Annotated in this window: 104 protein-coding genes (1 of these 104 cut by a window edge); 51 read left to right on the forward strand and 53 right to left on the reverse strand. The window is 64.3% G+C overall.

The features are described from left to right. Positions 1-61 precede the first annotated feature (61 nt). The 4 genes from FXB41_RS10010 to FXB41_RS10025 all read right to left on the reverse strand — a co-directional run bounded on the left by FXB41_RS10010 (position 62) and on the right by FXB41_RS10025 (position 4,846). Positions 62-850 carry a LuxR family transcriptional regulator gene (locus FXB41_RS10010; protein ID WP_007596174.1) on the reverse strand — a complete coding sequence of 263 codons (789 nt, stop codon included), beginning with the start codon at positions 848-850 and terminating at the stop codon, positions 62-64. A gap of 258 nt (positions 851-1,108) precedes the next feature. Continuing rightward, positions 1,109-2,314, reverse strand: a complete 1,206-nt coding sequence (locus tag FXB41_RS10015) for an LLM class flavin-dependent oxidoreductase (RefSeq protein WP_007596175.1) — start codon at positions 2,312-2,314, stop codon at positions 1,109-1,111. Between the two features lie 81 nt (positions 2,315-2,395). Further along, positions 2,396-3,634, reverse strand: a complete 1,239-nt coding sequence (locus FXB41_RS10020) for an acyltransferase family protein (protein ID WP_219681659.1) — start codon at positions 3,632-3,634, stop codon at positions 2,396-2,398. A gap of 87 nt (positions 3,635-3,721) precedes the next feature. Further along, positions 3,722-4,846, reverse strand: a complete 1,125-nt coding sequence (locus tag FXB41_RS10025) for an AraC family transcriptional regulator (RefSeq protein ID WP_219681660.1) — start codon at positions 4,844-4,846, stop codon at positions 3,722-3,724. A gap of 206 nt (positions 4,847-5,052) precedes the next feature. On the opposite strand from FXB41_RS10025, the gene napE reads away from it, so the two are divergent. From napE to FXB41_RS10055, 6 genes are all read left to right on the forward strand, one after another. Beyond that, positions 5,053-5,238, forward strand: coding sequence for a periplasmic nitrate reductase, NapE protein (gene napE / locus FXB41_RS10030; RefSeq protein WP_007596178.1), 186 nt, complete (start codon positions 5,053-5,055; stop codon positions 5,236-5,238). A gap of 26 nt (positions 5,239-5,264) precedes the next feature. Then, on the forward strand, positions 5,265-5,579 hold the full coding sequence (locus tag FXB41_RS10035; RefSeq protein ID WP_007596179.1) for a chaperone NapD: 315 nt from the start codon (positions 5,265-5,267) through the stop codon (positions 5,577-5,579). Positions 5,580-5,595: 16 nt separating this feature from the next. Further along, positions 5,596-8,109 (forward strand): nitrate reductase catalytic subunit NapA, encoded by a 2,514-nt coding sequence (napA, locus tag FXB41_RS10040; RefSeq protein ID WP_219681661.1) that lies wholly within the window; start codon positions 5,596-5,598, stop codon positions 8,107-8,109. Then, positions 8,106-8,576 carry a nitrate reductase cytochrome c-type subunit gene (locus FXB41_RS10045; RefSeq protein WP_007596181.1) on the forward strand — a complete coding sequence of 157 codons (471 nt, stop codon included), beginning with the start codon at positions 8,106-8,108 and terminating at the stop codon, positions 8,574-8,576. Before napA ends, FXB41_RS10045 begins: the two co-directional genes overlap by 4 nt. Then, complete coding sequence (locus tag FXB41_RS10050; RefSeq protein ID WP_007596182.1) at positions 8,573-9,226, forward strand: NapC/NirT family cytochrome c; 654 nt, start codon at positions 8,573-8,575, stop codon at positions 9,224-9,226. Before FXB41_RS10045 ends, FXB41_RS10050 begins: the two co-directional genes overlap by 4 nt. An 86-nt stretch (positions 9,227-9,312) precedes the next feature. Next, positions 9,313-10,428: an ATP-dependent DNA helicase gene (locus FXB41_RS10055; RefSeq protein WP_007596183.1), complete on the forward strand. Its 1,116-nt coding sequence runs from the start codon at positions 9,313-9,315 to the stop codon at positions 10,426-10,428. A gap of 128 nt (positions 10,429-10,556) precedes the next feature. On the opposite strand, the gene FXB41_RS10060 is transcribed toward FXB41_RS10055, so the two are convergent. Further along, positions 10,557-12,254, reverse strand: a complete 1,698-nt coding sequence (locus tag FXB41_RS10060) for a caspase family protein (protein ID WP_219681662.1) — start codon at positions 12,252-12,254, stop codon at positions 10,557-10,559. A gap of 244 nt (positions 12,255-12,498) precedes the next feature. Between FXB41_RS10060 and msrA the strand changes: the two genes are divergently transcribed. The 4 genes from msrA to FXB41_RS10080 all read left to right on the forward strand — a co-directional run bounded on the left by msrA (position 12,499) and on the right by FXB41_RS10080 (position 14,459). Continuing rightward, the gene (gene msrA, locus FXB41_RS10065; RefSeq protein ID WP_219681663.1) at positions 12,499-13,203 is read left to right on the forward strand and encodes a peptide-methionine (S)-S-oxide reductase MsrA; all 705 of its coding nucleotides are present in this window, start codon (positions 12,499-12,501) and stop codon (positions 13,201-13,203) included. 58 nt (positions 13,204-13,261) lie between these two features. After that, positions 13,262-13,681: a peptide-methionine (R)-S-oxide reductase MsrB gene (gene msrB / locus FXB41_RS10070; RefSeq protein ID WP_007596186.1), complete on the forward strand. Its 420-nt coding sequence runs from the start codon at positions 13,262-13,264 to the stop codon at positions 13,679-13,681. Between the two features lie 108 nt (positions 13,682-13,789). After that, a complete protein-coding gene (locus tag FXB41_RS10075; protein WP_007596187.1) occupies positions 13,790-13,954 on the forward strand; it encodes a DUF3309 family protein in 165 nt (54 codons plus the stop codon). A gap of 211 nt (positions 13,955-14,165) precedes the next feature. Beyond that, entirely contained in the window at positions 14,166-14,459 is a 294-nt protein-coding gene (locus tag FXB41_RS10080; protein WP_007596188.1) for a hypothetical protein, read from the forward strand. Between the two features lie 79 nt (positions 14,460-14,538). Here the strand turns inward: FXB41_RS10080 and FXB41_RS10085 are convergent, their stop codons facing one another. Next, on the reverse strand, positions 14,539-15,096 hold the full coding sequence (locus tag FXB41_RS10085) for a DUF4112 domain-containing protein (protein WP_088941332.1): 558 nt from the start codon (positions 15,094-15,096) through the stop codon (positions 14,539-14,541). A 61-nt stretch (positions 15,097-15,157) separates the two neighbouring features. Continuing rightward, positions 15,158-15,583 (reverse strand): DUF5413 family protein, encoded by a 426-nt coding sequence (locus FXB41_RS10090; RefSeq protein WP_007596190.1) that lies wholly within the window; start codon positions 15,581-15,583, stop codon positions 15,158-15,160. Between the two features lie 143 nt (positions 15,584-15,726). Here FXB41_RS10090 and FXB41_RS10095 point away from each other — a divergent pair, with 143 nt between their 5' ends. The 3 genes from FXB41_RS10095 (at position 15,727) to FXB41_RS10105 (ending at position 16,767) form a co-directional block, all read left to right on the forward strand. Next, complete coding sequence (locus FXB41_RS10095) at positions 15,727-15,972, forward strand: cysteine rich repeat-containing protein (protein WP_007596191.1); 246 nt, start codon at positions 15,727-15,729, stop codon at positions 15,970-15,972. A gap of 37 nt (positions 15,973-16,009) precedes the next feature. After that, the gene (locus FXB41_RS10100; RefSeq protein WP_007596192.1) at positions 16,010-16,237 is read left to right on the forward strand and encodes a hypothetical protein; all 228 of its coding nucleotides are present in this window, start codon (positions 16,010-16,012) and stop codon (positions 16,235-16,237) included. A gap of 260 nt (positions 16,238-16,497) precedes the next feature. Further along, positions 16,498-16,767 (forward strand): hypothetical protein, encoded by a 270-nt coding sequence (locus FXB41_RS10105; RefSeq protein ID WP_246648728.1) that lies wholly within the window; start codon positions 16,498-16,500, stop codon positions 16,765-16,767. Between the two features lie 157 nt (positions 16,768-16,924). Here FXB41_RS10105 and FXB41_RS10110 read toward each other — a convergent pair whose 3' ends face one another. Together FXB41_RS10110 and FXB41_RS10115 are read right to left on the reverse strand one after the other, a co-directional pair. Further along, positions 16,925-18,550: a hypothetical protein gene (locus FXB41_RS10110; RefSeq protein ID WP_219681665.1), complete on the reverse strand. Its 1,626-nt coding sequence runs from the start codon at positions 18,548-18,550 to the stop codon at positions 16,925-16,927. 37 nt (positions 18,551-18,587) lie between these two features. Then, positions 18,588-19,880 (reverse strand): adenylosuccinate synthase, encoded by a 1,293-nt coding sequence (locus FXB41_RS10115; protein WP_007596197.1) that lies wholly within the window; start codon positions 19,878-19,880, stop codon positions 18,588-18,590. 405 nt (positions 19,881-20,285) lie between these two features. Here FXB41_RS10115 and mgtA point away from each other — a divergent pair, with 405 nt between their 5' ends. Together mgtA and FXB41_RS10125 are read left to right on the forward strand one after the other, a co-directional pair. Next, positions 20,286-22,784: a magnesium-translocating P-type ATPase gene (gene mgtA / locus FXB41_RS10120; RefSeq protein ID WP_219681666.1), complete on the forward strand. Its 2,499-nt coding sequence runs from the start codon at positions 20,286-20,288 to the stop codon at positions 22,782-22,784. 153 nt (positions 22,785-22,937) lie between these two features. After that, a complete protein-coding gene (locus FXB41_RS10125) occupies positions 22,938-23,870 on the forward strand; it encodes a DMT family transporter (RefSeq protein ID WP_007596200.1) in 933 nt (310 codons plus the stop codon). A gap of 55 nt (positions 23,871-23,925) precedes the next feature. Here FXB41_RS10125 and FXB41_RS10130 read toward each other — a convergent pair whose 3' ends face one another. Further along, a complete protein-coding gene (locus FXB41_RS10130; RefSeq protein ID WP_007596202.1) occupies positions 23,926-24,315 on the reverse strand; it encodes a DUF1330 domain-containing protein in 390 nt (129 codons plus the stop codon). A 105-nt stretch (positions 24,316-24,420) separates the two neighbouring features. On the opposite strand from FXB41_RS10130, the gene FXB41_RS10135 reads away from it, so the two are divergent. Further along, complete coding sequence (locus FXB41_RS10135; RefSeq protein ID WP_007596204.1) at positions 24,421-25,356, forward strand: DMT family transporter; 936 nt, start codon at positions 24,421-24,423, stop codon at positions 25,354-25,356. Between the two features lie 97 nt (positions 25,357-25,453). After that, complete coding sequence (locus FXB41_RS10140; RefSeq protein WP_219681667.1) at positions 25,454-26,431, forward strand: Bug family tripartite tricarboxylate transporter substrate binding protein; 978 nt, start codon at positions 25,454-25,456, stop codon at positions 26,429-26,431. A 120-nt stretch (positions 26,432-26,551) separates the two neighbouring features. Here FXB41_RS10140 and FXB41_RS10145 read toward each other — a convergent pair whose 3' ends face one another. Beyond that, the gene (locus FXB41_RS10145) at positions 26,552-28,237 is read right to left on the reverse strand and encodes a methyl-accepting chemotaxis protein (protein ID WP_007596208.1); all 1,686 of its coding nucleotides are present in this window, start codon (positions 28,235-28,237) and stop codon (positions 26,552-26,554) included. A gap of 251 nt (positions 28,238-28,488) precedes the next feature. Here FXB41_RS10145 and FXB41_RS10150 point away from each other — a divergent pair, with 251 nt between their 5' ends. The 8 genes from FXB41_RS10150 (at position 28,489) to FXB41_RS10185 (ending at position 37,017) form a co-directional block, all read left to right on the forward strand. Continuing rightward, positions 28,489-29,532, forward strand: a complete 1,044-nt coding sequence (locus FXB41_RS10150; RefSeq protein WP_219681668.1) for a C-terminal binding protein — start codon at positions 28,489-28,491, stop codon at positions 29,530-29,532. A gap of 87 nt (positions 29,533-29,619) precedes the next feature. After that, on the forward strand, positions 29,620-30,963 hold the full coding sequence (locus FXB41_RS10155) for an ABC transporter substrate-binding protein (protein ID WP_007596211.1): 1,344 nt from the start codon (positions 29,620-29,622) through the stop codon (positions 30,961-30,963). Between the two features lie 140 nt (positions 30,964-31,103). Continuing rightward, positions 31,104-32,060, forward strand: coding sequence for a carbohydrate ABC transporter permease (locus FXB41_RS10160; protein ID WP_219681669.1), 957 nt, complete (start codon positions 31,104-31,106; stop codon positions 32,058-32,060). Beyond that, complete coding sequence (locus FXB41_RS10165) at positions 32,053-32,952, forward strand: carbohydrate ABC transporter permease (protein WP_219681670.1); 900 nt, start codon at positions 32,053-32,055, stop codon at positions 32,950-32,952. Before FXB41_RS10160 ends, FXB41_RS10165 begins: the two co-directional genes overlap by 8 nt. A 133-nt stretch (positions 32,953-33,085) precedes the next feature. Continuing rightward, the gene (locus tag FXB41_RS10170) at positions 33,086-34,054 is read left to right on the forward strand and encodes an MBL fold metallo-hydrolase (protein WP_219681671.1); all 969 of its coding nucleotides are present in this window, start codon (positions 33,086-33,088) and stop codon (positions 34,052-34,054) included. Positions 34,055-34,104: 50 nt separating this feature from the next. After that, on the forward strand, positions 34,105-35,109 hold the full coding sequence (locus FXB41_RS10175; protein ID WP_219681672.1) for an alpha/beta fold hydrolase: 1,005 nt from the start codon (positions 34,105-34,107) through the stop codon (positions 35,107-35,109). 21 nt (positions 35,110-35,130) lie between these two features. Next, on the forward strand, positions 35,131-35,577 hold the full coding sequence (locus FXB41_RS10180; protein ID WP_219681673.1) for a DUF6130 family protein: 447 nt from the start codon (positions 35,131-35,133) through the stop codon (positions 35,575-35,577). Between the two features lie 84 nt (positions 35,578-35,661). Continuing rightward, entirely contained in the window at positions 35,662-37,017 is a 1,356-nt protein-coding gene (locus FXB41_RS10185) for an esterase-like activity of phytase family protein (RefSeq protein ID WP_219681674.1), read from the forward strand. A 172-nt stretch (positions 37,018-37,189) separates the two neighbouring features. Here FXB41_RS10185 and FXB41_RS10190 read toward each other — a convergent pair whose 3' ends face one another. Then, a complete protein-coding gene (locus FXB41_RS10190) occupies positions 37,190-38,869 on the reverse strand; it encodes a mucoidy inhibitor MuiA family protein (protein ID WP_219681675.1) in 1,680 nt (559 codons plus the stop codon). A 167-nt stretch (positions 38,870-39,036) separates the two neighbouring features. After that, entirely contained in the window at positions 39,037-39,657 is a 621-nt protein-coding gene (locus tag FXB41_RS10195; RefSeq protein WP_219681676.1) for a response regulator transcription factor, read from the reverse strand. Positions 39,658-39,861: 204 nt separating this feature from the next. Between FXB41_RS10195 and FXB41_RS10200 the strand changes: the two genes are divergently transcribed. Next, a complete protein-coding gene (locus tag FXB41_RS10200) occupies positions 39,862-40,890 on the forward strand; it encodes an AraC family transcriptional regulator (RefSeq protein WP_007596223.1) in 1,029 nt (342 codons plus the stop codon). 1 nt (position 40,891) lies between these two features. Here the strand turns inward: FXB41_RS10200 and FXB41_RS10205 are convergent, their stop codons facing one another. Next, on the reverse strand, positions 40,892-42,103 hold the full coding sequence (locus tag FXB41_RS10205; protein WP_007596225.1) for an NnrS family protein: 1,212 nt from the start codon (positions 42,101-42,103) through the stop codon (positions 40,892-40,894). A 128-nt stretch (positions 42,104-42,231) separates the two neighbouring features. Between FXB41_RS10205 and FXB41_RS10210 the strand changes: the two genes are divergently transcribed. Next, positions 42,232-42,942 (forward strand): Crp/Fnr family transcriptional regulator, encoded by a 711-nt coding sequence (locus FXB41_RS10210; protein ID WP_007596227.1) that lies wholly within the window; start codon positions 42,232-42,234, stop codon positions 42,940-42,942. A gap of 87 nt (positions 42,943-43,029) precedes the next feature. Here the strand turns inward: FXB41_RS10210 and FXB41_RS10215 are convergent, their stop codons facing one another. Next, positions 43,030-43,227, reverse strand: coding sequence for a DUF1858 domain-containing protein (locus FXB41_RS10215; RefSeq protein WP_007596228.1), 198 nt, complete (start codon positions 43,225-43,227; stop codon positions 43,030-43,032). A gap of 180 nt (positions 43,228-43,407) precedes the next feature. Next, positions 43,408-44,760 carry an oxygen-independent coproporphyrinogen III oxidase gene (gene hemN / locus FXB41_RS10220; protein ID WP_219681677.1) on the reverse strand — a complete coding sequence of 451 codons (1,353 nt, stop codon included), beginning with the start codon at positions 44,758-44,760 and terminating at the stop codon, positions 43,408-43,410. A 159-nt stretch (positions 44,761-44,919) separates the two neighbouring features. Here hemN and FXB41_RS10225 point away from each other — a divergent pair, with 159 nt between their 5' ends. The 3 genes from FXB41_RS10225 to FXB41_RS10235 all read left to right on the forward strand — a co-directional run bounded on the left by FXB41_RS10225 (position 44,920) and on the right by FXB41_RS10235 (position 47,387). Further along, entirely contained in the window at positions 44,920-45,126 is a 207-nt protein-coding gene (locus FXB41_RS10225) for a hypothetical protein (RefSeq protein ID WP_219681678.1), read from the forward strand. Between the two features lie 236 nt (positions 45,127-45,362). Next, entirely contained in the window at positions 45,363-46,460 is a 1,098-nt protein-coding gene (gene nirK / locus FXB41_RS10230; RefSeq protein ID WP_219681679.1) for a copper-containing nitrite reductase, read from the forward strand. A 51-nt stretch (positions 46,461-46,511) separates the two neighbouring features. Beyond that, entirely contained in the window at positions 46,512-47,387 is an 876-nt protein-coding gene (locus FXB41_RS10235; protein ID WP_219681680.1) for an SUMF1/EgtB/PvdO family nonheme iron enzyme, read from the forward strand. A 211-nt stretch (positions 47,388-47,598) separates the two neighbouring features. Here FXB41_RS10235 and FXB41_RS10240 read toward each other — a convergent pair whose 3' ends face one another. From FXB41_RS10240 to FXB41_RS10250, 3 genes are read right to left on the reverse strand one after another with little or no spacing between them, the layout of a single operon-like run. Continuing rightward, positions 47,599-48,234 (reverse strand): GNAT family N-acetyltransferase, encoded by a 636-nt coding sequence (locus FXB41_RS10240; protein ID WP_219681681.1) that lies wholly within the window; start codon positions 48,232-48,234, stop codon positions 47,599-47,601. Positions 48,235-48,255: 21 nt separating this feature from the next. Next, the gene (locus tag FXB41_RS10245) at positions 48,256-48,906 is read right to left on the reverse strand and encodes a CoA transferase subunit B (RefSeq protein WP_027570379.1); all 651 of its coding nucleotides are present in this window, start codon (positions 48,904-48,906) and stop codon (positions 48,256-48,258) included. A 15-nt stretch (positions 48,907-48,921) separates the two neighbouring features. Beyond that, positions 48,922-49,629, reverse strand: a complete 708-nt coding sequence (locus tag FXB41_RS10250) for a CoA transferase subunit A (protein ID WP_007596238.1) — start codon at positions 49,627-49,629, stop codon at positions 48,922-48,924. Positions 49,630-49,918: 289 nt separating this feature from the next. Here FXB41_RS10250 and FXB41_RS10255 point away from each other — a divergent pair, with 289 nt between their 5' ends. From FXB41_RS10255 to FXB41_RS10275, 5 genes are all read left to right on the forward strand, one after another. Further along, positions 49,919-51,847 carry an AsmA family protein gene (locus tag FXB41_RS10255; RefSeq protein WP_219681730.1) on the forward strand — a complete coding sequence of 643 codons (1,929 nt, stop codon included), beginning with the start codon at positions 49,919-49,921 and terminating at the stop codon, positions 51,845-51,847. Between the two features lie 109 nt (positions 51,848-51,956). Next, positions 51,957-53,861: a WG repeat-containing protein gene (locus FXB41_RS10260; protein ID WP_219681682.1), complete on the forward strand. Its 1,905-nt coding sequence runs from the start codon at positions 51,957-51,959 to the stop codon at positions 53,859-53,861. A gap of 185 nt (positions 53,862-54,046) precedes the next feature. Further along, positions 54,047-55,432, forward strand: a complete 1,386-nt coding sequence (locus tag FXB41_RS10265; RefSeq protein ID WP_007596242.1) for an ABC transporter substrate-binding protein — start codon at positions 54,047-54,049, stop codon at positions 55,430-55,432. Positions 55,433-55,526: 94 nt separating this feature from the next. Further along, positions 55,527-56,399 (forward strand): carbohydrate ABC transporter permease, encoded by an 873-nt coding sequence (locus tag FXB41_RS10270; RefSeq protein ID WP_007596244.1) that lies wholly within the window; start codon positions 55,527-55,529, stop codon positions 56,397-56,399. Then, positions 56,396-57,247: a carbohydrate ABC transporter permease gene (locus FXB41_RS10275; RefSeq protein WP_007596245.1), complete on the forward strand. Its 852-nt coding sequence runs from the start codon at positions 56,396-56,398 to the stop codon at positions 57,245-57,247. Before FXB41_RS10270 ends, FXB41_RS10275 begins: the two co-directional genes overlap by 4 nt. On the opposite strand, the gene FXB41_RS10280 is transcribed toward FXB41_RS10275, so the two are convergent. The 6 genes from FXB41_RS10280 to FXB41_RS10305 form a co-directional block, all read right to left on the reverse strand. Beyond that, positions 57,244-57,744, reverse strand: a complete 501-nt coding sequence (locus tag FXB41_RS10280) for a DUF6622 family protein (RefSeq protein ID WP_219681683.1) — start codon at positions 57,742-57,744, stop codon at positions 57,244-57,246. The genes FXB41_RS10275 and FXB41_RS10280 overlap by 4 nt on opposite strands. Positions 57,745-57,757: 13 nt before the next feature. Beyond that, positions 57,758-58,570, reverse strand: coding sequence for an ABC transporter permease (locus FXB41_RS10285; RefSeq protein ID WP_007596248.1), 813 nt, complete (start codon positions 58,568-58,570; stop codon positions 57,758-57,760). Between the two features lie 4 nt (positions 58,571-58,574). Further along, positions 58,575-59,489, reverse strand: coding sequence for an ABC transporter permease (locus FXB41_RS10290; RefSeq protein WP_219681684.1), 915 nt, complete (start codon positions 59,487-59,489; stop codon positions 58,575-58,577). Further along, positions 59,486-60,655 (reverse strand): ABC transporter ATP-binding protein, encoded by a 1,170-nt coding sequence (locus FXB41_RS10295; RefSeq protein ID WP_219681685.1) that lies wholly within the window; start codon positions 60,653-60,655, stop codon positions 59,486-59,488. Before FXB41_RS10295 ends, FXB41_RS10290 begins: the two co-directional genes overlap by 4 nt. 180 nt (positions 60,656-60,835) lie before the next feature. Then, positions 60,836-62,296, reverse strand: a complete 1,461-nt coding sequence (locus FXB41_RS10300; protein WP_219681731.1) for a glycerol-3-phosphate dehydrogenase — start codon at positions 62,294-62,296, stop codon at positions 60,836-60,838. Between the two features lie 132 nt (positions 62,297-62,428). Further along, positions 62,429-65,116, reverse strand: coding sequence for an EAL domain-containing protein (locus FXB41_RS10305; protein WP_219681686.1), 2,688 nt, complete (start codon positions 65,114-65,116; stop codon positions 62,429-62,431). Positions 65,117-65,318: 202 nt separating this feature from the next. Between FXB41_RS10305 and FXB41_RS10310 the strand changes: the two genes are divergently transcribed. Then, positions 65,319-66,422 (forward strand): NAD(P)/FAD-dependent oxidoreductase, encoded by a 1,104-nt coding sequence (locus FXB41_RS10310; protein ID WP_007596253.1) that lies wholly within the window; start codon positions 65,319-65,321, stop codon positions 66,420-66,422. Between the two features lie 168 nt (positions 66,423-66,590). Here the strand turns inward: FXB41_RS10310 and FXB41_RS10315 are convergent, their stop codons facing one another. Then, positions 66,591-66,770, reverse strand: a complete 180-nt coding sequence (locus FXB41_RS10315) for a YdcH family protein (protein WP_007596254.1) — start codon at positions 66,768-66,770, stop codon at positions 66,591-66,593. Between the two features lie 327 nt (positions 66,771-67,097). On the opposite strand from FXB41_RS10315, the gene FXB41_RS10320 reads away from it, so the two are divergent. The 3 genes from FXB41_RS10320 (at position 67,098) to FXB41_RS10330 (ending at position 67,917) form a co-directional block, all read left to right on the forward strand. Further along, entirely contained in the window at positions 67,098-67,304 is a 207-nt protein-coding gene (locus tag FXB41_RS10320; RefSeq protein ID WP_007596255.1) for a YdcH family protein, read from the forward strand. Positions 67,305-67,423: 119 nt separating this feature from the next. Next, the gene (locus FXB41_RS10325; RefSeq protein WP_007596256.1) at positions 67,424-67,642 is read left to right on the forward strand and encodes a hypothetical protein; all 219 of its coding nucleotides are present in this window, start codon (positions 67,424-67,426) and stop codon (positions 67,640-67,642) included. Between the two features lie 23 nt (positions 67,643-67,665). Next, on the forward strand, positions 67,666-67,917 hold the full coding sequence (locus FXB41_RS10330; protein ID WP_007596257.1) for a hypothetical protein: 252 nt from the start codon (positions 67,666-67,668) through the stop codon (positions 67,915-67,917). On the opposite strand, the gene FXB41_RS10335 is transcribed toward FXB41_RS10330, so the two are convergent. Continuing rightward, positions 67,918-68,655 carry a GGDEF domain-containing protein gene (locus FXB41_RS10335; protein ID WP_219681687.1) on the reverse strand — a complete coding sequence of 246 codons (738 nt, stop codon included), beginning with the start codon at positions 68,653-68,655 and terminating at the stop codon, positions 67,918-67,920. A gap of 141 nt (positions 68,656-68,796) precedes the next feature. On the opposite strand from FXB41_RS10335, the gene purE reads away from it, so the two are divergent. Together purE and FXB41_RS10345 are read left to right on the forward strand one after the other, a co-directional pair. Beyond that, positions 68,797-69,285: a 5-(carboxyamino)imidazole ribonucleotide mutase gene (gene purE / locus FXB41_RS10340; RefSeq protein WP_007596259.1), complete on the forward strand. Its 489-nt coding sequence runs from the start codon at positions 68,797-68,799 to the stop codon at positions 69,283-69,285. Continuing rightward, positions 69,282-70,388 (forward strand): 5-(carboxyamino)imidazole ribonucleotide synthase, encoded by a 1,107-nt coding sequence (locus FXB41_RS10345; RefSeq protein WP_219681688.1) that lies wholly within the window; start codon positions 69,282-69,284, stop codon positions 70,386-70,388. Before purE ends, FXB41_RS10345 begins: the two co-directional genes overlap by 4 nt. A 36-nt stretch (positions 70,389-70,424) precedes the next feature. Here the strand turns inward: FXB41_RS10345 and aqpZ are convergent, their stop codons facing one another. Beyond that, a complete protein-coding gene (gene aqpZ / locus FXB41_RS10350; RefSeq protein WP_007596263.1) occupies positions 70,425-71,147 on the reverse strand; it encodes an aquaporin Z in 723 nt (240 codons plus the stop codon). Between the two features lie 260 nt (positions 71,148-71,407). Here aqpZ and rpsU point away from each other — a divergent pair, with 260 nt between their 5' ends. Both rpsU and FXB41_RS10360 read left to right on the forward strand, forming a co-directional pair. Then, positions 71,408-71,716 carry a 30S ribosomal protein S21 gene (gene rpsU, locus FXB41_RS10355; protein ID WP_007596265.1) on the forward strand — a complete coding sequence of 103 codons (309 nt, stop codon included), beginning with the start codon at positions 71,408-71,410 and terminating at the stop codon, positions 71,714-71,716. Between the two features lie 125 nt (positions 71,717-71,841). After that, positions 71,842-72,492, forward strand: coding sequence for a tetratricopeptide repeat protein (locus tag FXB41_RS10360; RefSeq protein WP_007596267.1), 651 nt, complete (start codon positions 71,842-71,844; stop codon positions 72,490-72,492). Between the two features lie 28 nt (positions 72,493-72,520). On the opposite strand, the gene FXB41_RS10365 is transcribed toward FXB41_RS10360, so the two are convergent. The 11 genes from FXB41_RS10365 to FXB41_RS10415 all read right to left on the reverse strand — a co-directional run bounded on the left by FXB41_RS10365 (position 72,521) and on the right by FXB41_RS10415 (position 85,850). Beyond that, entirely contained in the window at positions 72,521-73,468 is a 948-nt protein-coding gene (locus FXB41_RS10365; protein WP_219681689.1) for a hypothetical protein, read from the reverse strand. Positions 73,469-73,560: 92 nt separating this feature from the next. Next, a complete protein-coding gene (locus FXB41_RS10370; RefSeq protein ID WP_007596270.1) occupies positions 73,561-73,845 on the reverse strand; it encodes a cupin domain-containing protein in 285 nt (94 codons plus the stop codon). Between the two features lie 34 nt (positions 73,846-73,879). Beyond that, entirely contained in the window at positions 73,880-74,977 is a 1,098-nt protein-coding gene (locus FXB41_RS10375; protein WP_007596272.1) for a calcium:cation antiporter, read from the reverse strand. Between the two features lie 70 nt (positions 74,978-75,047). Then, positions 75,048-76,529, reverse strand: a complete 1,482-nt coding sequence (locus tag FXB41_RS10380) for a sodium:proton antiporter (protein ID WP_219681690.1) — start codon at positions 76,527-76,529, stop codon at positions 75,048-75,050. Continuing rightward, positions 76,483-77,280 carry an alpha/beta hydrolase gene (locus tag FXB41_RS10385; RefSeq protein WP_007596276.1) on the reverse strand — a complete coding sequence of 266 codons (798 nt, stop codon included), beginning with the start codon at positions 77,278-77,280 and terminating at the stop codon, positions 76,483-76,485. Before FXB41_RS10385 ends, FXB41_RS10380 begins: the two co-directional genes overlap by 47 nt. A gap of 157 nt (positions 77,281-77,437) precedes the next feature. After that, positions 77,438-78,835 (reverse strand): NAD(P)(+) transhydrogenase (Re/Si-specific) subunit beta, encoded by a 1,398-nt coding sequence (locus tag FXB41_RS10390; RefSeq protein WP_007596277.1) that lies wholly within the window; start codon positions 78,833-78,835, stop codon positions 77,438-77,440. A gap of 42 nt (positions 78,836-78,877) precedes the next feature. Next, a complete protein-coding gene (locus tag FXB41_RS10395; protein WP_007596278.1) occupies positions 78,878-79,195 on the reverse strand; it encodes a proton-translocating transhydrogenase family protein in 318 nt (105 codons plus the stop codon). Positions 79,196-79,206: 11 nt separating this feature from the next. After that, complete coding sequence (locus FXB41_RS10400) at positions 79,207-80,334, reverse strand: Re/Si-specific NAD(P)(+) transhydrogenase subunit alpha (RefSeq protein ID WP_219681691.1); 1,128 nt, start codon at positions 80,332-80,334, stop codon at positions 79,207-79,209. Positions 80,335-80,471: 137 nt separating this feature from the next. Then, positions 80,472-80,624, reverse strand: a complete 153-nt coding sequence (locus FXB41_RS10405) for an aa3-type cytochrome c oxidase subunit IV (protein WP_007596280.1) — start codon at positions 80,622-80,624, stop codon at positions 80,472-80,474. Between the two features lie 185 nt (positions 80,625-80,809). After that, positions 80,810-83,701: a patatin-like phospholipase domain-containing protein gene (locus FXB41_RS10410; RefSeq protein ID WP_219681692.1), complete on the reverse strand. Its 2,892-nt coding sequence runs from the start codon at positions 83,699-83,701 to the stop codon at positions 80,810-80,812. 211 nt (positions 83,702-83,912) lie between these two features. Further along, positions 83,913-85,850 carry a M3 family oligoendopeptidase gene (locus FXB41_RS10415; RefSeq protein WP_007596282.1) on the reverse strand — a complete coding sequence of 646 codons (1,938 nt, stop codon included), beginning with the start codon at positions 85,848-85,850 and terminating at the stop codon, positions 83,913-83,915. 127 nt (positions 85,851-85,977) lie between these two features. Here FXB41_RS10415 and FXB41_RS10420 point away from each other — a divergent pair, with 127 nt between their 5' ends. From FXB41_RS10420 to FXB41_RS10430, 3 genes are all read left to right on the forward strand, one after another. Beyond that, on the forward strand, positions 85,978-87,471 hold the full coding sequence (locus tag FXB41_RS10420; protein WP_219681693.1) for a sigma-54-dependent transcriptional regulator: 1,494 nt from the start codon (positions 85,978-85,980) through the stop codon (positions 87,469-87,471). Positions 87,472-87,829: 358 nt separating this feature from the next. Continuing rightward, entirely contained in the window at positions 87,830-90,010 is a 2,181-nt protein-coding gene (locus FXB41_RS10425; protein WP_219681694.1) for a L,D-transpeptidase scaffold domain-containing protein, read from the forward strand. A gap of 289 nt (positions 90,011-90,299) precedes the next feature. Continuing rightward, complete coding sequence (locus FXB41_RS10430) at positions 90,300-91,922, forward strand: peptidoglycan L,D-endopeptidase MepK (RefSeq protein ID WP_311985818.1); 1,623 nt, start codon at positions 90,300-90,302, stop codon at positions 91,920-91,922. A gap of 171 nt (positions 91,923-92,093) precedes the next feature. On the opposite strand, the gene FXB41_RS10435 is transcribed toward FXB41_RS10430, so the two are convergent. Both FXB41_RS10435 and FXB41_RS10440 read right to left on the reverse strand, forming a co-directional pair. Continuing rightward, positions 92,094-92,366 carry a DUF2312 domain-containing protein gene (locus FXB41_RS10435; protein ID WP_007596286.1) on the reverse strand — a complete coding sequence of 91 codons (273 nt, stop codon included), beginning with the start codon at positions 92,364-92,366 and terminating at the stop codon, positions 92,094-92,096. A gap of 209 nt (positions 92,367-92,575) precedes the next feature. Then, positions 92,576-92,878, reverse strand: coding sequence for a DUF1244 domain-containing protein (locus FXB41_RS10440; RefSeq protein WP_219681696.1), 303 nt, complete (start codon positions 92,876-92,878; stop codon positions 92,576-92,578). A 179-nt stretch (positions 92,879-93,057) separates the two neighbouring features. Between FXB41_RS10440 and FXB41_RS10445 the strand changes: the two genes are divergently transcribed. Together FXB41_RS10445 and pyk are read left to right on the forward strand one after the other, a co-directional pair. Next, a complete protein-coding gene (locus FXB41_RS10445; protein ID WP_007596288.1) occupies positions 93,058-93,651 on the forward strand; it encodes a DUF1036 domain-containing protein in 594 nt (197 codons plus the stop codon). After that, the gene (pyk, locus tag FXB41_RS10450; protein ID WP_007596289.1) at positions 93,648-95,084 is read left to right on the forward strand and encodes a pyruvate kinase; all 1,437 of its coding nucleotides are present in this window, start codon (positions 93,648-93,650) and stop codon (positions 95,082-95,084) included. Before FXB41_RS10445 ends, pyk begins: the two co-directional genes overlap by 4 nt. Before the next feature lie 151 nt (positions 95,085-95,235). Here the strand turns inward: pyk and FXB41_RS10455 are convergent, their stop codons facing one another. Then, positions 95,236-95,916: a TetR/AcrR family transcriptional regulator gene (locus tag FXB41_RS10455; protein WP_007596290.1), complete on the reverse strand. Its 681-nt coding sequence runs from the start codon at positions 95,914-95,916 to the stop codon at positions 95,236-95,238. A 270-nt stretch (positions 95,917-96,186) separates the two neighbouring features. Here FXB41_RS10455 and FXB41_RS10460 point away from each other — a divergent pair, with 270 nt between their 5' ends. Next, positions 96,187-97,170, forward strand: a complete 984-nt coding sequence (locus FXB41_RS10460) for a phosphatase PAP2 family protein (RefSeq protein ID WP_219681697.1) — start codon at positions 96,187-96,189, stop codon at positions 97,168-97,170. A gap of 236 nt (positions 97,171-97,406) precedes the next feature. Here FXB41_RS10460 and FXB41_RS10465 read toward each other — a convergent pair whose 3' ends face one another. Next, positions 97,407-97,571 (reverse strand): Flp family type IVb pilin, encoded by a 165-nt coding sequence (locus FXB41_RS10465; RefSeq protein WP_007596297.1) that lies wholly within the window; start codon positions 97,569-97,571, stop codon positions 97,407-97,409. Between the two features lie 298 nt (positions 97,572-97,869). On the opposite strand from FXB41_RS10465, the gene FXB41_RS10470 reads away from it, so the two are divergent. Next, positions 97,870-99,384, forward strand: a complete 1,515-nt coding sequence (locus tag FXB41_RS10470; RefSeq protein ID WP_219681698.1) for a hypothetical protein — start codon at positions 97,870-97,872, stop codon at positions 99,382-99,384. 62 nt (positions 99,385-99,446) lie between these two features. Next, positions 99,447-100,631, forward strand: a complete 1,185-nt coding sequence (locus FXB41_RS10475) for a glycosyltransferase family 87 protein (RefSeq protein WP_219681732.1) — start codon at positions 99,447-99,449, stop codon at positions 100,629-100,631. A 151-nt stretch (positions 100,632-100,782) separates the two neighbouring features. Here the strand turns inward: FXB41_RS10475 and FXB41_RS10480 are convergent, their stop codons facing one another. From FXB41_RS10480 to tolR, 10 genes are all read right to left on the reverse strand, one after another. Beyond that, entirely contained in the window at positions 100,783-101,997 is a 1,215-nt protein-coding gene (locus FXB41_RS10480) for an ABC transporter substrate-binding protein (RefSeq protein WP_219681733.1), read from the reverse strand. A 288-nt stretch (positions 101,998-102,285) separates the two neighbouring features. Then, positions 102,286-104,208, reverse strand: coding sequence for an ATP-dependent zinc metalloprotease FtsH (gene ftsH / locus FXB41_RS10485; RefSeq protein WP_007596301.1), 1,923 nt, complete (start codon positions 104,206-104,208; stop codon positions 102,286-102,288). 268 nt (positions 104,209-104,476) lie between these two features. After that, complete coding sequence (tilS, locus tag FXB41_RS10490) at positions 104,477-105,532, reverse strand: tRNA lysidine(34) synthetase TilS (RefSeq protein ID WP_219681699.1); 1,056 nt, start codon at positions 105,530-105,532, stop codon at positions 104,477-104,479. A gap of 76 nt (positions 105,533-105,608) precedes the next feature. Then, positions 105,609-106,664, reverse strand: a complete 1,056-nt coding sequence (gene ybgF / locus FXB41_RS10495; protein WP_007596303.1) for a tol-pal system protein YbgF — start codon at positions 106,662-106,664, stop codon at positions 105,609-105,611. Between the two features lie 187 nt (positions 106,665-106,851). Further along, a complete protein-coding gene (gene pal, locus FXB41_RS10500) occupies positions 106,852-107,340 on the reverse strand; it encodes a peptidoglycan-associated lipoprotein Pal (RefSeq protein ID WP_007596304.1) in 489 nt (162 codons plus the stop codon). A 245-nt stretch (positions 107,341-107,585) separates the two neighbouring features. Next, positions 107,586-108,350: an N-acyl amino acid synthase FeeM domain-containing protein gene (locus FXB41_RS10505; protein ID WP_007596306.1), complete on the reverse strand. Its 765-nt coding sequence runs from the start codon at positions 108,348-108,350 to the stop codon at positions 107,586-107,588. A 165-nt stretch (positions 108,351-108,515) separates the two neighbouring features. Further along, the gene (locus FXB41_RS10510; RefSeq protein WP_219681700.1) at positions 108,516-110,846 is read right to left on the reverse strand and encodes a putative bifunctional diguanylate cyclase/phosphodiesterase; all 2,331 of its coding nucleotides are present in this window, start codon (positions 110,844-110,846) and stop codon (positions 108,516-108,518) included. Between the two features lie 243 nt (positions 110,847-111,089). After that, positions 111,090-112,436, reverse strand: coding sequence for a Tol-Pal system beta propeller repeat protein TolB (tolB, locus tag FXB41_RS10515; RefSeq protein WP_007596313.1), 1,347 nt, complete (start codon positions 112,434-112,436; stop codon positions 111,090-111,092). 41 nt (positions 112,437-112,477) lie between these two features. After that, on the reverse strand, positions 112,478-113,437 hold the full coding sequence (gene tolA / locus FXB41_RS10520) for a cell envelope integrity protein TolA (protein WP_007596315.1): 960 nt from the start codon (positions 113,435-113,437) through the stop codon (positions 112,478-112,480). Between the two features lie 3 nt (positions 113,438-113,440). After that, a protein-coding gene (tolR, locus tag FXB41_RS10525; protein WP_018453789.1) for a protein TolR crosses the window boundary here: on the reverse strand, positions 113,441-113,845 show its 3' portion. It continues 45 nt past the right edge of the window; only the last 405 of its 450 coding nucleotides appear in the window; the start codon falls outside the window, past its right edge — the gene reads right to left on this strand; its stop codon occupies positions 113,441-113,443.

Raw genomic sequence — 113,845 nt, forward strand, 5'->3', positions numbered from 1 at the left:
AGGGCGGGCCGCGTGTCCGCCTTGCTCTCGGAAGCAGGGACTCGCGGGCCTGGAGTACCCCTTAGTTCAGGCCGCGTGGGCCGGCGAGCAGGCGCAGCACGATCGCGAACAGCTCGCTTTGTGACGAGATGCCGAGCCGCTCATAGGCGCGCTTGCGGTACGTCAGCGTCGAATGCAGGCTGATGCCGAGCGCCTGCGAGATCGCCTCGGAGCTGAAGCCGGAGAGAATGCGCCGGCAGACGTCCTGCTCACGCGGGGTGAGGCTGGCGAGCGGCGCGCGCGTCGCGAAGAGCGCGGCGAGAGACTGCTCGGTCGTCGCCGCCGGGCTGTGCTGGAAATGGCGTGCCACGCTCGCACTGATGGCCGGTGCGATGGCCTGAAGCCGCGCACGCTGGGCGTCGCTGAAGCGGCCCTGGACCGCGATGCGATAGAAGTTGACGTAGAAGCAGGTGTCGTCGACCCAGATCGCGGTCGCGCATTTGTCGACGATGCCGGAATCGACAAAGAACATTTTGCGGTAGCGGGCGCCGTACATGCGCGGCGCGAAGGCGGGCAGCACGAGCGGCGCGCGGCCCTCGCCTTCGAACAGCGCATCGCGGTTGGGATCGGATTGGTGGAACTGGCCGGCATAGGCCGCGCCGAGATCGCCGCCGATCGGGATGTTGCCGGCATCGAGCAGGCAGTGTGCGGCGCCCGCGCGGCTCAGCGCGAACACCATGCAATGCCCGACGCCGGCCTGCCGGCGCAGTGTATCGATCAGGACATCAGGGAAATCCGGGCGACCGATGGCGAGCACCGCGGGCGTAATGTCGCCGGCCGATGGAGTTGAGGCCATGCCGTGGGGCCGCATTGGTATCCTCCGCCGAAGTTCTTTTGGCGGAAGATATCAGCAAGGGCGACGCGCCGGAAGCCTGCAGCTCATGTGCAGCTTCTGGGTCCCGGCTCTGCGCAGCAACGCTACGCGTTGCAGCGCGTCCGGGACAAGAGAGAGCGCGTCGATCAATGGTCTCCCGGACGCAGCGCAGCGCTTCCCCGGCGATGCGAAGCATCGTCCGGATCAGCGGTGCGCTGCAGAGCCGGGGTCCATGCCACCGCTACGGGACTGCCTCTACCCCGCCGCCGCCTTCGCCGGCGCGACGCTGACCGCGAGCTTGCCGTAGCGGTCGGTGAAGGCCTCCGTGTCGATTTCCTCCAGCTTGATCTCGCCGCTCATCACGCCCTGCTTCCAGGCCGCCTGCGCCGGATCGTTCTGAAATTCCGGCATCACCTCGCGGCCGAACAGCTCCAGCGATTCGCAGATGTGCTCGTGGCTGTTCTTGCCCGCTTGGTTGAGCAAAATGACCTGGTCGATGTGCGAGCCCTGGAAGCGCTTCAGCTTCCTGCGGATCGTCTCGGGCGAGCCGATCAGGCCGCCGCGCAGCGCCGCCTCCTGCGCCTCCGGATTGTCGCGCTTCCACTTGTTGTACTCGTCCCACATGTTGACGGTGTAGGGCGCCGGACGCTGGCGATTCTGCGAGGCGCCGTAGAAGCGCAATGCGAACTGGAAGAAGGTGGCGCCGTCGGCGCGGGCGCGGGCCTCCTCGTCCGTCTTCGCGCACATGAAGAACGACACCAGCGCCATGTTCGGGTTGATCTCGTAGTCGGCGAGCTTGGCGAGCCGCTTGGTCATGGCGTTGTAATAGGCGTGCACCCAGGCATGCGCGGCATCCGCGCTGACGAACTGGAAGCCGAGCGCGCCAAAGCCGTGGCGGCCGGCGCGTTCGATGGTCTGTAGTTGCGAGCAGGCCATCCACAGCGGCGGATGCGGCTTCTGCACCGGTTTCGGCACGACGTTGCGCAAGGGGATGTCGAAATACTTGCCGTGATGCTCGCTTCCCGCGTCCTTGAACATCGGGAAGATCGCGGCGACGGCCTCCTCGAACACCTCTTTCTTGGTCTCCATGTCGCGGCCGAACGGCGTGAGCTCGGTGATGGAGGCGCTCTCGCCCATGCCGAATTCGCAGCGGCCGTTGGAGAGCAGATCCAGCACCGCGACGCGCTCGGCAACACGCGCCGGGTGGTTGGTGGTGAGCTGGAGGATGCCGTGGCCGAGCCGGATGTTCCTGGTGCGCTGGCTCGCGGCCGCGAGGAAGGATTCCGGTGAAGGCGAGTGCGAGTATTCTTCGAGGAAGTGATGCTCGACAACCCAGGCGTGGTCGTAGCCGAGCTGGTCTGCGAGTTCCATCTGCGAGAGCGCGTTCTGATAGAGGCTGAGCTCGTCGCCGGCCACCCACGGCCGTGGCAGTTGCAGCTCATAGAAGATGCCGAACTTCATGACGCCTCTCCCAAGTATTCTTGAGTTTTCTTGCCGCTTATATTTCTGTTGCGGGCATCTTAATGGGTGGGGCGACGCTGTCTACGCAGTCGCAATTCCGCCTTGCGGGAGAAGGGGCTTTTCGGCGCGGCGGCCATTCAGGACCACACCGATGAAGGTGAAGCGCACCAGCAGATGATAGCTCGCCAGCATCGGAGGAAGCGCGACGACGAGAATGATCGCGAACTTGATCAGCCCGGGCCAGTCGAGCTGCGACAGCGCGACCTGCAGTGCCATCACGATCGGCAGGTGGATCAGATAGAGCCAGTAGGATGCATCGGCGAGGTAGCGCCACGCCCGACTGAAGCCGGACATGAAGCGGAGGGCGAGGCCGAGGACCGCGAATGTGGAAACCCAAATCGCCGGTGCGTAGAGGATGGCGGAGATCAGCCTCAGCGTGGCGAAGCTGACCGGCAGTTTCGGCGCGACAGGCAACGACAGCATCACGCCTGACAACGCGAAACTGACCAGAACCAGGAAGAGCGCGAGCAGGACATGCGCCAGCCAGCGTCGCTCGATGAGCCGCAGCAGATCGACCTGCCGATGCAGGAGCCAGCCGACGCCGAATGCGGTGCCGAAACCGATCCAGGCCTGCGCGTTGGTGACGAGCGATTGATCCGGCGTCCTCACGCCCATCACATTGATCCATCGTGGGTCGAGGCAGAAGGCGGTGCCGATCGGGATTGCCAGAACCAGGGGAGCCAGCGGATTTCGCATGGTCCGGGCGAAGATACGGTCAAACACTGTGCGTAGCGTACCTGATACATCAAGCCAGACAATTGCACCGCGCAGCAGCAGCGTCGCGACATAGAGCTCCAGCAGCACATACAGACACCAGAGATGGGTCAGGGGGAACTTGGGCAATGCCGGCAGCCAGCCGGAGGTGGGGTGGATCAGACCACCATTTGGAAAGTGAGATGCCCAGCTCACGATCAGAGCTATCGGCATGAACACGAGCGGCCAACCGATCACGAACGGCAGGCCGATCCGCTGCAGCCTGTCCCTGACGAAGCCCCAGCTCCCCCGGCGGTGAAAGCTCATGCGGGCAAAGAAGCCGGCCATCAGGAAGAAGGTCGTCATCCGGAAGACGTGGATCGTAAAGGACAGTAGGCCCAGAGTGGGGCTGGTATGGATGTCCTGGATGATCCAGAACCGGGACGAGGCCGGCACAAACGACAATGTCGCGTGCAGGACGATGCCGAGCAGCAGGGCGCCACCCCTGACCGCGTCGAGAGCATGGAGCCTCTCCGATGCAGGGGCGGCGGCGGTCGAGTGGGACATGGATAGGCTCGTTCCGGCTGGATGGGAGTGTATGCTGGACGGTCTAATCCATCGGCACAGGGCCTTCTCGCCTGATCCAAAAATCGGCTAGCCGATTTCGCGGCGCGGTTGGCTGAGTTCAGCGCTGTCGGGCCGGCTCAGCGCCTCACGCCGGAATTCCGTCGGGGTCATGCCGGTTTCGGCCTTGAAGGCCCGGTTGAAAGGTCCGATCGACTGGAAGCCGGCATCCATGGCGATGGTCAGCACCGGGACCTCCCGTTGCGTGGCGTCGGACAGCGCCAGCCTGGCATCCTCGGTACGGTAGCGATTGAGAAACGCATTGAAGTTGCGATAGCCCAGCCCTTCATTGATCGCCTGGCGCAATCGATGCTCGGGAACGTCGAGCCGCGCCGCGAGCGCTCCGATCGCAAGGCCTTCCTGCCGGTAGGTTCGCTCCACGGTCATCAGATGATCAAGGCGCCGGAGCAGGATCGGGTCGACGACGACCCGCCCCGCGGCGCGATCGGCGACCCGGGCTTGCCTCCCCGCCTCGCCGGATGCGATCGCGGCCGTGGCGTCATCGACGGCCATCGCCGGCGCGCTGAACAGGCCGATGGCGGCAAGCATGGCCACTACGAACAGCCCGAACGCGGTCGGGAGACTGCCGGGCGCACCGGGAACCGCGACGGGAATTGCGGCGAAGCCGGCGACCGCGACGGTCGCGATGAGCACGACATTGATCGCAAGCATCGCCAGCCGCAGTCGGCGTCGCCGCGCGACCAGATCGGCGCGCCAGGTCTTGACCGTCTGAACCGCGGCAGCGAGGGCCAGCACCAGGGTGGCCAGAGCCAGGACTCGCCCGCCTGCGCCGGCCAAAGCGGGCCAGTTCGCCCAGCCCAGCGTGATCGCAAATCCGAAAGCCACGATGCTCAGCCACAGAGCGCCGTGCCAACGCCTCAGCACGAAATCGTCGTCGAACGCCGCGCGCGCCCACAGCCAGAAGACCGCAGGCTGCGCGGACAGGATCGGCAACGTCCACCACCAAGCCGTTTTGGGCAGGCTGGGCGCCGTCGCGATCGCATAGAATATGCCGCCTGCGCACATCGCGATGCCCAGCAAAGCCTGTTGGCCGGTCGCACGACGCAGCAACGCCACGAGAACGATCAACAGGAACACGCCGCTCGCCGCGCCGCGAAGTCCGAGATCGATCGCCGTCAGCCCTGCCGCGGTCACCACTCGTATCCCCGTTCGATGCCAAACTGTCGCATCGCCTTCGCACGGGTACAACCCAAACTTGCGCTTGTGGTCTGGCGGCAGCCATCATCGCAACTCGACGGATTGATCCAGATCAAGGCGTCAGTGGCCCTGCTGCTTCTAATGCGCGGCAAGGCAACGGCCCGGATGCCGTCCCAATCCCCACATTCCAAACGAGACCGAATATGTCGGCCCCAGACGACGCGACTTCGCGCGTGCGCCGTAAGCGCATGGAGATTTTCGCATTCCTGTTCCTGACCGCAATCGTGATGCCCGTCCTCGCGGTCGGAACGGTGGGCTCCTACGGGCTCGGCGTCTGGATCTACCAGATGTTTGCCGGCCCTCCCGGCCCGCCGCCCTCCCCGCATTGATCTCCTCGAAGCGAAAGACAGGCATCATGGCCGAATCCAAACTCAACCGCCGCGCATTGATTACCGGCCGGGTGCTCAGCGCCGACCGCATCGTCGCGCCGCCCGGTTGCGAAATCGCCAGCATCATCGTGCAGGCCCGCCCCGAGCGTCTGGACCAGCTGGAAGCCGCGATCACCGCCCTTCCCGGCTGCGAGATCCACGGCCGCGACCTGCGCGGCAAGCTCATCGTCGTGACCGAAGCGCCTGATGCCGGCAGCCTCGGCACCCTGCTCAACACGATCCAGTCGCTGCCCGACGTCTATTCGGCGGCGCTGGTGTTTCACGCCATCGAAACGGCTTAAGGCCGGGAGAGTCGTCATGACATCGCCAAAGCTCGACCGCCGCCAGATGCTGAAGCTCGAGGCCGCCGCCATCGCGGCAGCCGCTGCGGGCATGCCGGCACCGGCGCTCGCCGCAAACCTCGTCGCCGAGCGCGACGTCGCCGAACTGAAATGGGACAAGGCCGCCTGCCGCTTCTGCGGCACCGGCTGCTCGGTGATGGTCGCGACCAAGAACAATCGCGTGGTCGCCACCCACGGCGACATCAAGGCCGAGGTCAATCGCGGCCTCAACTGCGTCAAGGGCTACTTCCTCTCCAAGATCATGTACGGCCACGATCGCCTGACGCAGCCGATGCTGCGCAAGACGGCAGGCAAATACGACAAGAACGGCGAATTCACGCCTGTGTCCTGGACCGAAGCCTTCGACATCATGGAGGTGAAGTGGAAGGAGGCGATCAAGAAGCGCGGGCCGAACGGCGTCGCCATGTTCGGCTCCGGCCAGTGGACGGTCTGGGAAGGCTATGCGGCCGTGAAGCTGTTCAAGGCCGGCTTCCGCACCAACAACATCGATCCCAATGCGCGCCACTGCATGGCCTCCGCCGTGGCCGGCATGATGCGCACCTTCGGCATCGACGAGCCGGCCGGGTGCTATGACGACATCGAGGCCACCGATGCCTTCGTGCTGTGGGGCTCGAACATGGCGGAGATGCATCCGATCCTGTGGACGCGCCTCGCCGACCGCCGGCTCTCCGCGCCGCATGTCCGCGTCGCCGTGCTCTCGACCTTCGAGCATCGCTCGTTCGACCTCGCCGACATCGGCATGGTGTTCAAGCCGCAGACCGATCTCTATCTGCTGAACGCCATTGCCAACCACATCATCAGGAGCGGTCGGGTCAACAAGGACTTCGTCGCCGCGCATACCATCTTCAGGCGCGGCCAGACCGACATTGGTTATGGTTTGAGGCCGGAGCATCCGCTGCAGAAGAAGGCGACGGGCGCGGCGAAGGCCAACGATTCCACCGAGATGAGCTACGACGAGTACATCAAGTTCGTCTCCGAGTACACGCTGGAGAAGGCGGCGGAGATGTCGGGCGTGCCGCTCAACCGGCTGGAGGCGCTGGCCGAGCTCTATGCAGATCCCAAGACCAAGGTGGTCTCGTTCTGGACCATGGGCTTCAACCAGCACACCCGCGGCGTCTGGTGCAACAACCTCGTCTATAACATCCACCTTCTGACCGGGAAGATCTCCTCGCCCGGCAACAGCCCGTTCTCGCTGACCGGCCAGCCCTCGGCCTGCGGCACCGCGCGCGAAGTCGGCACCTTCTCGCACCGCCTGCCGGCCGACATGGTCGTCACCAACAAGGAGCACCGCACCAAGGCCGAGCACATCTGGCTGCTGCCCGAGGGCACCATTCCCGACAAGCCCGGCGCGCACGCGGTGCTGCAGAGCCGGATGCTGAAGGACGGCCTGATCAACGCCTATTGGGTGCAGGTCAACAATAATCTCCAGGCTGGTCCCAACGCCAACGAGGAGACCTATCCGGGCTTCCGCAACCCCGACAATTTCATCGTGGTCTCGGACGCCTATCCGTCGGTGACAGCGCTCGCCGCCGATTTGATCCTGCCGACCGCGATGTGGGTGGAGAAGGAAGGCGCTTACGGCAACGCCGAGCGGCGCACGCAATTCTGGCACCAGCTCGTCCCCGCGCCCGGCGAGTCCAAGTCCGATCTATGGCAGCTCATGGAGTTCTCAAAACGCTTCAAGATCGAGGAGGTCTGGCCCGAGGAGCTGATCGCCAAGAAGCCGGACGTTCGCGGCAAGACGCTGTTCGACGTGCTCTACAAGAACGGCCAGGTCGACAAATTCCCGACATCGGAGATCGAGGACGGCTACGCCAACGAGGAGTCCAAGGCGTTCGGCTTCTACGTGCAGAAGGGCCTATTCGAGGAATATGCCGCGTTCGGCCGCGGCCACGGCCATGACCTCGCGCCGTTCGACGCCTATCACCGCGAGCGCGGCCTGCGCTGGCCCGTCGTCAACGGCCAGGAAACCAAATGGCGTTTCCGCGAAGGCAGCGATCCCTACGTCAAGCAGGGCACGGACGTGCAGTTCTACGGCTATCCGGACGGCAAGGCGCGCATCTTCGCACTTCCTTACGAGCCGGCGGCCGAATCCCCCGACAACGAATATCCGTTCTGGCTGTCGACCGGTCGCGTGCTCGAGCATTGGCATTCCGGCACCATGACGCGCCGGGTGCCCGAGCTCTACAAGGCCTTCCCCGAGGCCGTGTGCTTCATGCATCCTGATGATGCGCAGGAGGCGAAGATCCGCCGCGGCGACGAGGTGAAGGTGGTCTCCCGCCGCGGCTTCATCCGCGTCCGCGTCGAGACGCGCGGCCGCGACCGGCCGCCGCGTGGCCTCGTCTTCGTGCCGTGGTTCGACGAATCCAAGCTGATCAACAAGGTGACGCTGGACGCGACCGATCCGATCTCGCTGCAAACCGATTACAAGAAGTGCGCCGTGCGCATCGAGCGGGTGAACGTGTCATGATGAAACGATTTGGAGTAGCGCTGCTCGCAGTCGCGATCGCGGCTGGCGCGAGTTCGCTGACCGCGCAGACGGTGACGTCAGGCTTGCGCGGCCCGACCCCGCTCAACGACGAAGGGCCGGCGCCGCCGATGCTGCCGAACCGCAACACCTCCGAAAGGGAAGTGCGCAACTATCCGGAGCAGCCGCCGGTGATCCCGCATGCGATCGACGGCTATCAAGTCGATCTCAACGGCAACAAGTGCCTGTCCTGCCACGCGCGGGCGCGCATCGCGGAATCGCAGGCGCCGATGGTCTCGATCACCCACTTCATGGATCGCGACGGCCAGTTCCTGGCTTCGATCTCGCCGCGCCGCTTCTTCTGCACGGAATGCCACGTGCCGCAGAACACGGCGACGCCGCCCGTCAGCAACGACTTCACCGACATCGACACGCTGCTGTCGCGCGCAAGCCCCGGTGGCCGCCGATGACGACGACCGCTGATGAACCCGGCGAGGGAATGAAGGCCAAGGGCGGCTTCGTCGCGCGAAGCTTGGACTTTGCGCGCGAGCTCTGGCAGGTGCTGATCCGTCCGAGCTCGGTGTTCGGGCTTGGTGTGCTGGTGCTGGCGGGCTTCATGGCCGGCGTGATCTTCTGGGGCGGCTTCAACACCGCACTGGAATTGACCAACACCGAAAAATTCTGCACCGGCTGCCACGAGATGAAGGACAACGTCTATGCCGAGCTGAAGTCGACCATCCACTTCGCCAACCGCTCCGGCGTGCGGGCGACCTGTCCGGATTGCCACGTGCCGCACAACTGGACCGACAAGATCGCCCGCAAGATGCAGGCCTCCAAGGAGGTCTGGGGCAAGATCTTCGGCACGATCGATACCCGCGAGAAATTCCAGGATCACCGGCTCGAGCTGGCGGCGCATGAATGGGCGCGCTTCAAGTCCAACGATTCGCTGGAATGCCGCAACTGCCACAGCGCCGATTCCATGGACATCACCAAGCAGTCGCCGCGGGCCTCGGTCGCCCATCAGCGCTTCCTGTTCACCAAGGAAAAGACCTGCATCGACTGCCACAAGGGCATCGCTCACCATCTGCCCGACATGCGCGGCGTTCCCGGCTGGCAATAGGGGTGCGGCCCGCTTGAACCGGCGGGGCGAATGGTTAGTTTGAGGGGCGGCGAATCGCTCCGTTTCGCCCCCTCCTCAAAGCAGACATGGCCACATTCACCCCGCATCAGGATGCCGCGCTCAAGGCCGTTGGCGACTGGCTCAAGGCCAAACCCGGCCGCAACGGCACGCCGCCGGTGTTCCGCCTGTTCGGCTATGCCGGCACCGGCAAGACCACGCTGGCGCGGCACATCGCCGACGGCGTCGACGGCGAGGTGAAGTTCGCCGCCTTCACCGGCAAAGCGGCGCTGGTCATGCGCAACAAGGGGTGCGACGAAGCCTCCACGATCCATTCGCTGATCTATCGCACCCGCGAATCCGGCGAGGAGCAGCCGAGCTTCGAGCTGTGGGACGACGCCCCGGCCTCCAAGGCCAAGCTGATCGTGATCGACGAATGCTCGATGGTCGATGCCGAACTGGGCCGCGACCTGATGTCGTTCGACTGCCCGCTGCTGGTGCTGGGCGATCCCGCCCAGTTGCCGCCGATCCAGGGCGGCGGCTTCTTCACCAACACCGAGCCCGACGCGATGCTGACCGAGGTGCACCGCCAGGCCCAGGACGACCCGATCGTGCGGATGTCGATGGACGTCCGCGAGGGCCGCGAGCTCGACATCGGCCGCTACGGCGAGAGCGAGGTGGTGTCGCGCAAGGAGCTCGACCCCGATCGCGTCATGGCCGCCGACCAGGTCCTGGTCGGCCGCAACAACACGCGGCGCGCGTACAATATGCGGGTGCGCCAGCGCCAGAACATCGAAGACGTTTTCCCCGTCGCCGGCGACAAGCTGGTCTGCCTGCGCAACAACCGCAAGAAGGGCCTGTTCAACGGCGGCCTGTGGCGCGTGAAGTCGCGCAACACCTCGCGCTCGAAATCCCGCATTCTCAGCATGCGGCTGTCGCCGGACGAGGATCTCGGCCACAAGGTGACCAAGGTCTCGGTGCGCGCCGATTGCTTCGAGGGCGGTGTCGAGGCCATCGCCTGGGAGCAGCGCAAGCCCTATGACGAGTTCGACTATGGCTACGTGCTGACCGTACACAAGTCGCAGGGGTCGCAATGGGACGACGTCGTGCTGTTCGACGAGAGTTTTGCGTTTCAGGAGAGCCGGGCGAGGTGGCTGTACACGGGGATCACGCGGGCGGCGAAGCGGCTGAGCATTGTGGTTTGACGCTGCCGTAGGGTGGGTTAGCCGAAGGCGTAACCCACCTCTTCTGTCTCCTCGGATCGCAACAGTGGTGGGTTACGCCGAGCAGATGCGCTTTGCGCATCTGCAGGGCTAACCCACCCTACGAAACCTCACTTACCCGCGACGAAATAAAAATCCTCGCGCCCCGGCGGCGAGCCGTAGGAAAACGGCTGCTGCTCGTGCTTGGTCACAAGCCAGACGTCGTCGCGGACGATGTCGAACAGTTTTCGGATCTCGACGCGCGGCACCCTGATTTCGCGGGCGAGCGCGGTGGCGAACGGGCTGTCGGCGCCGCCGTCGCCGTCCATCGCGGTCTCGCCGTGCTTGGCGGCGTAGACCACCATGAAGCCGGCGCCGGGCTCGATGTTGGAAAAGCCCTTGTCCACCAGCTTGAGCGACAGCGTGCGCTGCATGGTCGGCGCGAACGGATTGTCGCGGCAGGCATCCAGCATGACCAGACGCACTTTTCGCGCAGCGCCCACCGCCGCGATCACCTGCTCCAGCGCAACCGCCTGGGTCTCGGCGTCCCTGTCGGCGGCAAGCTTGGCATCGACGGGAACGAGATAGTTAACGCCGCCGATCTCGAAACCGTGGCCGGCGTAATAGACCACCGCCCAATCCGCCTTCTCCGCTTCGGCCGCAAACGTCTGCAACGCTTCGAAGAACTTGTCGCGGGTGAGGTCGCTGACGGATATCACGGTCTGGAAGCCAACGTCGCGCAGCGCGGCCGCGATCATTTTCGAGTCGCGTGGCGGATTGGGCAAGGCGTGGACGTTCTTGTAGGCGCCGTTGCCGATCACAAGTGCCACACGGCGCCCTGCGGATCCGGCTGACGGCTGCGGTGTCAGCGCAGCCAATCGCTCCTGCGCGATGGCGCGGGCGCGCGCGACGTCGAGCTCGTCGAACTTCGTCAGCGAATAGGCCGCCGCACGATAGTCGGCACGGGCCTGGGCGAGATCCTTCTTGCGCTCGTAGATCTGGCCGCGACCCGAATGTGCGCGCACATTGTTCGGGTTGATCTGGATCGCAATGTTGTAGTCCTTCAGCGCGGCGTCGAGATCGCCTTTCAGCATGTTGACGTCGGCGCGATTGTTGATCGCGTACGTGTTCTTCGGCTGCTTCTCGATCAGGCCGTTGCAGTCGGCGAAGGCCTGGTCGAACTTGCCCATCATGCCGTAGGTGATGCAGCGATTGCCGGTGATCTGCTGCGCGGCCGGTTCGATCTTCTCGGCCTCCGCGAAATCAGCAATTGCGCCGTCAAAATCCTGCATCAGCGTGCGCACGCGGGCGCGGTTGGTGTAGCCGAGCAGGAACTTGGGCGCGTATTTGATCGAGAGGTTGAAATCGTCGAGCGCGCTTTGCAGCGCACCCCGGCGCAATTGGATGATGCCGCGGTTGTTGTAGGGGACACCGTAGGTCGGGCGCTTCTGGAGCGCGAGGTTGTAGTCCGCCATCGCATGGTCGTCCTGGCCCGTCCGCTCATAGGCGAGGCCGCGCAAATTGAGCGTGACGACGTTGTCAGGATCGAGATCGACGGCCATGGACAAGGTCTCGATCGCGTGGCCGTAGTCGCGCTTGTTGATCAGCGTATTGCCGCGCACGGAGAGCGCGATGCCCTTGTCCTTGCCGGTGACACGGTCGGCGTTGAGCAAATTGTCGCAGGCCTGCGCCCTCGCCTGCGCATCCGCCTGGCGGTCGCGGCAAAGGGCGAGGTCGTCGCCGGGTTGCGGTGCGGCCGCCGCGATCGAGTTCCAGCCGGGCAGGATGGCGAGAACGACGATGAGGGTCAGGGATGCGACGCGCAGCATGTTGTTAGGTCAGCTCCAGCCATCATTCTTTAGGTCGATCACCGATCGCGCCGGTTCATCTAGCGCGGAGTTCCGGTCCTCGCCAAGCCGGGCTGCTCCAGGCGGCGCGTTTCACAGACTCGTGTCCGTCCGGCCGTAACAATCGCCCGGACCGCCCGTATCTCGAATGTCCGAAAATGCCGGCCAGGCTGTTCGCCCGGCCCCAACCGCCCTAGACTGCCAGACCTTCGGAAAGAGGATCGCCATGCGCCGACCTGCCCTCCTGTCCCTGCTCGCCGCAACCACCGCCCTGACGCTGGCCTTTGCCACGCCGACCCGGGCCGCAGAGGATGCGGTCGTGATCCCCGCTCCTGCCGTTGATGCGGCGCCCGCAAGCGGGATCCAGACCGCCGTGATCGCCGGCGGCTGCTTCTGGGGCGTGCAGGGCGTGTTCCAGCACACCGCGGGCGTCGTCAACGCGGTCTCCGGCTACGCCGGCGGCACCAAGGCGACAGCCGACTACCAGACCGTCTCGAGTGGCCGGACCGGCCACGCGGAATCCGTCGAGATCAAATACGACCCGAAGAAGATCTCCTACGGCAAGATCCTGCAGATTTACTTCTCGGTGGCGCACGACCCGACCCAGCTCAACCGGCAGGGCCCCGACAGCGGCACGCAATATCGCTCGGCGATCTTCACCACCTCCGACGAGCAGAAGAAGGTGGCCGAGGCCTATATCGCCCAGCTCAACGGCGCCAAGGTCTTCAATAAGCCGATCGCGACCAAGGTCGGCGCGCTGGAGGCGTTCTATCCGGCGGAGGCCTACCACCAGGATTATCTGACCCTGCACCCGAACCAGCCCTATATCGCCTACAACGACCTCCCGAAGGTCGAGAACCTGAAAAAGCTGTTCGCGGATAACTATATCGAGAAGCCGACGCTGGTGAGCGCCAGCAAGGCCACCAACTGATCGCAAGATCACTGAACAAGATCACGGAAAACAAGTTCACCGAAAAAACGGGAGACCCATGCCCGACACCAAGACGAAAACCACGGACGACAAGGTCATCAAGAGCGAACAGCAATGGCGCAACGAGCTGTCGCCGATGCAATACGCGGTGCTGCGCGAGAAGGCGACCGAGCGTCCCTTCTCCGGCGAATATGAGCACGACCACCGCGCCGGTACCTATACCTGCGCCGGTTGCGGCAATGTGCTGTTCGAGTCCGACGCGAAGTTCGATTCCGGCTGCGGCTGGCCGAGCTTCACCCAGCCCGCCGCCGAGGGCCATATCGATGAGGAGCGGGACGTCAGCCACGGCATGATCCGCACCGAGGTGCTGTGCGCCAAGTGCAGCGGCCATCTCGGCCATGTCTTCCCCGACGGCCCGGGGCCTACCGGCTTGCGTTACTGCATCAATTCCGCAGCGCTGAAGCTCGAGCCCAAATAAACCTTGCGCGCCGCCGGGTTCCGCCATGGAACCCGGCGGCGCGATGTGCTTTTCTTCGCTGGTGGTGCGGCCGGCCATGGCGTTGCGGCGGCCGCCAGGGAGGATGCCATGACGCTTGGGACCATCCTGATCATCCTGGTGATCATTTATCTCGTCGGCGGCTTGTCGGGCCGCATCGGTGGCTACGGCTACGGAATGGGTCATTCCGGCATGGGGATCGGCGGCCTCGTCCTGGTGGTACTGCTCGTGCTGCTGCTCCTTGGCAAGCTATAAACCATCCAAGCCGCTGATATTACTGCAATTTTCCGAGTTGCGGAGCTGCCATGCGCCGATTCATCATCTCGCATCGCGGGGGTCGCAATTTTGTCAAAACAGGCTATATTAGAGGACGAAAATGACATGTGCGGCGCCCACTCAATGGTGGCCTCTGCCCGTCCCAACCCCACGCGCTTAAAGCCCCAGAGAGATCACGAGGTCTTTGACCATGCGTCCATTGCGTCCGTTCAACTTCAACACTTCCGCCGAACTCTTCCCCGCTGCGATCCGCAAGAAGAAGCGTGCAGGCTTCACCTATCGCCGGTTCGGCACCGCGGCCGAAGCCGTGCAGTTCGCGATGGAGCAGTTGCCGACGGACTCGCTGAACGGCGCCTATCTTCAGGTCGAGGAAGCGCGCTTCGACCAGAACGGCATCCGCTCGCTCTATGAGAGCGAAGCCTTCCCGCTGCCCCGTCACCGCAAGCCGGTGGAAGCCAGCACCGACGCCGCCGACGCGGCGTAAATTTTCGTAAAGCACCTCCGATGTGCGCTGAAAGCGCGGTCGCCGAAAGGCCGCCGCGCTTTTTGCATTTTCGGGAGTGTCAGATGCGCGGCTGCTTGTCGAGCCAGCGGCGCAGCAGGCGCACGTTGCGCATGTTGGCCCGGAACATGACGTCAAAGGCGTCGCCCGCGAACGGGACGATGCCGACGACGCCGTCGAGGGCGACATTGCCGAGCATGCGCGCGGTGATGTACCAGGGCGCCCCGAGCGCCCTCGCCTCTCGCACCAGCCAGAGCGAGATCGCGGTGGTGATGATGTCACCGACGACGGGGATCAGTCCGATCAAGCCGTCGATGCCATAGCGGATATTGGTTCCGGGCAGCACGAAGGCCACGTCGAGCAGCTTTGCGATCGCCTCGATCCGCGCGATCCGCTGCTCGCGCGTCAGATTGCCGAACGGGTTGCCGGCGAAGGGACTGTCCTTGCCGAACTCGAAGCGAAACTCGCGAAAGCCCTGCTCCAGTGTTTCGGGCCGGATCTCACGACCGTCCTGATCGATGATCGGCCCACGCCCCTCGCTGCCCGAAGAGGCCGCACCCGGGCGGCTTCCCGAATGGGATCGACGCGGGGCAAGAATATCGTCATCGGACATGGTCATGGCCTGTAGGGAACGCACCAGCACGGCGGAGGTTGCTGCGGCGTGATCGAAGGTCGCGCCCTCAAGTCGGTGCCGCCGCCGGCTGCGGCTCCGCGACATATCTGTGCACGAGCCAGGATGAAATCACCGCCGGCACGAACCCGACGAGGCCGTACAGGATGAACTGCACCGCGCCCGAGTCCGGCCCGCGCGAGCTATAGGTCAGCGAGGCCAGGATGAAGGCGAACACGCCGACCAGCAGCATCCGCAGCACCGGGCCGATCCGCCGGATGTGGACCAGGATGTCGTCGACCGCCCCGATCATCAGCGAGGGCAGGAAGCCGAACAGATAGCTGTATTGCAGGGATTTGAAGAACACCGCGAACAGCTTGCCGACCTCAGCGAGACTGGTCTGGGTCCAATAGCCGGACTGATAGGTCGTCGTCAGCAGCAGCAGGAACCCGCCCACGAATGGGCCAACCAGCGCAAACACGAGATAGCGTTTCATCAGGCACCCTCATCCTTCGCCCCGTTATAGCAGCGCCGCAGGAACCTTGAATAGCGGCGGCGCGGGCTCTGCCCTGGGAACAAGCCGCATAGCGACGAGTTCAGACAGGACCTGAAACTCACCTGTCAGATTTGGAGCCGCCGATGTCCCGCAAACTGTTCTTCCTGGCGACGATCGCGCTGACGGCCGTGAGCGGCCTGTCGAACGCGCCCGCTCTCGCACAAGGCCATATGGGTTCGCCGCAGGAGCAGCAAGCCTGTTCGCGGGACGCCTCGCGCTTCTGCCGCAAGGACCTCGGCAATGACGGTGCGGTGCAGAATTGCCTGCAAGCCAACCGAGCCAAACTGTCGCGGTCTTGCAGCAAGGTCTTTCAGAGCCACGGCATGTGAGGACCGGAACCATCCCCGGCGAACGGAGAGTGAAGCCATGTTGCGCGACGAACAGCTCTCGATCCTGAGGGACATCAGCCAATCCATCGCCTTTGCCGACGACCGGCACGGCAAGATAGGCGAGCTGATCGCCGACGGTTACGTGATGAAGGACGGCGATCTGTTCGAGCTCACGGCAAAGGGCGTTACGGCGGTCGAAGAGCACGCAGCCCTTGGCGCAAGCGATGCGGAACCAGCGAGCGCATCCTCCGATCGGTTGATCTGATCGCATGCGAGTCGCATTGTGCGTGACGTGCGCGCAACAATTGCGAATTCCTTTTCGCTTGGCATTGCGGCCGCGCGACAATGGCGCATACTTGATTCGGGCGGCGCAGCACTTTTCGATTCGAACATCACGAGAGATCGAGCAACCACATGCGGGATTGAGGTCCCGGCGTGATGGCTGAGACATGCGGCAGGTCAAGCCGCGTGCGGCGCCCCAAAATCAAGTGGCTCAAGCCCACGGAACTCGGGGACGCATTCTGCATGACACGCAATCAGACGATCGCAACTCTCTTCGCCCTCGCCACCACCATCGCAATCCCGACCTCGCCGGGCTTCGCGTTCTCGTCCGAAGCGCAGCAGATGTGCTCGGGCGATGCCATGCGGCTGTGCTCCAGTGAGATCCCCGACATCCCCAGGATCACCGCCTGCATGGTACGGAACAGGTCGCAGGTCAGCCCCGGCTGCCGCGCCGTGATGGACCGCGAGCACGCCGCCGCGACATCGCGCAAGCGGGAAGCCACGGCGCAATAGAGAGAGAGCGTACCTGCGGCCATCCTTCGAGACGCCCGCCCAAGGGGCGGGCCCTCAGGATGAGGTCTCGTTTCGCGGCGAGATATCAAACCCTCATGGTGAGGGGCTCGCCAAGGCGGGCGTCTCGAACCATGCAGAGGTCTCACGGAGTAGAGATCTAGTCGCCCCACTGCGCGAAGGCGTCGTTGAAGGCGCGCTCGCCGGGAGCGCCCTTCTCGATGGCGATGATGGCGCGGCGCTGGTTGGCGTAGACCAGGGGCACGTCGAACCAGGAGCGCTCCTTCAGGAGCTGGACGTTGCGGCTGCGGTCGGCGTCGACGTTGGAGAGGCCGACCAGGAAGAAGCCGTCGGTGACCTTGACCGCGAGGCCTGCGAGCGGCGTGCCGCGTGCCTGCTCGTTCGACTTCATCAGGATGCCCGGCACGTTGGCGACGCCGCCGCCTGAAAAGTCCGCCGGCAGGACGAAGGTCAGCTCCGCGGTGTGGCTCGCCGGCAGCGAGGAGTCGGTGTTGCGGCGGAACGACATCGTCATCTTGAACTTGCGATCGGGGATCTCGATGTCGGCGCGCACGGCGACGTCGGCCTTTTGGTTGCCCGACGCCTTGATCGGCTCGAGCCGCCACACCACCGAGCCGACATATTGCTTGCCCTTCGGATCGGATGGATCCTCGTCGTAGAGCACGACCTTCTGCGCCACCGGCGCGACCGGCTGGTCGCTGGCCGAGGGCTGGCCGACGCGATCCGGGATCTTGGGCTTGCTCTGCGGCTGAGACGAATCCTTGGGCGCCTCCACCACTTGCGTCGGCGAAGACTTCAACAGGTTGGTCGCGGTCTGGACCAGTTGCTTGCCCCACAGGATGCCGGCACCGACCAGGATCAGCACGATGCCGACGGCGATCGCGCTCTTGAACGGAAACACGGAGCCGGTGCGGGCGCGGGCGCGCTTCTTCTTCGGTTCGCGGTCGAGAACGGGGATGTGCGGACGCTGCGGCTGCGACTGCGGCGCGTAGCGCTCAGCTTCCTCGATCGATTCGTCGTAGGAATACGGCGCGTCCGCTCCGGCGGCGCGATTTTCCAGGCTCGGCTCGAGCCGATCGAATTCCGGCGAGGGCGAGGGCACGTTGGCGTAGGTCCGGCGCGCCGCGCGGTTGGCCTGCGCGGCGGCGCCGCCGAGATCGTTGGCGTCGGCCGTGATGTCGCGGAAGCCGCGCACGCCCGGTGCCGGAGGCAGCGGCGGCGGAGGTCCCATGTCGGGCGGACGGCGCCCACCGGCGCGATCACGTCCGGCCGGCGGAGGCTCTGGCATCGACGGCGGTGCCGACGGACCCGGCTGCCGCGGCGCATCGAAACGCGGAGCCCGCGGCGCGCGCGGGGCGTCGCCCTGGTCATCAACGTTGAACGAGGGCCGGTCGGCGCGCGGCGGCGGCGGAGCCGGACGGGTGCGCGGCGGGGCAGCAGTTTGGGGCGCGGGCGAGTTGCCCTCGGTGGCGCGGGTGCTGGCGCGGCGGAAGGCATCGCCGCTGCCGCTGCTGCGGGCGCTGCCACCGGGGCGCGAGGCCTCGCGGGCACGCTGGGCAGCCTCTGATTCGACCTTGCGGACGGCCTCTTCCAGCGAAAGCCGCTCGCGGGTGATCTCGGATTCGGAGAGCGGCGGCTGCACGCTGCGGAGCTGCGCGATCAGCGCCGTGCGCGCCCGCTCGTAGAGCGCGCGACGGCTCTCGCCGGGAGCGTTGGGGTCCAGGGCGGCAATAGCGCGGGCGATCAGCGGATAGTAATCAGCCATTTCTACTCAATTATACGCGCGTCCCGGTAAGAGATCGTTAAGCCTCAAACGGATTTTGTACCAGGATAGTATCCTCGCGTTCAGGGCTCGTGGAAAGCAGTGCGACCGGGCACCCCACCAATTCCTCGATCCGGCGGACATATTTGATCGCCTGGGCCGGCAGCTGGGCCCAGGACCGCGCATTGGCGGTCGGCTCCTTCCAGCCCTCGATGGTCTCGTAGATCGGCTCGACCCGGGCCTGGGCCCCCTCGCCCGCCGGGAAATGATCGATCTCCTTGCCGTCCAGCTTGTAGCCGGTGCAGACCTCGATCGTGTCGAAGCCGTCGAGAATGTCGAGCTTGGTCAGCGCCAGACCGTTGATGCCGCAGGTCCGGACCGCCTGGCGAACCAGAACCGCATCGAACCAGCCGCAGCGGCGCGGGCGCCCGGTATTGGTGCCGAACTCGCGGCCGCGCTCGCCGATTTTGCGGCCGGTCTCGTTGTCCTGCTCGGTCGGGAACGGGCCCTGGCCGACGCGGGTCGTATAGGCCTTGCAGAGGCCGAGCACATAGCCGACCGCGGCGGGGCCGAGCCCCGAGCCGGTCGCGGCCTGCGCCGCCACCGTGTTGGACGAGGTGACGTAAGGGTAGGTGCCGTGATCGACGTCGAGCAGCGCGCCTTGCGCGCCCTCGAACAGCATGCGCTTGCCGGCGCGCCGTTCGATGTCGAGCAACCGCCACACGGTCTCGGCATAAGGCAGCAGCTGAGGTGCCAGCGCGGTCAATTCCTTCAGGATCTCCTTGCCGTCGAACTCCGGCAGGCCGAGGCCGCGGCGCAATGCGTTGTGATGCGCCAGCAGCCGGTCGATCTTGTGCGGCAGCGTGTCGAGATCCGCGAGGTCCATCAGGCGGATGGCACGGCGGCCGACCTTGTCCTCGTAGGCCGGGCCGATGCCGCGGCGGGTGGTGCCGATCGCGGTCGCCGCATTGGCGGATTCGCGATGCGCGTCGAGTTCGCGATGGAGCGGCAGGATCAGGGTGACGTTCTCGGCGACCCGAAGATTGTCCGGGCTGACCGCGACACCCTGCGACCGCAGCTTGGTGACCTCGTCGAGGAAGGCGGCGGGATCGAACACGACGCCGTTGCCGATCACCGACAGCTTCTGCTCGCGCAGCACGCCCGAGGGCAGCAGCGCCAGCTTGTAGGTCTTGCCGTTGATCACCAGCGTGTGGCCGGCGTTATGGCCGCCCTGGAAACGGACGACGATGTCCGCCTGCTCCGACAACCAGTCGACGATCTTGCCCTTTCCTTCGTCGCCCCACTGGGCGCCGACGACGACAACATTGGCCATTCGCGGGTAATCCCTATGCAATCTGTTAGATGCGCCCAGCCCAATCACGGCCGGGGCCGCTCGAACGCGAGGCAGCCAACCGGATAAAGGATGCAGCCTCTGTAAGCAAGCAAGAACGGGGCTTTTTCGGGGCCCAATGCGCTATCCAAGCCCTTGATATCCCCTAAAAATCCGCTTTGTCGGACGGGCTCTACGACGTTAGGCCCGGATGCGGCCGTCGACCACTTCGATGATGCGGTCGCAGCAATGGTCGAGCTCGAGGTCAATGCCCTGCAGCACGTCGTTTCAGTCGGCAGATGCCAACGAAGCCAGGCGCTCGCGGCCATCCAAATTGCGGTAGGTCAACAGGTTACACCGAATTTCGAGGCATTTGCCTGACGAGACAATTCGAATCGGGGGCCTTGCTTGTCGGACAGTCCAGCGCACGCCGACGACCGCTTCTGGCATCTTTCACCCGATCAATTATGCAAGCGACTGGGCTGCGGCCTCACCGGCCTGACCGCCGCGGACGCCTCCGAGCGCCTCGATCGCTTTGGGCCGAACAGCGACGCGCGGCCACGCGTCGAGGGGGCGGCGCGCGCGATCATGCGCCGGCTGCTGGAGCCGCTGTCTCTGATTCTGCTGGTTGCCGGCATCGTCTCGATGCTCACCGGCGACGATATCGGCGGGCTCATCATTGTCCTGATACTCGCGCTCTCGATCGGGCTCGACACTGTTCAGGAAGGCCATGCGTTGCAGGCCGCGGAAGTGCTCCGCCGATCGGTTGCGCTCAAGGCCGAAGTCAGACGTGACAACGACTTCCGCGAGATCGACGTCGATCGGCTGGTGCCGGGCGACATCCTGCGCGTCCGTTCAGGCGACATCATTCCCGCGGACGCGCTCATCCTGGAGAGCACAGCCTTCACCGCGGGCGAAGCGGCGCTCACCGGCGAACCCTATCCGGTACAGAAGCGCGCCGGTGCCATCACCGACCCGGACGACACGTCGAATGCACTGTTTCGCGGCGCCGTCGCGCAAACCGGCGAGGCGATCGCGCTCGTCGTCAGGACCGGACGCGACACCGTGTTCGGAGCGGCGGCCTCCGCGCTTGCCGAGGCCCAGACGCCTTCGCCGTTCGAACGCGACTTGCGCGAATTCGGCCTCGTGATCGCGCGCGCCACACTGGCGTTGGTGCTGGTCGTGCTCAGCGTCCGCGTGGTGTTCGGCCGCCCGGTAATGGACTCGCTGCTGTTTGCCGTCGCCCTCGCGGTCGGGCTGACGCCGGAACTGCTGCCGATGATCACCACGGTGACGCTGTCGCGCGGCGCGCTGCGCATGGCCGGCCGCAAGGTGATCGTCAAGCGCCTCGCCGCGATCCACGATCTTGGCGCCATGACCGTCTTGTGCACGGACAAGACGGGCACGCTGACCTCGGCCGAGATCACGCTGGCCAAGAGCCTCGATGCCGCCGGCAAGGACGATGCCCGCGCCGCGCGGCTCGGCGCCATCGCCGCGAAACTCGGCGGCGATCGCGGCTCGCTCGACGCGGCGCTGGTTGCCGGCCAGTCGAATGCCGCACAGGGCTGGACCCTCGCCGGCAGGCAGGCGTTCGACTTTTCACGGCGGCTGGGATCCGTGCTCGCGACCGGTCCCGAAGGCGCGCTGCTCATCGTCAAGGGCGCGCCTGAGGCGGTGCTCGAGCTGTGCGTGATGGATGACGGCGCCCGGACCCGCGCGATCGCCCGCGTGCACGAGCTCGCGAGCGAAGGGCTACGCAGCATTGCGATCGCCTCGCGCCCGTGGACCGGCGCAACCCGCGAAGTCGAGACCGCCGACGAGACCGATCTCGTCTTCGAAGGTTTTTGCGCCTTCGCCGACCCGCCGAAGCCGACGGCCGCGGCCGCGATCGCACGGCTCGCGGCAACCGGCATCACGCTGAAGATCCTGTCGGGCGACGATCCGGTGGTGGTGAAGCGACTCGCCGGCCTGGTCGGGCTGAACGCTGACCGCGTCCTATCGGGAGCCGACATCGCCGAGCTCAGCGACGAAGCACTGGCGGTCCAGGTTCAATCGACCGACGCCTACGGCCGGCTTGCGCCCGATCAGAAGTCGCGCGTCGTGAAGGCCCTTCAGGCCGGCGGCGCGGTGGTCGGCTTCCTGGGCGACGGCATCAACGACGCTCCGGCGCTGAAGGCCGCCGATATCGGCCTGTCGGTCGAAGGCGCGACCGGCGTGGCGCAGGCCGCCGCCGACATCATCCTGCTCGCCTCGGATCTCGAAGTCGTTGCCGACGGCGTCGAAGAGGGCCGGCGCACCTTCGCCAACATCATGAAATATGTCCGGATGGGCGCGAGCTCGAATTTCGGCAACATGCTGTCGATGGCGATCGCCTCGATGGCGCTGCCGTTCCTGCCGATGCTGCCGACGCAGATTCTGCTCAACAACCTGCTCTACGATCTCTCCGAGCTCGGCATTCCCTTCGACCAGGTCTCGCGCGCGGCCACCGCGCAGCCGCAGGTCTGGAGCATGACGCGGCTGGTGCGTTTCGCCGCGATCATGGGGCCGCTGTCCTCGGTCTTCGACTTCCTGACCTTCGGCGCCCTCATCCTGCTGTTTCAAGCGTCGCCGGACGAATTCCGCACCGCCTGGTTCATCGAATCCATGGCGACGCAGATCCTCGTGATCTTCATCATTCGCACCAACGGCCGACCGTGGCGCAGCTGGCCCGATCCGGTGCTGTCCGTCTCATCGCTGGTCGCCTTGCTGGTCGCGATGGTGGTGCCTTTCACGCCGCTCGGTGCCTGGTTCGGCTTTGTTGCGCCGCCACCGCTCATGATGGCCGGCATCGCGGTTCTGGTTGTCGTCTATCTCGCCTGCGCCGAACTGGTGAAGCCGTTTGCGATCCGTGCCGGACTGAAGGGTTGAGCGGGTTCCGGCCGCCGCCGTGCATGGACGCGATGCGCCTCGCGCCATTGATATCGGCCGGATTTCCGTGTCTTTGAACGGGCCGGGTCTGAACCGGCCCGGGTGCCGCCGGGCTGGAGGCTTGGCGCATGACGCGGGGCCACAACGATCACAATGTCCGCCACCGACGAGACCACCGGCGCCGCCACGTCCGGCCACAACTGGATCGCCAACCAGCCTTACCTGCTGCTCAGCATCACCGCGCTGTGCTGGGCCGGCAATGCCATCGTCGGACGGCTCGCCGCCGGTCACATTCCGCCGGTGACGCTGTCGTTCCTGCGCTGGTTCTTCGCCTTCCTGCTGGTGCTGCCGTTCGCCTGGAAACACCTTGCGCAGGACTGGCCCGCGATCCGCGGCAAGCTCGGCCTGATGGTCACACTCTCGATCACCGGCATCGGCGCCTTCAACACGCTGCAATATTGGGCGCTGGAGCATACGCAGGCGCTCAACACGCTGCTACTTCAGTCAGCCGCGCCGCTGGTCGTGGCGCTGTGGTCGCTCGCCATCCTCGGTATCAGGCTTACCGCGGCGCAGGCCTTCGGCGTGCTGCTGTCGATGTGCGGCGTGCTGATCATCCTGCTGCATGGCGATTTCACCACGCTGTCGAATATCGATTTCAACAAGGGCGACCTCATCTTCGTCGTCGCGCTGATCATCTTCGCGCTCTATTCGGTGCTGACCTTGAAGCGGCCGCCGATGCACGGCCTGTCGTTCCTCGCCTTCACGTTCGGCTGCGGTGCTGCCTGTCTCATTCCGTTGGAGATCTGGGAGCTGTCCGCGCGCCCCATGATGAAGCTCGACGGGCCGAACCTCCTGACCCTGTTCTATGTCGCGGTGTTCCCCTCGACGCTCGCCTATCTCTGCTTCAATCGCGGAGTCCGGCTGATCGGCGCCAACCGCGCCGCGCCCTTCTTCCATGTCGTGCCGGTGTTCGGCTCGATCATGGCAATGGTGTTTCTGGGCGAGCACCCCCAGGCGTTCCATTTCATCGGCTTCGCGCTGGTGCTGGCCGGCGTGTTCGTGGCGTCACGGAAGCAGGCGGCATAGGTCCTCCTTCTCCGTCGTAGGAGAAGGAAAGCGCCGTGCCGCGCGGCAGCCAAGGCTACTTCACCTTGAACTTGCTGTACGCTTCGCTGGTCGCAATGATGACGTGCTCGGCGCAGGCGTTGACGCGGTGCGGATCGGCCTCGGTCTCGTAGGCCTCCGACGTCATCATGTCGATGAAAGCCGCAACCGTGGGATAATAGACCAGCGCCGCGAAATCCCAGTCGTTGCCCTGCTGCGGGCCGAGCGCGACCGCCTTGGCGTCGCCGGTCCAGAGCAGCGTGCCGCCGCGCGCCTTGATCATCGGCACTGTGACCGCACTGTAGCGCAAATAGGCGTCCCAGCCGGAACCGTCGCCGTCGCCCGAGCGCGCGTGGAAGCGCATCAGGTTCAACATCACCACCGGTGCATGCCGATCGAGCCGATCCAGGCCGTCGATGTTCAACATATTAACCGCCAATGCCGCCTCCTCTGGTCATGCCTGCATTGTAGCATTGCGGCCGCGTGACTTGTGTCACGACTTAAATCCGGCGCAAGCTCGCGTCGAACGCCAATGACGATCGCTTCGCCCGCGCCACCCGCCTCCAATGCGGCCAGCTGGCTCAACAACCAGCCTTATCTGCTGCTCAGCCTGAGCTCGCTGTTCTGGGCCGGCAACATCGTGCTCGCGCGCCACGTCGGTGCGCATGTGCCGCCGCTGACGGTGACCACGATCCGCTGGTTCGGCGTGTTCCTGATCCTGCTGCCGTTCGCCTGGCCGCATCTGAAGCGCGACTGGCCGAACTTGCGCAAGAGCCTGCCGCTGATGCTGTTCCTGTCGCTGGTGGGCTTTGCCTTCAACAACGCGATCTCGTACTGGGCGATGCAGTACACGGAGGCGCTGAACGCGCTGCTGATCCAATCGGCCGGACCACTGTTCGTGGCGCTGTGGTCGCTGGTGCTGTTCGGCGTGCGGCTGACCGGTGCGCAGCTCGCCGGCATCGGGATCTCGCTGCTCGGCGTGCTGATCATCATCCTGCGCGGCGATCTCGCCGCGCTCGCGAGTATCAGCTTCAACAGGGGCGACATCATGTTCGCCTCCTCGCTGGTGGCGTTCGGGATCTACTCTGCCTTCATCCCGCGGCGACCGAAGATCCACCAACTCTCATTTCTCTCCTTCACCACCTGCTGCGGCGCGACGATGCTGCTGCCGACCGCGATCTGGGAAGCCTGGAGCGGCCGCGTTCTGCAACTCGACGGGGTGACGCTGGCGACGCTGGGCTACATCCTGATTTTTCCCTCGACGCTGGCCTATCTGTTCTTCAACCGGGGCGTGGCGCTGATCGGCCCGAACCGCGCCGCGCCGTTCTTCCATCTGGTGCCGGTGTTCGGTTCGGCGATGGCGATCCTGCTGCTCGGCGAAAAGATCCAGCCGTTCCACCTGATCGGCTACCTGCTGGTGCTCGCCGGCGTCGTGATCGCCTCGCGCCAAGGGTCTGCGGTGAAGTAATTCCGCACCGCGAGACGAGGCGACAAACTCGCGCCTTCCGATTTCGACGAGGAGACGCTAGGTTCCCCGCCAACGAAAAAAGAGGGAACGACCAGACATGCTTTCAGCGTTGATCCGAAACCTGCGTGCCATCGCCACGGCCGCCCTTTGTCTCGCTGGCGCATCCGCTGCGCAGGCCGACAATTATCCGAGCCGCAACATCACGCTGGTGCTGCCGTTCGCGGCCGGCAGCGGCACCGACACCACGACGCGGCTGATCTCGCAGCATTTGTCGCAGGCCCTCGGCGTCGGCATCGTCATCGAGAACAAGGCGGGCGCCAACGGCATGATCGCCGCCACCTATGTCGCGCGCGCCGCGCCCGACGGCTACACGCTGCTGGTGACCACCAACACCACGCATTCGGCCAATCCCTATCTGCTCAAGAGCCTGACCTACGATCCGGTCAAGGACTTCACCCCGATCGCGCGCACCGGCGACCTGCCCTTCATGCTGGTGATCCACCCGGAGGTGCCGGCCAAGACGGTCGGCGAGCTCATCGCCTACGGCAAGGCCAATCCGGGCAAGCTGAGCTACGCCTCGGGCTCGTCCTCGGCGATCGTGTCGGGGGCGACCTTTGCGCATAATGCCGGGCTCGACCTCCTGCACGTGCCCTACAAGAGCTCGCCGCCGGCGCTCAACGACGTCATGGGCGGCCGCGTCTCGATGATGTTCGTGGACATCCTGACCGGCCTGCCGCATGTCCAGGGCAACGCGCTACGCGCGCTCGCCGTCACGACAAAGGACCGCTCGTCGCTGGTGCCGAACCTGCCCTCGATGCAAGAGGCCGGCGTGCCGGACTTCGACATCTCGTCGTGGCAGGGCTATTTCGGCCCCGCCGGCATGCCCAAGGAGATCGTGACGCGACTCAACGCCGAGATCCGGAAGATCGTCGAGAAGCCGGAGATCAAGGCCCAGCTCGCCACCCTCGGCATGGACGCGTTTTCAGGCACGCCGGAACAGCTCGGCACGTTCGTGAACGAACAGCTGGTGTTGTGGGAGAAGCTGATCCGCGAGGCGGGAATCGAGAAGCAGTAGGGCGGTCTCGTAGGGTGGGCAAAGCGAAGCGTGCCCACCGAGAAGTTACCGCGAACTCAAAAAGAAAAGGTGGGCACGACGCTTCGCGTCTTTGCCCACCCTACGAATTCAGTGCAAGCCTTACGCTGCGCGCACCTTGGCGAGGAAGCCGTCGACTGCGCTGCGCAGCGCGCCCGACTGGCTGTCGAGCTCGCGGGCGTTGGTGAGCACGTCGCTTGCCGCCGTGCCGGTCGCTTCCGCGGCCGAGGTGACGCTGCCGATATTGGCGTTGATCTCGTTCGATCCGGCCGCGACCGACTGAATGTTGCGGGCGATCTCGCGGGTCGCCTCACCCTGCTGCTCGATCGACGCGGAAATGCCCGCGGTGATCTCGCTCATCTCGGCAATGGTCTGGGTGATGCCGCCGATGGCGGCGACCGCATCGCTGGTCGAAGTCTGCATCGCCGCGACCTGGGCGGAGATTTCCTCGGTCGCCTTGGCGGTCTGGTTGGCGAGGGCCTTGACCTCGGAAGCGACGACGGCGAAGCCGCGGCCGGACTCACCGGCACGCGCCGCCTCGATGGTGGCGTTGAGGGCGAGCAGATTGGTCTGCGCCGCGATCGAGTGGATCAGCTTGACCACCTCGCCGATCTTCTCGGCGCCGGTGGAGAGTTCCTGCACCGTGGCATTGGTGCGCTCGGCGTCGTTGACGGCGCGGCTCGCCACTTCGGTCGAGCGGGTGACCTGGCGCGAGATTTCCGCAACCGAGCTCGACAGCTCTTCGGCAGCCGCGGCGACCGTGCCGACATTGCCCGACGCTCTCTGCGAGGCCGCGCCGACGGTCGCCGCACGCGAAGAGGCGTCGCTGGCGGTCGCTGTCATCGATTGCGCAGTGGCTTGCATGCCCGTCGCGGCCGAGGAGACCGAGCGGACGATGCCGTTGACGCTGCGTTCGAAATCGCTGGCGATACCCTCCATCGCGCTGCGACGTTCCGCCGCGACACGATCCTTGGCATCGGCTTCGGTTTTCTCGAGGTCGCGAATGCGCAGTGCGTTGTCCTTGAAGATCTGGACGGTCGACGCCATTGCGCCGACCTCGTCGCCACGGCCGACGCCGGGAATGTCGCCCTCAAGCTTGCCCTCGGCGAGATCCTTCATGCGGGCGCCGAGCAGCGCCAAGGGACGGCTGATGCTGCGACCAAGCCCCCAAGCGACGCTGCCCGCGACGACGACGATGCCGAGCATGGCAAGCCCGAGCAGCCAGTAGATCGGGACCATCTTGGCGTCGATATCGTCGAGATAGCCGCCGGTGCCAAGATACATGTCGAAGCCGGGCACGGCCACCGCGTAGCCGATCTTGCGGATCGGCGTTTCCTGGCCGGGCTTCATGAACTCGTAGAAGAGCAGAAATTCGCCGTTGGCCTTGACGCCATCCATCCATTCCTTGGAAAGATTGCGACCGTTGGTCAGATTGCTCATGCGGTTCAGGCCGACCTGCTTGGGGTCGGGCGCAAGCTGCGTGATGCCGTCATACGAAGTGCCGAAGAGGTAGCCCGCGCCCTTGTCGTAGGTCATCGCGTTGCCGAGCAGACGAAACTCGGCCATCGCCGCGTCCTTCGTCATTTCGCCGGCATCGACTCGTTTCTTGAGAGCGAGGGCCATGTTGCGGGCAACCTCGACGATGGCCTTGGTCTGCTCGACGCGTGCATTCACCATCTCGCGCTTCATCAGATAGCCGGCGAGAAATCCGGAGATGCACAGGCCGAACAAGGTGACGCCGACGAGAATGCCGAGCTTGGGGGCGATCTTCAGATTGCTCAATTTCACGGGATGGCTCCGGCAACAAAAGGACAAGGACGCACGAGCGAATCGATCGCAATTGAAACAACTTTTAGTGGCGACCCCTTAGCAACCTGTTACGGAGCGCCCCGTAAAGGCACGGAGGAAACGTCGGGGCCGTCGCACAATCGCCGCCACGGCAACCGCCGATTGTACGCAACCGCCCCGATTTCGCGTAAAAGACGCACAGACTCGCGCAAAGTCCGGGTCACAACAAGAAACCAAATCGGGAGCAGGAAATGCCGAAATACAGGGTGGTGACGCCGAAGGGCGCGAGCTTCACGGTCGCGAGCAGCGATTATTCCTACGAGCGTGAGGCGCTCGATCCGATCGACGCCGAGATCGTCGAGGCGCCGGCCGACGAGGCCGGGTTCATCGCCGCCGCCAAGACTGCGGACGCCATCTACGCCAAGGGCATCCCGATCACCAAGACCATTATCGACGCGCTGGAGAACTGCAAGGTCATTACGCTCGGCTCGGTCGGCGTCGACAGCGTCGACATCAAGGCCGCGACCGCGCGCGGCATTCCCGTCACCAACATCCCCGACACCTTTATCGAGGAGGTCGCCGACCACGCCATGATGCTGCTGCTCGCGGGCTTCCGGCGGGTGGTCGAGCAGGACCGGATGGTGCGCAGCGGCCGCTGGGCCGAGGGCCGGCCGGCGTTGTCGAAGATTCCACGGCTGATGGGCCAGACGCTCGGCTTCATCTCGTTCGGCCGCGTCGCGCGTGCAGTTGCGAAGCGCGCAGCTCCCTTCGGCCTGCGGATGATGGCCTACGATCCCTTCATCCAGGAAACGCTGATGTCCGACCACGGCGTGATTCCGGCGACGCTGAACGAGGTGTTGTCGCAATCCGACTTCGTCTCGATGCACGCGCCCGCCCGGCCCGAGGTGCATCACATGCTCACCGAGAAGCACTTCCGGCAGATGAAGAAGGGCTCGGTCTTCATCAACACGGGCCGCGGCGCCACCGTGGACGAGGAAGGCTTGATCAAGGCGCTTCAGGAGGGCTGGATTGCCCATGCCGCCCTCGACGTGCTGGAGAAGGAGCCGCCCTCGCACAACAACCCCATCCTCGGCATGGAGAATGTGACCCTGACCGCCCACGTCGCCTCCGCCTCGGCACGGTTCGACGAGGCGCGCAAGCGCCGGGTGGGCTACGAATTGTCACTGGTGCTTCAGGGCATGTGGCCGGTAAGCTGCGTCAATCCGTCGGTGCTGCAAGACACCGCGCTCCGCCGCTGGCAACCTGTCAGCATGGACCGCGGCCCGAACAGCTAGGCGGGCGGCCGCGAAGGCGCGCCGGCAACCGGAAAGACCCTTCACCGGCGATCAACGCCGGGAAGGGAAAAACATAGGGAGGAACCGATGAGGAACGACATCACACGTCGTGATGCCTTGGCGCTGGGCCTGTCCGCTGCGACAATCGCGGCAACCGGTGCTCCGGCGAATGCCCAATCCACGATCAAGGCCGCGGACGTCCCCGCACCGAAACTGCCGATCGAGAAAGGCGCATCCCTGCGCATGCTGCGACCGGTACGTTTCGTCCAGGCCGACGAGGATGTGTTCCGCGCCAATGCGGCGAAATTCACCAAGGAGACCGGCGTCGAGGTCAAGGTCGATTTCGTCGGCTGGGAGGACATCAACCAGCAAACCGCGGTGACCTCGAATTCCGGCGCCGGTCCCGACATCATCATCGGCTTCTCCGACGCACCGCACATTTACGTCGACAAGCTGATCGAGCTGACCGATGTGGCCGACTACCTCGGCAAACGGTACGGCGGCTGGCTGCCGCTGGCGCAGCGCTACGGCAAGAAGAACAAGAGCCCCATTTGGATCGGGCTGCCGTTCGGAGCCACCGCGGGTCCCGTGATCTATCGCAAGTCGATCCTGCAATCGGTCGGCTTCGACAAGGTGCCGGAAGACCATGCCGGAATCCTCGACCTGTGCCAGAAGCTCCAGAAGGCCGGCAAGCCGGCGGGCTTCGCCCTCGGCAATGCCAAGGGGGACGGCAACGGCTTCGCAAGCTGGGCGCTATGGTCGCACAACGCGGCCCTGCTGGACGAAGAGGGCAACGTCATCATCAACAGCAAGGAGACGATCGCCGCGCTGAACTGGGTCAAGCAGCTCTACCCCACCTTCATCGCCGGCACGACGTCCTGGAATGACGTCAGCAACAACCGCGCCTACGCTGCGCAGGAGATCGCGCTGACCGCCAACGGCGTCTCGCTGTATTTTTCGCTGAAGAACGATCCGGCGACCAAGGCGATCGCCGACGACAGCGAGCATCAGTTGCTGCCGAAAGGCTTGGCCAAGGTGTCGCCGATGGCGGGCCTGACGCTGAACGCCATGGTGTTCAAGCACAGCCAGTATCCCAACGCCGCAAAGGCCTTCCTGCAATACATGCTGGAAAAGGACCAGTACGAGCCGTGGCTCAACGCCAATTCCGGCTATTGGGCCCAGCCGCTCGCGGCCTATGCCGAGGCCGCGGTGTGGTCGCAGGATCCCAAAGTGAAGCTGTTCAAGAACACGATGAACAGCACCTATTACGACGGCTACGCGGGCCCGATCTCGACCGCGACCGGCGCCGTCAGCGCCGACTACGTGCTGATTCAGATGTTCGCGTCCGTCGCGACCGGCGCTGCCACGCCGGAAGCCGCGGCCGCGGAAGCCGAGCAGCGCTGCAAGCGGTACTTCCGGCGGCAGAAGTAGCGCCCGACGATAAAGCGACCGTCATGGCGAGGAGCGAAGCGACGAAGCAATCCAGACTGTAACTGCGGAGACAGACTGGATTGCTTCGCTTCGCTCGCAATGACGGATGTGGTGACAGCCTAAAACAGGACGCCTGATCGATGTCCGTGACCACACTTCCCACTCTCGCCCTCGCACGACGGCAGCCCTCCTGGCTGGCGCGCCTGTTCGACTACAAGCCGTTCCTGATCGTGATGTGCCTCGCACCCGCGATCGGGCTGCTTACGGTGTTCCTGACCTATCCGCTCGGCCTCGGCATCTGGCTCGCCTTCACCGACACCACGATCGGCAGAAAAGGCATCTTCGTCGGCTTCGAGAATTTCCAGTATCTGCTCACCGATTCCCTGTGGTGGAACGCGGTGTTCTACAGCGTGGTCTACACGGCGATCGCGACCTTCGGGAAGTTCGCGCTGGGGTTCTGGCTCGCGCTGCTGCTCAACAACCATTTTCCATTCAAGAGCCTGTTGCGTGCGATCATCCTGATGCCCTGGATCGTGCCGACGGTGCTCTCCGCGCTGGCGTTCTGGTGGATCTACGATCCGCAATTCTCGATCATCTCCTACCTTCTGGTCGACGTGCTGCACTGGCGCACCACCAATATCGACTTCCTCGGCTCGCCCTGGCCGGCGCGCTTCTCGCTGATCGCCGCCAACATCTGGCGCGGCATTCCCTTCGTCGCGATCTCGCTGCTGGCGGGCCTGCAGACCATTTCGCCCTCGCTCTACGAGGCCGCGATGCTCGATGGCGCCAGCGCCTGGCAGCGCTTCCGCTACATCACCTTCCCGATGATGATGCCGATCCTCGCCATCGTCATGACCTTCTCGATCATCTTCACCTTCACCGACTTCCAGCTGGTCTACGCCATTACCCGTGGCGGCCCCGGCAACTCGACCCATCTGCTCGCCACGCTTGCCTTCCAGCGCGGCATTGCCGGCGGCGAGCTCGGCGAGGGCGCGGCGATCGCGGTGTCGATGATCCCGTTCCTGGTGTTCGCGACGCTGTTCTCTTATTTCGGCCTGGCGCGCCGCAAATGGCAGCAAGGAGAGAGCAATGACTGATACAGTGGCGCAACCGGCCGTCGCCGACGCGAAGGCTGTGCCGGACACCATGGCCTGGGATTCCGGGCTGCGGCGACTGATGATGATTTATCTGCCGCTCGGCTGCTTCGTGCTGATCCTGCTGTTTCCGTTCTACTGGATGGCGATCACGTCGTTCAAGCCGAACGCCGAGCTGATGAACTACCGGGAGCACAACCCGTTCTGGATCTCCTCACCGACGCTGGCGCACATCAAGCACCTCTTGTTCGACACCGCCTATCCGCGCTGGCTGTGGACGACGATGCTGGTCGCGATCGGCGCGACCACGCTGTCGCTGATCGCGAGCACGCTTGCCGCCTATGCGATCGAACGCTTGCGCTTCCGCGGCAGCCCCTATGTGGGGCTGGGCATCTATCTCGCCTATCTCGTGCCGCCATCGATCCTGTTCATTCCGCTCGCAACCGTGGTCGTGCAGTTCGGCCTGTTCGACAGCCCGCTCGCCCTCATCCTGGTCTATCCGACCTTCCTGGTGCCGTTCTGCACCTGGCTCCTGATCGGCTATTTCAAGTCGATCCCCTACGAACTCGAGGAATGCGCGCTGGTGGATGGCGCCACACGGCTCCAGATCCTGCGCCGGATCACGCTACCGCTGGCGGTGCCCGGCCTGATCTCGGCCGGCATCTTCTCCTTCACGCTGTCCTGGAACGAGTTCATCTACGCACTCGCCTTCATCCAGAGCGGCGCCAACAAGACGGTGCCGGTCGCGATCCTGACCGAGCTCGTCACCGGCGACGTCTACCAGTGGGGTGCGCTGATGGCGGGATCACTGCTCGGCTCGCTGCCGGTTGCGATCTTCTACTCGCTCTTCGTCGATTACTACGTGTCGTCGCTGACCGGCGCGGTAAAGGAGTAACTCGCGGCTGAGCGCAAGCGCAGTCGATCGTGCTATCGTGATAGACTGCTTGCTGCATTGGCCCCACGCTCCATCGTGACAGCGGGGTCGATCATTGGCGCCGTCGATTGTCGCTCGAGAAAGCGAAAATTGCATGCGTTCGCCAAAGCTCCCGTCGTTATCCCGACGCGGTTTCTGCCTGTGTTGCGTCGGCGCCGCAGCGTCCGCCGCTTCGGGATGGCTTAGCCCGAGGCAAGCCTACGCAGAAGCGCGAGGCATCGTCAGCCTGATCAAGGACAGTGCTGCGGTATCGCCGATTGTCACGCACAAGCTCCGAAACAACATCACCGTGCTGGAAGGCTCCGGCGGCAACATTGCCGTGCTGACCGGGCCCGACGGCAAAGTCCTGATCGATGCGGGCATCCGCGTCTCACGTCCACAACTCACCAAAGCGCTGGCTGATCTCGGCGCCGATCCCGTCACCCATCTCGTCAACACCCACTGGCATTTCGATCATGCCGATGGCAACGAATGGCTGCATGCAGCCGGCGCCAAGATCATTGCCCAGGAAAACACCCGTAAACATCTTGCCGAAGTGCAGCGGGTCGAGGATTGGGACTACAATTTCCTTCCGCTCGGCGCGGGCGGAATCCCCAGCGAAGTCTTTGCCGACAGCCGCGAGCTTAAGCTCAACGGAACCTCGATCGGCCTGAAGTATTACGGGCCCGCGCACACCGACAGCGACATCTCCGTCACCTTCGCAGAAGCCAATATCATTCATGTCGCCGACATGTTCTGGAACGGCATCTATCCGTTCATCGACTATTCGACCGGTGGCAGCATCGACGGGATGATCGCTGCATGCGACGCCAATCTCGCGGCGATGGACAAGGACACGATCGTCATCGCCGGGCATGGCAAGCCGGTGGGCAACAAGGCCGAATTCCAGGCCTTTCGCGACATGCTCGTCGGGATCCGCGACAACGTCGCGCGCCTCAAGAAGGAGGGACGAACGCGGGATGAAACCGTTGCGGCGAAGCCGACCGCGGCGTTCGACGCGATATGGGGGCAATTCGTGATCGATCCCGGCTTCTTCACCCGGCTGGTCTATCAGGGCGTTTGAAAAATCCCTCTCGGCCGTCGACGAACTCATCGTATTGAAAGGACATTGACATGAAAATCGTAGAGACCACATCCAAGCCATCGCTCCTCGATCGTCGTCGTCTCGTTCTTGGGTTGTCCGGAGCGGCTGTCGCAGTTGCTTCCACGGCAGCATCCGCGAAGCCGGAGCGCGACGAACACGCCGCCGCTGCCTATCCGGTCACTTATCATCGAACCAAGATCGTCGACGGGATCAAGATCTTCTATCGCGAGGCGGGTCCGAAGGACGCTCCCGTTGTGCTGTTGCTGCACGGCTTCCCGACCTCCTCGCATATGTTCCGCAACCTGATCCCGGCATTGGCCGACAGGTACCACGTGATCGCTCCCGACTATCCCGGATATGGCCAGAGCGAGATGCCACCGCGCGCGACACTTAAGTACACGTTCGACCGTTTCGGCGAGCTTGTCGGCGGCCTGCTCGACCAGCTCGGCGTCACCCGCTACGCGATGTATGTCATGGATTACGGAGCTCCCGTGGGCTGGCGCCTGGCGCTCAAGAATCCAGAGCGTATCAGCGGCCTGATCGTGCAGAACGGCAACGCCTATGACGAAGGGCTGAAAGAGTTCTGGAATCCGATCAAGCAATACTGGGCCGACGGATCCGATGCCAGCCGACAGGCATTGATGAAGCTGGTGACGCTGGAAACGACGAAATTCCAGTACACCGACGGCATGTCCGACGTCAGCCGGATTTCACCCGACAACTGGGTGCAGGATCAGGCGCTACTCGACCGTCCCGGCAACAGCGAAATCCAGATGGACCTGTTCTACGACTATCGGACCAATTTGCCGCTGTATCCCGCGGTGCAGGCCTACTTCCGCAAGCACAAGCCGCCGACCCTGATTGTCTGGGGCAAGAACGATTTCATCTTCCCGGCCGATGGCGCCCATCCCTACAAACGCGACCTGCCCCAGGTGGAATTTCACCTCATCAATACCGGCCATTTCGCGCTCGAGGACAAGTTCGACGAAATGGTCCCATTGATCCGCAACTTCCTCTCCCGCAAGATCGCCTGATCAGTCCGGAAGGAAACGGACATGTATGCCGCTCTCGACTGCATGGCCGTTCTGGCGGCCTCCACTTTGTTCGCAGCAGCCGCCGTCGCCCAAACCGCCAGAGACGTGCGCGGCCCATCGCCACTGGTCGCGATCGAAAATGAGGCGCCTGCGCGGTTGATCGTCGATCCGCCGCTCGCCGACCAGTTGGCGCAGGGTCTCGTCTTCATCCAGTACACCACGGAGAATCTCCGCGTCGTGCCGGTGTTTGGCAAGGGCGCGCTCGACGTATCGCCGCGCATTGGCCACGTCCATATCACGGTCGACGATGCGCCGTGGCATTTTGTCGATGCCAGTGGCGAGACCGTGATCGTGGTCGGACTGAAGCCAGGACCCCACAAGATCCTGTTGGAGCTGGCAGATCCGACGCACCACGTGATCGACAGCAAGTCCGTCAGCTTTGAGATTCCCACACCGCTAAAAAAATGACCGTCGGCCGCGGCGTTTGGCCCGGTTTCACAAAACTGCAATGCGCGATCCGCATAAGACGGCCTCCGTTAACAGGAGACGCACATGCGCGCGACTTTTCTTGGCACCGTCGCAACGATCATTCTCACCGCGAGCTCCGCGCTCGCGCAGAGCGAAGGCGAATTCCCGGCCAGGCTCGCCGGCCACGTCGTGATGCCGGCCGCCACGTTCATCGACGCGCCCGCTGATGCGCCCGCCGATCTCAAGACCTCCGGCAAATACACCACCGGAAAGCGCGTCGACGCGCTCGGCACGGTGATGGGCAAGTCCTATGAGCGGGCGACCGGCTTGTCGCTGCCGTTCAAGGGCCAGCCGCTGCAAGGCCATTCCGGCATCAAGTCGATGGGCGACGGCACCTTCTGGGTCATCACCGACAACGGCATGGGCGCGCGCGCCAATTCGCCGGATTCGATGCTGTACCTCAACCGCTACAAGATGGATTGGGCCGGTGGCAAGATCGAGCGGCTGGAGACCGTGTTCCTGCACGATCCCGACAGACGCGTGCCGTTCCGCATCGTGCATGAAGACACCGAGAGGCGCTATCTCACCGGCTCCGACTTCGACACCGAAGGCTTTCAGATCATCGGCGACACCTTCTGGATCGGCGACGAGTTCGGCCCCTACATCCTGAAGGCCGACAAGACCGGCAAGATTCTCGGGCTGTTCGAGACGGTCGCCGACGGCAAGCCGGTGCGCTCGCCGGATCATTGGGCGGTGACGACCCCGGGCGCGCCGGGCGCGACCTACACCAACGTCAACCTGCGGCGCTCCAAGGGTTATGAGGGCTTCGCCTCCTCGAAAGACGGCAAGTTTCTCTACGGCCTGCTCGAGGGGCCGCTGTGGGACGCCGACAAGAAAGACTGGGAGAAGGCCGACGGCAAGGAAGCCTCGCGCATTCTCGAATTCGACGTCGCCGCGGAAAAGTTCACTGGCCGCTACTGGCAGTATGTGTTCGAGCAGAACGGCAATGCCATCGGCGACTTCAACATGATCGACCCGGCGAGCGGTCTGATCATCGAGCGCGACAACGGCGAAGGCACGCCCGACAAGGCCTGCCCGCAAGGCACCCGCGGCGAGAACTGCTTCCCTGATGTCGCCAAGTTCAAGCGCGTCTACAAGATCGAACTCACCGACGCCAATGTCGGCAAGCCCGTGCGCAAGATCGGCTACATCGACCTCCTGAAGATCAGAGATCCCGACAACAAGGCGAAGAAGCCGCTCAATGATGGCGTCTACACCTTCCCGTTCTTCACCATCGAGAACGTCGATCGTGTCGACGAAACCCACATCATCGTCGGCAACGACAACAATCTGCCGTTCTCGTCCAGCCGCGATCCCAACAAGGCCGACGACGACGAGTTCATGCTGCTCGATGTCGCGGATTTCCTGAAGGCGAAGTAAGCTGACGCTCTTTCAACACAGTCATCGCCCGGCTTGACCGGGCGATCCAGTAATCCGCGGCGCCAGCGATTGAATCGTGACGCCGCGGCGTACTGGATGCCCCGCCTTCGCGGGGCATGACAGGGAGTGAGCGAGCGCGAGCTAAGACAGCATCGTACTTCGGCGCCGCCCATCAACCCGCCGGCACGATCACCATGCTCTTGTCCTTCGGCCAGCGAATGCGCCAGGCGAAATTGATGTCCTTGACCTCGCCGGGCTTGGCGTCGAACGACCATTCCAGGACGCCGCGCCGGTCGCGAATGTTGCTTGCGGTCGGCGGCGTGGTCGCAGGCAACATCTCGACGAGGATGTCCTCGTTCTCGCTGACCGGCAACTGATCCTCGATCGCGATCTTGATCGGGAAGTCGTGACCATTGCGGATTGTGGTCTTGAACGAACGCTCGTCGGTCTTCGAGGTCGTGACCAGGAGACCGGCCGAACCTTCGTTGCGCTTGAGCACCGCGCGCTCGATCCTGACCTTGTCGTCGGCGCCGAAGCCGAGCCGCACGATATCGTCCTTGGCCGAAGCCGAGAGCTTGCCGCGGCCGACGAAGGTTCCATCGCGATAGATTGCGACCTTGCCTGGCAACAGGCTCGTGTCGTCGGCCTGCTTGAAGCTGGCTTCGAGGAAGGCGGTGGGATCCATCACCGGAGCCGCGCGCACCATGAGATCGGCGGGCACGGTCATCGAGGCGATGCGCAGGCTCTTGGCGCCCTCGGCGGGGGCGAGGCTGACGCGGCCGGGAATTTTGTAGGTGGCCTGGAAGTCGCCGATCTCGGCGACCGCCTGCTGTTCTTCGGCGCGTTCGGCAAGATCTTCCCTGGATCGGCTGGCATAAGCCGGAGCTTCCATCTTACGCTGCATTGGCGCCGCCGCAGGCATTGCCGAATCCGAAAGCGAACCCAGCGCCCGCGGCTTCGGCACTTGCGGATACTGCGCGACCAGCGAATTCAGCTCCGGCGCGCTGCCGCCGCGGCCGATGCGGACCGTGGAGACGCCGAGCGTGACGTTGGACCAGTCCTCGCCGGTCGATTGCGTGACTTCGGCACGGCGAACCAATTCGAGCTGCGGCTTGCGATCCTTCGCGCCGGTGTCGAGGCGGGCGTCGTAGAGCGGCAGCCAGCGCGCATTGCGCACATTGTAGGTGACCCTCAACGTCGCCTTGGTTGCTGCCGGCACGGCGATGTCCATGCGGACTTCGAGCTTGCTCGGCGGCTTGGCCTTGCGCTCGATTTCGAGCTGGCCGATCTGCCGATCGATCTCGCGCATCTTGCGCGTGGCGTCGCGAACGGCGGTATCGGCGCTCGCAATTTCCTCCCCGACGGTGGCAAAGGCCGTGCGCCATTCGGCAATCGGCCGCGCCTCGCCCTTGTCGCCGATGCCGGCGGGCGATGCTTCCGCAAAATGCTCCGCGAATTTGCGCCGCGCATTGGCCGAGTCGATCGCGCCTTGCAGGTCGGCGCGCTGGTCATTCAGCGCCTCGATGCGCTTGTCCAGCTCCGGCAGATTGACCGGCGCCGCACGTGGCGTTCGCGCATCGATCGTGCCGATGGTGAGCTTCGCTCCCCCCTCACCCTCCACCCGGATCGAGGAGGTGTCGAGACCAAGCGGGAAGTCCTTGGCAATGAGCGTCGAGTCACCAGACGGCAGGTCCACCGCGATGACGCGGGTGACGGTCGCGCCATCAGGGTAAACCGTGACGGTATCGATGGCCGATGTGGCGTCCAATTCGGCAGCCCATGACGACGACGCGAAGGCCGTGGTCACCAGAACCAGGCTCGTCGTTGCCAAACATCTTGCGGTGATGCGCATCAAGTCCCTCCTCCAAGTCATCGCCGCCGCCAGCCGGACGCGCGATCCAATGCCTCGCCAACATGGTTGGACGCGGCAGGGAAGGAACTGGTTCGATTGAGGTTTCCGTGGGGCGCCGCCGCGGCGGCAGCGGGGCCCGGAACGGGTCGTCGGCCGCGACGGAGCCCTTAATCCTGAGCGGACGACCCCTGCCCGAAGATGCGGCGAAGCAGGTCCGTCACGTTCTTCGCACCGGCCTTCCTCAGAATACCGGCGCGATAGCCCTCGACCGTGCGCGCGCTCAGATGCATGCGCCGGGCGATCTCCTTGTTGGTCAGGCCGGCGGCGAGATGCTCGAGCACGTCGCCTTCGCGCGCGGACAGGGGTTCGCAGCCGGGCAACCAGCGCTGCCGGTTGGAGGCGGGCTGCGCGAACTCGTCGATCGCGGCATCGATCCGGTCGACGATGTCGCGGGTGCGGAACGGCTTCTCGATGAAGTCGGCCGCACCGCTCCTGATGGCGTCGACCGCCATGGCGATGCTGCCGTTTGTCGCGGTCACCAGCACCGGCGCCATGCAGTTTTCCTCACGCAGGCGCTTGAGCACGTCGAGACCGGAGCGATCGGGCGGCATCTCCAGCATCACGCAGGCCGGCATCCGCGCCTTGGCCTCCGAGAGCAGAGACGCGCCGTCGGCGAAGCAGATCACGTTGTATGCGCTCTGTTGGAGCGCGGTGGAAAGTTGTTCGCGGGAGGCGGCATCGGTGTCGATGACGAATACCTCACCCTTGGAAAGCATGTTCCCAGGCATAATTCCGATCCAGCAATGTCTTTTGGTCAAATGGTCCGAGACAGCAGCGGGGCCTCGTCGCGCCGCGCCGTCATATGCACGGCATTCACGCCCGTGCTTCGGTTTCACTTATGTATGTTCCACCCGGTTCCCGGATTTGACGGATCGGGACATAAATTTTACATTTCGGGACATCTGCGGGAATGGCTGGCAGGAACGGTTCGCATGACCGACCTCATTCGCAGCGCGGGCTTGAGCTATTACCCGGAGGTCGCCCGGTCGGTCGGGCTCGACCCCAGACAGATGATGCGCAAGGTCAGGCTGCCGCTGGCCTGCCTCGACAAGCCCGATACGCCCATTGCCGTCACCGGCCTGCGACGTCTGCTCGAATTGTCGGCAGAGGCGTCCGGAGCCGAAGATTTCGGCTTGCGGCTTGCCGAGCGCGGCGGGCTGACCAATTTCGGCGCGGTCGGCCTGATCGTGCGCGAACAGGCGACGGTAGGTGAAGCCATCGAAGCCTTCTCGCGCTTCATCCCGATCCATCACGACGGCATGAAGCTGGACGTCACCCGCGACAAGCAGACCGTGACCGTCACGCTGCACCTGCGCGGCCGACAGCCGACCGCGCCGCGCCAGTCGATCGACATGGCGCTCGGCAGCGTCCACCGCATCATCCAGTCGCTGTTCGGCAGCGATTGGCGGCCGCAGGAAGTGCACCTGCATTACCCACCGCCGCACGACCGCAAGCGCTACCGCGAGTTCTACGGCTGCCGCGTGACTTTCAATGCGGAGGACGATTCGATCCTGTTGTCGGCGCACGACATGGAGCGCCGGATCCCGAGCGCGCATCCGCTGATCGCGAGCTATCTGCGCAAGCGGATCGAGGCGATCGAGACGCGGCCGGCAAGCTGGGAGGAGAAGGTCGACGAGGTCGTGCGTCTCCTGCTCGCCGGCGGCGACTGCACGGTCGAGCGCGTCGCCGAGCACCTCGCCTGCACCCGCCGCACCGTCCACCGGCACCTCGCCGAAGCCGGCACCAGCTTCTCGGCGATTCTCGACGCGCAGCGCGCCGATCTCGTGGTCCAGCTGATCGATAATCCCGGCCGGCCGCTGGCCGACATCGCCGTGCAGCTCGGCTTCTCCGCGCAGAGCGCCATGGCCCGCTGGTTCCGCGGCCATTTCGGCTGCACCATCACCGCATGGCGCAAAGGCGTCAGGCCATTGAAATCGTCGACCGTGGCGACCGCAGCTTGAATCAGCGTGCCGGGACGGGCACGCCCATGATGGCGAGGGCGCGGCGAGGGCTGCCGGCGAGCAGCGGGCCGAACGCGATGGCAAAGCCGAGGAACGCAACGATCCACCCGCAGGCGGCAAGGTGCAGCAACGCATCGCTGTGCGCAGGCCAAACCACCGCCGCGACCCGCGCCAGCGCCGCAACGATGATCGCGGCATAGATGGCCTGTGTCGCCGGCGAAGCTGTCAGCGCCTGTCCAGTATGGCCGAGACTCGCACGGGTCATCACCGCGAGCGTCATGGTTCCGGCCGCGCCGGCCATCCAGGCATGGACGCCCGCGCTCGGCGGCAATTCGCCGACGACGGCAAAGGCATGCAGGAGGAAACCGAGCGGCACGAAGACATAGCCGATATGGAGGATCAGGAGCAGCCGCTCGCGGAATGTGCGGTCACCGGCCCAGCGTGCGAGCCGCACCAGATGGAGCCCGCCGACAAGCGCCATCGCCACGCCGGTGAGGGTGCTCAACGGCGCCACAATCCACGCGATGATCGCAATTGCGCTGCACCCGATCACCACACCGTCAAAGCGTCCGAATGGCACCGGGAGGCGGCCGGGGTTGAACTTGACCAGCCAGTTGCGGGTGAAGCTCGGGATGATGCGGCCGCCGATCAGCGAGATCATCAGCACGACCACGCCGATGCCGACGCGGATGCCAACATCGGCCGCACCCGCATAATGCGCTTCGAGATGGAAGCCGACATTGCCGGCGAGCAGCACGAGCACCAGCACCACCACAGGAAGGTTGCGCCAGTTGCCGCCGGCGATGATCTCGCGCGTTGCTGCAGCGACGACCAAGGTCAGGAAGGCGGCATCGACGGCAAGCGCAAACGCCCAGCCGATATCGGCGGACAGCGTCACCGCGACGCGGCCGGCGAGCCAGACCGCCAGCAGCGCGCCCAAGGACGTCCCCTGGATCGGCAGCCGCCCGGTCCAGTTCGGAATCGCCGTGAACAGGAATCCCGTGATCACCGCCGGCAGGAAGCCGTAGAGCATCTCATGGACGTGCCAATCGCGCGGCGCGAAAGCCGACGTCACCGACAATTCGCCGTAGAACATCGGCAGCCAGGCCAGGATCGAAAGCCCAGCCTGGATGGCGGCGAGCAGGAAAAAGGGCCGAAAGCTGTTCGCAAACAGCGGCCAGCCCTCAAAGTTGCGGGATCGGGCGCCAGCCATGGGTCAACTCCAGTCGATTCAAATCGTCGCCTGGAAAAATACTGCCGTCCGGCCGGCTCGTTTTTGAGCTATCGCAAACACCCTGACGATTGCAGGTGTCATCACACTTCCAGCGCCAAGGAGGCAGAATGGCCAAGGTCGACACATCGTTGGTTGCGCATTTGCCGCTGTTTGGGGGTGTCAAACCGGAGGACCTCGAGGAGATCCTGCGCGAGGCCCGCTCAGTGCGCTATCCCAAGAACAGCGCCATTTTCGAGCAGGGTGCGGACGCGCAATCCTTCTTCCTGCTGCTGCACGGCCATGTTCGCGCAGCCAAGACCACACCGAGCGGCGAGCAGATCGTGGTGCGCTACGTCTCGCCGGGCGAGACGTTCGGTCTCGCGATGGCGATCGGGGCCGCGCGCTATCCGGCCACGGCGATCGCGGTCGACGACAGCGTCGCCCTGATCTGGCCGACCTCGGCCTGGCCGCGACTGGTCGAGCGATTTCCCTCGCTTGCCGCCAACACGCTCCAAACCGTCGGCACGCGGCTGCAGGAGAGCCACACCCGAATCCTGGAAATGTCGACCCAGCAGGTCGAGCAGCGCGTCGCGCATGCGCTGCTGCGCCTCGCCAAACAATCCGGCAAGAAGCTCGACCACGGCATCGAGATCGATTTCCCGATCAGCCGCCAGGACATCGCGCAGATGACCGGCACCACGCTGCACACCGTGAGCCGCATCCTGAGCGGCTGGGAACAGCAGGGGCTGGTCGAGAGCGGCCGTCAGCGCATCATCCTGCGCGATCCGCATGGCATCGTCGTGCTGGCGGAGCGGAGCCCTGACAGCGGCGCGGCTTAAGGCCAGGGGTGAGCGTCGCTTCCGCTTACGGCGAAAGCGCCCCTCACCCGGGAATCCGCGCGCAGCCCGCGCGAATTCCAGATCGGTTCACGCCGGCACGCGGTCACACAGCGCGGCGAGGAATTTGTCGCGATCGATGCCATGCTCGCGGCAGGCGTCATCGACCGTGTGGAAGGTTGCGATCGGACAGCCCACGCAGGCCATCCTGAAGGCGAGAAACACGCGGATCGTGTGCGGCGCCGTGCGCATGATGTCATCGACCAGATCGTCGGATCCAAAAGGCATGGACAACAACTCCGTTCCGAAACCACGATAGCAGAGCGGGCGGCGGTTTCTTTGTTGGAGCGCAAGCTGCTTGTCATTCCGGAGCGCGCGAAGCGCGAGCCCGGAATCCATCGGGCAGCAGACCGAGAGGTGAAATGGATTCCGGGCTCGCACCAAGTGGCGCACCCCGGAATGACGGGACTACACCGCCCGGCTGTGCAACTGCTTCGCGGGATCCAGATGCGCGTCGAACGCGGCTGCGACGCTGCGCACGAGAAAGCGGGAGTCCTTGGCGACTGCGATGCGGGCGCCGTCGAGTTTCACGACGCCGTCGGAAATCAGCGGCTTCAGACGCGACGCCGATTTCAGCATTGCCCCGGCCTCTGCGCCATGACGCGCGCAGATATCGCCGAGATCGGCGCTGAACTCGCACATGATGCGTTCGATGATGTCGGCGCGCAGCCGGTCGTCGTCGGTGAGGCCATAGCCTTTCGCGGTGGCCAAATGGCCGACGGCGATGCTCTGCGCATAGGCGCCGATCTGCACCTCGTTCTGGACATAGCCCTGCGGCAAATGTCCGATCGCGCTCGCGCCGAAGCCGAGCAGAACTTCGCCCTGGTCGGTGGTGTAGCCCTGAAAATTGCGCCGCAGCGTGCGTTGCTCGAAGGCCACGGCCATGGAATCGCCGGGTCGCGCGAAATGATCGAGCCCGATCTGCACGTAGCCGGCCTCCTTCAACGCATTGGCGATCGCGCAGGCTTGGTCGTGGCGCGCAAGGCCGTCGGGCAGCACGGCCTCGTTGATCATGCGCTGGTGCTTCTTGAAAGCAGGCACATGCGCGTAGCCGAACACCGAGAAGCGGTCGGGCCCAAGCTCGAGCGAACGTCGCACCGTATCCAGGCACGAGGCAACGGTCTGGTGCGGCAGTCCGTAGATCAGATCGAAGTTGATCCCCTTGATGCCGGCGTGCTGGAGCATGTCGACCACGGAAGCCGTCTGCTCAAAACTCTGCACCCGGTTGATCGCGCGCTGCACGACAGGGTCGAAGCTCTGCACGCCCAGGCTCGCGCGATTGACGCCGGAGAGCCGCATCGCCTCGACCATGTCGGAAGTCAGCGTGCGGGGATCGATCTCGACTGCAATCTCGGCCGACGGCAGCACGAAGAACGATTGCCGCATCGCCGCCATCAACTCGGCAAAAGCCTCCGGCGCCATGATCGTCGGCGTGCCGCCGCCGAAATGGATGTGCTCGACCTTGATGCGCCGGCCGATCGTCTCGGACACCTGCGCGATCTCGCTGCGCAGCGTACGCAGATAGGCCGCGATGAGCCCGTCTCGACGAACGATCTGGGTATGGCAGCCGCAATACCAGCACATCTCGCGGCAGAACGGCACGTGCAGATAAAGCGACGCGCTGGCCGCCGCCGGGAGCTCCGCCAGCCAGCGGGCGTAGGCCCCCGCGCCGATCGCCGGCGAGAAATGCGGTGCGGTCGGGTAGCTCGTGTAGCGCGGCAATCGTTCTTCGCCGTAGCTCGCCGCAAGATCGGCCCTCATATCTTACCCATTCGTCAATCAATGCTGCGCAGCGGGGCGGCGCATCCCGGATGGCACGAAATTACCCGTTTTCGGGTGCGAAACCTTGCGCTCGCTCAAAGTCCGAGCACGGGATCGGAGCCATGGTGACATTTGATTATTGCCCTCTGGAGATAGGTTATGGCGTCGTTCGCGCTCGATCTCGTTCTGTGGCTCACCGGCGTTCGCGGCCATATCCCGCGCTTCGACGATTTTCGTCCCGTCCCCACGACGCCCACCGTTGGCGCCAGCCACCTGGTACGCGTAATGGTCATCACGGCCGCCGTCTTCGCCGCGCTGTCGCTCGCGGTTTGGGGCACGGTCTGGATTGCGATCCAGTTGCTCTAATCGACGACAATCCATTCGCAATAAACGCAGCTGAACATGCGAACGATTTGCGGCCGACGCGACTGACGTCGCGAGTCGTCACGTCTTTCGTATCGCCGATGCGATCTTCGACAAACTCCTAAGGATTTTACCGGAGGCGAATTCGGCAAAAGCTTGTCGCAGCGCAAACACACTTGCCGCGATCGGCGCACACTGCATTCCGTCATCAAAACCATTTCAGATGAAGGATGCTTCCGATGTTCACCCGCCGAGCCGCATTGATCAGCGCCGCCGCAACCGCCCTGATGCTGGCGACACCCGCCTTGGCTGCCGATGATCTCAAACTGCCGCGCCAGAAGGTCGAGCTGGTCGCTCCGCCCTTCGTGCATGCGCACGAGCAAGCGACCAAGCAGGGTCCCAAGATCGTGGAGTTCACGCTCACGATCGAGGAGAAGAAGGTCGTCATCGACGAGAAGGGCACCACGTTCCAAGCGATGACCTTTAACGGCTCGATGCCAGGTCCGATGATGGTCGTGCACGAGGGCGACTATGTCGAAACGACGCTGGTCAATCCCGCAACCAACTCCATGCCGCACAACATCGACTTCCATTCCGCGACGGGCGCGCTCGGCGGCGGTGCGCTCACGCTGGTCAATCCCGGCGAGCAGGTCGTCTTGCGCTGGAAGGCAACCAAAACCGGCGTGTTCGTCTACCATTGCGCACCGGGCGGCCCGATGATCCCCTGGCACGTCGTCTCCGGCATGAACGGCGCCGTGATGGTGCTGCCGCGTGACGGCCTCAACGACGGCAAGGGCCACGCACTGAAATACGACAAGATCTTCTATGTCGGCGAGCAGGACATGTACGTGCCGCGCGACGACAAGGGCAATTTCAAATCCTATGAATCGCCGGGCGAAGCCTTCACCGACACCGAAGAGGTGATGAAGAAGCTGATTCCCTCACATGTCGTGTTCAACGGCAAGGTCGGTGCGCTCACCGGCAAGAATGCGCTGACCGCCAATGTCGGCGAGAACGTGCTGATCGTGCATTCGCAGGCCAACCGCGACAGCCGTCCGCATCTGATCGGCGGCCATGGCGACTATGTCTGGGAAACCGGCAAGTTCTCCAATGCGCCGGAGACCGGGCTCGAGACCTGGTTCATCCGCGGCGGCTCGGCGGGAGCTGCGCTGTACAAGTTCATGCAGCCCGGCATCTACGCCTATGTCACGCATAATCTGATCGAGGCCGCCGACCTCGGCGCCACCGCGCACTTCAAGGTCGAAGGCAAGTGGAACGACGATCTGATGACGCAGGTGAAGGCGCCTGCGGATATCCCGGCGCCCAACACCAACTAGACGCGACGAGGGGCCGGTGATGACCGGCCCCTTCTTCCCTGGGGGACGACCATGCTGATCGCATTCAAGCTGAAACTGCTACTCGCCTGTGCCGCCGGGTTCGCGGGGCCGATCGCGGTGCCGCTGGTGTCGGACATCGGGACTCATGGCGCCGCGACGGAGCCCGCCATCGTCAGGGTCGCGCCAGGCGGCCTGTCCTATCGCGAGGCCGGCGATTTCACGCGTGCCGGGCAGCAGGCGGAAGCGCCGCTGCGCACGATGCGCTTCGAGAGGCCGATGCACATCATGCGGCATCAGGTCTCGTCATCCGACTATCAGATTTGCGTGCAGGACGCCGCTTGCCGCGCGCTTGATCGCGGCGTGGCCATCGCCTCCGATCGGCCTGCGGTGCAGGTGAGCTGGCACGATGCCGAGGCTTATGCGGGTTGGCTCTCGCGCAAGACCGGTCACAGTTACCGCCTGCCGAGCGACGTGGAATGGGCCTTTGCCGCGGGCTCGCGATTCAGGGACGACGGCCTTCCGGTGGACGCAACAGATCCATCGAAGCGCTGGATCGGCCGCTACGAGCGTGAATCCGAGCGTGACCTCTTCGACACGACAGCCTATCCGTTCGGCAGGTTCGGTTCGAACGAGCACGGCATCGAAGATCTCGCCGGCAATGTCTGGGAGTGGACCTCGACCTGCTTCGTGCGCTCGCGCACCGACGCGGCCGGCAATACCGGCAAACCGACCGTGAACTGCGGCGTGCGCGTCGCCGAAGGCGCGCACCGCGCCTATGTCACCGATTTCATCCGCGACGCCCGCGCGGGCGGCTGCGCACAGGGCGTCCCTCCCGCCAATCTCGGCTTCCGCCTGGTTCGAGAGGAAACGTCCTGGGTCGCAAGCGTGTCGGCGCGGTGGAGCAAGACGTGGGCAGCGAGGTCGTAGCGGATCTAAACGCGAGGAAAGATCGACGCCGGCGCCTCATATTCAGTCATTGCGAGCGCAGCGACTTGTCCGCCGAAGCCTGGGCGAAGGCGGAAGCAATCCAGAATCTTTCTGCGGAGACAGTCTGGATTGCTTCGTCGCAAGAGCTCCTCGCAATGACGAAATTGCGGCGCGCGCCCGGCGCTCAACCGTCACTACACGCGCGGCGTGCTCAGATCGCCCGCACGAACATGCGAAAGCCCGGCGCACCGATGATCGCCTCGAAGGCAGGATCGCGCTTCTCCTCGGCAAGGACGAAGCCGGCCTTGGCATAAGCGCGCTCGGCGGGCTCGTTGCCGATCAGGAACGATATCGTCACCCGGGCAAATCCAGCTGCCCGCCCCTTCTCCAGCGCATGCGCGATCAGTGACTGCACCAGGCCGCGGCCGCGATAGGCGGGATCAGTCGCGACATACTCGATCATCCAATCGCCCTCGCCGCCCTGAACCCAGCAGGCGCGCGTGTAGCCGGCGCGTTGACGAATGGCCTCCAGCTCTGCCGGGGCGAGCCCGGACGCGGCTGCGACTTCTTCGATCGCACGCCAAGCCGCTGGTCCCGTGCCGGCCGCCGGTAGCGCACACAAGGCGGCAGCAGGCTTGCCATCGATCTCGGCGACCAGAAATTGCGAGACGTGCCACATCGACACTGCGCGGGCGACTGCGATGCGCGCGATGAAAGCGCGGCACTGTGTTTCAGGCCAACCGAGCGCAACGTCGAACCAGCCGCGCGGCCGGTAGCCGCGCTGCGATGACAGGATGGTTTGTGCGATGAAATCGGCGTCTTCGGGACGCGCAGACCGTATCGTCATGCGCGCCCCTTCGCGAAAACCTTACGTGTTCTTCAGCGCGACGCGGAATTCGGCTTCGGTCTTGGCCTTGACCTCGTCGAGCGAGACGCCGTCGGCGAGCTCGATCAGCGCCATGCCGCCGTTGCCGTGCTTGTCGATGGTGAAGACGGCCAGGTCGGTCACGACCATGTCGACCACGCGCTCGCCGGTCAGCGGCAAATTGCACTGCTTCAGGAGCTTTGGACCGTCCTTGGCCGAATGCTCCATCACCACGACCACGCGCTTGACGCCGGCAACGAGATCCATCGCGCCGCCCATGCCCTTGACCATCTTGCCGGGGATCATCCAGTTGGCGAGATCGCCGTTCTGGGCCACCTGCATGGCGCCGAGGATCGACAGATCCATGTGGCCGCCACGGATCATCCCGAAGGAATCCGCGCTCGAGAAATACGAGGTCGACGGCAGCTCGCTGACGGTCTGCTTGCCGGCGTTGATGAGATCGGCGTCCTCTTCACCCTCATAGGGGAACGGGCCCATGCCGAGCATGCCGTTCTCGCTCTGAAGGCTGACGTCCATGCCGTCGGGGATGTAATTCGAGACCAGCGTCGGGATGCCGATGCCGAGATTGACGTAATAGCCGTCACGCAGTTCCTTCGCGGCGCGCGCAGCCATCTGTTCACGGGTCCAGGCCATCTTAGTCTCCTGATCTCAAGCTGCCGTGCGCGGGCGGGTGTTGCGGAATTCGATGCGCTTCTTGGCCGTTCCGACCTCGACGATGCGTTTGACGAAAAGACCGGGTGTGTGGATGTGGTCGGGATCGAGTTCGCCGGCCGGAACCAGATGCTCGACCTCGGCCACCGTGACCTTGGCGGCCGTCGCCATCATCGGGTTAAAGTTGCGCGCGGTCTTGCGGTAGATGAGGTTACCTGCGGTGTCGCCCTTCCAGGCGTGGACGATGGCGAGGTCGGCGAACAGGCCGCGCTCCATCAGGTATTTCTGCCCGTCGAATTCCTTCACTTCCTTGCCTTCGGCGATCAGCGTGCCGACGCCGGTCTTGGTGTAGAAGGCCGGAATGCCGGCACCACCGGCGCGGATGCGCTCGGCCAGCGTGCCCTGCGGATTGAATTCGAGTTCCAGCTCGCCGGCGAGGAATTGCTGGGCGAACAGCTTGTTCTCGCCGACATAGGACGAGATCATTTTCTTGATCTGACGGGTTTCGAGCAGGCGGCTGAGGCCAATGCCGTCGACGCCGGCATTGTTTGAGACCACCGTCAGGTCCTTGACGCCGGAGTCGCGGATCGCGTCCGACAGCGTCTCGGCGATGCCGCAAAGGCCGAAGCCGCCCGACATGATCATCATGCCGTCTTTCAGAACACCCTCGAGAGCCGACTTGGCGTCGGGATAGACCTTGTTCATGCAAATTACCTTCGAGTGAACCTTCGGCTTGCAGGCGTCGCGCCTTAGTGGCGGCGATTATTAGGCGAAATCGTCCGAAGCCGTCAATGATACGGGGTTCTCCGCTCCACCCCTGGGTGATAGAAGCTGCCCAAGCCGTGGGCGCAACCGTTCCCGCGGCCTTGAAAGCGACAAGAAAACCCATCAAGTTGCGGCACTTAACACAATAGGTCTTGGGCGTGGGGCGCGCAGGTTTCCCGGCCCGCCTTCAGGCTCCAGCGACCAACTCGATCAGGACATGCCATTGACCATGGCCCAAGGAATGAAGCGCCTCGGGACGCCGATCGCGGCGCTGCTCGGCGTGGCGCTGATCGCCCTGATCGCGACCTCATGGCTCATCAACCGCGACGCGCTGCGCAAGGCGGTGGAAACGCAGATCCGCGACGTCACCGGGCTCGAGGTCAATGTCGCGGGCGCGATCGACATTTCGGTGCTGCCGGCAAGCTACATCTCCTTCCATGACGTCGGCCTGAAGGGCGGCGGCACCAGCGATCCCGCGCTCCATGTCGACGTGCTCACCGCGAACCTGCGGCTGCTGCCGCTGCTGCTGCAACGGTTCGAGATCGCCGACCTGACGCTGCTGCGGCCGCGCATCCATGTCAGCCTGAAGCCGGACGGCGAAAGCAACTGGACGCCGTTCATCCAGACCATCGCGCGCACCATGAAGCCCGGCGCCGAGAATCAAGTGTCGTTCTCCGAGATCCGGATCCAGGACGGCGTGCTCGATTACGAGGACGCCGCCATGCACGGCACCGAGAAGTTCGAGGACATCGACCTCTCGCTGGCCTGGCCCTCGATCTCGCGCTCCTTCGCTGCGACCGGACAATTCGACTGGCGCGGCGAACGGGTCGACGGCTCGATCAGCTTTGCCGATTTCGTCGCCGCGCTCTCCGGCGAGCGCTCGGGATTGAAGGCGCGGATCGCGAGCGCACCGCTCAAGCTCGCCTTCGACGGCAGCGTCGCCAACCGCACCAGCCCGATGATGGAGGGCACGCTCACCATCGACAGCCCGTCCTTGCGCAACGCGCTACGCTGGACCGGCCAGCCGCAGCCCGCCAGCGGCGGCTTCGGCCGCTTCGCGTTGAAGGCGCGGGCCAATGTCGTCGGCGCGTCGATCGCGCTCACCAATGTCAATGTCGAACTCGACGGCAACACCGCCGAGGGCGTGATGACCTACGCCAATAACGGCCGGCAGACGCTGCAGGCGACGCTCGCAGCCGACGCGCTCGACTTCACACCCTATATCTCGACCTTCCGCCTGCTCGCGAGCGGCGCGCGCGACTGGAACAGGCAGCTGTTCGATCTCAACGCCTTGTCGACCACCGACCTCGACATGCGCCTGTCGGCCGCCAAGCTGACGGTCGGGGCGTCGAAACTCGGCCGCACCGCGATCGGCGCGAATCTGCGCAACGGCACGCTGGCGCTCTCGGTCGGCGAGGCCCAGGTCTATGGCGGCATCGCCAAGGGCTCGTTCGGCATCGCGCGCTCCGACACCGTGGCCGACATCAAGGCGCAATTCCAGTTCACCGACGTCGACCTTCAGGCCTGCGCCTCCGAGCTGTTCGGTATCAACAAGCTGTCCGGGCGCGGCAACATCAACGTCTCGCTCGTCGCGTCCGGCTCGAGCCCGTTCGGCCTCGTACAGTCGCTCGACGGCAGCGCCACCGTGACCGGGCATGATGGCGCGATCGCGGGCTTCAATGCCGAGCAGCTCCTGAAGCGGCTCGAGCGGCGGCCGCTGTCCGGCGGCGGCAATTTCCGCAACGGCTCGACCCCTTACGACAATCTCACCATCGCGGTGAAGTTCTCCGACGGCGTCGCCACCGCCGAGGACATCCGCGTCGAAGGACCGGCGGCGAAGATCACGATGACCGGTACCGCCTCGGTGCCGACACGCGAATACGACATGAAGGGCGTGGCCAGCCTCAACAGCGCGTCGGGGTTCGAATTGCCCTTCGTGGTGCAGGGCCCCTGGGACGACCCCCTCGTCTTCCCCGATCCGGAAAGCCTGATCCGCCGCTCGCCGGCCTCTGCGCCCCTGCTCGACATGCTGAAAGACCGCAAGCCGGGCGACGCGGTGCGCTCCGCGATCGAGCGCATCACCGGCACCGGAAAACGTCCCGCACCCGCCGAAGCGCCGACAGCGGAGAACGCCAAGGAAGGCGCGAAGTCGAACTAGTCCTGAGCGGATCGCGGACGCGGAACGCCTCCGCCAACGCATAAGAGCCGTCCGTATTTCGCCACGATGGTCTCATACCTGAGGTTGAAGCAGGAGGAGACATCGCCCAATGGGAAGCTTTGGAAGATGCCGGGTGGCCGCCGTTATTGCGGCACTCGCGCTGGTCACCGTCGCGAGCGCCTCGCATGCGCAAGACGTTTCACGACCGGAGTCTGTTGATCGCCCCTCCGCTCTTCTCCTTCCTGCCGGGAAGGTCATTTTCGACGCCGCGGTGGCTCGTGCGAACAGGGGCACAAACGGCTTCGGCCTGCCCCCTTCGTTCCCACTGCCCTCGTGCGGATTTCCTGATGGGCTTTGCGGCGCGGTGAACCGCGACGGCACGCTTGCTGTGCCGGCCGAATACGATTGGGTCGATACCTTCCATGAAGGGCGCGCGCTGGTGCGATCGAATGGTCGCTATGGCTATGTCGACACAAGCGGTCATGCGATCGCAAAGCCGCAATATCCGATTGCAGATCGCTTCTCGCACGGATTTGCGCAGATCGACGTCGGCGGCCGATCCGGTCTGATCGACCTCGACGGCAACACCGCGCTCGAGCCGAAGTTTGGCTACGTCATTCCCTTCACCGAGAAGGTCTTCTTTGCCACCGAGGGCCGGACCACGTCAGGAGGCATCGCGGGCACGGAGCAGTTCAGCCATGGGATTTTCGAGTTCGTCGGCGCGATCGCCGACAGCAGAGCGGTCACTGCGACAGGCAAATGGGGCCTCGTGGACCGCTCCGGCGCCTGGCTTGTTCCGCCGTCTCTCAACGCGATCCTGCCTTTTGACACCGAAGGCACGGCGCTCATGCTGGCGAGGGTCGATTCAGGATGGGGTGTGATACGTCCCGACGGAAGCTGGGAGATCGAACCAAAATTCCAGCAGCTTGGTTCGTTTGTTGATGGGATGGCCCCCGCAAAGGTCGATGACCATTGGGGTTTCATTGATCGCGCGGGACGCCTCAAGATCGAGCCGAAATTCGAGAACGTCCATCAATTTGTACACGGCGCGAAATTTACCCCAGCCCGCCTGAACGGCCGATGGGGCCTGGTAGATCGCACCGGCGAATGGGTCGTCCAGCCCCAATACGAAAACATATCTCTGAAGGGGACTGCGCCATGGTCGTGGGACATTCAGAACGAGAAGAAGCATGGCTATCTCGATGAAAACGCCAAGGTCATTGTCCCGCCCCTATTCGATTTTTGCGCCAATGGACGCATTGTCGGGGAGATCGACAGGCAGCCGCGAATTCTTGATGAGAATGGCAAGTCGATCGAGCCGCAGGAGGGTGAGCTATCGAGGCCGGTGACCTGCGACGGACCTTATATCCTCAAGATCAGCGGTAAATTTGCCTATGCGGCAGCCGATCTCATGCCGATGACGGCACAGCGGTTTGACCGTGCCGGCCCTTTCGTCGGCTCTCTTGCTGTCGCCGGTTTTGGGGACAAATTCGGATTGTTGAGAACTGACATCACCTGGGCCATAGAACCCACGCTCGATGCGATCTCTCCAGGCTTGCCGAATGGTTCGGTTCTAGCGCGGCTGGACGACAGGAACGGCATCATCGATGCCTCGACCGGTGCATGGATCACCAAGCAGCCTTTCGAACGCATCTGCCACATCAGGCCTGATATGGCCATGGCATTCGAGGGGGGTAAACGCGGCATCCTTGATGCCCATGGCTCCTGGCTAATCAAACCGCGAGAGGGACGGATGGGCATTCGCCTCGAGGATGGCCTGGTCCCGGCCCAATCGGGCGGGCATTGGGGCTTCATGGATGTGGAAGGAAAAATGGTGATCGAGGCGAGATTCGATGCACCGACGTTTTTTGATCGTGGCATCAACTGGACCAGTACCGACGCCTCTTGGTGTCCGATCGATCGCAGGGGACAGCCGATCGAAGGCCTTCAATGCCAGCCGTCGGACCCGCTAAAGAGACAGTTTGGCGTATTTGCATGTCAGCTCGGGCCCTGAGACCTCACGCGAATTGATCAGGGCGAATTGATGCGGCGATTGGATCGATGCCGCACATTAAGCATCTCCTCTCGCCCGACACCCCACGACCTATGTCTGACAAGAAGCCGCTAGATCGGATAGCGGCCATGCGCTAGTGTTTTATACGACCGGTTAAAAACACCGGCCGTTTGAGGGAGAAAAACGTGAAATCCAAGGTTATTGGCGCAGTATCACTGGCGGTCGCTGCGGCCGGGCTGCTTGCAGCCGCTGCACCCGCATTTGCGCAGCAGAAGACGATTACGGTCTGGTGGGGCAAGGGCTTCTACCGCTCCGAAGACGACGCGCTGCTCGAGACGATCAAGAAGTTCGAAGCCAAGACCGGAATCAAGGTCGAATTGTCGCAGTACGCGATCCAGGACATGATTCCGAAGACGGTCGCCGCGCTCGATGCCGGCACCGTGCCCGACGTCGCCTATTCCGACTCTTATGACGTGCAGGCCCAGGGCAAGTGGGCCTACGAGGGCAAGCTCGAGGATCTCACCGACGTCATGGAGCCGATCAAGGGCCGGTTCGTGCAGAACACGCTGGACGCCTCGATCCTCTATAACGACGTCACCAAGAAGAAGGCCTATTACGGCTTCCCGCTGAAGCAGCAGAGCATGCACGTCCAGATCTGGAACGACATGCTGGAGAAGGCCGGCTTCAAGCAGAGCGACATTCCGACCGACTGGGCGGGGTACTGGACGTTCTGGTGCGACAAGGTGCAACCGGGAATCCGCAAAGCCACTGGCCAGCGCATCTACGCCGTCGGCCAGCCGATGGGCGTAGAATCCACCGACGCCTTCCAGTCGTTCTACACCTTCATGGATGCCTACCACGTCAAGCTGGTCGACGACGACGGCAAGCTCACGGTCGACGATCCCACGGTCCGCGAGAACCTGATCAAGGCCATGAAGGACTACACCGACACTTATATCAAGGGCTGCACGCCACCGTCCTCCACGACCTGGAAGGATCCGGACAACAACGTCGCGTTCCACAACAAGACCATCGTGATGACCCACAACTTCACGATCTCGATCGCGGCTAAGTGGTATGAGGACTCGCAGAACCAGGCGCTCACGCAAGAGCAGCGCGACGCCGGCAAGAAGGCTTATGAGCAGGACATCATCACGGCGTCCTTCCCCAAGGCGCCGGATGGGTCGACCATCCGCTACCGCTCCGACGTCAAGACCGGGCTGGTCTTCAGCGTTGCCAAGAACAAGGCCGAGGCCAAGCAGTTCATCAGCTTCCTGCTCCAGGAAGAGAACGTTCGCCCCTATATCGAGGGCGCGCTCGGCCGCTGGTTCCCGGTGACGAAGGAAAGCCAGGCCAGCCCGTTCTGGCAGGCTGACAAGCACCGCAAGGCGGTGTACGCCCAGTTCACGGGCGGCACCGCGCCGTTCGATTTCACCAAGAACTGGAAGTTCACGATTCTCAACAACGAGAACGTGTGGGCCAAGGCGATGAACCGGGTGGTGAGCGAGAAGGTTCCGGTCGACAAGGCCGTCGACGAACTGATCGCCCGCATCAAGCAGGTCGCGGGTTAAGTCATCATCCCCTCGCCCCGCCCAGCGGGTGAAGGTATAAGAACAGTACCGGCCGCGTTTCGCGGCCGGCAACTCTTTGAAGAGTCCAAAAAGAATGGCGATTACGCTCTCTGGTGATCAGTCGATCCCCGCACCGCCCTTGTCGTCGCGGCTGACCCCGACGCAAATCTGGGGCATCGTGCTGCTCGCACCCTATTTGCTCGTTTTCCTTGCCTTCGTCGTCTACCCCGTCTGTTACGGGCTATGGCTGGCGCGGGCCCCGTCGAATTATGTCGCGCTCTATAACGACCCGATCTTCGCGCGCGCCGCCGTCAACACGCTGATCTTCCTGGTCATCGGCATCAACATCAAGATGCTGATCGCGCTGTTTTTGTCCGGCTTTTTCGCGCAGCAGCGCACCTGGATCAAATGGCTCTCGGTGGTCTTCATCCTGCCCTGGGCAGTGCCGTCGATCCCGACCATCCTGTCGGTGCGCTTCATGTTCAACCCCGAATGGGGCATGGTCAACCACCTCATCTTCAACCTGACCGGTGATGACGGCCCGAACTGGCTGAACGACCCAACCGTGGCGCTGACGATGGCGATCGGCGTCCACATCTGGAAATCGCTGCCGTTCTGGACGCTGATCCTGATGACCGGACGGCTTGCGATCGCGCAAGATCTGTTCGAGGCCGCCGAGGTCGACGGCGCCAGCTGGTGGCAGAAATTCCGTTACATCACCTGGCCGTCGCTGCAGATGCTCTACATCACCTGCACGCTGCTCTCGATGATCTGGACGCTCGGCGACTTCAACAGCGTCTATCTGCTCACCGGCGGCGGCCCGGCCGACCTCACGCACGTGTTGTCGACACTCGGCATCCGCTATCTCCGGCTCGACCAGCTCTCGCTCGCGATGGCCTCCATCGTCTGCGCGATACCGTTCGTCCTGCCGCTGATGTACTTCATGATGAAACGGTTGTCGCGATGAAGCTTCCCTCTCTCCGTGACGTCGCGACCGAGGCGCGGCTGCTCCTGATCGGCATTCCCGTCCTGCTCTGGACGATGATACCGATCTATCACATGTTCCTGTTCGCGATCTCGCCGAAGGAGGACGCGTTCTCGGGCAAGCTGTGGCCGGATCATCCGACGCTGCACAACTTCGAAATCGTGTTCAAGCAGCAGCATTACTTCCTGCGGGACTTCTACGTGCAGTTCTGGAATTCGCTGGTGATCGCGGCAGCCGTCGGCGTGCTCACGCTCGTCATCGCAACCGCGGCTGCGTTCTCGATCTCGCGGTTGCGCGTGCCCGGCGGGCGCATCGTGATGAACCTCGCGCTGTTCACCTATTTCATCCCGGCAGCGTTCCTCGCGGTGCCGATGTATCGCACCATGGGCAATTACGGCCTGCTCAACAATCATTGGTCGCTGATCCTGGCCATGGTGACGATCGCGAGCCCTTATGCGATCTGGGTGCTCAAGCAGGCCTCCGACAAGCTGCCGGTCGAGCTGGACGAGGCCGCGGTGATGGACGGCGCGACGACTCTCCAGATCTTCCGCCTGGTCTACTTGCCGCTGATGATGCCCTCGCTGGTCGCGATCGGCACCTATGCGGTGCTGCTCGCTTGGAACGAATATCTCTACGCGTTCCTGCTGCTCTCAAACGATCGCGAGATCACCCTCCCTGTCGCGCTCGGCAACTTCCTCGCCGCCGACGACTCGCCGTGGGAGCTGTTGATGACGACCGGCTTCATCTACGCGCTGCCGCCGGCCGCCATCTACTACGCCTTCCGCCGCTACATGGTGGGCGGGCTCACGGCGGGTGCGGTGAAGTCCTAAACATCGGCCGCGCGCTTGCTGCGATATGCGATCAGAAGCGCGACCGTCGAGCCGATGAAATAGCCGGCGGTCGCGCCCGAAATGGCGCGGCCGGCGATGAAGGCCACCGCGCGATCGCCCGCATCGATCGCCGAGATCACGCCAACCGTGTACTGCAGAGAGAACACGACGAGGTTGCGGACCAGCGCAAACGCGCTGCCGGGACGAATGATCTCCCCGGTCGTGTGATCGACATCGAACGGACGCGGCGTCAGGACGCCGAGCGGCAGTAGCGCCAGTGCCGCCGCGATCCAGGCGATCAGCGGCCATGTGCCGTCCTGATGTCCAAAGCCGATCCGTGAGACGCCCCAGACGATGAACACGGCCGGCACGATCAGCGCGCGCCAGATCGGCGTCCTGCGCGGCTGCATCGCCTTGATGCCCTGCCAGACCAGATAGGCGAACAAGGGCCAGACCCGGAGCGGCGTATGGACGAGGACCTGGTAGGTGAATATCACAATGCCTCCCCTCTCAAAGCGGCGCCGCGCTTTCGCCCTGCGAGCTCGACAATTTCGAGGCGAGCGAGGCGATCACGATGACGACCGCGATCAAGGCGATCACCAGCGTGCAGATCGCGTTGATCTCGGGCTTCACGCCCAGCCGTACCTCTGAATAGATCCGGATCGGCAGCGTCGCGGAGCCCGGGCCGGTGGTGAAGCTCGCGATCACGAGATCGTCCAGCGACAGCGTGAAGGCGAGCATCCAGCCCGCGACGATCGCGGGCGCAATCAGCGGCAGCGTCACGGCCACGAACGCCCGCACGGGGTCGCAGCCGAGGTCCATCGCGGCCTCTTCCAAGGAGCGGTCGAGCGAGCCGAGGCGGGACTGCACGACGACGGCGACGAAGCACATCGTCAGGGTGGTGTGGGCGATCGTCACCGTCCAGAAGCCGCGCTCGGCGTTCAGCGCCACGAACAGCAGCAGCAGCGACAATCCGGTGATCACCTCCGGCATCACCAGCGGCGCATAGAGCATGCCGGAGAACAGGGTGCGGCCGCGAAACCGCTCGCCGCGCGACAGCGCGACGGCGGCGAGCGTGCCGATCAGGGTCGCAATGGTCGCCGACGAAACCGCGACGCGCAGGCTCATCCAGGCCGCCTCGATCATGGCGCGGTCATTGAAGAACTCGTGATACCAGCGCAGCGACCAGCCACCCCACACCGTCACCAGCCGCGAGGCGTTGAAGGAATAGATCACGAGGATCAGGATCGGCAGATAGAGGAAAGCCAGACCCAGCGCGAGCGAGACGACGTTGAAGCGGGACAGGCGGGAGACCTTGCGCATCGCCTCACCGTCCCTGTTCCAGCTGCCGCTTCTGCAGCCGTTCGTACAGCAGCAGCGGGACCAGCAGCACCACCAGCAACACGATGGCCGCGGCGGAGGCGACCGGCCAGTCCTTGTTGGTGAAGAATTCGAGCCACAGGGTCTGACCGATCATCAGCGCATTGGAGCCGGCCATGAGATCCGGAATGACGAACTCGCCGACGATGGGGATGAAGCACAGCAGCACGCCGGCGCCGACGCCGGGCAGCGACAGCGGGAAGGTGACGAGCCAGAACACCTGCCAGCGCGGTGCGCCGAGATCGGAGGCGGCCTCCTCCAGCACCGGCTCCATTTTGGCGAGCGTGGCATAGAGCGGCAGGATCATGAACGGCAGGTAGGAATAGACGATGCCGATATACATCGCGCTGTCGGTGGAGAGCCACACCACCGGCTGGCTGACGAGATGCAACGCAAGCAGGATCTGGTTGAGCAGGCCGTCATGCTGGAGAATGTTGATCCAGGCATAAATGCGGATCAGGAACGAGGTCCAGAACGGCACGATCACCAGCACCATCGCCACGGCCTGCCAGCGCGTCGGCAGCCGCGCCATGCCGTAGGCGATGGGATAACCGATCAGGAGCAACAGCGCGGTTGCGGTGACGGCGACGGTGAGGCTACGCACATAGGCGAACACGTAAATATCGTCGGAGACGAGCAGCCTGAAATTGTCGATCGACAGCGCGGCAAAGGCGGCCTTCAGCGCCCCCCATCCCGCCATCAGGTCGAACACCGGCTCGTAAGGCGGCTGCGCGATCGCCGTCTGCGACAGACTGATCTTCAGCACGAAGCCGAACGGCACCAGGAAGAACAGCACCATCCAGACATAGGGCGCGATCGCGGCAAGGCGAGCGGGTCGCGCAAAAATGCGGCGCGCGCTCATGACGGCAGCACCACGCAGTCGTCGGGCGTGAACCAGGCGACGACAGGCTGGTTCAGGCTGTAGGCGTCGACATCGAGGCGCGCGCTGTTGGCGACCGAAGCCTGCAGCATCCCGCCGGCGTCCAGCTTCACCTTGTAAGTGGTGGTGCCGCCGAGATAGCAGATGTCGGCGATCACGCCGTCCAGCTGGTTGATCGCCGTTTCATGACCGGCTTCCCGCACCGGACCACGGCGCGACAGCTTGACCTTCTCGGGGCGGATCGCAACCGATAATCTGCCCTCGCCGAACGGCTCGCGCGGCTCCGCCACAACCAACGGTCCCGCATCGCGCGTGCCTATGACCAGACGATGACCGTCGCGCAATTTGGACTCGGCGTCGAACAGGTTGATGTCGCCGACAAACTCCGCGATCCAGCGCGAGCGTGGCGCCTCGTAGAGCTCGCGCGGGCTGGCGACCTGCGCGAGCTTGCCGTCCCTCATCACGCCGATCCGGCTCGCCATCGTCATCGCCTCTTCCTGATCGTGGGTGACGATGATGAAGGTCATGCCGAGCCGGCGCTGCAGCTCCATCAGCTCGCCTTGGGTGCTTTCGCGCAGCTTCTTGTCCAGCGCTGCGAGCGGCTCGTCGAGCAGAAGGAGCTGCGGGCGTCGCGCCAGTGCGCGCGCCAACGCCACGCGTTGGCGCTGGCCACCGGAGAGCTGATCGGGCTTGCGCTTCTCGAGCCCATCGAGCTTCACCAGCGCGACCATCTCCGCAACGCGCGTGGCGATGTCGGCGCGCGCCATGCCGGCGCGCTTCAGGCCGAAGGCGATGTTGTCGCGGACCGACAGGTGCGGAAACAGCGCGTAGTTCTGGAACATCATGTTGATCGGCCGCTCATGCGGTAGCGCCTGCGCGATGTCCTTGCCGCCGAGCAGGATGCGCCCTTGATCCGGCGCTTCGAAACCGGCGAGCATGCGCAGAAGCGTGGTCTTGCCGCAGCCGCTGGGCCCGAGCAGTGCAAAGAACTCGCCGGCCTTGATGTCGAGCGACACGCCGTCGACGGCCCGGAACGTCCCGAACGTCTTGGCGACGCCCTCGATGCGCAGCAGCGGCTCGCCGGCCGCGAACTGCGTCTCTCCAACCGCAGCCGCAGCCGCGTCTGTTCCGGGCAACTCGTCAGTCATGGTCCCTGCCAACCCCAATCCCGCCGCACGCTAGCGGCCGATCGTCCCCAGCTCAACCGGTTCGGGAGTAGCGTCCACTACAGCCCCGTAGCCCGGATGGAGCGCCAGCGTAATCCGGGACGGTCTGTCAGCGGTGAGACTTTCCCGGATTGCGCTTCGCTCCATCCGGGCTACCACTGACTAGCCCACACCCGCCATGAACGCCGCCAGCGCATCGCGGTCAGCCTCCGGCATGGTCAGGCCGAGCTTGGAGCGGCGCCACAGGATGTCCTCGGGAAAACGCGCCCATTCGTGGGTCATGAGATAGCGCACCTCGGCGCCCGTCAGCTCGGGACCGAAGGCGGCGCCGAGATCGTCCCGGGTCTTCGCCTCGGCAAGCACGACCGATAGCCGCGAGCCATAGGCCGCGACGAGGCGTTGGGCCTGCGTCTCCGACAGAAAGCGCCAACGGTCGCGCGCAAGATCGACCTCGGTGTCGAAACGGTCCCAGGCAAAATCTCCGCCGGGCAGCGCCGCGCCGGCGGTCCAGGGCGGCGACATCGGATAGAACGGCGTCAACTTCGTCACCGCGCGCTCCGCCCGCAGGCGCGAGGTGGTGACGTCACCGCCGAACATCGTGATCAGCGGCGCCTTGCGCCGCCGCGCGTCGAACAGCGTCGTGCCGTCACGCCGGCGCGCGGACGCCAGCGTCAGGTTGACGCCGGAGACCGCGCGCACCACGTCGGTCGGGGCAACGCGCTCGCGGAAATAGCGGCTCGCCGCTTCGCAGAGATAGCCGACATCGGCCCCCGGCATCGCGACGATCGCGGGATCGCCGGTGAAATCGTGCGTTACTGTTCCGATCAGGGTGAAATCGCGCTCGATAGGACTCGCGAAGATCAGCCGGCCATCGCTGTTCTGGAAGACGTAGACGTTATCGGAATCAAACAACCGCGGGACGATGATCTGGCTCATCTGCGTCGCCACCATGGCGGGTTGCGGCTGCCGCAGCACGGTCTCGGCGACCATCGACGTCCAGCCGCCGGTGGCGTTGGCCAGTGCCCGGGCCGTGATCGTGCGACGATGGCCGCGGTCGACCACCGCGAGCCGCCATGTATCGGTTCGATCGGCACGCACACAGCGCGCTCCAGTCCGAATCACGGCGCCGCGCTCGGCCGCATCCAGTGCCGTGAGCACCACCAGTCGGGAATCGTCGACGACGCAGTCCGAATATTCGAAGGCCGTGCCGAATGGTCGTTTCAGCGCGTTGCCGACCGGATGATGCGTGATGTCGAGGGTCGCCGTTGCAGGCAGGCCGCTCCGGCCGGTGAGGCTGTCGTAGAGGAATAGGCCAACGCGCAGCAGCCATGGTGGGCGCTCGTCGGAATGCGCCGGGATCACGAAGCGCATTGGCCGAACCAGATGCGGCGCGATCCGCAGCCAGGTCCGGCGCTCGGCGAGCGACCGGCGCACCCTTCGGAAGCCGCGCCGTTCCAGGACCGAGAGATCGCCGTGGATCAGCCGCGGTGTTGCCGAGGACGCCGCGCCGCCGAGATCGCCCTGCTCCAACAGGATGACCCGCAGGCCGCGGCCGGCGGCATCGCGCGCGAGGCTGACACCGTTCAGGCCGCCGCCGATGATCGCAAGATCGTAATCCGCCATGAAGCCGTCGAATGGGAGCGAAACGCTCGCCATCTCTAGAGCCATTTCCGTTCCGATGAAATCGGAACGGGGCTCTGGATTCCAGTTTGGCCCGTTTTCTTGACGCGAACCGGCACTTCGCTCGAAAACGCTCTAACCGGTCTTGAGCGCAAGCTCCATGACTTCGGCGCGACCAACGAGGCCGGCATATTTTCCGATCGGCAGGGGCTTGCCGAGCAGATAGCCCTGCACGCCGTCACAGCCTTCCGCGGCGAGGAAGGCAAGCTGTTCCAGCGTCTCGACGCCCTCGGCGACGATCGACATTTCCAGGCCATGCCCGAGATCGATCACCGCGCGCACGATCGCTGCTGATTGCGGGTTGCGGCCGAGATTGATGATGAAGGCGCGGTCAATCTTGATCTTGTCGAACGGGAACGCCTGGAGATAGCTCAGCGAGGAATAACCGCTGCCGAAATCGTCCATGGAAATGCGCACGCCGAGCGCCTTGAGCCGGCGCAGCAGCGCAAGGCCGCGATCGAAGTCCTCGATCAGCACCCCCTCGGTGATCTCGAGCTCGAGCCGGCCGGGGGCAAGACCCGTCTCGAGCAGGATGGAATGGACGAGCCCGACCACGTCGCCGTGCATGAACTGCGCCGGCGACAGGTTGACCGCGATCTGAAGCGGTGTCGGCCAGGACGCGGCCTCGCGGCAGGCCTCGCGCAGGATCCACTCGCCCATCTCGACGATCAGGCCGCTTTCCTCCGCGATCGGGATGAATTCGGCCGGGGAGACCTGGCCGCGCACCGGATGCTGCCAGCGCGCCAGCGCCTCGAAGCCGATGATCTCGCTCTCGGCGACGCTGTGGCCCGCTGCTCCCTGCGGCTGGAAGGCGAGCGAGAGCTCGCCGTTCTTGATCGCCATCGAGAGATCCTGGTGCAGCACGCGGCGATCGCGGATCTGCTGGTCCATCTCCGGTTGGAACAGGCTGATCGTGCCGCGCGATTTCTGCTTGGCGCGGAACAGCGCCGCGCCGGCATTGGCGAGCAACGAGGCGGCGTCGGCGCCGTTGTGCGGGAAGATCGACATGCCGGTGGTGACGCCGGCACGGACCGGGCGGCCGTCGATCTGGAATTCCTTGGCGACGGCATCACCGATCTGCTGCGCCAGCGCGAGACCTGCCTCCGGCTGCTTGCCGTCGATGATCAGGCCGAACTCGTCGCCAGACAGGCGCGCCACCACGCCGCCGCGCGCGGAGTCCTGGAGCCGCTGGGCCACCTCGACCAGGAGCTTGTCGCCGTGCGCATGACCGAAGACGTCATTGACCTCCTTGAGGCCGTCGAGATCGACGCACAGAACCGCGAACTCCTCGCCGGTGCCCTCGCAGGCCTCGATCATCTGGGTCAACGCCTGCAGGAAAGCGGCGCGGTTCGGCAAATCGGTGAGGCCGTCGTGATAGGCCATGTGCGCCATGCGCGACTCGGTCTGCCGGCGATCGGTGACGTCCTCGTGGGTCTTGATCAGATATTGCGGCTCGCCGGTGTCGCTCAGCACGGTGGCGCGGCGGGTGAGAAACAGCCGCAGCCCGTCCTTGGTGGAGATCGGGTGCTCTTCGGTGATCATCCCGCGCTTCTTGATCGCGGCTTCGTCGCGCGCAATGATCAGCTTGGCTTCCTTGGGATTGAAGATGTCGGACGCGGTCAGGCCCGTGGCTTCCTCGCGCCTGCGGTTGAGGATCGTCTCCGCGCTGCGGTTGGCGAGCAGGTAGCGGCCGTCCTTGACCTGCTCGACGATCAGGGCCACCGGGATGTTGTCGACCACGAGCTCCAGGAACTTCTTCGTGCTCTCCAGCTCCTTCGACAGCGAGCGGCGATCGGTGATGTCCTCGAACACGAGCATCAGGAATTCGGGCTTGTTGCTCTCGTTGCGGACCACGATCCGGATCGAGGCAACCATGCGCCGCTCACCGGCGCGGTCGACCTCGAATTCGTTGCGAAACTGGCCGTCCTGCGAATCGAGTGCCGCCCGGTCGGTCGCCTCGATGCTGTCCGCCGAGACAGGCGCAAACAGCTCGCGCGCGTTCTTGCCGACGACATGGTCGCGCGAGAACCCCCAGAACCGCTCATAAGCGCTGTTGGCGAAGATGTAGCGACCATCCTCGATGTTCTTCGCGGCCACGCAGGCCGGCACGTGGTCCAGCAATGTTTCCAGGAACTGCTTGGTGGAGGCGAGCTGCCGCGACAGCCTGCGCTGCTCGCTGACGTCCAGATGCGTCGTCACCGAGCCGCCATTGGGCAGCACGAAATATTTCACCAGGATGGCCCGCCCGTCCGGCAGTTCGGTGATCAAGCCGTTGGTGCTTGCCGCCTTCTCATAGAACTCGTCGTTGGAGGCGCCCCCGAGCACACCGCGCTTGCGTCGCAGCTCAAGGAGTTCGTAGCCGTTCATGTCGGCCCAGAGATCCGACCGCGCCAGGCCGTAAATCTCGATATAGCGGTCATTGCAGAAGATGATGCGCCGCTGCGCATCCGTCATCACCACGCCCTGGTTGAGATTGTTCATCGCGGAGGAGACGAAGGCATTGCGCCGCAGCTGCAGACGCCTGGTCCGGCGCAGCGAGGAATGGATCCACAGCGCGATCGCGACGAGGAACGAGCAGATCACGATGCCCGCGATCAGAGCTTCCCAGATCACGTTGGGATCGAGGTGGCCGAGATAGCTCGGAGGAGTGAAGCTGTCGGAGAGGGCAAAGGCGCGCGCAGGCGTCACCGCTGCGGCCAGGCACACGACGGCCTGCACCGCAATCGGAAGCGCGCTGCCCGCGTGCCAGTTCTTCTCAGCCATCAGCCACCCGCGATTTCAACGTCGGATTGTCTGGCCTCGCGGGTTTGGATCGGGTAAACGCCTGTACGCGCAACGAAAAAATGTGGCATCAAATACGGCAATTGCCCTGACATGATAAATGCTTCGTTAACGGAAAACGCCCCCGCGCCGCCGGTCCCAGGCGTGAGGCCATCGTCGCTTCGAGCGGACGTCCTGCACTACCATGGATAGGGTCGACTGCGTCGTCGTCGGAGCCGGCGTGATCGGGCTCGCGGTGGCTCGCAAGCTGGCGCAAGCCGGGCGCGAGGTGATCGTGCTCGAGGAAGCCGAGGCCATCGGCACCATCACCTCCTCGCGCAACAGCGAGGTGATCCATGCCGGCATCTACTATCGCGCCGGAAGCTGGATGGCGCGCATGTGCGTCGACGGCAAGCACGCGCTCTACCGTTACTGTTCCGAGCGCGGCATCCCGCACAGGAATAGCGGCAAGCTGATCGTCGCGACCAATCCGAAAGAGACCGAGAAGCTGCAATCGATCAAGGCGCATGCCGAGGCCAACGGCGTGCTCGACATGCAGTTGCTCACGGGCGATGCGGCATGTGCGCTTGAGCCGGCGCTCGCCTGCGACGCCGCGCTGCTGTCGCCGTCGACTGGCATCATAGACAGCCACGCCTACATGCTCTCGCTGCGCGGCGAAGCCGAGGACGCGGGCGCGGCCTTCGCGTTTCACACCCCGCTGATCCGTGCCAAGGCCACCGCCGGCGTCATTGAAATCGAGGCGGGCGGCGAAGCGCCGATGACGCTGCAATGCAGCCTCCTCGTCAACGCCGCCGGGCTCTCGGCGACCACGGTGGCGCGCAACATCGAGGGCATGCCGCTGGAACGGATCCCGACGGCCTACCTCGCCAAGGGAAACTACTTCAGCTGCAATGCCAGGGCGCCGTTCTCGCGCCTGATCTATCCGGTGCCCGAGCCCGGCGGGCTAGGGGTGCATCTGACGCTGGACATGGCCGGGCAGGCACGTTTCGGCCCCGACGTCGAATGGATCGAGACGATCAATTATGAGGTCGACCCATCACGCGCCGAGCGCTTCTATCCGGCGATCCGCAAATACTGGCCGACGCTGCCTGACGGCGCGCTCATGCCGAGCTATTCGGGCATCCGCCCGAAGATCGTGCCGCCGGCGGTGGCCACGCAGGATTTCTTGATGCAGGGCCCGCGCGATCACGGCGTCGAAGGCCTGATCAACCTGTTCGGCATCGAGTCGCCCGGGTTGACGTCATCGCTTGCGATCGCGGATCACGTCGCCGAGCTCGCAAATGTCTAGTGGTTTAAAGCGAAGTGGATTCCAGTTGCGCGTAAAGAACCGCGTCCAGACAAGAAGCTAGAGCCGCACAAATCCTTGTACGGTGCGCGCCTTGCAGCAGGGATGAGCGCAAAGGCTCCCATCCCTGCCTGAAAGGGTGCGATCAACTCTACGCTGTTACGGGGGTTGCTAGTGGAGCGTGTCGCCGTGCCTGAGACGCTCGATCTGGTCCTTGACCATCAACTTCCGGCGCTTCAACTCAACAATTTGCAGGTCGTCTGTTGAAAGGTGCACGAGAGCTTCGTGCAATTCGTTTTCGAGAGTTTTATGCTTCCGTTCCAATTCAACCAGATGTGCCTGAATTGTCATTCGAAACCTCCTCGGTAGGGGTGAACCTTGGATTCGACCGGACGAGGAAGTGTACATCACCGATTCGTTCTGTCGATGGATATCAGTCGTCGCAGTGTCATTTTTAAAAATTCATATGTAACGAAGCGTGAGTAAGGGAACCACGCGGGAAAAATCCGTGATATCAATGCGCTTGCGCAACGCCGGAGCGACCGCAGAAATATCTCGCGGGAGATCGGCGCGCGACAGCCCGAGACCGCTTGCGATCACGGCGCGCAAGGACGATAGTTTCCACAGGGCATCCACAGCCTTAATCTCACGCCTATCGGTTTTTCGGCCACCGCAGACATGACCAATGAAGATGCGCGCGAACTCGAATCCGAGCTCGCCCGGTTGCACCAGGAACACCGAGATCTCGATGTGGCGATCGATGCACTGCATCAATCGCCCGCCCCCGACCTGTTGCGGTTACAGCGGTTGAAGAAACGCAAGCTGTTGTTGCGTGACCGTATCGCGTTCATCGAAGACCAGATCACGCCCGACATCATCGCCTGATCCACAGGAGGAGAGCTTTACGGCAGCTCGCCGCACGCGAATCCGCTTGACTCGAAAGGAACAAAATAAGAACATTTGCGCACCAACGCCCCCAGGAAAACCGTCCAAGGAAAACGCAGATGTCGGCAACCGCCCTTCTCGACAACAGCCATTATGAACAAGCCTGCGATCAGGCGATCGCGATGTGCGACGGCAATCTGCGCAGCACCATCAAGGCGCTGATCATGGCCAATGAATATCTGGAGGCCGAGCTGGAGGAATTGCAGGCGGCCATTTCCGCCGGCTGCATTCCGGAGACCTCACGCAGCAAGATGCGGAGCAAGAGCAGCGCAGCCTGAGCTGTCAGCTATCGGAGCCGACCATGTCCGATGTCACCTATTACGTTGCATTACCTTTCCTGACCGACGAGGACGGATCGCCGGTCGCAGGTGCGGCCGAGGAATGCCAGACCGCGGCGGCCGCGTTACGGCGCGCCGAGGTTATGTCGCACGGCGCCGGCCACACCGGCGCCGTCGCGTTCAGCCGCAGCGGCGATCCCATGACTGGCGAATTCGGCGACGCCAAACTGCTCCGCAGCTTTGGCAACGTACCGAAAGACCTCGGCACGCTTTAACTAGCTGCTGACGAGCCTGATGCGCGGCTCGTGCCGCCGGTGCGCCTTGCGCACATACATCGCGGCATCGGCCTCTTCCAGGGCGCGCGCGGCGTCGGACTGTACCCCGAGCAGGGCCACGCCGGCGGAAGCGCCCGCGCTCACGTGCTGGCCGCGAAAGACAAAGGACAATTCGTCGACAGCCTGCTCGAAGGCCGCGGCCTTCGCCTTGGCGTCGGTCTCGCTGAGATTCCAGAGCAGCAGCGCGAACTCGTCGCCGCCGAGCCGGCCGACCACGTCGGAGGCGCGGATCTGCCGCGTCAGCGTGGTGGCAATCGCCTTCAGCACCTCGTCGCCGGCCGCATGGCCGAAGGAATCGTTGATCGGCTTCAGCCGATCGACGTCGAGCACGATCAGCGCGCCGCTGGCGCGGTAGCGCTTCATGTAGGCGACGGCGCGTCCGAGTTCGCGTTCGAAGCCGCGCCGGTTCGGAATTTCGAGCAGGAAGTCGGTGTCGGCGGCCGCCTCGAGCTCCGCGACCCGCCGCAGCGCCCCCTTCAGCTTGCTCCGGAGGTCACGGATGGTCGCGTTGATGGCCGTCTTGATGACCGCTTTGGCGCCGTCATCGGCAGACGCTCCGCGTCGCGACGGTCTGGTCGGACGCTTGACCGGACGCTTAAGAGCAACTTTGGAGCGAGCGGCGCTGGTTTTCGGGCCCTTTTTGGCCTTCGCAGCGCTCGCCCTTTTTGGTTTCTTCATGGGCATCCTGCTCAATGAAGGCTTGCGGGGATTCACCAAGACAGGATAGTGCATTCCCTTCTCCTTGCCACCGCCTTGCGAGCCACCGGCCGGAACCGCTAATCTGGCCTATCTTCCTGTTTTTCGAGCACAATTCACGTCATGACCGCGCCGATCGCCATCATCATGGGAAGCCAGTCGGACTGGGACACGATGCGGCATGCCGCCGACACGCTCGCAGGACTCGGCGTTGCCGCCGACACCCGCATCGTTTCAGCCCACCGCACCCCCGACCGGCTGTTTACGTTCGCCAAGGGCGCCAAGGCGGCTGGTTACAAGGTCATCATCGCCGGCGCGGGCGGCGCAGCCCACCTGCCCGGCATGGCGGCGGCGCTGACGGAACTGCCCGTGTTCGGCGTTCCCGTCGAATCGAGGACACTCAAAGGCATCGATTCGCTCTATTCGATCGTTCAGATGCCCGCGGGCATCCCGGTCGGCACCCTCGCGATCGGCAAGGCCGGCGCCATCAATGCGGCGCTGCTGGCGGCTGCCGTGCTGGCCTTGTCCGACCCGGCCTTGTCCGACCGCCTCGCCGCCTGGCGCAAGGCGCAGACCGAGGCCGTGGCCGAGCGCCCGGAGGACAAGGCGTGACTGACGCAAAGCAGGTGAAGCTGAAGCCCGGCGACACCATTGGCATCCTCGGCGGCGGACAATTGGGGCGGATGCTGGCTATGGCGGCGGCACGGCTCGGCCTGCGCTGCCAGGTGTTCTCGCCGGATCCGGACTCACCGGCCTTCGACGTCGTCCTGAATGCGACCTGCGCCGAATATGCCGATGTCGAAGCACTCGAGCTGTTCGCCAACGACGTCGACGTCATCACCTACGAATTCGAGAACGTGCCGTCCGCGGCCGCGATGGTGCTGGATGCGCGCCGCCCGGTGCTGCCCAACCGCAAGATTCTCGAGACCACCCAGGACCGACTCGCCGAAAAGGATTTCGTGACCCGGCTCGGCATCGGCACCGCGGCCTATGCCGACGTCACCTCGGTCCCGTCATTGCGCGAGGCGATCGCCAGGATCGGCCTTCCGGCAGTGCTGAAGACCCGTCGCTTCGGCTATGACGGCAAGGGCCAGGCCATCATCCGCGAGGGCGACGACATCGCGAAAGTGTGGACCAGTCTCGCCACCAAATCGGCCATCCTGGAAGCCTTCGTGCCGTACGAGCGTGAGATTTCCGTGATCGCCGCCCGCTCGGCCACAGGCCAGGTCGAGTGTTTCGACGTCACCGAAAACGAGCACCGCGACCACATCCTGAAGATCTCCCGTGCGCCCGCGCGGATCCCGGATGTGCTCGCCGAGGAAGCGCGCAGCATCGCCGGCAAGATCGCGGGCGCGCTCGATTATGTCGGCGTGCTTGCCGTCGAGATGTTCGTGCTCGCCAACGGCACCGGACCCAAGGTGCTGGTCAACGAGATCGCTCCGCGCGTGCACAATTCCGGACACTGGACGCTCGACGGTGCGTCCGTCTCGCAGTTCGAGCAGCACATTCGCGCCATTGCCGGCTGGCCTCTCGGCAAGCCCGTGCGCCACGGCGAAGTCGTCACCATGACCAATCTGATCGGCGACGAGATCAACGAGTATGAGAACTGGCTGAGCGTGCCGGGCGCGACCGTGCACATTTACGGCAAGGGCGCGCCGCGTCCCGGCCGCAAGATGGGCCACGTCACCGAAGTGCGACCCACGACCGGCAAATAACGGGACCGCGGCGTATGCCGCGATCCCGCTTTGCGATTACGCCGTCTTTGCGCCCGCGACGACGCCGGTGGGTTCGTCGCTGAGCCAGCGATAGATCACTCCGCCCAGCGCGCCGCCGATCAGTGGCGCAACCCAGAACAACCAGAGCTGCGACAGCGCCCAGCCGCCGACGAACAATGCGGGGCCCGTGCTGCGCGCCGGGTTCACCGAGGTGTTGGTGACGGGGATGCTGACGAGATGGATCATCACCAGCGCGAGCCCGATCGCCAGCGGCGCAAAGCCCACGGGCGCGCGGCCGTGGGTAGCGCCCATGATGATGAACAGGAACATCATGGTCATGACCACCTCGGTGAGAAAGCACACGATCATGCTGTACTGGCCGGGAGAATGGGCGTCGTAGCCGTTGGACGCGAACCCTTTACTGACGTCGAAGCCGGGCGCTCCGCTTGCGATGACGTAGAGAAGCCACGCGGCCACGATCGCGCCGGCCACCTGCGCGATCACATAAGGCAGGATCTGTCCGGCCGGAAAACGTCCGCCGGCAGCAAGGCCGACAGTGACGGCCGGATTGAGATGGCAGCCGGAGATGTGGCCGATCGCATAGGCCATGGTGACCACGCTCAGCCCGAATGCGAGGGAGACACCGACCAGACCGATGCCGACCTGCGGAAAGCCGGCTGCGATCACAGCACTTCCGCAACCTGCGAATGTGAGCCAAAAGGTGCCGATAGCTTCGGCCGCGTATTTCTTCATATCCATGTGTCGTCCCCTGCTTTCAAAGATTCCGGAACAAAGCTCCGGAAACGGCCCCACCCTTGGCGTCAAATCTCCCAAATCAGGGCCGCACAGAGGTATTTTGCCTCATTTAATGGCTGAACTTGGCCCGAAAACCCGCTTGGCCGGTGGACATCCCAGGTTTTGTCTGATACATCCGCGCCCTCAAGGTTAAGGGCTTGTGCGTTTCGCCATCCCCTTTGACTTACCAGAATTCAAATCCGATCCACTGAAGAGGATGCCGCGTGCAGGTTCTCGTCCGCGATAACAATGTCGATCAAGCCCTCAAGGCGCTGAAGAAGAAGATGCAGCGCGAGGGTATTTTCCGCGAGATGAAGCTCCGCGGTCACTACGAAAAGCCCTCCGAGAAGAAGGCCCGCGAAAAGGCCGAAGCCGTGCGTCGCGCACGCAAGCTGGCCCGCAAGAAGCTGCAGCGCGAAGGCCTGCTGCCAATGAAGCCGAAGCCGGTGTTCGGCGCTGGCCCTGGCGGTGATCGTGGCGGTCGCGGCGGCCCGGGTGCTGGTGCAAGTGCCGGTCCGCGCGGACCGCGCTGATTTACCGGACTTGAGAGACTTCAGTTTTCGATGACGCGGGCCCCTGGCCCGCGTTATTGTTTTGTGAGCAGTGCCTTCCTGGGATGGGGCACTCCCGATGCGGCACTAGCGCGAGCGAACCGTAGATGGCCTCCCCTTTCCCCAAGCGCGGCTTGGCGCGGTTACGCCAGATCTTGCTGCAGCCATTTGCGCTGGCCTTGATGGGGATTTCGCTGTGCGGCTGCTCCTTCGACCTGGGATCGCTGACGCCGGAGAAGGAAAAGCCGCAGGAGGCACCCAAGGCGGCCACGACCGCCGAGAATGTGGTCAGCGCCGGCAATGTCAGCGAAGCCCAGGCCCATACAGCAAAGGCCCAAGCCTTGGCAAAGTCCGGCGAGACGGCGGCCGCGCTCGATGAATTCAATCACGCGGTCGGACTCGATCCCTACAATGCGCAGGCGCTCTATGGCCGCGCCCTGATCTACCAGGGCAAGAACCAGCACGATTTCGCGATCGCCGATTTCAGCGCGGCGAGCGGCCTTAACCCGCAGAAGGTCGAGCCGCTGCTCGGCCGCGCCAACAGTTATCTCGCCCTCGGCAAGGCCAAGGAGGCCGCGGCCGATCTGGATGAGGCTTCCGAGGCCGATCCCCACAATGCCCAAGTTTGGACCATACGCGGCCAGGCCTATGAACGGCTGGGCGACAGGACCAAGGCGGCGGCGTCCTACACCAAGGCGGTCTCGCTTCGTCCACGCGACGATGCCGCCCGCAGCGGCCTCGCCCGCGTCGGCGGCTGACGATTCTGGCGAAGCCGCAGGCGCCGTCTTAATCCGGGGTGACGCCCTTCGGCAGAACGGAGTGGAACATGGACTTGACGCCCGACAGCATGTCGTCGGCGACATTGGTCTTCGGCCGCGGCATGGACGCGCCGGCATCGGCGCGCAGATCGAGCGGGGGCGCGATCATCGGGACAGGAATGTCAGCCGGCGGCGTCAGCCGATTCGGGTTCTCGTTGCCGACCGAGGCCGTGTAGGGCGGGTTCGCCTGCGACGAGCCGCCATCGCCATAGGCCTCGGCTGCGGGCGTCGAGACCGTGATCGGCGGCGGCAACGGACGCACCGTTGACTGATCCAAGGGGATGATACGCGGAGCCTCCGGGCTGCGAGCGACTTCGCGCACCGCAGGCTCCTGAGTCTTCTCGGGCGCCTTGGCTTCCGAAGACTTGGTCTCAACCGACTTGGCCTCAACCGACTTGGCCTCAACGGCTTTACCCTCAGGCGACTTGCGCAGGCGCTCGATCGCGGCGCGCACGAGATCGTTGGCGTCGGGGGTTGCGGTCGGTGCGGCAGCAGCCGGCGCCGAATTGGCCTCCACCACCGGGGTGGCGGGAACGGGTGCACTGACGACCGGGGTGGACTTGGCGACTGCCTTCTCGCGCGCGGACGGCTTGCCGCGCGGGGCGGCCTCGGCCGGTGCGACGTCCGCCGTAGAAGTCTTTGGCTCCGCGGCGGGCTGATCGCCAGCCTTCTCGGTCGCCGGCTTGTCCGCCACCTTCTTCTCGGAAATACCCTTGGCCTTGACGCCCGGCGTGGGCAGGTTGGCCAGATCGGCGGGCTTGCCGTTCTTGCCAGCGTCGGCAGGCGCCATCACGGCCGCGGGTGCATCCGCCGCCGGCTTCGCGTTGATGTAATGATTAACGATGTATGCCCCGATGATCGTTGCGAGCACCGAGGGGAAGATGTCCATCGAGATTTTAGCGATGTATTTCAGCATTCCGGCCACTCCCCGCGCGATCTGATGCGGGAACTTTGAGGCATAGTGAGGGATCAACTGCGACGGATCAATGGCAAAGGGGTACGCCGGATTTACGACTTCAGCTCAACCTCAAGGAACACGATCTCGGTTGCGGTTTCGTTAAGCACATCGTGCTGGACGCCGGCCTTGCGAAAATAGGATTTTCCGGCCGCAAGCTGCGCCTTGGACCGCTCGCCATTGGGTGCCACGATGGTCATTTCCCCTGCGACCACGGGAACAATGACGTAGTCCATGCCGTGGGTGTGATGCCCGGTGGCGCTGTTTGGCGCGAGCCGCCACTCGGTCACCCGAACCTGCTCATTGTCGACCTGAACCTCGGACTCGGCGGCAAGCATCGGAACTCTCCTGGGGCATATCCGGAAAACCGGTTCAGGGCACGAAAACCATGAACACGTAGACGGCAAATACCACCATATGGACCAGCCCGAACAGGACATTGGTCCTGCCCGTACCGAAGGTCAGCATGCTCAAAAAGAAGGTCAGGAGCAAAAGCACGCTGCCCTGGCCGCTGAGGCCGAGCGTGAGCTCCTTGTCGAGTGCATAGGTGGCGACACCGACGGCCGGGATGGTCAGCCCGATGGTGGCGAGCGACGAGCCGAGCGCGAGGTTGATGCTCTTCTGAAGGTCGTTTTTGCGAGCCGCCGAGACGGCTGCGACGCCTTCCGGCAGCAGGATCAGGAGCGCGACCAGAAGTCCGGCAAAGGCAGGCGGCGCGCCGATCCTGGCCGCGACCGCATCGACCACCAGCGAGAATTTCTTGGCCAGCAGCACGACCGCCAGCAGCGCAATCAGCAGCAGCACGACGCTGAGCGCCAAGGTCCTCCCCGACAGATGCGCCTCCCCGCTCCCGCCGCCCGCCCGGTCGTGAACGAAGTAATCCTTGTGCAGCACGGTCTGGGTGTAGAGAAACACCCCATACAGCGCGAGTGTGACCACGTCGACGAAGCCGAGTTGAGCCGCCGAATAGACGGGGCCCGGCGTGGTGGTCGTGTAGTTCGGCATGATCAGGGTGATGGTCGCGAGCGCGAACAGCACGCTGAGATAAACGTTGGCGCCGGAGAGCTGAAAACCCTGCTCGCGATAGCGCAGGCCGCCGATGAAGATGCAGAGCCCGACGAGGCCATTGCAGACGATCATGACCACGGCGAACACGGTGTCGCGCGCCAGTTCCGGGGCCGGCTTGTCGCCCAGCATGATCGTGGTGATCAGCGCCACCTCGATGATGGTCACCGCGAGTGTCAGCACCAGCGTGCCGTAGGGTTCGCCGACCCGCTCGGCGATCACTTCGGCATGATGGACCGCGGCAAACACCGTGCCGAACAGGATGACGAGGAGCACGAGGGCGAAGACGAGCCCGCCGAACGACAGCGTGAACGCGTAGTCCGTCGCGCTGACGGCCGCGAACAGCAGCACGGCCAGCGCCGGAAAGATCCAGGCCGACCGAGGCATCGGATTGTGCGCGCTCATCCACCGGCTCCAATTGCTTCGCGCAAATTCATCGCATCTTGGGCGAGCAGTAGCAAATCGGGTGGCGGATTCAATGCCAGCGCAGGATCGGAGCGAACGGCAGCAGCGTCAGCAGCACGAATAGCGGGATCAGCACCGCGCTGGCGCGCACGAAATAACCGAAGAAGCTCGGCATCTTGATGCCGTTCTCGCTGGCGATGCTGCTCACCATGAAATTCGGCGCATTGCCGATATAGGTGAGCGCGCCCATGTAGACTGCGCCCATGGAAATGGAGGCGAGCGTGCCCGAGAGTTCGTGCATCAGCACCTGCGGGTCGCCGCCGGCGAGCTCGAAGAACAACAGATAGGTCGGCGCATTGTCGAGGAACGCCGACATCAGACCGGTGAACCAGAAATAGGCAACCTCGCGCGGCGTGCCGTCCGGCGCCGTCACGGCCGACAACAGCCAGGCGAACGCGCCGTGATGGCCGGCATCGAGCATGGCGATGACCGGGATGATCGCGACAAAAATGCCGGCGAACAGCTTCGCGACCTCGCGGATCGGCTCCCAGGTGAAGCCGTTGGCCTGCCTGTGCTCGTCCGGCGTCAACCACACCGACAGGGCCGCTATGGCCAGCAGCGCCGCGTTGCGGGCGATGTCTTCCAGCTCCAGCCTGGTTCCGAGAATGTCGAAGGCGATGCCGGGCTTCCACATCGCCGACACCAGCAGGCTCGCGACGATGGCTGCGATCAGCACCAGGTTGACGAGGCCGCGGATGCGGACCGGCTTCGCGGCGCCGGCGGCGCTGAACAAAGGTTCGCTACGGAAGCGCCAGACGTCGATGACGACGAAGATCGCGAGCAGCAGTCCGGCAACGATCGCCGTCTGCAGCCAGATGGTCCGCGTGGTCCAGAAGAAGTCGACGCCGTGCAGGAAGCCGACGAACAGCGGGGGATCGCCGAGCGGGCTCAGCGCACCACCGACATTGGCGACCAGGATGATGAAGAAGATGACGACATGGGCGTTGTAGCGCCGCGGCCGGTTGGCGCGGATCAGAGGGCGGATCAGGATCATGGCCGCTCCCGTGGTGCCGACGACGCTCGCCATCACGGTGCCGAGCGCAAGGATGCCGGCGTTGGCCGCCGGTGTCGCCTTGATGTCGCCCGTCACGAGAATGCCCCCAGCCACGACATAGAGCGAGAACAGCAGCACGATAAAACCGAGATATTCGGCGAGCATGGCGTGAACGAGCGCCGCCAGCGTCGCCGTGCTCCCGGCCAAGATGACGAGCGAGGCGAGTGCCAGCAGCGACCAGGCTGCGGCGATCTTGCCGTAATGATGGTGCCAGAATCGTGCAAATAGCAGCGGGCCGAGCGCAATCGACAGCAGCAGGCCGGCAAAGGGAAGCGCATAGGGCCAGCCCATCGCCGCGCCGTCGAGCCCGGTCGCAGCCCATGCGTGCTGTGGCAACAACACGACGAGGATCGCGGCGATGAACCCGCTCGCGCGCCGAACGACAAGTCGTCTAGGAAGCAATGAATCGCCTCGCCGTTTCAATCGCACCGAACGCATCGAGATTGTCGTGTCCACCGCCTGCAAAGCGAACGAACTGCTTCGGTTCATGCGCAAGCGCGAACAGACGCTCTCCGAACACGATCGAAATGGCAAGGTCATTGGTGCCATGCATCACCAATAGCGGCACAGTGACGCGCGGGATGCGCTCGTCGGAATGAAAGGGATCGCGCATCAGCAGACGCACCGGAACGAACCAGAACGATGATGCTGCAATGTCGGCCGTCGATGTATAGGGCGCTTCCAGGATGAGTTTTCCAACACGATGCTCCGAGGCGATCGCGACCGCCACGCCTGTCCCGAGCGAAAAGCCCCAGGCGGCGATTCGTTCCGCCGCGTAGCGCGCAGTGGTGAAGGCGTAGGCGGCCGCGGCATCGCGCAGCAGGCCCGCCTCGCTCGGCGCCCCGCTCGAGCCGGCATAGCCGCGATAGGACAGCGCGACGAGGCCGGTGCCGTCCGCCGTCATGGCCTTGAAACGGCTGACGCGACCGGCGAGATAATCGCCATTGCCTGGGAAATACAGGATCACGGGGCGGCCGGGCCTCGCCGGCACATGCCAGACGATGACCTTCTCGCCATCAGAGGTGGTCAGGACGTGCTCTTCGGCCTCAGGGAGGCCTGCGGCATCCGGCGCGGTGCGACCGACGGGCGGGATCGGAAACAGCATCTCGCGCTGCCTGACATACAGCACGAGGAGACCGGCGCAATAGACGGTCACGAGCAGGATGGCGATCCACTTGACGATGGTCATGATGACACGGCCCGGCCCCCGTCAAGGCTTTGCACCGGCTCCGCAGCAATTTCATGACCTCGCGGGAGGCGCGCCGGCCGCACGCCGCCCAGTGAGCGGTGTGCCATACGACGCGCTGCTCGCGCGTCGCTTTGGCAATGGCCCGCTTGCCTCCGCGCTACATCGCCTTGACGATGTTCTCGGTGACCTTCTTGGCGTCGCCGAGCAGCATCATGGTGTTGTCGCGATAGAACAGCGGATTGTCGATGCCGGCATAGCCCGAAGCGAGCGAGCGCTTGATGAACATCACGGTGCCGGCCTTCCAGACCTGGAGCACGGGCATGCCGTAGATCGGCGAGGTCTTGTCCTCTTCGGCGGCCGGATTGGTGACGTCGTTAGCGCCGATCACGAACGCGATATCGGCCTGCGCGAATTCGGAGTTGATGTCCTCGAGCTCGAACACCTCGTCATAGGGCACGTTCGCTTCGGCCAGCAGCACGTTCATGTGGCCGGGCATGCGGCCGGCGACCGGGTGAATGGCGTATTTCACCTCGACGCCTTCCTTCTTCAGGACGTCGCCCATTTCGCGTAGCGCATGCTGAGCCTGCGCCACCGCCATGCCGTAGCCGGGCACGATGATGACCTTCTGCGCGTTCTTCATGATGAAGGCCGCATCATCCGCCGAGCCGAGCTTGGCCGGCTTCTGCTCGCCGCCGCCACCGCCGGCCGCCGCGGTCTCGCCGCCGAAGCCGCCGAGGATGACCGAGATGAAAGAGCGGTTCATCGCGTGGCACATGATGTAGGACAGGATCGCGCCGCTCGATCCCACCAGCGCGCCGGTGATGATCAGCGCGGAATTGCCGAGAGTGAAGCCGATGCCGGCCGCGGCCCAGCCCGAGTACGAGTTCAGCATCGAAATCACGACCGGCATGTCGGCGCCGCCGATCGGGATGATCATGAGGACGCCGAGCGCCAGCGCGATGATGACGATCAGCCAGAAGTCGAGCGCGCTGCCCGACATCACCAGCCCGACGATGAAGACGACGAGGGCGATCGCGAGCGCGATGTTGATGATGTGGCGGAACGGCAGGATGATCGGCGCACCGCTCATCCGCGCGGACAGCTTCAGGAACGCGATCACCGAGCCGGTGAAGGTCAGCGCGCCGATGGCGACGCCGAGCGACATCTCGACCAGGCTCTGCGGATGGATGTTGCCGGGGCTGCCGATGTCGAAGGCCTCCGGCGCGTAGAACGCACCGGCGGCGACCAGCACCGCGGCCATGCCGACCAGCGAATGGAAGGCGGCGACCAGTTCCGGCATGGAGGTCATCGGCACGCGGCGGGCGATCACCGCGCCGACGCTGCCGCCGATCGCGATGCCAAGGATCACGAGGATCCAGGCGAGGCCGTCCGCCGGCGGATGGCTGGCCAGCGTGGTGGCGACCGCGATCGCCATGCCGATCATGCCGAAGAAATTGCCCTGCCGCGATGAGGCGGGGCTGGACAGCCCGCGCAGTGACAGGATGAACAGCACACCCGCCACGAGATACAGAACTGCAGCCAGATTGGCGTTCATCTCAGGTCCCCTTTGTCTTCGTCACCCCGAGGTGCACGCCGCTCACTTCACCTTCTTCTTGTACATCGCCAGCATGCGCTGGGTGACAAGGAAGCCCCCGAAGATATTCACGCAGGCAAAGATGAGCGCGATGAAGCCGAAGCCGCGCGCCCAGCCCGAGCCGCTCGAGATCATGCCGACGCCGACCGCGAGCAGCGCGCCGACCACGATCACCGAGGAGATCGCGTTGGTCACGCTCATCAGCGGCGTATGCAGCGCCGGGGTCACCGACCACACCACGAAATAGCCGACGAAGACGGCGAGAACGAAGATCGACAGCCGGAAGACGAAGGGATCGACGACTTGTGCAATATGCTCCATGACGGCTCTCCTTACGCTTTCGGCTGGAAGTTCGGGTGGATGACGGCGCCGTCTCTGGTCAGCGCGGTCGCTTTGACGAGTTCGTCGTCCCAGTTCACGGCCAGCGCCTTGCTGGTCTTGTCGACCATCGTTTCGATGAAGTTGAACAAATTGCGCGCGTAGAGGCTGGAGGCCGACGCGGCGACGCGGCCGGCAACGTTTGTGTAGCCGACGATCTTGATGCCATCGACATCGGCGACCTCGCCCGCCTTGACGCCTTCGACATTGCCGCCGCGCTCGACGGCGAGATCGACCAGCACCGACCCCGGCTTCATCGACTTGACCATGTCGGCCGTGACGAGCCTCGGCGCAGGCCGGCCCGGAATCAGCGCGGTGGTGATCACGATGTCCTGCTTCTTGATGTGCTCGGCGGTGAGCGCGGCCTGCTTGGCCTGATACTCCTTGGACATTTCCTTGGCGTAGCCGCCGGCGGTCTGCGCGTTCTTGAATTCCTCGTCCTCGACGGCGAGGAATTTTGCGCCGAGCGATTCGACCTGCTCCTTGGTGGCGGGCCGGACGTCGGTCGCGGTAACGACGGCGCCGAGACGGCGCGCGGTCGCGATCGCCTGGAGGCCGGCGACGCCGACGCCCATCACGAACACTTTGGCGGCGGGCACCGTGCCGGCTGCGGTCATCATCATCGGGAAGGCGCGTCCGAAGGCCTCGGCGCCCTCGATCACGGCGCGGTAGCCGGCAAGGTTGGCCTGCGAGGACAGCACGTCCATCACCTGCGCGCGCGTGATGCGCGGCATCAATTCCATCGCGAAGGCGGAGACGCCGGCATCGGCGATCGTCTTCAGCGCGGCCTCATTGCCGTAGGGGTCCATGATGGCGATGACGAGCGCGCCGCGCTTATACTGCGCCAACTCGGAGGCTTCAGGGCGCTTCACCTTGATGATGATGTCGGCGTCCTTCAGCGCGTCGGCGCTGACGGTGGCGCCCACGGCGGTGAATTCGGAGTCCGGCAGACCCGACTTGAGGCCGGCGCCCGGCTCGACGGCGATCTCGGCGCCCAGCGCCTTGAACTTCTTCACCGTATCCGGCGAAGCGGCGACCCGCGGCTCCGACGGATCGATTTCCTTGGCAACGGCGATCTTCATAGGCCCTCCGGCGACGCGGGAAAGAGCGCGCACGCGAACTTAGCGTTACTCCCGCAACGTTGGATACCGGTTTTCAATCCGGCTTGATTGCAAATTTTATGGGCACCGACGACGCTGGCGGTGCTGCAGGCGATGGATCAGGTCAGAAAGATCGCCATCAGGATCACGATAAGCGCGACCGAGACCGTGCCGTACTTCACCAGCTTGATGAAGCCCTCGTAGGTCTGCTCGTGGGCAACGTAGTCGTTGCCGTCGGCGGTGCTGTACGCCACTTCGCTATGGTCAGCCATGAATTGTCCCCAGTCGAAAGTCGAATTTCATGGCTGGGATACCGCAAACTTTCGGGCAGGGCAACGGCACGGAGGCGCGGTTTCCCGGCAAATCGGGTCATTTGGAATTCCGATTGGCGGAATCCCGCTCGGACCGGTGGTCCGCCCGTTGGGGGCGGTCTCCGGCGCCACGAGCCGAATGCCTCTCAGCGCAGACCGAGCGCACGGCGGACTGCGCCGATCGGCTCCACCTTGCTGTCGCAGAAGTTTCGCTTTGCGCAGCGTTCTCCCGGAACGTTCACGACGATCGCATCCGCGCCGGCATCCTCAGTGAGAAAACCGTGGGTCATGTGGAAACCCAGCGCGCGGTAGACCTCGAACTGCTCCTCCGAGAAGAACTGGTCACCGGTGGTTTCGTGCGGGAAGGTGTCGTTGCGGCGTGCATAGTCGCGGATGTAGTCGTTCTCGTCTCCGGTCAGGGACGATTTGATGTACACGAGGTGCCCCTTTTCCCCCGAGCCGTAGTCGATGGTGCCGACCGCCATGTGCGGTCCGCTCGCCGCGCGCCGGGCCGCGGCCGGGGATTTGGTGGCGTTGCACTTCATCCACTCGAGCGTCGTGTTGCGGATCGGCGTCCACGGCAGGTCGATGATGATCCCGAGATCAATGCGCGCATAGCGCTGCAGCGTCACCAAGGATGAGAAATTCATCGGCGCATCGGCTTCCGCGTCAACCGCGATGATCACCTTGCAGCGTCGTCGCAACAACTCGTAGACGCCGAGATTCTCGATGTGTCCGCCGTCCGTCAGGTAGACCGCATCGGCATTCTCGTAAAGCCGGCCCGAGATCTCAGACCATAGAAACAAAGGGGTCGAGTGGTGCTGCGGCTTGTCCTTTGTCGAGACCCAGCGCGGGTTCTTCAACCAGTACCCCAGGCGCACGTTGAGGAGCGCCAGGGTCGGGGTCAGTGAGCGGATCGAGCCCGAGCCCATGTTCGACGAAGCGGCGGCCCCGGAGATCGCCATCGCGGTCGCAAGATCGAGGCCCGGCGCGACCTTCTCGAAGGCCGGTGTATTCGCATAGCCGGTGGCCTCGCTGCCGACGTGCAGCGGCGAGAATATGAAGAAATCAGCGTTCCGTCCCCGCCGATTGGCGAAATCGGATCCTTGGATGTTCAGCGCGGCGTTGATGATGGGATATGGCGAGGCCAGGCTGCTTTTTTTCGATGTCGTGACCGTCATCGCTCCCGCTGGATCAGCGCCGTAGACCAACTGATGCAGCAAACCGCTCAGCTTCTCCTCGTCGAGCGGAAGGAAATCCCTCCCCTGGTCCAGGCTCGGCATGTTCCGCGACGGCTCCCCGTCGGCGTAATAGAGCGGATTGAACAAGAAGGCCTTGCTGAGGCGATCACGATAGAGCCGGTGCAACGAATTGGCATTCGGCCCGAGAACCCACGACAGGCCGAACAGGGCCGAGCCCGACAAGAAGTAGAGCAGCACCATCCGCCAGCTGACACTGTTGCCGAACTGGTACTTCGACCAAGTGAATGTGTTCGGGGACTGCAATGATGCAACAGAAAACAGCCATGCGGGGATGTGCGAGATCGGCCCCACCGGCTTGGAGGCGACGACCTTCGCTTCGCCATTGGTGATCTCGGCCGAGAGCTTGCGCGTCGCCGAGTCGAACTGGACATTTCCCTTGACGTCGACACCGGCCGCGGGCGGCACGGGTTGCACGCCAGCCGCTCCCCACTCCTCGATCATGGGATATTGGCGGTAGGCGGCGTCGAGCGTCTTGTCGTTCGCGATGCCCCAATAGCAAAGATAGAGATATCCGACCCAGATCAGTAAGGGCAGCGCCAGTCCCGCGACAAGCACGGCTGCTTTCGCCGCATGGGCGAGCAGGCGTGAGCCAAGGTCCGAGGCGCCGGCGCCCTTCAGCAGGTCGGCGAATTGCTGCCGGAACAGCGTGACGGCCGCCGCAACCGGCGCAGTGATGGCCGCAAGCGATTGGAGCCATTTGATTGCAACGCCCCCAATGATGCCGCCGGACTGAACCGTGTTGGCGTCGGCGACATCGAACATCTGGGCGATCATGAAGGGCTGGAATTCGAAGAAGCAGATGGCGGCAAGCAGAACGAGATAGGTCGCGCCGACAGTCGACGGATAGCCGCGGAATTCACCTCCCTTGGTCGATGAAATCGAGCGCAGCACGGCCCAGCCGAAGAAAAGCACGAGGCCGAGCAGGAGCGCTGCAAGCGAAAGGCCAAAGTGATCGACGTTCAGGCAGCTGGCGATCGCGCAGATGAGTCCCAGCGCAAACGCAAGACCGGCCAGGTAGCGAAAAAGCTCGCGCCGCCCGACTTTGAAAAGGCGCCCGACCAACAAAAGCAGCAAGGCGGCAACAAGGCCGCCAAGAAAGAAGGCAGGCATCAATCCCAGGCTGGAGAGGGGACCAAGATTGCTGGTGTCGTCGACGCTCAGCCCGAAGAAATTGGTCGTATAGAGTGATGAGCGTGCGGCGTTGGACAGGATCGTGATCACGGCAACGAGCAGTACGACCGGCAGCGTCAGGCTCAGATTGGCAACGAGCCCACGCACGACGATTGCGACGCCGGTGATCAGGTCGCGCGCGCCGGCCGGAACGAGGTAGTTCGAGTAGTTCCGGATATGCCCCACCGCAGGCGTGTCACTGATCTCATTGGCGCTCTCGGCTCCGGGTGTCGGCGTGCTTCCGAAGACGAAATTCTGCGCCCGCGTCATGGTCGCCGTGAACGAACAGCCGGTGTAACCGCCGCCGGATACGGTCGACAGATAGTCGATGTGCTTGATCAGCCCGTGGTGATTGAAAGCCTGCAAGACGCCGAGGCAGATTGCGGAGGATCGGATCCCCCCGCCTGACAGCGCAAGGCCGACCGTGTCGATCGCCTTTTCGTCGCCAGGGTATGCGACGGGATCCACGCCCTGGGCGCGGCGGCGGTTGTTGATGGCTGCGAGCTCGCGCTTGACGATCTTCCGGTGCTGCGTCCCCCACAGCTGCTGTTCCTCGACAGCCCGTGGCGGCTCCACCTTGGGGTCTGGGGCACTGATCCTGGCCATGTTCGCCTCCCTGGCCGAGCACACCACGCCGATCAACAATCATAGATTGCATTGCAGGTCGAACCCGCCTGCAAGAATTAGTCTGGCCCCAGGCACAAACGTTCAATGTGCAGGGCGGGAACCATACAACCCGCCCCGCCCCTCGTTGGAACAACGGGACATTCGGACGGCCGACCCAACCCGCTCGCTGCAGCGCCGAAGACGGCTCGCCTCAGCCCATCGCTTCCAGCTCGTCGATCATGCCGGCGATGACGCTCAGGCCCCCGTCCCAGAACTTCGGATCCTTGGCGTCTAGGCCGAACGGCCGCAACAGTTCGGAATAATGCTTGGTGCCGCCGGCGGCGAGCATGTCGAGATAGCGCTCGGCAAAGCCTTCGGCCGCGTTCTCGTAGACGGCGTAGAGCGAGTTCACCAGACAATCGCCGAACGCATAGGCGTAGACGTAGAACGGCGAATGGATGAAATGCGGGATGTACATCCAGTAGTTCTCGTAGCCCGCTTTGATCTCGATTGCCGGCCCGAGGCTCTCGCCCTGCACCGAGAGCCAGATCTCGCCGAGCCGCGTCGCGGTGAGCTCGCCGTTCTTGCGTTCGGTGTGGACCGCGCGCTCGAAGGAATAGAACGCGATCTGCCGCACCACGGTGTTGATCATGTCCTCGACCTTGCCGGCGAGCAGCGCCTGGCGCTGCTTTGCGCTCCTGGTCTGCGCCAGCAGCCGCCGGAAGGTCAGCATCTCGCCGAAGACGCTTGCCGTCTCCGCCAGCGTCAGCGGCGTCGGCGCCATCAACGCGCCGTTCCTGGCCGCCAGCACCTGATGCACGCCGTGGCCGAGCTCATGGGCGAGCGTCATCACGTCGCGCGGCTTGCCCTGGTAGTTCATCAGCACGTAGGGGTGCGCGGATGGCGTGGTCGGATGCGAGAAGGCACCCGGCGCCTTGCCCGGGCGCACCGGCGCATCGATCCAGCGGTCCGTGAAGAAGCGCTCGGCGATGTCGGACATCTTTGGCGAGAAGCCGCGATAGGCGGTGAGCACCATGCTTCGCGCGTCGCCCCAGCCGATGACGTCCGTCGCCGCAAAAGGCAGCGGCGCGTTGCGGTCCCAATAGGCCAGGCGCTTCCTGCCGAACCAGCGTGCCTTCAGCGCGTAGTAGCGATGCGACAATTTTGGATAGGCCGCACGCACCGAGGCGACCAGCGCATCCACCACCTCGCGCTCGACGCGGTTGTTCAGATGCCGGGAATCCGCGACGTCCTTGAAGCCGCGCCAGCTGTCGGAGATGTCCTTGTCCTTGGCCAGCGTGTTGGTGATCAGCGCAAAGGTGCGCTCATTGGCCTTGAAGGTCTTTGCGAGCGCCTCCGCCGCGGCCTTGCGCTTGGCGCCGTCGCGGTCCTGCAACAGATTGAGCGTCGGCTCGATCGCGAGCTCCTTGGATCCGACCTTGAAGCGCAGGCCCGAGATGGTCTGGTCGAACAGCCGGTTGAAGGCTGAATAGCCGGTCTGCGCCTTCTCCAGGAAGAGCTGCTCGAGCTTGTCGTCGAGCTGGTACGGCTTCTCCTTGCGCAGATCCTCGATCCAGGGACGGTAGTGCGCGAGCTCGGCGGCCTGCATCGCGCGGTTCAAAATATCGTCATCGATGCGATTGAGCTCGAGCGCGAAGAACAGCAGATGCGTCGATGCCGCCGTCAGGCGCTCGGAAACGTCGCCGTAAAACTTTGAAATCTTGGGGTCCACGCTGTCGCCGGCATGAACGAGGCCGGCATACGAGCCGAGCCGGCCGGCGAGGTCGTCGATCGCCTCATAGCGTCGGACGGCTTCAGCGAGCCATTTTCCGCCATCTTCCTTTGCTGTTCCTGTTGCGAGCTTGCCCTTGTAGTCCGTCTCGAACGCGACGCAATCGGCATCCATCTTTGCGAGATCGCGCGCCACTTCCGGCGCATCGATCCCGGAATAAAGGTCGGCGAGGTTCCACTCCGGAAGCTTGCCGGTCTTGCTCGCAGGCTTCGCGGATGAAGGCTTGGCAAGCGAAGGCTTGGCGGGTGCACGCTTGGAGGGTTTTGCCTTGGCTGCGGATGTCTTGGTGTTCGGCTTGCGAAGAGCGGGCTTGCTGATGGCGGACTTCTTAACTGCAGGCTTGGAGCGCGAATTCATTGTGTGGGAAACCTGTGTTCAACAATCGCAACGGCGGGCGGGGGCATCAGGGTTTAACAGTGCGTTAATCGGCTTCGGCCAGAGTGCCCCGATTCGAGACAGATAGTAGTAGCGTGCGGGGAACACCATGGCTGCCAGTATTTTGATCGCCGACGACGACGCTGTAGCCCGCCGGCTGGTCGAAAACATGGTGCAGAAATGCGGCTATGAGACGATCGTGGTGGACTCCGGCGATGCGGCGATCGCCGCCCTCACCGCCCCTGACGCGGCCATCGACGGCGTCATCCTCGATCTCGTGATGCCCGGCCTCGACGGCATGGGCGTCCTGGCGAAAATCCGCGAAGCGGGTCTCAGCATCCCCGTCATCGTGCAGACAGCCCATGGTGGCATCGACAATGTGATCTCGGCGATGCGCGCGGGCGCGGCCGATTTCGTGGTCAAGCCGGTTGGCCTGGAGCGGCTCCAGGTCTCTCTTCGCAACGCGCTCAATTCGTCCGCGCTCAAGGGCGAATTGCAGCGCATCCGTCATAGCCGCGAGGGCCGGCTGACCTTCTCCGACATCATCACCCGCGCCGAGGCGATGGCGGGCGTGATGCGCGCGGCGCAGAAAGCAACAAACTCCTCGATCCCCGTGCTGATCGAGGGAGAGTCCGGCGTCGGCAAGGAGATGTTCGCGCGCGCCATTCATGGCAGCGGCGAGCGCAAGGCAAAGCCGTTCGTCGCCGTCAACTGCGGCGCGATCCCCGACAACCTCGTCGAATCCATCCTGTTCGGTCACGAGAAGGGTGCCTTCACCGGCGCCACCGAACGCCACACCGGCAAGTTCGTCGAAGCCCATGGCGGCACGCTGTTTCTGGACGAGGTCAGCGAGCTGCCGCTGAGCGCGCAGGTCAAGCTGCTTCGCGCGCTCCAGGAAGGCGCGGTCGAGGCGGTCGGCGGCCGCAAACCCGTGAAGGTCGACGTCCGCATCATCTCGGCGACCAACCGCAGGCTGCTTGAGCGGGTCAAGCAGGGCCACTTCCGGGAAGACTTGTTCTATCGCCTGCACGTGCTGCCGCTGACGATCCCCTCGCTGCGCGCCCGGCGCGAGGACATTCCACATCTCCTCAGGCATTTCCTGGCCCGCTTTGCCGCGGAGGAGAACCGCCCCATCACCGGCATCAGCGGCGAGGCTGTTGCGCACCTCGCCCAGCTCGATTGGCCCGGCAACATCCGCCAGCTTGAAAACGCGGTCTACCGCGCCGTGGTGATGAGCGACGGCGATCAGCTTGGCCTTGATGACTTCCCCCTGATCGCCTCGCAGCCGCATCCGGGAACAGACATTCCGACCGCGCCGCTGATGCTGGAGCCGATCGCGGCCCCCTCCGTGGTATCGGGTAATGAAATACCGATCGCGCCGCTGCCCGTGGCGGGTGCGCTCTCCATGCTGACCGCGACCGGCGACGTCCGGCCGCTGGAGGAGATCGAGAACGAGATCATCCGTTTCGCGATCTCGCATTATCGCGGGCAGATGTCCGAGGTCGCCCGCCGCCTCAAAATCGGCCGGTCCACCCTCTACCGCAAACTCGATGAAGCCGGAGTTCCCGGCCATGGCGGCAAAAACGGTGAGGAGACGCACTGAGCCTGATGCGAACGAAGGTTCGTCCGGGCGCCGCGAGAGGACTGTAAGCCGTTCGCATGACGACGGAATTCGACTGCGACGTGAACCGTGACTCGACCGTGACTTGGAAGTGACAGACACAGGGAAAAGCGCGTGGCAGAAGCGCACAATCCGTTGCCAACCGGCTTGCTTGAAGTCAGTTTGTCGTGAGTTGTCCCGGGTAGCGCTGGCCGCGAAATCGGGGCCTGTATATCGTCTGCGTAGGAATCGTTGCGTGCAGGCGTGCAACTTTCGAGAGGCCGGCGCGGTTTAGCCGAAGCTCAATAGGCGATAACGAAGCTGTTCCACGGGGGACAGTTCACCCAAGGGGTGCGACACAATGCGTGACTGTTTGAACCACCGTGCGGGCTTCGACCGTGTCTTGATGACGGTCGCGGCAACCTTCCTCACGGTATCGGCCAGCTCGGCCCTGGCGCAGGATCAAGCGCGCAGCAGCGCTGCCGAGCTCGCGATCGAAGCCGCAATCCCGCGCCCCGAACCCGCAAACGTCCCGCCCCCGACCGCATCCGACATCAAGCTCGACACCACCGCCACGGTTCAGGACTCGGCAAAGGAGCCGGTCAAGGAACCCGTGAAGGCCGAAGCCGCTCCCGCGCCGGACAAGGTCGAGACCAAGCCTTCCGACGTCGCCACCACGCCCGCCGCCGAGGCGACGAAGAGCGAGACGGCGAAGACTGAGCCTGCCAAGTCCGAACCTGCCAAGGCCGACACGGCGACCCCAACGCCGGCCGCGCCCGCCACCGCTGCTGCTCCGGCCTCGGAGCCGGTGAAGGCCGCGAGCAACGTTCCCGCGGCCGACCAGCCGGTCGCCGACAAGCTCAAGGACATCATCGGCGCCAACGCTTCGCGCTATTTCGACCGTAAGAACGAACGCGCGGCGATCGAGAAGTTTTACGGCGCACGCGACTTCGCACCGGTCTGGACCCAGGCCGGCAACCTGACCACTGCGGCCAAGGGCGTGATCGCACGGCTGAAGGACGCGGCGTCCGACGGTCTCAATCCCGCCGATTACCCGCTGCCGGACTTCGCAGCCGCCACGACACCCGATGCGCTCGCCAATGCCGAGCTCAAGCTCACCGCCAGCATGTTCGACTATGCGCGTCAGGCCCAGAGCGGCCGCATGCACTGGTCGCAGGTCAGCGGCGACATCCTCTACCCCGAGCATCCGGTCGATCCGAACGAGGTGCTCGCCAAGGTCACGACCGCAGCGGACGCCTCCGCGGCGCTCGACAGCTACAATCCGCCGCAGAAGCTCTACAAGGAGCTGAAGGCGAAGCTCGCGGAGCTCCGCGGCCAGGGCAACGGCCCGGTGATCGAGATCGCCGATGGTCCAACGCTGAAATACACGCCGGCCGGCAAGAAGCAGGCTGAAATCGTCGTCGAAGATCCGCGCGTGCCGCAGCTGCGGGCCAAGCTTGGCATCGCCGAGAATGCCAACGATACTCGCTATGACGCGGCAGTCGCAGAAGCCGTGCGCAAATTCCAGAACAGCGCCGAGCTCAAGGCGACCGGCATCCTCGACGACAAGACGGTCAAGGCGATCAACACCCCGAAGCGCGACAAGCAGATCGACGTGGTGCTGGTGAACATGGAGCGCTGGCGCTGGCTGCCGCGCGACCTGGGCGTTCCCTCGCTGGGCGATGCCTACGTCATCCTCAACATTCCCGACTACACGCTGAAGGTGATGCAGCGCGGCCAGCAGGTCTGGACCACCCGCGTCGTCACCGGCAAGCCCGGCACACATGCGACCCCGCTGCTCACCGAGACGATGAAGTACATCACGGTCAATCCGACCTGGAACGTGCCGCCGTCGATCGTCTACAACGAATACCTGCCGGCGCTTCAGCAGGACCCGACCGTGCTCCAGCGCATGGGCCTCAAGCTCGAGCAGAACCGCGATGGTTCGGTCCACATCTCGCAGCCGCCCGGTGAAGCCAATGCGCTCGGCCGCATCCGCTTCAATTTCCCGAACAAGTTCCTGGTCTATCAGCACGACACGCCGGACAAGAACCTGTTCGCCCGGGACGAACGCGCCTTCAGCCACGGCTGCATGCGCGTGCAGAACCCGGATCAGTACGCCTCGGTCCTGCTCAACATCGCGATGCCGAACGAGAAGTACACGCCGGAGCGCGTGCGCAGCATGTACGGCAAGAGCGAGATCGACCTGAAATTCCCGACCCCGATCCCGGTCAACATCACCTATCAGACCGCATTCGTGGACGATGCCGGCAAGCTGCAATTCCGCAAGGACGTCTATGGCCGCGACGCGACCATGATCAACATCCTGAAGAACGGTCGCGGCAAGGATCTCGAGAACGTCGTCGCCCACTCCCAGCCGAGCTATTCACGCCCGGCAACGACATTGCCGAACGGCGTGCTGGCGGCCAACAATGGCGGCTCGTCCGGCCCGAATTTCTTCGAGCGGCTGTTCGGAGCGCCCACCCCACCGCCGGCACCGGTCGGCCGCCGGCCGCAGCAGCAGCGGGTGTTCACCCGCTGAGCCAAGCCCGCCCCAGGGCCTGATTTCCTGAAATTCTGCAATAAAATCAGCGGCCTCATCCTTTGGATGGGGTCGCTTAACGTTAACCATTCTCCCCCTGACCTCGGGCAGCGGGCGTTTTTTTGCCACACTCACCCGGTTAGGTTCGCGATCTGACTTGGTTTGGGGGCGGGAAGGTCAACCTCGAATTAACCTTCTCGCTTTAACAAAGCGTTCATCCTCTTTCGCGCGCTAACGGGGTTAGCGGGAGAGTCCATTTTGAACGCTCGTCGACTGGGTGGGCTCTAACGTGCTGACTGGAATCGCACGCCAATTCGCTGTGCTGTCGTTGTCCCATGCGGGAGTGAAGGCCGGTTCCAGGATCGGCCTCGCTGCCGTATTGCTGCTTGCTGCCGCGGGTTCAGTTCATGACGCCGCCGCGCTCAACGAGACCAAGACGCTCTCCTTCCACCACACCCATTCCGGCGAAGACCTCACCGTCACCTTCAAGCGTGACGGACGCTACGACGAAACGGCGCTGAAGCAGCTCAACCACTTCCTGCGCGACTGGCGTACCCAGGACGAGACGGTCATGGACCGTCACCTGTTCGACATCCTCTGGGAAGTCTATCGCGACGTCGATGCCAAGCAGCCGATCCAGATCATCTCCTCCTACCGCTCGCCCGCCACCAACGCCATGCTCCGCCGCCGCTCCGCCGGCGTGGCGCGCTTCAGCCAGCACATGCTGGGGCATGCGATGGACTTCTACATCCCGAACGTGCCGCTGGAGCAGATCCGCTTCGCCGGCCTGCGCCTCCAGCGCGGCGGCGTCGGCTTCTACCCGACCTCAGGCTCGCCCTTCGTGCATCTGGACACCGGCAGCATCCGGCACTGGCCGCGCATGACGCATGACCAGCTCGCCAGGGTCTTCCCGGACGGACGCACCGTCCATGTTCCGACCGACGGCACGCCGCTGAAGGGCTATGAGCTTGCCAAGGCCGAGATCGAGCGGCGCGGCAGCGGCGAGGATTCAGGCAGCAAGTCGAATTTCTTTGCCGCCCTGTTCAAGGGCAAGCCGGCTCCGGCCGCCACAAGCAACGACGAGGATGACGAGAGCGCGCCCGCTCCGGCCGCGAAGCCTGTCGCGCCGACCGTGGTCGCCGCCGCGACCAAGCCGGCCGATCCGGTGCCGACGCCGCGCGCCAAGCCGTCAGTCGCGGCGACCATTCAGCTCGCCTCGGCCGATGCGCAGATCGTCGCGCTACCCAAGTCGAAGCCGGCGCCCGTGGCTGACAAGCCGGCCGCCGGCAAATCTGCTGACGCCAAGCCCGAGACGCCCGCCGACATCATCAATGCCCGCGGCTTCTGGGACGCCCCGGCCACGCCGCAGCAGGCGACGCCGGCCCAAATTGCCGCGCTGAAGGCACGCCAGGCGCTTGCCGCCGCCACCGATCCGCAGCCGACCGCGAGCGTGTCCAGCGCCGCCTATCAGGCGCTGGCCTACGCGCCGGCGTCCGCCTCCCCGGTCGACCGCGCCAATGTCGTCGCCGCCTCTGCGCCGATCCCGCGCTCCGCCCGTCCCGCCGCCGCGTCGCGCAACCTTGCGCCCGCGACCGAGATCAACACGGTGGTCGGCAAGCGCGTCGACGGCATGGTCGCAACCGCGACCCGGCTCTCCGCAGCCAAGGGTGAAAGCATCTGGCTCAAGATCGTGATGCTGTCGCCGAGCGCCAGCCGCGCGATGTCGGTCACGCTAATGGGCGAGCTCGACACGGCCGCAATGCGCGCCTACTTCGTCAAGCCGCAATCCGTGGTCGCCATGGGCTTTGCCGACGATCCGATGCAGGGCCTGTCCTGCGACAGTTTCTCGGGCACCGCCACCGCCAAGCTCGAGACAACGTCCTTCGTCATGCGGACGGCTTCGCTGCGCTGAGGCTGATAAGCCGCGCCGTTACCAAAATCTCTGTCGTCGTCCTGGCGAAAGCCAGGATCCGTACCGCGTGATCCATCTGGCTCACGCGGTACGGATACCAAGCGACGAATTTTCGCCAAACTGCTCCCTGGGATAATGGGTCCTGGCCTTCGCCAGGACACGACACCGGGCTCAGATCATCCCCAGCGCTTGCATGTAGGTCTCGAGGATCGTCTCGGCCTCGGCGCGCTCGTTCGGGTCCTGCTTGCGCATGCGCACGATGGTGCGCAGTGCCTTGACGTCGTAGCCGTTGCCCTTGGCCTCGGCGAAGACGTCGCGGATGTCGTCGGAGATCGCCTTCTTCTCTTCCTCCAGCCGCTCGATGCGCTCGATGATGGACTTGAGCTGGTCCTTGGCAAATTTCGTCGCGGGCTCGTCGTCGCGGACGGCGGCGGAGGTGGCCATCTTGGTACTCCCAATGGAACTGGCAAAACGAGGTGACGCCGGCATCCTCACCGCGCGTGCTGGTTAGACCCTTAGGGTTCGGACCTCTCGCGTTCAAGGCAGCATCGCGCTCGTCCACAGCGCGCCCACACCTTCCTTCGGCGCGTCGAAGAAAGCTGTTGTGTGATGCGACTCAAGGGCAGTGCATATCGGGCTGCCGGCGAGACCGTTCAGTGCCCGGGATGAACCTTCTTCATGGAATCGAGCTGCTCAGGCGTGGCGGCGCCCTGGTATTTCGACTTCCAGGCCTCGTAGGGCATGCCATAGACGGCTTCCCGGCTCTCGTCCTTGCTCAAGGCGACGCCTTGGGCGTCGGCGGCGTCCTTAAGCCAGTTCGACAGGCAGTTGCGGCAGAAGCCTGCGAGGTTCATCAGGTCGATATTCTGGACGTCTGTCCGCGTCTTCAAATGATCGACCAGGCGCCGGAAAGCGGCAGCCTCGAGTTCCGTTCTGGTTTTGTCGTCGATTGCCATGGCTGGATCCCTCGGCTTTGCGAAATTGGCTGTGACCTGGATGGGTCACCCTTACGAGATCAGGTGGGGCCTGTCACAGATTTTGCCATATCGCGGCGCAAACGGGCGCGAAGCCGGCTTCGGGGCAGTTCCCGGGCCCTACGCCAAATCGTCAATGATCTGATATAGCTTCCGCGACAATGATCGCCGAATCTCCCCGCTCCCCCTTTCGCCTGCTCGCCCGGTTGGTCCCGGTGCTGGTGGTCGGCCTGCTGTGCCTCTGGGCCAGCCCGGCCTCCGCCGATTTCCGGCTTTGCAACAACACATCGAGCCGGGTCGGCATCGCGCTCGGCTACAAGGATGCCGAGGGCTGGACCACCGAAGGCTGGTGGAACATCTCGTCCCGTTCCTGCGAGACCCTGCTGCGGGGAACCTTGGTGGCCCGCTTCTATTACATCTACGCCATCGACTATGACCGCGGCGGCGAATGGTCGGGCCAGGCCTTCATGTGCTCGCGCGACAAGGAGTTCACCATCCGCGGCACCGAGGATTGCCTTGCACGGGGCTATGACCGCACCGGCTATTTCGAGGTCGATACCGGCGAGCAGCGGGCCTGGACGGTGCAGCTCACCGATGCCAACGAGCAGCCGTCAAAACAGCAGCGCGTGCCGGGAATGCCCGGCCCGGTTGGCCCGGGGGTTCCCGGTTTGCCCAATGGCCCCCCCGGTGGTACGCCCCCCGCCGCGCCTGGCCTCCCGCCCGCTCCCTCGCCCCCGTCTGGAAATAAGCCATGAGGCGTCTTCGCCGTATCAAGATTCTCGCGACGCTTGGACCCGCCTCTTCGGACCTTGCGATGATCCGCCGCCTGTTCGAGGCCGGCGCCGACCTGTTCCGCATCAACATGAGCCACACCCCGCATGACAAGATGCGGGAGCTGGTGGCGACGATCCGCAACGTCGAGAGCAGCTACGGCAGACCGATCGGCATTCTGGTCGATCTCCAGGGACCAAAGCTCCGGCTCGGTGCCTTCGCCGAAGGCGCGGTCCAACTCCAGAACGGCCAGACCTTCACGCTCGATTCGGACAAGGCACCCGGTGACACAACCCGCGTCCAACTCCCGCATCCGGAGATCCTGGCCGCGCTGCGTCCGGGCCATTCGCTGCTGCTCGACGACGGCAAGGTGCGCCTGATCGCCGAGGAGACCTCGAAAGACCACGCGGTGACGCGCGTCGTGGTCGGCGGCCGGATGTCCGACCGCAAGGGCGTCAGCCTGCCGGACACCGACCTGCCGGTCTCGGCAATGACGCCGAAGGACCGCGCCGACCTCGAAGCGGCGCTGGTCACCGGCGTCGACTGGATCGCGCTGTCCTTCGTGCAGCGCGCGGATGACGTGCTCGAGGCCAAGAAGATGATCCGCGGCCGCGCCGCGGTGATGGCCAAGATCGAGAAGCCGCAGGCGATCGATCGCCTCGCCGACATCATCGACGCCTCCGACGCCCTGATGGTGGCGCGCGGCGACCTCGGCGTCGAGCTGCCGCTGGAACGCGTGCCGAGCCTGCAGAAGCAGATGACGCGCATGGCGCGGCGCGCCGGCAAGCCGGTGGTGATCGCGACCCAGATGCTGGAATCGATGATCCAGTCGCCGGTGCCGACCCGTGCCGAGGTCTCCGACGTCGCCACCGCCGTCTACGAAGGCGCCGACGCCATCATGCTGTCGGCGGAATCGGCGGCCGGCAAATTCCCGGTCGAGGCCGTCTCGACCATGAACCGCATCGGCGAGGAGGTCGAGCGCGACCCGATCTATCGCTCCGTCATCACCGCACAGCGCCCCGCGCCGGAAGCCACCGCCGGCGATGCCATCGCGGACGCCGCGCGGCAGATCGCCGAGACGCTCGACCTGCCGGCCCTGATCTGCTGGACCAGCTCGGGATCGACCGCCGTGCGCGTGGCGCGCGAGCGGCCGAAGCCGCCGATCGTGGCGATCACGCCGAACGTCGCTGCGGGACGCCGGCTGTCGGTGGTCTGGGGTGTGCATTGCGTGGTGGCAGAAGATGCGCGCGACCAGGACGACATGGTGAGCCGCGCCGGCCAGATCGCGTTCCGCGATGGCTTCGTCCGGGCCGGCCAACGCGTGATCATCGTCGCCGGCGTGCCGCTCGGCATCCCCGGCACCACCAACATGGTGCGCATCGCCTCGGTCGGCCCCGAGGGCGAAGCGAATATCTAGGTTCGCCAGCACGCGGCAAACAAAAAATGTCGAAAACAACCCCATGCACAGTAGCAGGCTGGTCCGGCGAATGTGCTGGGGTTTTTCGCAAAGGCGAATTCGGGCAATGGCCTGGGCGCGATCGGGTCCCTCGGTCGATCAGGCGGACGTTTTAGGCCCCAACCAGCGCTTTCGCGGTCGGCAGCAGCGTCTGCTGCACAACGAGACCCCTGGCGCGGGCGTCCATGACGCCGACCGCGCGGAGCGCCAGCAACGTCACGGTCTGCACGGCATCGCGCATCCTGGCGGGATCTTCGAGATTATCCGGCGCAAGCGGTCCGACCAGGGCTTCGTGCAAGGCGCCGAGCAGCGCGGTGGCGGCGAGCGCGGTGTCCTGCGCCGGCAGGTGGCCGGCGCGCACGGCGGCGTCGATGCGCGAGGCCATCTCACCCGCGATCTCGCGCCGGCTGGCGAGGCGTGAAGCGCTGACATCGACATCGACCGGCTCGGCCAGGATGCCCCAGGCGAGCCTGCGCTGCGACAGGGTATGGACCGCTACGGTGGTCACCGCGGCCGCCAGCGCCGAGGACGGCCCCGGCGCCGCATCGGCGGCTCGCCGGATCGCCGTGAGCTCGTCGCGGGAGACTTCGGCGATCAATTCGGAGATCAAATCGGCCTTGGAGGGGAAGTAGCGGTAGACCGTACCCGCAGCGACGCTGGCGCGAACCGCGACCGGCGCAATCTGCACCGCCGCCATCCCGCCTTCCGCCGCCGCCTCCCGCGCCGCCGCCAGTATCGCACTGCGCCGGGCCGCAAGGCGCTTCACCACTTGATGCGTCCGCCGATAAACCATGGCGCGCTTCCTGTCCCACACGCCGGCCGCACGCCCTGCGGCCGAACGCTTCGTCACCGATGTCGCAAATCGCCCCGCAAGGACTGAACAACTATTCAGAGTGGATGACAAGGTGCAAATGCATGAAGCGTCACGCCAAAAAAAAGCGCGAGCTCAAACAGCTAAAAACCTCGCGAACTGCTTTGGTGAAGGGGTAACCACGATCGTTACCGCCATCTTAAACCTGCTCCGCGACTGTGCTGCGGTATTGCGATCCCACCTCGGTGCAGCATGGTCGACACGGACGCCCGGACCGCCTGGCAGCTCTTCCACCTGAACTGGCTTCCCATCGCAGCCATGGGCAGCCTGCTGGCGCTGGGCCTCCCCTTCACTGGCCTGAGCCTCGAACCGGTCGCCTACGGCGTGACGCTGGCAGTCGCTGCACTCCTGCTCGCGCTGGCCTATGGCCACCGCATCCTCAAAGGCGAGCTTGCCGACCCGAAGTTGCTGTTTTCGCTCGGAACGATCGGACAGATCATTCTCACTTGCGCCATCGTCGGACCGCTCAGCTATGTCGCGGCCAAGCTGAACTGGCCACTGCAGGACCAAGCACTGCTTGCGATCGACCGTGCACTCGGCCTCGATCCCGAACCGATCGCGCGATACGTCAACGACCATCCCTGGCTCGCGGACAGCCTGGCTCGCGGATACGGGCTGATCAAATTGCCGCTGCTCGGCATTCCCGTCGTGCTGGCACTGACGGCGCGCTATATGCGGCTGCAATTGTTCATGCTCGCGATGAGCCTCGCGCTCGCGGTCACCATCGCGATCTCCGCCATCGTGCCCGCGATCGGCACCTATTGGGGGCTGCAGCTGTCCGCCGCGCATTTTCCCGAAATCAACACCGCGGTCTATGCCGGGCAGTTGCGCGACATCCTCGCGCTTCGCGACGGTAGCCTGCACGAGCTCCGGTTGTTCTTTCTCGCCGGCATCGTCTCGTTTCCGAGCTTCCACGCCGCATCCGCCGTGCTCTACATGTGGGCGCTGTGGCCGGTGCGCGGCCTCGGCGGCATCGCGGCCGCGCTGAATCTGCTGATGATCGCGGCGACACCAGTGATCGGCGCGCACTACATCATCGACGTCGCCGGCGGAATCGCAGTCGCCGCAGCGTCGATCTGGGCGGCGAAATTCTATCTCGAATGGCACGGCCGCGCGCGGCAAACGTCTGCCGCGCCTGCGCCGTCGGCGGTCTGGCAGCCCGGCCTCGCGGAATGACGGGCGGCAAGTTACCTAGGGGGCCGCGCGTAGCGCTGTGCCCATCAGCAACTTTCAATGTTCGATGTTCTCGACAGCGGGAACGTTTCCGCCTGCGCTCTTGGAGCTGAGGCGGACGTTTTGCTGTCCTACAAGCTTGCTACAGCTTCACGATGTCCCAGATCCGGAAATCGTCGACCAAAAGAAAAAGAGCCCCGTCAACGACGGAGCTCTCTCAGTTCGCGATGAGTCCAGCCTTACTTGAGGCTGCTCGAGATCGAGGTGAACTTGGCGTTCAATGTGGTGCCCAGGCTGTTGATGACAGTGATGATCGCCAGCGCGATGCCGGCGGCGATCAGACCGTATTCAATGGCGGTGGCGCCGGATTCATCTTTCGCGAAACGCGCAACGAGGTTCTTCATAAAGAGCTCCAAATGAGTACACGAGGCTACAACTGATCTGGTCTTTTTGGCTTCCCAGCGCCGCTTGACCATGGAACCAAACGTAGTGGCAAAGAATTGCGCCGCAGTTAATTCGACTGCGGAAACACAGAGCGGTTTGCGTGTATTCGCCGATGGTAAACCGAAATCTAAAACGATCCGTTAAATTGTCGAGACATCAAGCCGGCCCGGCACCGCCGGTTTACCCGGAATTATGACCGCCATGGTCCAATGTCGATCGCTCGGCACAACGACAAAAACACCAGGACGACGAGGCGGCATGTCCCTTTCCTTTGCCAACAGCATCACGGTGCAGAGTCGTGCGCGAGCGCTGGTGCCGCTATGCGTCGGTGCGGGCGCCTATCTCTTCTTCCTGTATGTCGGCGACACGCTGCTTCAGGACTCCGACTCGCTCTGGCAGATCAAGATCGGGCAATGGATCCTCGATCACCACGCGCTTCCCTACACCGACTTCTATTCCTTCACGCGGCCGGGGGCGCCCTGGGTTTCGACTTCGTGGTTGTCGCAGGTGCTGTTCGCTCTCTCCTACGCGCAATGGGATTGGGCCGGCCCGGTGATCCTCACCGCACTTGCTGTCGCATTGTCGGCGGCGATCCTGGTCGGTCTGCTCGAGGCCCATCTGGAAATTCCGCGCGCGGTCCTGTTCGCGATGTTCGCGCTGTTGCTATCGCTGCACCATATTCTGGCGCGGCCGCACATGCTGGCGCTGCCCGTGATGATCGCGTGGGTCGGCGTGTTGATGGCCGCAGCCGACCGCAAGGGCGCCCCGTCATGGTACTGGCTGCCGCTGATGTCGCTGTGGTCGAACCTGCATGGCGGCTTCGTGCTGGGCCTGGCGCTGATCGGCCCGATGTCGTTTGTGGCGCTCTGGGGCATGGAGTCCAGCAAGCAGGTCCGGCTGCTGTCGCGCTGGTTCCTGTTCGGTGTTGCGGCACTCGCCGCAAGCTGCGTCACGCCCTATGGCTGGCGCACATTGCTCGGCGCGATCAACATCCTCAATCTCGGCGAGTTGCTGACGGTCATCTCCGAATGGTCGCCCGCGAGCTTCGCATCCTTCAACGCATTCGAAGGCGCGCTGTTCGGCCTGATTGCGATCGGGCTGTATCGCGGCCTGACGCTCTCGCCGCCGCGTATTCTTCTGATCCTGCTTCTGACCTGGATGGCGCTCACCCACGTCAGGAGCATCGAGGCCTTTGCCTTCCTGGTACCGCTGGTGCTGGCCAAGCCCCTCGGCGAACGGACTGCGCTGCTACAGCCTGGCACGCAGGGCGGCGAGAGTTGGGCCGCCCGCTACGTCACCGCAACCGGTGCGCTGATGATCGTGACCGCCGGCTGGACCTCGACCTCACTTTACATGGCGCATCACCGCTTCACCTTCACGATGGATCAGACACCGGTCGCTGCCGTCGATCTGCTCGAGGAACGCCAGGCGCAGCGCATCTTCAACGCCTACCAGTTCGGCGGCTATCTGATCTCGCGCGACATCCCTGTCTTCATCGACGGCCGCGCCGAGCTCTACGGCGAAACCTTCGCCATGGACGTCTTCAAGGCCGTGGAGCTCAAGAAGCTCGACACCCTGACGCGGCTCCTCGACGCGTACAAGATCGACGCCACGCTCATGGTCGCGGACGCGCCGGCCGCCCAGGTGCTGGACCACATCAAGGGCTGGAAGCGGCTCTACGCCGACAACATCGCCGTGATCCACGTGCGAACCGGCGGCACAGAGGCCGGCGCGACGCCGGAAGCGGAGTCCTCGAGGGAAGCCGTCAAGTGAGCGCGTCCGCTCAACAGCAGATATCCGGTCCATCGCGCCGCTGGATCGGAATTCCCCTCGTGATGTTGCCAGCGTTTTCGATCGCAACGCTCTTCGGCTGGGGCGTCCTGATCTCCACCTTCACCCATCCCGGCTGGATCGGGCTGAACCACGTCGCTCCCGGCACGGACTGGATGGTGTTTTACGGCGCCATCAGATCGTTGCTCGCCGGCAATCTTGCGCTGGTCATCGATGGTGACGCGTTCACGGCCTATCTCAACCAGTCGTTCGCATCATGGCTCTCGGTCCCTCTGGAGTTCCGTCCATGGTTCTATCCGCCCGGCTTCCTCGTTCTGCTGCTGCCATTCGCGCCGCTTGGCTTCATCGGCTCCTATGTCGCATTCCAGGCCGCGACCGCAGGCTTCCTGGGCTGGGCGCTTCGCAACCGGGCCGATCAGCCGCAACTGACGCCCTACATCATCGCGGCCGTGCTGGTCTCGCCATCGGCATCTCTCAACCTGGCCGATGGACAATGCGCTTTTCTCGTTGCCGCGCTGCTGGTCACGGGCATCAGGCTGCTCGGACCGCGACCGCTCCTGGCCGGGGCAATTCTCGGGCTGCTGAGTTTCAAGCCGCAATTCTTTCTGCTCGTCCCGCTCGCGCTGGTGGGGTCGCGCCGTTATGGCAGCCTGTGCGCTGCTGCATGCTCGGCATTCGCATTGGCGGCTGCAAGTGCCGTGATTTTTGGCGTCGAATTGTGGCTTTGGTGGATACCGCAGGCATACAACAATCTGATCAACCCCGACGCGAAATGGCTCGCCTATGGCCGCATCTGGGGTCACAGCGTGTGGGCCTGCGCAATGCTGCTGGGCCTGCCGGAGCGGCTGGCCTCCATCCTTCAGCTGGCCGCGATCCTTTCGAGCGCGGCGGCGACGTTCGCGGCCTTTCGCTCCTCGCTCAGCACCAACAACAAGCTGATCGTACTGCTTGCGGCAACCGTGCTGGCGGCCCCGCATTCGGGCCCTTATGACGCGACGCTGCTGACGGTCGCCGTCGTGCTGTGGCTTGCCGCATCGATCGATGCTCCACGCTTTCGCGACTGGCTGATCGGGCTCGGCATCTGGATGGTGCCGTTGCTCAGCCCGGCGGTGTATATTCCGGCGGGACGACTATCGCCGCTCCTCATCGTCGCTCTCATTGGCGTCGTCTTCGGCGCGTTGCGCGGTCCGGCAGGGTCTGGCGAGCCGGCAATGTCGCCGCATTCCTGAATCCAATCTGCGGCTGGCGATGGGGACGCCGAAGTGATGAGTAGCGGACAGGATATGCATTCGCGGGCAGATCGGACTTATCGGTAGGGAGAGATGATCCCCGTTCTGGACTCGCATCGGCCCGATCAAAAAGCCGATCCCTCATCAATCATCAATTGCCCGTCTGCAGTTCGCCGAATCTATCCCAGCTCTTGCCGTTGAAGCGCACGAACTGCATCTGGTCGACCGGGACATGGTCGGTCGTGCCGGTGTTGACCTTGATGCCGGGCAGCAGCATCGGCAATTCGAGATCGCGAATTGCAAAAGCCTGCTTGAGGATGTTCTCGGTCGACAGATCATTGCCGCAGGCTTTCAGCACAGCCTCCAGCGCCATCGCACTGTTGTAGGCGTTGACATAATTGGTGTCGTGCTGGTCGGCCTCCGGCAAATATTTGGTCATGAACTCGCGCCAGCCCCTGACGCCGGAATCGTCCTTCCAGGCGGGATCGTCGGGGTCCTTCACGTAAGCGGTGGAGAGGATGCCGGTGCCGGCTTCCAGTCCCGCAGGCTCCATCACCGTCGAAACCCACACCGCAACGTTTGACAGGAACGTCATGGGTCGCCAGCCGATCTCGAAGGATTTGCGGATCGCTTGCGCCGCGAATTTCGGCGTCGCCGCGATCACGAATACATCGGCGCCCGAGGCCTTGAGCTTCACGATCTGGGAATCGATGGTCGGGTCCTGGATCTCGTAGGTCGCGCCGGTGACCACTGTATCGTATTTCTCGCCGAGCACGTCCTTCAGCCCGGCGAGATAATCGCGGCCGTAATCGTCGTTCTGCGAGATAACGGCGAACTTCGCGTTCGGATTCTTCGCCAGCGCGTAACGCGCATAGAGCCGCGCTTCGTAGCGGAACGGCGCCTGCACGCCCATCGTTGCCTGCGGATATTGTGCGACGTCGGCGAATTTCGAGGCGCCGGAGCCGATGAAGAGCTGCGGCACGTTCTTGGACTGGAGGTATTTCGCGATCGCCGTGTTGTGGGCGGTACCGATCGAGGAGAAGATCAGCGCGACCTCGTCGCTCTCCACCAGCCTGCGGGTCTGCTCGACTGATTTCGGCGGCGCATAGCTGTCGTCGAACGAGATCAGATTGACCTTGCGGCCGTTGATGCCGCCCTTCTCGTTCAGCATCTTGAAATAGCCGACCTCGCCCTTGCCGAGCGCCCCGAAGGCCGACACCGGCCCGCTGTAGGGCATGGTCTGGCCGATCTTGATCTCGGTCGCGGTGACGCCGCGCATTTCGGCGGCGGCGGATGGAGCGGACGGGAATGAGACTATCAGGAACGAAACGGCGCCAAGCGCGCCCAATGTCCTCGCAAAGCGCATCGGCTTGCCCTCCCCTTTGTCTCCGCGGTCGAGCCGCGCCTTAATTGGGAAGAGCATGCCACGACTTCACCGCAGACTCCAATCGCGATGAGTCGCGGGGTCGGAGAGCGAGTAAAGGTAAGGGTGCCACCAATGGCGGCGCCCATAGATGGTCGGCACTGCGCAAGGGCGGCTTTGCGCACATACCTGTTCGTCGCGAGATGCTCAGTTGCCCACGTTCGAAAAGCACCACGCAACAAAAAACGCGGCGTTTCCGCCGCGTTTTTCAATTCAATCTGCCGTGCGCGGTTACGCCTGCGGCTGCGGCTCCAGGCCGGGATCCGGATCGGGTCGCGGGCGCGACTTGCCGGCCGGCGGCACGGCCGAGGCGCGCGGGGTGGTCGGCTCGAGCACGGATTCGCGGTTCGGCTTCTTGCCCTTGAGCAGGTCGATGATCTCGTCGCCGGAGAGCGTCTCGAATTCGAGCAGGCCCTTGGCGAGAGCTTCAAGATCGGCGCGCTTCTCGGTGAGAATACGCGTCGCTTCGTTGTAGCCTTCTTCGACGAAACGCCGGATCTCGGTGTCGATCTTCTGAACCGTCGCTTCCGATGCGTTCTGGGTGCGCGACACCGACATGCCCAGGAAAACCTCGTCCTGGTTCTCGCCATAGGACACGGTGCCGAGCGCCTCGGACAGGCCCCAGCGCGTCACCATCATGCGCGCAAGACGCGTCGCCTGCTCGATGTCCGACGACGCACCCGAAGTCACCTTCTCGCGGCCGAAGATCAGCTCTTCGGCGACGCGGCCACCCATCATGATGGCAAGGCGCGATGTCATCTGTTCCAGCGACATCGACAGCTTGTCGCGCTCGGGCAGCTGCATGACCATACCCAGCGCGCGACCGCGCGGAATGATGGTCGCCTTGTGGATCGGATCGGTCGCGACGACGTTGAGGCCGACGATGGCGTGGCCGCCCTCGTGATAGGCCGTCAGCAGCTTCTCTTCCTCGGTCATGACGAGCGACTTGCGCTCGGCGCCCATCATCACCTTGTCCTTGGCTTCCTCGAACTCGGCCTGGGTCACCATCCGCTTGTTGCGGCGGGCGGCGGTGAGCGCAGCTTCGTTGACGAGGTTCATCAGGTCGGCGCCGGAGAAGCCCGGGGTGCCGCGCGCGATGGTCTTGAGGTTGATATCCGGCGCCAGCGGCACCTTGCGGACGTGGACCTTGAGGATCTGCTCGCGGCCGACGACGTCCGGGTTGGGCACCACGACCTGACGGTCGAAGCGGCCGGGACGCAGCAGCGCGGGGTCGAGCACGTCGGGACGGTTGGTCGCGGCGATCAGGATCACGCCCTCGTTGGCCTCGAAGCCGTCCATCTCGACCAGCAACTGGTTCAGCGTCTGCTCGCGCTCGTCATTGCCGCCGCCGAGGCCGGCGCCACGGTGACGACCGACGGCGTCGATTTCGTCGATGAAGATGATGCAGGGCGCGTTCTTTTTGGCCTGCTCGAACATGTCGCGGACGCGGGAAGCGCCAACGCCGACGAACATCTCGACGAAGTCCGAACCCGAAATGGTGAAGAACGGCACGTTGGCTTCGCCCGCGACCGCACGCGCGATCAGGGTCTTGCCGGTGCCGGGAGGTCCGACCAGCAGCACGCCGCGCGGAATGCGGCCGCCTAGGCGCTGGAATTTGCCGGGGTCGCGCAGGAATTCGACGATCTCCTGCAGGTCCTGCTTGGCTTCGTCGACGCCCGCGACGTCCTCGAAGGTGACGCGGCCATGCGCCTCAGTCAGCATTTTTGCGCGCGACTTGCCGAAGCCCATCGCCTTGCCGGCGCCGCCCTGCATCTGCCGCGACAGGAAGATCCACACGCCGATCAGCGCGATGAAGGGCAGCCAGGAGACCAGCAGGGAGACGAACCACGGCACGTTGTCGCCGGGCGGCTTCGCGGTGATCTGCACCTTGCTGTCATAGAGGCGCTTCACGAGCGTCGGATCGCTCGGCGCATAGGTCTGGAAGCTCGAGCCGTTGGTGAAGGTGCCGTGAATGTCCGGCCCCTGGATTACGACGTCGCGCACATTGCCGCGGTCAACCTCGCTCAACAGCTGGGAGAAAGCGATGTCCTGCGAGGAGGCGCGCTGACCCGGATTCTGGAAGAGCGTGAACAACGCCAACAGCAGCAGGACAATGATGACCCAGAGGGCGAAATTGCGCAGATTGGCGTTCATCGATCTTCCTTCGTGGTCGCGCGGATCGCGGCCTGATCCTCGGGCAGTTACTTTAAGCCGTACGAGGAAATCCCAAGGAATCCTCTCGGTTAGACGCATTACAATTTAGGTGCCGCCCCGGTCGCTGCCAAGGGAACGAGATGGGACTATTTATCCCATCTTAGAGCGATTCCCGCTGAAATAATGGCGCCCGGACAGGGGTTTTTCCCGCCTGGTTAAGGTGACCTGACGTCGCGCCGCCGAAACGGCTGGTGTCATGGTCCGCGGCTTAGCTCCCCTTGCGCCGCCGCGCCGGCGCCGGCGCGATGTGGATACGCCCCCCGGCAAGGCTGATCAAGGCTCCCGCAAGGGTCTGCTTCACCACCGGCCGGCCATTTGCAGCCGTACTTCCCGCCGCCATGGCCTGATCGAGCACGGCCAGGAGAGATTCGACCTTGCCGAGTTCCGCCGGTCCCTCATGCCCGAACGCGTTGATGGCCCGCAGCAGGATCCGCAGCCGGACCTCCTCCGGCAGGGCGGCAAACACGGGGGCCTCGAAGCTTCGAACGCCGGCCTGCGGCGCATCGCCGCGATCCCGCAGACGGAGGAAGCGCTCGGCTCCATCGGTCATCACCTCGACGGCCGCATTGGCGCGCGCCAGCCTTGCGGCGAGCCGAGCCAGGCTGCGGGCATCACCGCCCTCCGCCGCCAGCTGCGGCAGCAGCGCACGCAGCCGCGGCCGGGTAAAGGCAGCGTCGTGGTTGGTGGGATCGTCGGCAAAGCCGATCTTCGCCCGCTTCAAGGTCGCGATCAGCTGCGACTTCGGAACGTCGAGCAGTGGACGCGCAAGGACAACGCCGTCGCGCTCGGTGAGACGGGCCATCGCCGACAGCCCGGCTAATCCGCTGCCGCGGACAAGACGCATCAACAGGGTCTCGGCCTGGTCGTCACGGGTGTGGGCGGTCAGCACGTGGCTCGCACCGGCGGCACGCGCGGCCTGCACAAGCAGGCGGTAGCGGGCTTCGCGCGCGGCGGCCGGCAGTCCCGTTTTCGGCTTTGCCCCGCGCCAGCGCAGCGTCCGGTGCGGCAAGCCAAGCCCGGCCGCGAGATGCTTGACCTCGCGCGCCTCGCGCGCCGCCTCCGGCCGCAAGCCGTGGTCGATGGTGACGACGGTGAGACGCGGGCCGTGTGCGAGGCTGCGATGCCAGCGCGCCGCAAGCCACATCAGCGCCACCGAGTCGGGCCCGCCGGAGACCGCGAGCAACAGTCCCCGCGCGCCTTTCAGGTCTGCGAAGAGGAGCTTGGCCTCACGCGCCGAGATCGGTGAATTGTCGTCGTCTGACATGACGCTGCAATCGTCCGCGGATGGACCGAATGTTTAGCGCAGCGCCATCAATCTTGTCAGGATCAATCGCCGCGGGTCAGCACTTCACCCGCTTCTGCTCGCGGTCGACCGCGGCTTTGACGCCGGCCGAAGCGCGCGGATATTTGCGGCCGACTTCGCCGAAGGCGGCGCACGCGGCCTCCTTCTCCTTCAGCGCCGCCAGCGACTGGCCGAGCCGCAGCAGGGCATCCGGCGCCTTGGCGGATTTGTCGTATTTGGTGGTGACGGCGAGGAAGGCTTCCGCGGAGTCGCGATATTGCTGGCGCTGGAAATAGCTCTCGCCGAGCCAGTATTGCGCGTCGCCGAGCAGCGGGTCGCTCGGATATTTCTGCGAGAAATTCTTCATGGTCTGCTCGGCCAGCGCATAGTCCTTGCGCTGCATGTAGCCGATGCCGAGATCGAATTCGTCGCGCGGCGTTGCCGAGGGCGGCAGGGTCGTCAGCGCCGGGGCGCCTGCCGGCGCGGGAGAGCCGGATGGGGCCGGCGGATAGCCGGGCTGCGCAGCCTGGGGTGCGGCCGCCTGCGGATAGCGGGGGCCGCTATTGGCGAGATCGAGCGGTTCGCCGGCGCCACGGCCGCCGGGCGCGCCGCTCGGGGCACCGGCGGGCATCGGTTGCTGCCCGCCGCCGAGCGCGCGTGGCGCACCCGGCGCATTCGGGCTCTGGTTCGGGTCGAAGGCATCGCCGCGGCGGCGCGTGCCCGGCGCGCCGGGCGCAGGCTGCTCCTGAACGATCGGCGCCGGAGAGGCGATCTGCGGCTGCTCGTAATTCGGCTGGGCCGCTTGCTGGTGCGGCGGCTGGCGATAGGCCGGCGCGGCTTGCGCGGGCGGCATGGCCGCGACATTGGGCTGGACCGGCGCCTGGCCGGGTGCAGCTTGCGCGCCGCCCTCGAGCGCTCGCAGCCGCTCTTCGAGCTGGCGGTTGCGATATTGCAGCTCTTCGTTCTGGCCGGTGAGCTGGCGCAGCTGATTCTCCAGCCGCTCGATCCGCATCTCGGGATCTGCATCGTCCGATTGTGCGAGGGCGGGCGAGCACAAAGAGAGCAGCGCGGCGATCGCCACGGTGCCGGTGAAAACCTTAAATCTGGATGACATCTTGCCCTGACGACGAAAGCGAAATGGCCTGCGACCGAACATTCGACGCGCCACACATTGAAGGGGAGTACGCCAAAACTGTGACTGTAACAAACGGGTTTCCGTCACAGATCGCTGAAACGAAACCGGCGCCCGAGAGGGCGCCGGCATAATCGGTTTCTGAAGATGAACGGCGCCTGACCGATCGTCAGGAGCTCGCGTTCAGCACGGTGACGGCGCGGCGGTTCTGCGACCAGCAGGAGATGTCGTTGCAAACGGCCACCGGCCGCTCCTTGCCGTACGAGATCGTTCGCATGCGGTTCGGATCGATGCCGCGCGAGGCGAGGAACGAACGGACCGACTGGGCACGGCGGGCGCCGAGCGCGATATTGTATTCGCGGGTGCCGCGTTCGTCGGCATGACCTTCGACGGTGAAGCTGTAGCGCGGATAGCTCTGGAGCCACTGCGCCTGCTTCTCCAGGGTCACGATCGCCTGCGGGGTCAGATCGGTCTGGTCGCTTTCGAAGAACACGCGGTCGCCGACATTGACGACGAAGTCTTGCTGGCTGCCCGGCGTCGCCGCGTTGGCCATCGCATCCGTGGCAGCGTTCTTGTTGGCACAGGCCCCCATCGACAACGCGACGGCAAGCACCGCGGCCAGCTTCAATCCCTGGAGGATGCGCATAGGATGTTTCATTCCGGAGCCTCCACGCTCACGTTTCGTCCACTGCTGTCCGGTCTACAGGGGGTTGGTTAAGCGAACGTTCCGTCAACCTTGATGGAACCTTGCCACAGCCGGTCAAATGCCCCCAACCAGCGAAAAGCAACCGTCATGGTTAATGGGTTGTAAATGTGGCGCGATGGTGAAGGCAAGCCGCGCCGACCGGCAAAAACCGCGGGCTTTGCTGGAATTTTAGGCTCGTCGTGTGGAGACCCTAGCGCCTAGCGGGCAGAACCCGTTGCCGAGGCGGCTACGTCCGGGGTCCGCTGCGTCGCCAGCGACACCGGGCGCGGGGCCGCCTGGCGCGGGCCGCTGCGTTGAAACAACATGCGCCGCTCAAAAGCGCTGGAGCGCATGATCGGAAAGCGCGTCAGGACCTTTTCCCGCTGGTTGCGGAAATCGGACGCCATCAGCACGGCCTTCTTGGTGGGCCAGCCCGGAAACCCGCGCGGCTCCGGTGAAATGGTCTCGTGCAGGAAGATGCGACGATAGAACGCCTGATGATCGGTCCGGATCATGGCCAGCCCCGTGTCGGCGTTGAAATGATCGCAAGCCACAAAAGCCAGCCGCACCGTCAGATAGGGCAGCTCCGGAAAACGCTGGTGCTTTTCGGGATCGGCAACAAACCGGCACGGATCGATGAGGACTTCGCCGCGGTCGAGCCGGGGATGCAGGACGTCGCCAAACACTTCGGTCGTGTAGGACATTCGCCAGTCGGACGTCAGGACGTGAATGCGAACGGAGCTGCAGAGCTCTCCATCGACATAGACCCCGAAATTCCAGGTGTTGGGCGCATCGTCGAAGCGATCGGTCACGCGCCGCGACTCCGACGGCTCGATCAGTCCGGCGTGCAGATAGGCCCGGTACCGCATCAGATAGAGGTTGTCTCGGTCCTCAGGAGTTTCGATCAGGCGGTAATCGATGCGGTCAAACAGAGCGGCTCCCCGCGGAAGGAGCACCGTTTGCGGTTCAGCCCCAGACGTCATCCAGTACCCCTACACTCCAAAGCAACTTCTGCGAGTGTGACGAGATTAATGGTTCATTAACGGAATTGCAAAGGCTTAGAAACGTTAGGGTTAACCTTTGCGGCCCGCAAAAACACGGGGCGCGAACGAGAGCCAAGGGCGTTGAAGAAGTGGGGCAGCGAAAGATCAGGCGATCGATCGCGAGGACACCATGACGATCTGGTCCTCAGCCCCGCGACGGCCATGCGAGGCATTCAGCAGTTGGCGAATCCGGACTGCCGGCACCGGCCGGCTGAACAGATAGCCCTGCCCTTCGGTCACGGTGCCGTCGGCGCTGATCAGCTCGAGCTGATCATTGGTCTCGATGCCCTCGACCACGACGGCCATGCCGAGATCGGCCGACAGCCGCGCCACGCCGCGCAGCAGCGTCAGCGGCCGGTCGGCATCGATGCCTTCGAGGAAGGAGCGGTCGATCTTCACCTTCTGCATCGGGAAATTGTGCAGGTAACTGAGGCTCGAATAGCCGGTACCGAAATCATCCAGCGAAATGCCCACGCCGATCGCATGCAATTGCGACAGAATGTCGTGCGTGAGCTGGGTGTTGCGCAACAGCGAGGATTCGGTGATCTCGATCTCCAGCCGATGCGCCGGGAGCCCCGAAACCTCGAGCGCGTAGCGGATTTCGCTCAAGACGTCGCGCTGGTGGAATTGCTGCGGCGAGAAGTTGACGGCGACGCTGACACCCTCCGGCCATTTCATGCATTCCATGCAGGCGCGGCGCAGGATCCAGCGGCCGAGATCGACGATCAGCCCCATGTCCTCGGCGACCGGGATAATGTCGACCGGCGAGACCGTGCCGCGCACCGGATGATTCCAGCGCAGCAGCGCCTCGCAAGTCGTGATCTTGCCGGACTTCAGATTGACCAGCGGCTGGTAGAACAGCTCGAACTCCTCGTTGGCGAGCGCCTTGCGCAAATCGAGCTCGAGGATGCGGCGCGCCTCGACGGTCGCCGCCATCTCGTCGCGGAAGAAGCAGAAGGTGCCGCGACCGTCGGCCTTGGCCCGGTACAGCGCCATGTCGGCGTTCTTGAGCAGCGTGTCCGCGCTGATGCCCTCCGGCGCGGTCAACGCGATGCCGACGCTGGCGCCGATCTCGACCAGATGATTGTCGATGCGGTAGCGCTCGCTCAGCCGCTCGACGATGCGGCGCGCCAGCGCAGCGGCGTCCTCGGGCGAGGAGATGTTCTCCTGGAACACGACGAATTCGTCACCGCCGAAGCGGGCGACGAAATCCTCGGGGCGCAGCATCTCGCGCAGACGGTTGGCGACCGCGCACAGCAGCTGGTCGCCGCAGGGATGGCCGAGCGTGTCGTTGACCTGCTTGAACTGGTCGAGGTCGACGAACAGCAGCGCGGACAGGCGCTCGGCGTCGTGCGAGATCGCCAGCAGCCTTTCGATCTCGTCGCGGAAATGAACGCGGTTGGGAAGCGCGGTGAGGTCGTCGTAGCGCGCCAGATGCGTGATCTTGGCCTCGGCGCTGCGACGGTCGGTAATGTCCTCGAGCAGCACCACCGCGCCACCGTCAGCCATCGGCTGGACAGTCCAGGACAACGACCTGTTTCGCTGCGTATCGGGATCGGCTGTGATGATCTCCTTGGCTTGCGAACTCTCGATGTCCGTGACGATCCGCTCGCCGCTCCCAGCCGAGATGGATCCGGCGCTGACGCATGCCGCGACGATGTCACGCGCGTTGACGCCGCGTTGCGCCAGACCTTCCGGCAGATTCATCATTGCGCCGAAGCGGTGGTTCATGACCGCCAGCTGTCCGTCGACGCGGAACATGCAGAGGCCGTGCGGCATGTTGTTCAGCGCCGTATCGAACTGGCCGGCGAGCGCGGCTTCACGCTCCCGTGCCACGACCGCTCCCATGAAGATTCGGTGCAGATTCACCGAGAGCTGCATGATCGCCATCAGGAACGCGGCGCTGACCAGCGCCATCGCGATGTAGTAGGGCGTTCCACGCAGTGCCAAGGCAAGCACGGCCGGACCGAAAATCAGCACGGCCTGGAGGTGGAAGATCGCAGGCCGGCCATATGCCCTGCCCGCGCCGCCCGCCGCGATTCCGGTGGTGACCGACAAGGCGATCATGTGGGCCACAGCGTCGTCCGTGGCCAGCAGGGCGGTGGCGCACCAGATGCCGATCGCAGCCGCCTGGATCTTTGCCCCGATCTGATAGCGCTTCTGCCAGCGTGCTGCCGCCGCGATGGTCATGACCGACTGGCGTGCCTGATAGAGGCGCAGGTCGATCGCCCGCGCAGTCCCGGCCAGGACAAGAAGTGCGACGCACGCCCAGATCAGAGGCTCGCCCGTCCTCAGCGCGGTCAGGGCCGCACCGATCGACACGAAAATGAGTCCGGCCAGCAACGGACCAGGCGCTTCGAACAGCGAATCGATTTGCGCCGCCGAAGTTTTCGGCGGCCGCTGTTCCGGCTCTCCGCTCTGACTTGCAAACTGCATCTGGTGTTTACGCGCGTCCTGTCTGGAGCGCAGTTTTACCGATCCGGTATGAAGTCTTTCTGAGGGAATATCGTTAAAGTCGAGTTGTTTTGAACGAGCAACAGTCGAAATAGATCAATAGAAACAAACCCATGGGAAAAGTTTGCCGAGTGCAACCTTAAAGAACAATTATCGCGGGGAAACATCGCGCCAAGTTTTCGAAAAAGGCGCGCGGTCAAATCATTGCGCATCGAGGACGGGCGGCTAGCCCGATGTCGAGGACAATAGCGGCGACCATGCGGGGTCGGAGGCGAAGCCCGGCGTCGGCACCTTCAGCTCGTTGCGGCCCGAGATGTCGACCGAGAACAGCGACGGCCCGCCGCTGCCGCCCGGATCGCGGAAGAACATCAGCACGCGGCCGTTCGGCGAGAAGGTCGGGCCTTCGTTGTGGTAGCCGGAAGTCAGAAGCCGTTCGCCGGAGCCGTCCGGCTTCATCACGCCGATCGAGAACTGCCCGCCACCTTGCCTGGTGAAGGCGATGTAATCGCCGCGCGGCGACCACACCGGCGTCGAATAGGTGGCGTTGTTGTCGTCCTTGGAGAAGGAGATGCGCTGCGCCGCTCCGCCGCCCGCGGCCATGACATAGATCTGCGATCTGCCGCCGCGATCGGACTCGAAGCAGATGCGGGCGCCGTCCGGGGAGTAGGAAGGAGAGGTGTCGATCGCGGGCGTGTCTGTGAGGCGCGTGGTCGAGCGCGAGCGCAGATCCATCACGAACAGGTTGGAATTGCCGCCCTGCTGCAGGCTCATGATGACGCGCTGGCCGTCCGGCGAGAACCTCGGGGCAAAGGTCATGCCCGGGAAGTTGCCGACGATCTCGCGCTGGCCGGTCTCGATGTTGAACAGGTAGACCTTCGGATCGCCCTGCCCGAACTCCATGTAGGTGATCTCTTGCGAGTTCGGCGAGAAGCGCGGCGTCAGCACGAGGTCGGAGCCGCGGGTCAGATAGCGCACATTGGCGCCGTCCTGGTCCATCATCGCGAGCCGCTTGACGCGGCGCTCCTTCGGCCCGGTCTCGTCGACGAACACGACGCGGCTGTCGAAATAGCCCTTCTCGCCGGTCAGCTTCTCATAGATCTGGTCGGAGATGATGTGGGCGATGCGGCGCCAATATTCCGGCGAGGTGAAATATTGCTGGCCGGCGAGCTGCTGGCCGGTGACCACATCCCACAAGCGGAATTCGGCCTTGAGGCGCCCGTCCGGCTGCCGCGTCATGCGGCCGGTGACGAGGGCCTGCGCGTTGAGGGTTTTCCAGTTCTCGAATTGCGGCGCGACGTCGATGTTGCTGATGCGCTCGATGAAGGCAGCCTGGTCGACCGGCGCGAACAGGCCCGAGCGCTTCAGATTGTTGGTGATGACCTGAGTGACGCCGTTGCCAACGTCGCCGTCGGCCGGCGAGCCGGGCACGAAATTGGTGATCGCAATCGGGATCGGCCGAAACTCCGTGGGATCGATACGGAGCCGTCCCTGCGGCTGCTGGGCGAAGGCCTGCCCGCCTCCGAGCATCGCGAGCGTCGATCCGGTCAGGGTCATGAAGCGGCGGCGGTTCATCGATCGAACGTCATTCATCGCAAAATTCTTTTGTTCGGATGTCACAACATGTCTTTCAGGCCGAAAGTCATCGGAATGAGCTTCCAGCTCTCGTATTGCTGCTTCGGCATGAACGAATAGACCTGACACTGCACGATGGCGCGTCTGGCACTCTCCGCCACCGCCTGTGCGATCGACCGCGACGGCCCCCTCACCGCGACGACGATCGGCTCGGACGCGAGCGATCCGTCGATCTTCATGGGAATGTCGATGTCGGCTTCGTATTGATCCGCATCCTGCCCGTTATAGGTCGGCGTGAAGCAGCGCTTCACCGCCCCTTGGAACGCCCCCCGCCAGGTCGCAATGTTGTTGGCGGCCGTTCCGCTCGTCGATCCCAGCGAGGCCGACGCATTCAGCGTCGAGCCGGCGAGTTCGTGCCGGGTCGCCGCGCGCTTGTCGAGATCGCGCTGGATCTGCGCGGGATCGAAGCTGCGCTCCTTGGGCTTCGGCACCTGCTGCGGCTGCACCGCTGCGACCTTCTGCTCCGGCGGCTTGGGCGGCGGCTTCTTGGTTTCGAGCTTTTTCTGGAGCTCGGCGATCGGATCTTCCTTGGCCGGGTCAGGCTTTTTTTCCGGCGGCTTCGGCTCTTCCTTCGGCTTCGCCTCGGCGACGGGCTTGGGCGGCTCGGGCTTCTTCTCGACCGGTTTTTCGACGGGTTTTGGTGGCGGTTCGGGCGTCGAGTTGGTCTTGATCAGCTCTTTCTTCTCGGTGACCTTGCCGACAGCGTCTTCCTCGGGCTTGGCTTCCGCGATCTTCTCGACCTTCGGCTTCGGCTCTTTCTTGTCGCCGGTCTTCTGCCCCGACATCATCTGCGCGAGCTGGTCGGTGGAGATGATGTCGATCGGCAGCGACTCTTCGGCCGGAACGAAAGCCCTGCTGCTAAAGGTGACGAGCCCCCATCCCAGCACGAGGACGTGGAGGGCAATCGACGCAACGAGTGTCTTGTCGACCTTCACCTTCACGGTCTACCCCTGATCCGCTTCCGTGACGAGCGCCAGCTTCTTGAAGCCTGCGCCGGACAACTGGCCCATGACCTTGGCCACCGTCCCGTAATCCGCCTTCTTGTCCGCACGCAGATAGATGCGTTCCTCGAGCCCGCCGCGCGCATCCGTGATCGCCTTCAGCTTGGGGATCAGTTCGTTGATCGCGATCTCGGCGTCGTTGATGAACACCTTGCCCTTGATGTCCACCGACATCTGGATCGGCTTCTGATCGTTATTTTCGAGGCTCTTGGCCTGGGTCTGCGGCAGGTCGAGCGGCACGCCGACCGTCAGCATCGGCGCCGACACCATGAAGATGATGAGCAGCACCAGCATCACGTCCACCATCGGCGTGACGTTGATTTCGGCCACGACCGGCTTGCGCCGGCC

Origin of the sequence: Bradyrhizobium canariense (assembly GCF_019402665.1) — a bacterium.
Taxonomy (GTDB): Bacteria; Pseudomonadota; Alphaproteobacteria; order Rhizobiales; family Xanthobacteraceae; genus Bradyrhizobium; species Bradyrhizobium canariense.

Excerpts from the sequence above, each read along its gene's own strand:
- FXB41_RS10010 (WP_007596174.1), bottom strand. The coding sequence starts at position 850 with ATGCGGCCCCACGGCATGGCCTCAACTCCATCGGCCGGCGACATTACG.
- FXB41_RS10015 (WP_007596175.1), bottom strand. The coding sequence starts at position 2,314 with ATGAAGTTCGGCATCTTCTATGAGCTGCAACTGCCACGGCCGTGGGTG.
- FXB41_RS10020 (WP_219681659.1), bottom strand. The coding sequence starts at position 3,634 with ATGTCCCACTCGACCGCCGCCGCCCCTGCATCGGAGAGGCTCCATGCT.
- napE (WP_007596178.1), top strand. The coding sequence starts at position 5,053 with ATGTCGGCCCCAGACGACGCGACTTCGCGCGTGCGCCGTAAGCGCATG.
- FXB41_RS10035 (WP_007596179.1), top strand. The coding sequence starts at position 5,265 with ATGGCCGAATCCAAACTCAACCGCCGCGCATTGATTACCGGCCGGGTG.
- napA (WP_219681661.1), top strand. The coding sequence starts at position 5,596 with ATGACATCGCCAAAGCTCGACCGCCGCCAGATGCTGAAGCTCGAGGCC.
- FXB41_RS10045 (WP_007596181.1), top strand. The coding sequence starts at position 8,106 with ATGATGAAACGATTTGGAGTAGCGCTGCTCGCAGTCGCGATCGCGGCT.
- FXB41_RS10050 (WP_007596182.1), top strand. The coding sequence starts at position 8,573 with ATGACGACGACCGCTGATGAACCCGGCGAGGGAATGAAGGCCAAGGGC.
- FXB41_RS10055 (WP_007596183.1), top strand. The coding sequence starts at position 9,313 with ATGGCCACATTCACCCCGCATCAGGATGCCGCGCTCAAGGCCGTTGGC.
- FXB41_RS10060 (WP_219681662.1), bottom strand. The coding sequence starts at position 12,254 with ATGCTGCGCGTCGCATCCCTGACCCTCATCGTCGTTCTCGCCATCCTG.
- msrA (WP_219681663.1), top strand. The coding sequence starts at position 12,499 with ATGCGCCGACCTGCCCTCCTGTCCCTGCTCGCCGCAACCACCGCCCTG.
- msrB (WP_007596186.1), top strand. The coding sequence starts at position 13,262 with ATGCCCGACACCAAGACGAAAACCACGGACGACAAGGTCATCAAGAGC.
- FXB41_RS10075 (WP_007596187.1), top strand. The coding sequence starts at position 13,790 with ATGACGCTTGGGACCATCCTGATCATCCTGGTGATCATTTATCTCGTC.
- FXB41_RS10080 (WP_007596188.1), top strand. The coding sequence starts at position 14,166 with ATGCGTCCATTGCGTCCGTTCAACTTCAACACTTCCGCCGAACTCTTC.
- FXB41_RS10085 (WP_088941332.1), bottom strand. The coding sequence starts at position 15,096 with ATGACCATGTCCGATGACGATATTCTTGCCCCGCGTCGATCCCATTCG.
- FXB41_RS10090 (WP_007596190.1), bottom strand. The coding sequence starts at position 15,583 with ATGAAACGCTATCTCGTGTTTGCGCTGGTTGGCCCATTCGTGGGCGGG.
- FXB41_RS10095 (WP_007596191.1), top strand. The coding sequence starts at position 15,727 with ATGTCCCGCAAACTGTTCTTCCTGGCGACGATCGCGCTGACGGCCGTG.
- FXB41_RS10100 (WP_007596192.1), top strand. The coding sequence starts at position 16,010 with ATGTTGCGCGACGAACAGCTCTCGATCCTGAGGGACATCAGCCAATCC.
- FXB41_RS10105 (WP_246648728.1), top strand. The coding sequence starts at position 16,498 with ATGACACGCAATCAGACGATCGCAACTCTCTTCGCCCTCGCCACCACC.
- FXB41_RS10110 (WP_219681665.1), bottom strand. The coding sequence starts at position 18,550 with ATGGCTGATTACTATCCGCTGATCGCCCGCGCTATTGCCGCCCTGGAC.
- FXB41_RS10115 (WP_007596197.1), bottom strand. The coding sequence starts at position 19,880 with ATGGCCAATGTTGTCGTCGTCGGCGCCCAGTGGGGCGACGAAGGAAAG.
- FXB41_RS10125 (WP_007596200.1), top strand. The coding sequence starts at position 22,938 with ATGTCCGCCACCGACGAGACCACCGGCGCCGCCACGTCCGGCCACAAC.
- FXB41_RS10130 (WP_007596202.1), bottom strand. The coding sequence starts at position 24,315 with ATGTTGAACATCGACGGCCTGGATCGGCTCGATCGGCATGCACCGGTG.
- FXB41_RS10135 (WP_007596204.1), top strand. The coding sequence starts at position 24,421 with ATGACGATCGCTTCGCCCGCGCCACCCGCCTCCAATGCGGCCAGCTGG.
- FXB41_RS10140 (WP_219681667.1), top strand. The coding sequence starts at position 25,454 with ATGCTTTCAGCGTTGATCCGAAACCTGCGTGCCATCGCCACGGCCGCC.
- FXB41_RS10150 (WP_219681668.1), top strand. The coding sequence starts at position 28,489 with ATGCCGAAATACAGGGTGGTGACGCCGAAGGGCGCGAGCTTCACGGTC.
- FXB41_RS10155 (WP_007596211.1), top strand. The coding sequence starts at position 29,620 with ATGAGGAACGACATCACACGTCGTGATGCCTTGGCGCTGGGCCTGTCC.
- FXB41_RS10160 (WP_219681669.1), top strand. The coding sequence starts at position 31,104 with ATGTCCGTGACCACACTTCCCACTCTCGCCCTCGCACGACGGCAGCCC.
- FXB41_RS10165 (WP_219681670.1), top strand. The coding sequence starts at position 32,053 with ATGACTGATACAGTGGCGCAACCGGCCGTCGCCGACGCGAAGGCTGTG.
- FXB41_RS10170 (WP_219681671.1), top strand. The coding sequence starts at position 33,086 with ATGCGTTCGCCAAAGCTCCCGTCGTTATCCCGACGCGGTTTCTGCCTG.
- FXB41_RS10175 (WP_219681672.1), top strand. The coding sequence starts at position 34,105 with ATGAAAATCGTAGAGACCACATCCAAGCCATCGCTCCTCGATCGTCGT.
- FXB41_RS10180 (WP_219681673.1), top strand. The coding sequence starts at position 35,131 with ATGTATGCCGCTCTCGACTGCATGGCCGTTCTGGCGGCCTCCACTTTG.
- FXB41_RS10185 (WP_219681674.1), top strand. The coding sequence starts at position 35,662 with ATGCGCGCGACTTTTCTTGGCACCGTCGCAACGATCATTCTCACCGCG.
- FXB41_RS10190 (WP_219681675.1), bottom strand. The coding sequence starts at position 38,869 with ATGCGCATCACCGCAAGATGTTTGGCAACGACGAGCCTGGTTCTGGTG.
- FXB41_RS10195 (WP_219681676.1), bottom strand. The coding sequence starts at position 39,657 with ATGCCTGGGAACATGCTTTCCAAGGGTGAGGTATTCGTCATCGACACC.
- FXB41_RS10200 (WP_007596223.1), top strand. The coding sequence starts at position 39,862 with ATGACCGACCTCATTCGCAGCGCGGGCTTGAGCTATTACCCGGAGGTC.
- FXB41_RS10205 (WP_007596225.1), bottom strand. The coding sequence starts at position 42,103 with ATGGCTGGCGCCCGATCCCGCAACTTTGAGGGCTGGCCGCTGTTTGCG.
- FXB41_RS10210 (WP_007596227.1), top strand. The coding sequence starts at position 42,232 with ATGGCCAAGGTCGACACATCGTTGGTTGCGCATTTGCCGCTGTTTGGG.
- FXB41_RS10215 (WP_007596228.1), bottom strand. The coding sequence starts at position 43,227 with ATGCCTTTTGGATCCGACGATCTGGTCGATGACATCATGCGCACGGCG.
- hemN (WP_219681677.1), bottom strand. The coding sequence starts at position 44,760 with ATGAGGGCCGATCTTGCGGCGAGCTACGGCGAAGAACGATTGCCGCGC.
- FXB41_RS10225 (WP_219681678.1), top strand. The coding sequence starts at position 44,920 with ATGGCGTCGTTCGCGCTCGATCTCGTTCTGTGGCTCACCGGCGTTCGC.
- nirK (WP_219681679.1), top strand. The coding sequence starts at position 45,363 with ATGTTCACCCGCCGAGCCGCATTGATCAGCGCCGCCGCAACCGCCCTG.
- FXB41_RS10235 (WP_219681680.1), top strand. The coding sequence starts at position 46,512 with ATGCTGATCGCATTCAAGCTGAAACTGCTACTCGCCTGTGCCGCCGGG.
- FXB41_RS10240 (WP_219681681.1), bottom strand. The coding sequence starts at position 48,234 with ATGACGATACGGTCTGCGCGTCCCGAAGACGCCGATTTCATCGCACAA.
- FXB41_RS10245 (WP_027570379.1), bottom strand. The coding sequence starts at position 48,906 with ATGGCCTGGACCCGTGAACAGATGGCTGCGCGCGCCGCGAAGGAACTG.
- FXB41_RS10250 (WP_007596238.1), bottom strand. The coding sequence starts at position 49,629 with ATGAACAAGGTCTATCCCGACGCCAAGTCGGCTCTCGAGGGTGTTCTG.
- FXB41_RS10255 (WP_219681730.1), top strand. The coding sequence starts at position 49,919 with ATGGCCCAAGGAATGAAGCGCCTCGGGACGCCGATCGCGGCGCTGCTC.
- FXB41_RS10260 (WP_219681682.1), top strand. The coding sequence starts at position 51,957 with ATGGGAAGCTTTGGAAGATGCCGGGTGGCCGCCGTTATTGCGGCACTC.
- FXB41_RS10270 (WP_007596244.1), top strand. The coding sequence starts at position 55,527 with ATGGCGATTACGCTCTCTGGTGATCAGTCGATCCCCGCACCGCCCTTG.
- FXB41_RS10275 (WP_007596245.1), top strand. The coding sequence starts at position 56,396 with ATGAAGCTTCCCTCTCTCCGTGACGTCGCGACCGAGGCGCGGCTGCTC.
- FXB41_RS10285 (WP_007596248.1), bottom strand. The coding sequence starts at position 58,570 with ATGCGCAAGGTCTCCCGCCTGTCCCGCTTCAACGTCGTCTCGCTCGCG.
- FXB41_RS10290 (WP_219681684.1), bottom strand. The coding sequence starts at position 59,489 with ATGAGCGCGCGCCGCATTTTTGCGCGACCCGCTCGCCTTGCCGCGATC.
- FXB41_RS10295 (WP_219681685.1), bottom strand. The coding sequence starts at position 60,655 with ATGACTGACGAGTTGCCCGGAACAGACGCGGCTGCGGCTGCGGTTGGA.
- FXB41_RS10300 (WP_219681731.1), bottom strand. The coding sequence starts at position 62,296 with ATGGCGGATTACGATCTTGCGATCATCGGCGGCGGCCTGAACGGTGTC.
- FXB41_RS10305 (WP_219681686.1), bottom strand. The coding sequence starts at position 65,116 with ATGGCTGAGAAGAACTGGCACGCGGGCAGCGCGCTTCCGATTGCGGTG.
- FXB41_RS10310 (WP_007596253.1), top strand. The coding sequence starts at position 65,319 with ATGGATAGGGTCGACTGCGTCGTCGTCGGAGCCGGCGTGATCGGGCTC.
- FXB41_RS10315 (WP_007596254.1), bottom strand. The coding sequence starts at position 66,770 with ATGACAATTCAGGCACATCTGGTTGAATTGGAACGGAAGCATAAAACT.
- FXB41_RS10320 (WP_007596255.1), top strand. The coding sequence starts at position 67,098 with ATGACCAATGAAGATGCGCGCGAACTCGAATCCGAGCTCGCCCGGTTG.
- FXB41_RS10325 (WP_007596256.1), top strand. The coding sequence starts at position 67,424 with ATGTCGGCAACCGCCCTTCTCGACAACAGCCATTATGAACAAGCCTGC.
- FXB41_RS10330 (WP_007596257.1), top strand. The coding sequence starts at position 67,666 with ATGTCCGATGTCACCTATTACGTTGCATTACCTTTCCTGACCGACGAG.
- FXB41_RS10335 (WP_219681687.1), bottom strand. The coding sequence starts at position 68,655 with ATGAAGAAACCAAAAAGGGCGAGCGCTGCGAAGGCCAAAAAGGGCCCG.
- purE (WP_007596259.1), top strand. The coding sequence starts at position 68,797 with ATGACCGCGCCGATCGCCATCATCATGGGAAGCCAGTCGGACTGGGAC.
- aqpZ (WP_007596263.1), bottom strand. The coding sequence starts at position 71,147 with ATGGATATGAAGAAATACGCGGCCGAAGCTATCGGCACCTTTTGGCTC.
- FXB41_RS10360 (WP_007596267.1), top strand. The coding sequence starts at position 71,842 with ATGGCCTCCCCTTTCCCCAAGCGCGGCTTGGCGCGGTTACGCCAGATC.
- FXB41_RS10365 (WP_219681689.1), bottom strand. The coding sequence starts at position 73,468 with ATGCTGAAATACATCGCTAAAATCTCGATGGACATCTTCCCCTCGGTG.
- FXB41_RS10370 (WP_007596270.1), bottom strand. The coding sequence starts at position 73,845 with ATGCTTGCCGCCGAGTCCGAGGTTCAGGTCGACAATGAGCAGGTTCGG.
- FXB41_RS10375 (WP_007596272.1), bottom strand. The coding sequence starts at position 74,977 with ATGAGCGCGCACAATCCGATGCCTCGGTCGGCCTGGATCTTTCCGGCG.
- FXB41_RS10380 (WP_219681690.1), bottom strand. The coding sequence starts at position 76,529 with ATGCGTTCGGTGCGATTGAAACGGCGAGGCGATTCATTGCTTCCTAGA.
- FXB41_RS10385 (WP_007596276.1), bottom strand. The coding sequence starts at position 77,280 with ATGACCATCGTCAAGTGGATCGCCATCCTGCTCGTGACCGTCTATTGC.
- FXB41_RS10390 (WP_007596277.1), bottom strand. The coding sequence starts at position 78,835 with ATGAACGCCAATCTGGCTGCAGTTCTGTATCTCGTGGCGGGTGTGCTG.
- FXB41_RS10395 (WP_007596278.1), bottom strand. The coding sequence starts at position 79,195 with ATGGAGCATATTGCACAAGTCGTCGATCCCTTCGTCTTCCGGCTGTCG.
- FXB41_RS10400 (WP_219681691.1), bottom strand. The coding sequence starts at position 80,334 with ATGAAGATCGCCGTTGCCAAGGAAATCGATCCGTCGGAGCCGCGGGTC.
- FXB41_RS10405 (WP_007596280.1), bottom strand. The coding sequence starts at position 80,624 with ATGGCTGACCATAGCGAAGTGGCGTACAGCACCGCCGACGGCAACGAC.
- FXB41_RS10410 (WP_219681692.1), bottom strand. The coding sequence starts at position 83,701 with ATGGCCAGGATCAGTGCCCCAGACCCCAAGGTGGAGCCGCCACGGGCT.
- FXB41_RS10415 (WP_007596282.1), bottom strand. The coding sequence starts at position 85,850 with ATGAATTCGCGCTCCAAGCCTGCAGTTAAGAAGTCCGCCATCAGCAAG.
- FXB41_RS10420 (WP_219681693.1), top strand. The coding sequence starts at position 85,978 with ATGGCTGCCAGTATTTTGATCGCCGACGACGACGCTGTAGCCCGCCGG.
- FXB41_RS10425 (WP_219681694.1), top strand. The coding sequence starts at position 87,830 with ATGCGTGACTGTTTGAACCACCGTGCGGGCTTCGACCGTGTCTTGATG.
- FXB41_RS10435 (WP_007596286.1), bottom strand. The coding sequence starts at position 92,366 with ATGGCCACCTCCGCCGCCGTCCGCGACGACGAGCCCGCGACGAAATTT.
- FXB41_RS10440 (WP_219681696.1), bottom strand. The coding sequence starts at position 92,878 with ATGGCAATCGACGACAAAACCAGAACGGAACTCGAGGCTGCCGCTTTC.
- FXB41_RS10445 (WP_007596288.1), top strand. The coding sequence starts at position 93,058 with ATGATCGCCGAATCTCCCCGCTCCCCCTTTCGCCTGCTCGCCCGGTTG.
- pyk (WP_007596289.1), top strand. The coding sequence starts at position 93,648 with ATGAGGCGTCTTCGCCGTATCAAGATTCTCGCGACGCTTGGACCCGCC.
- FXB41_RS10455 (WP_007596290.1), bottom strand. The coding sequence starts at position 95,916 with ATGGTTTATCGGCGGACGCATCAAGTGGTGAAGCGCCTTGCGGCCCGG.
- FXB41_RS10460 (WP_219681697.1), top strand. The coding sequence starts at position 96,187 with ATGGTCGACACGGACGCCCGGACCGCCTGGCAGCTCTTCCACCTGAAC.
- FXB41_RS10465 (WP_007596297.1), bottom strand. The coding sequence starts at position 97,571 with ATGAAGAACCTCGTTGCGCGTTTCGCGAAAGATGAATCCGGCGCCACC.
- FXB41_RS10470 (WP_219681698.1), top strand. The coding sequence starts at position 97,870 with ATGTCCCTTTCCTTTGCCAACAGCATCACGGTGCAGAGTCGTGCGCGA.
- FXB41_RS10475 (WP_219681732.1), top strand. The coding sequence starts at position 99,447 with ATGTTGCCAGCGTTTTCGATCGCAACGCTCTTCGGCTGGGGCGTCCTG.
- FXB41_RS10480 (WP_219681733.1), bottom strand. The coding sequence starts at position 101,997 with ATGCGCTTTGCGAGGACATTGGGCGCGCTTGGCGCCGTTTCGTTCCTG.
- ftsH (WP_007596301.1), bottom strand. The coding sequence starts at position 104,208 with ATGAACGCCAATCTGCGCAATTTCGCCCTCTGGGTCATCATTGTCCTG.
- tilS (WP_219681699.1), bottom strand. The coding sequence starts at position 105,532 with ATGTCAGACGACGACAATTCACCGATCTCGGCGCGTGAGGCCAAGCTC.
- ybgF (WP_007596303.1), bottom strand. The coding sequence starts at position 106,664 with ATGTCATCCAGATTTAAGGTTTTCACCGGCACCGTGGCGATCGCCGCG.
- pal (WP_007596304.1), bottom strand. The coding sequence starts at position 107,340 with ATGAAACATCCTATGCGCATCCTCCAGGGATTGAAGCTGGCCGCGGTG.
- FXB41_RS10505 (WP_007596306.1), bottom strand. The coding sequence starts at position 108,350 with ATGACGTCTGGGGCTGAACCGCAAACGGTGCTCCTTCCGCGGGGAGCC.
- FXB41_RS10510 (WP_219681700.1), bottom strand. The coding sequence starts at position 110,846 with ATGCAGTTTGCAAGTCAGAGCGGAGAGCCGGAACAGCGGCCGCCGAAA.
- tolB (WP_007596313.1), bottom strand. The coding sequence starts at position 112,436 with ATGAACCGCCGCCGCTTCATGACCCTGACCGGATCGACGCTCGCGATG.